This window comes from Rheinheimera sp. 4Y26 (genome assembly GCF_025245835.1).
Classification (GTDB): Bacteria; Pseudomonadota; Gammaproteobacteria; order Enterobacterales; family Alteromonadaceae; genus Pararheinheimera.
This window is the reverse complement of the sequence record NZ_JAOBWS010000011.1, coordinates 1-115,343: the sequence shown is the minus strand read 5'-3', so window position 1 is coordinate 115,343 and position 115,343 is coordinate 1. Positions and strand designations below refer to the sequence as shown.

101 protein-coding genes and 5 tRNA genes (1 of these 106 running past the window's edge) are annotated in these 115,343 nt (G+C 48.9%); 46 read left to right on the top strand and 60 right to left on the bottom strand.

The features are described from left to right. Positions 1-1,336, top strand: the 3' portion of a protein-coding gene (locus N3Z11_RS14290) for a Na+/H+ antiporter NhaC family protein (RefSeq protein WP_260657872.1). The gene continues 68 nt to the left of window position 1, outside the view; the window shows 1,336 of its 1,404 coding nt (coding positions 69-1,404); its start codon lies off the left edge, out of view; the stop codon is at positions 1,334-1,336. 151 nt (positions 1,337-1,487) lie between these two features. Here the strand turns inward: N3Z11_RS14290 and N3Z11_RS14285 are convergent, their stop codons facing one another. From N3Z11_RS14285 to ppsA, 3 genes are all read right to left on the bottom strand, one after another. Next, positions 1,488-2,468, bottom strand: coding sequence for an ADP-ribosylglycohydrolase family protein (locus N3Z11_RS14285; RefSeq protein WP_260657871.1), 981 nt, complete (start codon positions 2,466-2,468; stop codon positions 1,488-1,490). A 50-nt stretch (positions 2,469-2,518) separates the two neighbouring features. Next, positions 2,519-3,433, bottom strand: a complete 915-nt coding sequence (gene rfbD, locus N3Z11_RS14280) for a dTDP-4-dehydrorhamnose reductase (RefSeq protein WP_260657870.1) — start codon at positions 3,431-3,433, stop codon at positions 2,519-2,521. 147 nt (positions 3,434-3,580) lie between these two features. Further along, the gene (ppsA, locus tag N3Z11_RS14275; RefSeq protein WP_260657869.1) at positions 3,581-5,956 is read right to left on the bottom strand and encodes a phosphoenolpyruvate synthase; all 2,376 of its coding nucleotides are present in this window, start codon (positions 5,954-5,956) and stop codon (positions 3,581-3,583) included. A 139-nt stretch (positions 5,957-6,095) separates the two neighbouring features. Here ppsA and N3Z11_RS14270 point away from each other — a divergent pair, with 139 nt between their 5' ends. Continuing rightward, the gene (locus tag N3Z11_RS14270) at positions 6,096-6,905 is read left to right on the top strand and encodes a pyruvate, water dikinase regulatory protein (protein ID WP_260657868.1); all 810 of its coding nucleotides are present in this window, start codon (positions 6,096-6,098) and stop codon (positions 6,903-6,905) included. A 65-nt stretch (positions 6,906-6,970) separates the two neighbouring features. Beyond that, on the top strand, positions 6,971-7,912 hold the full coding sequence (locus tag N3Z11_RS14265) for an HAD family phosphatase (RefSeq protein ID WP_260657867.1): 942 nt from the start codon (positions 6,971-6,973) through the stop codon (positions 7,910-7,912). Here N3Z11_RS14265 and N3Z11_RS14260 read toward each other — a convergent pair. The 3 genes from N3Z11_RS14260 to N3Z11_RS14250 form a co-directional block, all read right to left on the bottom strand. Next, a complete protein-coding gene (locus tag N3Z11_RS14260; protein ID WP_260657866.1) occupies positions 7,901-8,959 on the bottom strand; it encodes a 2-dehydropantoate 2-reductase in 1,059 nt (352 codons plus the stop codon). The genes N3Z11_RS14265 and N3Z11_RS14260 overlap by 12 nt on opposite strands. Before the next feature lie 11 nt (positions 8,960-8,970). Beyond that, positions 8,971-10,320: a class II 3-deoxy-7-phosphoheptulonate synthase gene (locus N3Z11_RS14255; RefSeq protein WP_260657865.1), complete on the bottom strand. Its 1,350-nt coding sequence runs from the start codon at positions 10,318-10,320 to the stop codon at positions 8,971-8,973. Positions 10,321-10,518: 198 nt separating this feature from the next. Continuing rightward, a complete protein-coding gene (locus tag N3Z11_RS14250) occupies positions 10,519-10,977 on the bottom strand; it encodes a low molecular weight protein-tyrosine-phosphatase (protein WP_260657887.1) in 459 nt (152 codons plus the stop codon). Positions 10,978-11,087: 110 nt separating this feature from the next. On the opposite strand from N3Z11_RS14250, the gene N3Z11_RS14245 reads away from it, so the two are divergent. Genes N3Z11_RS14245 through N3Z11_RS14235 form a run of 3 tightly spaced genes read left to right on the top strand, consistent with a single transcriptional unit; the run spans position 11,088 to position 14,919 of the window. Next, positions 11,088-11,996 carry an AAA family ATPase gene (locus tag N3Z11_RS14245; protein ID WP_260657864.1) on the top strand — a complete coding sequence of 303 codons (909 nt, stop codon included), beginning with the start codon at positions 11,088-11,090 and terminating at the stop codon, positions 11,994-11,996. Then, entirely contained in the window at positions 11,984-12,961 is a 978-nt protein-coding gene (locus N3Z11_RS14240; protein ID WP_260657863.1) for a DUF58 domain-containing protein, read from the top strand. Before N3Z11_RS14245 ends, N3Z11_RS14240 begins: the two co-directional genes overlap by 13 nt. Then, positions 12,955-14,919: a DUF3488 and transglutaminase-like domain-containing protein gene (locus tag N3Z11_RS14235; RefSeq protein ID WP_260657862.1), complete on the top strand. Its 1,965-nt coding sequence runs from the start codon at positions 12,955-12,957 to the stop codon at positions 14,917-14,919. The genes N3Z11_RS14240 and N3Z11_RS14235 overlap by 7 nt, the downstream gene beginning before the upstream one ends. A gap of 49 nt (positions 14,920-14,968) precedes the next feature. Here N3Z11_RS14235 and N3Z11_RS14230 read toward each other — a convergent pair whose 3' ends face one another. The 3 genes from N3Z11_RS14230 to htpX all read right to left on the bottom strand — a co-directional run bounded on the left by N3Z11_RS14230 (position 14,969) and on the right by htpX (position 17,111). Beyond that, positions 14,969-15,214, bottom strand: a complete 246-nt coding sequence (locus N3Z11_RS14230; protein WP_260657861.1) for a TIGR02647 family protein — start codon at positions 15,212-15,214, stop codon at positions 14,969-14,971. 68 nt (positions 15,215-15,282) lie between these two features. After that, entirely contained in the window at positions 15,283-15,840 is a 558-nt protein-coding gene (locus N3Z11_RS14225; protein ID WP_260657860.1) for a YSC84-related protein, read from the bottom strand. A gap of 398 nt (positions 15,841-16,238) precedes the next feature. Next, positions 16,239-17,111 (bottom strand): protease HtpX, encoded by an 873-nt coding sequence (gene htpX / locus N3Z11_RS14220; protein WP_260657859.1) that lies wholly within the window; start codon positions 17,109-17,111, stop codon positions 16,239-16,241. 138 nt (positions 17,112-17,249) lie between these two features. On the opposite strand from htpX, the gene pepE reads away from it, so the two are divergent. Beyond that, complete coding sequence (gene pepE / locus N3Z11_RS14215; RefSeq protein ID WP_260657858.1) at positions 17,250-17,954, top strand: dipeptidase PepE; 705 nt, start codon at positions 17,250-17,252, stop codon at positions 17,952-17,954. A gap of 26 nt (positions 17,955-17,980) precedes the next feature. Here pepE and bioD read toward each other — a convergent pair whose 3' ends face one another. From bioD to bioB, 4 genes are all read right to left on the bottom strand, one after another. Beyond that, entirely contained in the window at positions 17,981-18,682 is a 702-nt protein-coding gene (gene bioD / locus N3Z11_RS14210) for a dethiobiotin synthase (protein ID WP_260657857.1), read from the bottom strand. Positions 18,683-18,715: 33 nt separating this feature from the next. Next, positions 18,716-19,552 carry a malonyl-ACP O-methyltransferase BioC gene (gene bioC / locus N3Z11_RS14205; protein ID WP_260657856.1) on the bottom strand — a complete coding sequence of 279 codons (837 nt, stop codon included), beginning with the start codon at positions 19,550-19,552 and terminating at the stop codon, positions 18,716-18,718. A 77-nt stretch (positions 19,553-19,629) separates the two neighbouring features. Further along, positions 19,630-20,781 (bottom strand): 8-amino-7-oxononanoate synthase, encoded by a 1,152-nt coding sequence (locus N3Z11_RS14200; RefSeq protein WP_260657855.1) that lies wholly within the window; start codon positions 20,779-20,781, stop codon positions 19,630-19,632. Between the two features lie 31 nt (positions 20,782-20,812). After that, a complete protein-coding gene (gene bioB, locus N3Z11_RS14195) occupies positions 20,813-21,856 on the bottom strand; it encodes a biotin synthase BioB (RefSeq protein ID WP_260657854.1) in 1,044 nt (347 codons plus the stop codon). Between the two features lie 129 nt (positions 21,857-21,985). Here bioB and bioA point away from each other — a divergent pair, with 129 nt between their 5' ends. Next, complete coding sequence (gene bioA, locus N3Z11_RS14190) at positions 21,986-23,281, top strand: adenosylmethionine--8-amino-7-oxononanoate transaminase (protein WP_260657853.1); 1,296 nt, start codon at positions 21,986-21,988, stop codon at positions 23,279-23,281. Positions 23,282-23,312: 31 nt separating this feature from the next. Here bioA and N3Z11_RS14185 read toward each other — a convergent pair whose 3' ends face one another. Then, entirely contained in the window at positions 23,313-23,594 is a 282-nt protein-coding gene (locus N3Z11_RS14185) for a hypothetical protein (protein WP_260657852.1), read from the bottom strand. Between the two features lie 48 nt (positions 23,595-23,642). Then, positions 23,643-24,017 (bottom strand): hypothetical protein, encoded by a 375-nt coding sequence (locus N3Z11_RS14180; protein ID WP_260657851.1) that lies wholly within the window; start codon positions 24,015-24,017, stop codon positions 23,643-23,645. Positions 24,018-24,124: 107 nt separating this feature from the next. On the opposite strand from N3Z11_RS14180, the gene asnS reads away from it, so the two are divergent. Beyond that, the gene (gene asnS, locus N3Z11_RS14175; protein ID WP_260657850.1) at positions 24,125-25,525 is read left to right on the top strand and encodes an asparagine--tRNA ligase; all 1,401 of its coding nucleotides are present in this window, start codon (positions 24,125-24,127) and stop codon (positions 25,523-25,525) included. Positions 25,526-25,675: 150 nt separating this feature from the next. Here the strand turns inward: asnS and N3Z11_RS14170 are convergent, their stop codons facing one another. The 4 genes from N3Z11_RS14170 to N3Z11_RS14155 form a co-directional block, all read right to left on the bottom strand. Then, a complete protein-coding gene (locus tag N3Z11_RS14170; protein WP_260657849.1) occupies positions 25,676-26,236 on the bottom strand; it encodes an NAD(P)H nitroreductase in 561 nt (186 codons plus the stop codon). Positions 26,237-26,369: 133 nt separating this feature from the next. Then, the gene (locus N3Z11_RS14165) at positions 26,370-27,800 is read right to left on the bottom strand and encodes a glycogen synthase (protein WP_260657848.1); all 1,431 of its coding nucleotides are present in this window, start codon (positions 27,798-27,800) and stop codon (positions 26,370-26,372) included. Between the two features lie 20 nt (positions 27,801-27,820). After that, positions 27,821-29,053 (bottom strand): glucose-1-phosphate adenylyltransferase, encoded by a 1,233-nt coding sequence (gene glgC, locus N3Z11_RS14160; protein WP_260657847.1) that lies wholly within the window; start codon positions 29,051-29,053, stop codon positions 27,821-27,823. A gap of 521 nt (positions 29,054-29,574) precedes the next feature. Next, entirely contained in the window at positions 29,575-31,593 is a 2,019-nt protein-coding gene (locus N3Z11_RS14155) for an NADPH-dependent 2,4-dienoyl-CoA reductase (RefSeq protein ID WP_260657846.1), read from the bottom strand. A gap of 157 nt (positions 31,594-31,750) precedes the next feature. On the opposite strand from N3Z11_RS14155, the gene sppA reads away from it, so the two are divergent. After that, positions 31,751-33,634, top strand: coding sequence for a signal peptide peptidase SppA (gene sppA / locus N3Z11_RS14150; RefSeq protein WP_260657845.1), 1,884 nt, complete (start codon positions 31,751-31,753; stop codon positions 33,632-33,634). Positions 33,635-33,741: 107 nt separating this feature from the next. On the opposite strand, the gene N3Z11_RS14145 is transcribed toward sppA, so the two are convergent. The 6 genes from N3Z11_RS14145 to seqA all read right to left on the bottom strand — a co-directional run bounded on the left by N3Z11_RS14145 (position 33,742) and on the right by seqA (position 43,075). Continuing rightward, on the bottom strand, positions 33,742-34,122 hold the full coding sequence (locus N3Z11_RS14145) for a VOC family protein (RefSeq protein ID WP_260657844.1): 381 nt from the start codon (positions 34,120-34,122) through the stop codon (positions 33,742-33,744). A gap of 218 nt (positions 34,123-34,340) precedes the next feature. After that, positions 34,341-37,382 carry an FAD-binding and (Fe-S)-binding domain-containing protein gene (locus tag N3Z11_RS14140; protein ID WP_260657843.1) on the bottom strand — a complete coding sequence of 1,014 codons (3,042 nt, stop codon included), beginning with the start codon at positions 37,380-37,382 and terminating at the stop codon, positions 34,341-34,343. Between the two features lie 174 nt (positions 37,383-37,556). After that, positions 37,557-37,928, bottom strand: coding sequence for a hypothetical protein (locus N3Z11_RS14135; protein ID WP_260657842.1), 372 nt, complete (start codon positions 37,926-37,928; stop codon positions 37,557-37,559). A gap of 298 nt (positions 37,929-38,226) precedes the next feature. Next, complete coding sequence (locus N3Z11_RS14130) at positions 38,227-40,716, bottom strand: glycogen/starch/alpha-glucan phosphorylase (RefSeq protein WP_260657841.1); 2,490 nt, start codon at positions 40,714-40,716, stop codon at positions 38,227-38,229. Positions 40,717-40,903: 187 nt separating this feature from the next. Continuing rightward, a complete protein-coding gene (gene pgm / locus N3Z11_RS14125; RefSeq protein WP_260657840.1) occupies positions 40,904-42,553 on the bottom strand; it encodes a phosphoglucomutase (alpha-D-glucose-1,6-bisphosphate-dependent) in 1,650 nt (549 codons plus the stop codon). Positions 42,554-42,562: 9 nt separating this feature from the next. Continuing rightward, entirely contained in the window at positions 42,563-43,075 is a 513-nt protein-coding gene (seqA, locus tag N3Z11_RS14120; protein ID WP_260657839.1) for a replication initiation negative regulator SeqA, read from the bottom strand. 137 nt (positions 43,076-43,212) lie between these two features. Here seqA and N3Z11_RS14115 point away from each other — a divergent pair, with 137 nt between their 5' ends. The 4 genes from N3Z11_RS14115 to fldA are packed head-to-tail and all read left to right on the top strand — an operon-like array spanning position 43,213 to position 45,069. Beyond that, on the top strand, positions 43,213-43,974 hold the full coding sequence (locus N3Z11_RS14115) for an alpha/beta fold hydrolase (protein WP_260657838.1): 762 nt from the start codon (positions 43,213-43,215) through the stop codon (positions 43,972-43,974). Positions 43,975-44,033: 59 nt separating this feature from the next. Continuing rightward, entirely contained in the window at positions 44,034-44,255 is a 222-nt protein-coding gene (locus tag N3Z11_RS14110) for a DUF2788 domain-containing protein (RefSeq protein ID WP_260657837.1), read from the top strand. Beyond that, positions 44,255-44,527, top strand: a complete 273-nt coding sequence (gene ybfE, locus N3Z11_RS14105; protein WP_260657836.1) for a LexA regulated protein — start codon at positions 44,255-44,257, stop codon at positions 44,525-44,527. Before N3Z11_RS14110 ends, ybfE begins: the two co-directional genes overlap by 1 nt. A gap of 11 nt (positions 44,528-44,538) precedes the next feature. After that, the gene (fldA, locus tag N3Z11_RS14100) at positions 44,539-45,069 is read left to right on the top strand and encodes a flavodoxin FldA (RefSeq protein ID WP_260657835.1); all 531 of its coding nucleotides are present in this window, start codon (positions 44,539-44,541) and stop codon (positions 45,067-45,069) included. A 132-nt stretch (positions 45,070-45,201) separates the two neighbouring features. On the opposite strand, the gene N3Z11_RS14095 is transcribed toward fldA, so the two are convergent. After that, positions 45,202-45,690 carry a DUF4442 domain-containing protein gene (locus N3Z11_RS14095; RefSeq protein WP_260657834.1) on the bottom strand — a complete coding sequence of 163 codons (489 nt, stop codon included), beginning with the start codon at positions 45,688-45,690 and terminating at the stop codon, positions 45,202-45,204. A 156-nt stretch (positions 45,691-45,846) separates the two neighbouring features. Here N3Z11_RS14095 and fur point away from each other — a divergent pair, with 156 nt between their 5' ends. After that, positions 45,847-46,287, top strand: coding sequence for a ferric iron uptake transcriptional regulator (fur, locus tag N3Z11_RS14090; RefSeq protein WP_260657833.1), 441 nt, complete (start codon positions 45,847-45,849; stop codon positions 46,285-46,287). A 50-nt stretch (positions 46,288-46,337) separates the two neighbouring features. Here fur and N3Z11_RS14085 read toward each other — a convergent pair whose 3' ends face one another. From N3Z11_RS14085 to N3Z11_RS14075, 3 genes are all read right to left on the bottom strand, one after another. Further along, positions 46,338-46,754: a hypothetical protein gene (locus tag N3Z11_RS14085; RefSeq protein WP_260657832.1), complete on the bottom strand. Its 417-nt coding sequence runs from the start codon at positions 46,752-46,754 to the stop codon at positions 46,338-46,340. Positions 46,755-47,082: 328 nt separating this feature from the next. Then, entirely contained in the window at positions 47,083-48,009 is a 927-nt protein-coding gene (locus N3Z11_RS14080) for an electron transfer flavoprotein subunit alpha/FixB family protein (protein WP_260657831.1), read from the bottom strand. Continuing rightward, positions 48,009-48,758, bottom strand: coding sequence for an electron transfer flavoprotein subunit beta/FixA family protein (locus tag N3Z11_RS14075; protein ID WP_260657830.1), 750 nt, complete (start codon positions 48,756-48,758; stop codon positions 48,009-48,011). The genes N3Z11_RS14080 and N3Z11_RS14075 overlap by 1 nt, the downstream gene beginning before the upstream one ends. A 252-nt stretch (positions 48,759-49,010) precedes the next feature. Between N3Z11_RS14075 and N3Z11_RS14070 the strand changes: the two genes are divergently transcribed. From N3Z11_RS14070 to N3Z11_RS14040, 7 genes are all read left to right on the top strand, one after another. Continuing rightward, positions 49,011-50,645, top strand: coding sequence for an electron transfer flavoprotein-ubiquinone oxidoreductase (locus N3Z11_RS14070; RefSeq protein ID WP_260657886.1), 1,635 nt, complete (start codon positions 49,011-49,013; stop codon positions 50,643-50,645). Positions 50,646-50,932: 287 nt separating this feature from the next. After that, positions 50,933-52,489 (top strand): cytochrome ubiquinol oxidase subunit I, encoded by a 1,557-nt coding sequence (locus N3Z11_RS14065; protein ID WP_409566871.1) that lies wholly within the window; start codon positions 50,933-50,935, stop codon positions 52,487-52,489. A 1-nt stretch (position 52,490) separates the two neighbouring features. Next, on the top strand, positions 52,491-53,627 hold the full coding sequence (gene cydB / locus N3Z11_RS14060; RefSeq protein ID WP_260657829.1) for a cytochrome d ubiquinol oxidase subunit II: 1,137 nt from the start codon (positions 52,491-52,493) through the stop codon (positions 53,625-53,627). A 10-nt stretch (positions 53,628-53,637) separates the two neighbouring features. Next, positions 53,638-53,751, top strand: coding sequence for a cytochrome bd-I oxidase subunit CydX (gene cydX, locus N3Z11_RS14055; protein WP_260657828.1), 114 nt, complete (start codon positions 53,638-53,640; stop codon positions 53,749-53,751). 127 nt (positions 53,752-53,878) lie between these two features. Next, positions 53,879-55,585 (top strand): thiol reductant ABC exporter subunit CydD, encoded by a 1,707-nt coding sequence (gene cydD / locus N3Z11_RS14050; protein WP_260657827.1) that lies wholly within the window; start codon positions 53,879-53,881, stop codon positions 55,583-55,585. Further along, positions 55,578-57,332, top strand: a complete 1,755-nt coding sequence (locus tag N3Z11_RS14045) for an amino acid ABC transporter ATP-binding/permease protein (RefSeq protein WP_260657826.1) — start codon at positions 55,578-55,580, stop codon at positions 57,330-57,332. Before cydD ends, N3Z11_RS14045 begins: the two co-directional genes overlap by 8 nt. Before the next feature lie 118 nt (positions 57,333-57,450). Continuing rightward, positions 57,451-58,317, top strand: a complete 867-nt coding sequence (locus N3Z11_RS14040; protein WP_260657825.1) for a 5'-nucleotidase, lipoprotein e(P4) family — start codon at positions 57,451-57,453, stop codon at positions 58,315-58,317. Positions 58,318-58,378: 61 nt separating this feature from the next. Here N3Z11_RS14040 and N3Z11_RS14035 read toward each other — a convergent pair whose 3' ends face one another. Beyond that, positions 58,379-59,341, bottom strand: a complete 963-nt coding sequence (locus N3Z11_RS14035) for an aldo/keto reductase family oxidoreductase (RefSeq protein WP_260657824.1) — start codon at positions 59,339-59,341, stop codon at positions 58,379-58,381. Positions 59,342-59,570: 229 nt separating this feature from the next. On the opposite strand from N3Z11_RS14035, the gene N3Z11_RS14030 reads away from it, so the two are divergent. Further along, positions 59,571-60,986, top strand: coding sequence for an SLC13 family permease (locus N3Z11_RS14030; RefSeq protein ID WP_260657823.1), 1,416 nt, complete (start codon positions 59,571-59,573; stop codon positions 60,984-60,986). Positions 60,987-61,081: 95 nt separating this feature from the next. Here N3Z11_RS14030 and N3Z11_RS14025 read toward each other — a convergent pair whose 3' ends face one another. From N3Z11_RS14025 to N3Z11_RS13985, 9 genes are all read right to left on the bottom strand, one after another. Further along, a complete protein-coding gene (locus tag N3Z11_RS14025) occupies positions 61,082-61,342 on the bottom strand; it encodes a CBU_0592 family membrane protein (protein ID WP_260657822.1) in 261 nt (86 codons plus the stop codon). A gap of 204 nt (positions 61,343-61,546) precedes the next feature. Then, positions 61,547-61,622: transfer RNA gene (locus N3Z11_RS14020), tRNA-Gly, on the bottom strand. Positions 61,623-61,667: 45 nt separating this feature from the next. Beyond that, positions 61,668-61,754, bottom strand: a tRNA-Leu gene (locus N3Z11_RS14015). A 27-nt stretch (positions 61,755-61,781) separates the two neighbouring features. After that, positions 61,782-61,855, bottom strand: a tRNA-Cys gene (locus N3Z11_RS14010). A 21-nt stretch (positions 61,856-61,876) separates the two neighbouring features. After that, a tRNA-Gly gene (locus tag N3Z11_RS14005) sits at positions 61,877-61,952 on the bottom strand. A gap of 134 nt (positions 61,953-62,086) precedes the next feature. After that, positions 62,087-62,629: a CDP-diacylglycerol--glycerol-3-phosphate 3-phosphatidyltransferase gene (gene pgsA, locus N3Z11_RS14000; protein WP_260657821.1), complete on the bottom strand. Its 543-nt coding sequence runs from the start codon at positions 62,627-62,629 to the stop codon at positions 62,087-62,089. 22 nt (positions 62,630-62,651) lie between these two features. Then, the gene (gene uvrC, locus N3Z11_RS13995) at positions 62,652-64,412 is read right to left on the bottom strand and encodes an excinuclease ABC subunit UvrC (protein ID WP_409566872.1); all 1,761 of its coding nucleotides are present in this window, start codon (positions 64,410-64,412) and stop codon (positions 62,652-62,654) included. Between the two features lie 85 nt (positions 64,413-64,497). Continuing rightward, positions 64,498-65,151, bottom strand: coding sequence for a UvrY/SirA/GacA family response regulator transcription factor (gene uvrY / locus N3Z11_RS13990; RefSeq protein WP_260657819.1), 654 nt, complete (start codon positions 65,149-65,151; stop codon positions 64,498-64,500). A gap of 184 nt (positions 65,152-65,335) precedes the next feature. Beyond that, positions 65,336-65,426: transfer RNA gene (locus N3Z11_RS13985), tRNA-Ser, on the bottom strand. A gap of 209 nt (positions 65,427-65,635) precedes the next feature. Here N3Z11_RS13985 and ansA point away from each other — a divergent pair. Further along, complete coding sequence (gene ansA / locus N3Z11_RS13980) at positions 65,636-66,652, top strand: asparaginase (RefSeq protein WP_260657818.1); 1,017 nt, start codon at positions 65,636-65,638, stop codon at positions 66,650-66,652. Between the two features lie 175 nt (positions 66,653-66,827). On the opposite strand, the gene N3Z11_RS13975 is transcribed toward ansA, so the two are convergent. The 5 genes from N3Z11_RS13975 to N3Z11_RS13955 form a co-directional block, all read right to left on the bottom strand. Further along, the gene (locus tag N3Z11_RS13975; protein WP_260657817.1) at positions 66,828-69,542 is read right to left on the bottom strand and encodes a DUF349 domain-containing protein; all 2,715 of its coding nucleotides are present in this window, start codon (positions 69,540-69,542) and stop codon (positions 66,828-66,830) included. After that, positions 69,532-69,837, bottom strand: coding sequence for a YeaC family protein (locus N3Z11_RS13970; RefSeq protein ID WP_260657816.1), 306 nt, complete (start codon positions 69,835-69,837; stop codon positions 69,532-69,534). Before N3Z11_RS13970 ends, N3Z11_RS13975 begins: the two co-directional genes overlap by 11 nt. Before the next feature lies 1 nt (position 69,838). Beyond that, a complete protein-coding gene (locus N3Z11_RS13965; protein ID WP_260657815.1) occupies positions 69,839-70,162 on the bottom strand; it encodes a zinc ribbon domain-containing protein in 324 nt (107 codons plus the stop codon). Between the two features lie 140 nt (positions 70,163-70,302). Next, positions 70,303-71,427, bottom strand: a complete 1,125-nt coding sequence (locus N3Z11_RS13960; protein ID WP_260657814.1) for a M14-type cytosolic carboxypeptidase — start codon at positions 71,425-71,427, stop codon at positions 70,303-70,305. Between the two features lie 235 nt (positions 71,428-71,662). Then, on the bottom strand, positions 71,663-73,114 hold the full coding sequence (locus N3Z11_RS13955) for a glyceraldehyde-3-phosphate dehydrogenase (RefSeq protein ID WP_260657813.1): 1,452 nt from the start codon (positions 73,112-73,114) through the stop codon (positions 71,663-71,665). A gap of 158 nt (positions 73,115-73,272) precedes the next feature. Here N3Z11_RS13955 and N3Z11_RS13950 point away from each other — a divergent pair, with 158 nt between their 5' ends. After that, entirely contained in the window at positions 73,273-74,067 is a 795-nt protein-coding gene (locus N3Z11_RS13950; protein ID WP_260657812.1) for a DUF2989 domain-containing protein, read from the top strand. A 244-nt stretch (positions 74,068-74,311) separates the two neighbouring features. On the opposite strand, the gene msrB is transcribed toward N3Z11_RS13950, so the two are convergent. The 5 genes from msrB to malQ form a co-directional block, all read right to left on the bottom strand. Further along, positions 74,312-74,707 (bottom strand): peptide-methionine (R)-S-oxide reductase MsrB, encoded by a 396-nt coding sequence (gene msrB, locus N3Z11_RS13945; protein ID WP_260657811.1) that lies wholly within the window; start codon positions 74,705-74,707, stop codon positions 74,312-74,314. A gap of 30 nt (positions 74,708-74,737) precedes the next feature. Then, the gene (gndA, locus tag N3Z11_RS13940; protein WP_260657810.1) at positions 74,738-76,267 is read right to left on the bottom strand and encodes an NADP-dependent phosphogluconate dehydrogenase; all 1,530 of its coding nucleotides are present in this window, start codon (positions 76,265-76,267) and stop codon (positions 74,738-74,740) included. A 137-nt stretch (positions 76,268-76,404) separates the two neighbouring features. After that, entirely contained in the window at positions 76,405-78,504 is a 2,100-nt protein-coding gene (glgX, locus tag N3Z11_RS13935; RefSeq protein ID WP_260657809.1) for a glycogen debranching protein GlgX, read from the bottom strand. Beyond that, a complete protein-coding gene (glgB, locus tag N3Z11_RS13930; protein ID WP_260657808.1) occupies positions 78,504-80,669 on the bottom strand; it encodes a 1,4-alpha-glucan branching protein GlgB in 2,166 nt (721 codons plus the stop codon). The genes glgX and glgB overlap by 1 nt, the downstream gene beginning before the upstream one ends. 92 nt (positions 80,670-80,761) lie before the next feature. Then, on the bottom strand, positions 80,762-82,966 hold the full coding sequence (malQ, locus tag N3Z11_RS13925; protein ID WP_260657807.1) for a 4-alpha-glucanotransferase: 2,205 nt from the start codon (positions 82,964-82,966) through the stop codon (positions 80,762-80,764). 233 nt (positions 82,967-83,199) lie between these two features. Here malQ and gap point away from each other — a divergent pair, with 233 nt between their 5' ends. Then, positions 83,200-84,207, top strand: coding sequence for a type I glyceraldehyde-3-phosphate dehydrogenase (gap, locus tag N3Z11_RS13920; RefSeq protein ID WP_260657806.1), 1,008 nt, complete (start codon positions 83,200-83,202; stop codon positions 84,205-84,207). A 131-nt stretch (positions 84,208-84,338) separates the two neighbouring features. Beyond that, positions 84,339-85,202 (top strand): D-hexose-6-phosphate mutarotase, encoded by an 864-nt coding sequence (locus N3Z11_RS13915; protein ID WP_260657803.1) that lies wholly within the window; start codon positions 84,339-84,341, stop codon positions 85,200-85,202. A 44-nt stretch (positions 85,203-85,246) separates the two neighbouring features. On the opposite strand, the gene N3Z11_RS13910 is transcribed toward N3Z11_RS13915, so the two are convergent. Further along, complete coding sequence (locus N3Z11_RS13910) at positions 85,247-85,636, bottom strand: hypothetical protein (RefSeq protein ID WP_260657802.1); 390 nt, start codon at positions 85,634-85,636, stop codon at positions 85,247-85,249. 289 nt (positions 85,637-85,925) lie between these two features. On the opposite strand from N3Z11_RS13910, the gene ccoN reads away from it, so the two are divergent. The 11 genes from ccoN to ttcA all read left to right on the top strand — a co-directional run bounded on the left by ccoN (position 85,926) and on the right by ttcA (position 95,753). Then, complete coding sequence (ccoN, locus tag N3Z11_RS13905) at positions 85,926-87,353, top strand: cytochrome-c oxidase, cbb3-type subunit I (protein ID WP_260657801.1); 1,428 nt, start codon at positions 85,926-85,928, stop codon at positions 87,351-87,353. Positions 87,354-87,363: 10 nt separating this feature from the next. Then, a complete protein-coding gene (gene ccoO, locus N3Z11_RS13900; RefSeq protein ID WP_260657800.1) occupies positions 87,364-87,972 on the top strand; it encodes a cytochrome-c oxidase, cbb3-type subunit II in 609 nt (202 codons plus the stop codon). Positions 87,973-87,977: 5 nt separating this feature from the next. Continuing rightward, positions 87,978-88,157, top strand: a complete 180-nt coding sequence (locus tag N3Z11_RS13895; RefSeq protein WP_260657799.1) for a CcoQ/FixQ family Cbb3-type cytochrome c oxidase assembly chaperone — start codon at positions 87,978-87,980, stop codon at positions 88,155-88,157. Further along, positions 88,150-89,124, top strand: a complete 975-nt coding sequence (gene ccoP / locus N3Z11_RS13890; RefSeq protein WP_260657798.1) for a cytochrome-c oxidase, cbb3-type subunit III — start codon at positions 88,150-88,152, stop codon at positions 89,122-89,124. Before N3Z11_RS13895 ends, ccoP begins: the two co-directional genes overlap by 8 nt. Before the next feature lie 81 nt (positions 89,125-89,205). Further along, positions 89,206-89,685 (top strand): FixH family protein, encoded by a 480-nt coding sequence (locus tag N3Z11_RS13885; RefSeq protein WP_260657797.1) that lies wholly within the window; start codon positions 89,206-89,208, stop codon positions 89,683-89,685. Between the two features lies 1 nt (position 89,686). Further along, positions 89,687-92,092 (top strand): heavy metal translocating P-type ATPase, encoded by a 2,406-nt coding sequence (locus N3Z11_RS13880; protein ID WP_260657796.1) that lies wholly within the window; start codon positions 89,687-89,689, stop codon positions 92,090-92,092. Next, positions 92,089-92,280: a cbb3-type cytochrome oxidase assembly protein CcoS gene (gene ccoS, locus N3Z11_RS13875; protein WP_260657795.1), complete on the top strand. Its 192-nt coding sequence runs from the start codon at positions 92,089-92,091 to the stop codon at positions 92,278-92,280. Before N3Z11_RS13880 ends, ccoS begins: the two co-directional genes overlap by 4 nt. Next, entirely contained in the window at positions 92,264-92,956 is a 693-nt protein-coding gene (locus N3Z11_RS13870) for a sulfite exporter TauE/SafE family protein (protein ID WP_260657794.1), read from the top strand. The genes ccoS and N3Z11_RS13870 overlap by 17 nt, the downstream gene beginning before the upstream one ends. A 42-nt stretch (positions 92,957-92,998) precedes the next feature. Continuing rightward, a complete protein-coding gene (fnr, locus tag N3Z11_RS13865) occupies positions 92,999-93,715 on the top strand; it encodes a fumarate/nitrate reduction transcriptional regulator Fnr (protein ID WP_260657793.1) in 717 nt (238 codons plus the stop codon). A 94-nt stretch (positions 93,716-93,809) separates the two neighbouring features. Beyond that, positions 93,810-94,733 (top strand): universal stress protein UspE, encoded by a 924-nt coding sequence (uspE, locus tag N3Z11_RS13860; RefSeq protein WP_260657792.1) that lies wholly within the window; start codon positions 93,810-93,812, stop codon positions 94,731-94,733. Positions 94,734-94,823: 90 nt separating this feature from the next. Then, positions 94,824-95,753: a tRNA 2-thiocytidine(32) synthetase TtcA gene (gene ttcA, locus N3Z11_RS13855; RefSeq protein ID WP_260657791.1), complete on the top strand. Its 930-nt coding sequence runs from the start codon at positions 94,824-94,826 to the stop codon at positions 95,751-95,753. A gap of 113 nt (positions 95,754-95,866) precedes the next feature. Here ttcA and N3Z11_RS13850 read toward each other — a convergent pair whose 3' ends face one another. The 8 genes from N3Z11_RS13850 to N3Z11_RS13815 all read right to left on the bottom strand — a co-directional run bounded on the left by N3Z11_RS13850 (position 95,867) and on the right by N3Z11_RS13815 (position 104,262). Continuing rightward, the gene (locus N3Z11_RS13850; protein ID WP_260657790.1) at positions 95,867-97,237 is read right to left on the bottom strand and encodes a phosphomannomutase CpsG; all 1,371 of its coding nucleotides are present in this window, start codon (positions 97,235-97,237) and stop codon (positions 95,867-95,869) included. A gap of 1 nt (position 97,238) precedes the next feature. Continuing rightward, positions 97,239-98,657: a mannose-1-phosphate guanylyltransferase/mannose-6-phosphate isomerase gene (locus tag N3Z11_RS13845; RefSeq protein ID WP_260657789.1), complete on the bottom strand. Its 1,419-nt coding sequence runs from the start codon at positions 98,655-98,657 to the stop codon at positions 97,239-97,241. A 195-nt stretch (positions 98,658-98,852) separates the two neighbouring features. Further along, on the bottom strand, positions 98,853-99,794 hold the full coding sequence (locus N3Z11_RS13840) for a hypothetical protein (protein WP_260657788.1): 942 nt from the start codon (positions 99,792-99,794) through the stop codon (positions 98,853-98,855). 72 nt (positions 99,795-99,866) lie between these two features. Beyond that, positions 99,867-100,880, bottom strand: a complete 1,014-nt coding sequence (locus N3Z11_RS13835; RefSeq protein WP_260657787.1) for an NAD-dependent epimerase — start codon at positions 100,878-100,880, stop codon at positions 99,867-99,869. Positions 100,881-101,044: 164 nt separating this feature from the next. Further along, a complete protein-coding gene (gene galU, locus N3Z11_RS13830) occupies positions 101,045-101,986 on the bottom strand; it encodes a UTP--glucose-1-phosphate uridylyltransferase GalU (protein WP_260657786.1) in 942 nt (313 codons plus the stop codon). Between the two features lie 175 nt (positions 101,987-102,161). Beyond that, positions 102,162-102,743: a tRNA-uridine aminocarboxypropyltransferase gene (locus tag N3Z11_RS13825; RefSeq protein ID WP_260657785.1), complete on the bottom strand. Its 582-nt coding sequence runs from the start codon at positions 102,741-102,743 to the stop codon at positions 102,162-102,164. Further along, complete coding sequence (locus N3Z11_RS13820; protein WP_260657784.1) at positions 102,743-103,390, bottom strand: DUF2987 domain-containing protein; 648 nt, start codon at positions 103,388-103,390, stop codon at positions 102,743-102,745. The genes N3Z11_RS13825 and N3Z11_RS13820 overlap by 1 nt, the downstream gene beginning before the upstream one ends. Then, on the bottom strand, positions 103,390-104,262 hold the full coding sequence (locus N3Z11_RS13815; RefSeq protein WP_260657783.1) for a glucosaminidase domain-containing protein: 873 nt from the start codon (positions 104,260-104,262) through the stop codon (positions 103,390-103,392). The genes N3Z11_RS13820 and N3Z11_RS13815 overlap by 1 nt, the downstream gene beginning before the upstream one ends. Positions 104,263-104,508: 246 nt before the next feature. Here N3Z11_RS13815 and N3Z11_RS13810 point away from each other — a divergent pair, with 246 nt between their 5' ends. Then, a complete protein-coding gene (locus tag N3Z11_RS13810) occupies positions 104,509-105,126 on the top strand; it encodes a hypothetical protein (protein ID WP_260657782.1) in 618 nt (205 codons plus the stop codon). A 75-nt stretch (positions 105,127-105,201) separates the two neighbouring features. Here the strand turns inward: N3Z11_RS13810 and N3Z11_RS13805 are convergent, their stop codons facing one another. Beyond that, complete coding sequence (locus N3Z11_RS13805; protein WP_260657781.1) at positions 105,202-105,582, bottom strand: lecithin retinol acyltransferase family protein; 381 nt, start codon at positions 105,580-105,582, stop codon at positions 105,202-105,204. Positions 105,583-105,762: 180 nt separating this feature from the next. On the opposite strand from N3Z11_RS13805, the gene N3Z11_RS13800 reads away from it, so the two are divergent. Both N3Z11_RS13800 and yfbR read left to right on the top strand, forming a co-directional pair. After that, entirely contained in the window at positions 105,763-106,980 is a 1,218-nt protein-coding gene (locus N3Z11_RS13800) for a pyridoxal phosphate-dependent aminotransferase (RefSeq protein ID WP_260657780.1), read from the top strand. 11 nt (positions 106,981-106,991) lie between these two features. Then, on the top strand, positions 106,992-107,594 hold the full coding sequence (gene yfbR / locus N3Z11_RS13795; protein WP_260657779.1) for a 5'-deoxynucleotidase: 603 nt from the start codon (positions 106,992-106,994) through the stop codon (positions 107,592-107,594). 138 nt (positions 107,595-107,732) lie between these two features. Here yfbR and N3Z11_RS13790 read toward each other — a convergent pair whose 3' ends face one another. Beyond that, on the bottom strand, positions 107,733-108,695 hold the full coding sequence (locus N3Z11_RS13790) for a cation diffusion facilitator family transporter (protein ID WP_260657778.1): 963 nt from the start codon (positions 108,693-108,695) through the stop codon (positions 107,733-107,735). 188 nt (positions 108,696-108,883) lie between these two features. Between N3Z11_RS13790 and N3Z11_RS13785 the strand changes: the two genes are divergently transcribed. From N3Z11_RS13785 to N3Z11_RS13765, 5 genes are all read left to right on the top strand, one after another. Further along, positions 108,884-109,984, top strand: coding sequence for a hypothetical protein (locus tag N3Z11_RS13785; RefSeq protein ID WP_260657777.1), 1,101 nt, complete (start codon positions 108,884-108,886; stop codon positions 109,982-109,984). Positions 109,985-110,021: 37 nt separating this feature from the next. Next, positions 110,022-110,633 (top strand): transglycosylase SLT domain-containing protein, encoded by a 612-nt coding sequence (locus N3Z11_RS13780; protein ID WP_260657776.1) that lies wholly within the window; start codon positions 110,022-110,024, stop codon positions 110,631-110,633. A gap of 165 nt (positions 110,634-110,798) precedes the next feature. After that, a complete protein-coding gene (locus N3Z11_RS13775; RefSeq protein WP_260657775.1) occupies positions 110,799-112,331 on the top strand; it encodes a sensor histidine kinase in 1,533 nt (510 codons plus the stop codon). Further along, entirely contained in the window at positions 112,312-113,481 is a 1,170-nt protein-coding gene (locus tag N3Z11_RS13770; RefSeq protein WP_260657774.1) for a hypothetical protein, read from the top strand. The genes N3Z11_RS13775 and N3Z11_RS13770 overlap by 20 nt, the downstream gene beginning before the upstream one ends. Before the next feature lie 21 nt (positions 113,482-113,502). After that, complete coding sequence (locus N3Z11_RS13765; RefSeq protein WP_260657773.1) at positions 113,503-113,928, top strand: hypothetical protein; 426 nt, start codon at positions 113,503-113,505, stop codon at positions 113,926-113,928. The last annotated feature ends 1,415 nt before the right edge of the window (positions 113,929-115,343 follow it).

The following is a 115,343-nucleotide window of genomic DNA, read 5'->3' as shown; positions in this document are numbered from 1 at the left end:
GATAGTGGCACTGCTGTTATCGTTGTTTTGTGCCGAACTGCTGTTACTGAGCCAACAGGGTGAGTCTGTTGTGACCGCCACTGCGCTGGGTGGCCTCAATACACTGGAAGCACTGATCAAAGTGATGTCAGATCCGGGCAATGCACGCTTATTGTTATTTGCCCTGCTGGTCGGTGCGTTAATGGCTTATATGCGTTATTCCGGCGGTGTAAATGCGCTGGTGACCCGCCTGGTGGCGCGTGGTATTGCCAAAAATGGCCGGCAAAGCAAGCTGCTGGCATTTTTTACCGGTGTGGCCATTTTTATTGAATCAAACCTGTCTGTGCTGACTGCAGGTATTTTATCGCGGGGTTTATTTGATAAATTTAAAATGAGCAGAGCCGAACTTGCTTATATTATCGACAGTACCAGCGCGCCTATCTGCATTCTGATTTTACTCAATGGTTGGGGCGCTTATGTGCTTGGTTTGCTTGGCAGTTATCAGCTGCCGGAAAATCCGGTGTCAATTCTGATACAAACCATTATGTTTAACTTCTATCCGTTGTTCACACTGGCGCTGGTGCTTTTTACCATTATCAGTGGGCGTCATTATGGCCCGATGAAAACTGCCTGGCAGCGTCAGCAACAATTGCATAATGCCACGACAGATCTCGGCGAAGGGCCAGAAATCAGCCAAGGCAAAGCCCGTTATATGCTACTGCCTTTGCTGACGATGATCCTGTCGATGGTGGGTTTTATGTATTGGACAGGCCAGGGCGATTTAGCCGCAGGCTCAGGCTCCAAATCTGTGCTCTATGCCACTGCCCTTGCCTGTTTAGTCGCTTATGCTTTGCTTCGGTTTGACAATAAATTCAGTCATCAGCAGCTGGTGGATATTGGTTATAAAGGCATGAGTGAACTATTGGCGTTAACGACTATTTTATTGTTAGCCATTGCGCTTGGCGCCAGCTTAAAAACACTGGGCACTGGTACCTTTATTGCCGGTTTAGTGGCAAGTTCAATGCCGCTGTTTTTAATTCCGGCCATGATGTTTTTAGCAGGTGCTTTGATTTCCTTTACCACAGGCACCTCCTGGGGCACCTTTGCTATTCTGATCCCTATTGGCATGCCACTGGTGCTGGAGCTGAATTTACCACCAGCCCTGATACTGGCGGCCATTTTAGGCGGTGGTGTATTTGGCGATCATTGCTCGCCTATTTCAGATACCACGGCGGTGAGTTCAGTGGCAGCAGGCTGTGATTTATTAGAGCATGTGCGTACCCAAATGCCTTATGCAGTGTTTTGTGCTGTCGCCAGTTTTATTGCTTATCTGCTCTGTGGTTGGTGGATGATTTAACAAAGGTTCAAAACGGCCAACAGCTGCGACAAATCACCGGCAACAAAGATCCGCACATCCACCCGCTTTGCCTTCTTTCCTGCCATAAAAAATCCCGCCAACAGGCGGGATTTTTTCTACTGAATGTTCAGGCCATCGCTGAAAACGGCGTTTAGCTTAACAACTCAGCAGGCGTTAACAACACCAGATCGGCCGCCAGCTTCAGTGCATCCACCGGCCACATCACTTCGGGTCTTGGCTGATCAACACCCGTCACCCCTTCCTGCGGTCTACAACTTGCCAACACGTTAAGCCACTCAGGATCCAATTTGTCCACTCCCTGCACAGCCCCCACTAAAGCAGCGGCAATAGCTGCATGGCTGCCGGTGTCACCGCCCTGCCGGATACTGTCCACTATGGCTTCCCCCACAGATTTGGCATAAAGCAATTGCCAGATAGCATGATGAAAAGCACAAAGCGCCGGGTTCGCCGGATTTTCATAGTTGGCAGGCGGCATAAAAAGCGCCTGATCGATGGTCTGGCGCAGTATAGTTTCCACTTTGAGATCGCGTGCCCATTGTTGTAAGTCCTGGTAAAGCTCATCAATACCGGCACCAGTATCTATGGCTTTGGCGAGCAACATGGCATAAAGCGCACTGATTTGCTGGCATAACAGCGCAGGCTGCGTGATAGCGGTGTCGGTCATGGCCCAGGCGGCAATTTGCGGCAGTGAAAAATGCACACCCATCATAGCAACAGGCAGCTGGCGGCCAAGCGCCGACAGCCCAAAATCCTGTTCGGAAGGCGTTACCGTTAACGCCTGTTGTAAAGATGCCGAAATCGCAAAAGGCTGGCTTTGCAGCCAATACTGATAGGCCGAAGCCGCATCGGCACTTTGATAACAGCGGCAAAACGCCAGCATGCGGCACAATAACAACACCAACTCGCCTTCTTCAGTGGGCTGGCCAGGCAAGGTGTGCCAGGGGCCTTCGCGAAGGCTTAATAAGCTACCTGCCCCCAGAGCACGACGCTCTTGCGGAGCTAAAAACTCGGCCTGAACCCCTAACGCGTCACCCGCCAGCAAAGCCACCAGTGCGCCCTGGGCGCGGGTTATTTTCTGCTGTTGCTCAATGCTGACTGCGCTGTTATCCATCGGTCACTCCGCTTGAAATTTATCCTTGGCTAGCTTACTTAAGATATTGATTATTTACCAGTTTCTGTATGTTTTTTTATCAGTTGTAAACAATCGGCCAGCTGATGCTGCCAGGCAGTTAACTCAATACCAAAAGTCTTTTGTATTTTTTGATTATTTAACCTGGAATTGGCCGGTCTTTTGGCTGCTCTGTTCAGGCTCAGGCTGTCGGTGGGCAGCACTTCGGGTTGTTGCTCCAGCAGTCCTTCATCCACCGCATAATAAAAAATGGTATTGGCAAATTCATACCAGCTGCACTCACCGGCCGCAGTTAAGTGATAAATACCGCTCACAGCGCGCGCTTGTTCCTGTGACATGGCAACAATCTGGCTAAAAATACTGACCACAGCGTCAGCCACTGCAGTAGCGCTGGTGGGTGCGCCCACCTGGTCATCCACCACCAAAAAAGGTTCCTGCCGGTTTGGTGCCAGTGACAGCATGGTGGTTAAAAAATTCCGGCCGCTATGACTATACAACCAGCTGGTGCGCAAAATGACATAACGGCAGCCTGAGCTAATAATGGCATGTTCGCCAGCCAGTTTACTGCGGCCATATTGTTGCCGAGGGTCTGTCTCATCAGTTTCAACATAAGGTTCGGTTTTTTTGCCATCAAACACATAGTCGGTGGAAAAATGGCATAACCAGCTATGCTGCTCTTTGGCTATAGTAGCCAGAGTCGCCGGCAACTGGTGATTCAGTTGCTCGCATAAAACGCTATTTCGCTCAGCACCATCCACATCTGTCATGGCAGCAGCATTGACAATTAAATCCGCCGGATGCTGTAAAAACCATTGTTGCACCGCAGTGCTGTCGGTTAAATCCAGCTCCTGCCGGTTTGGCGTTAATACAGTGCCAAGCGCGGTTAAATCTTCGGTAAGTGCCTGACCCAACTGGCCGGTGGCGCCTAATAACACTATTGTCAGCATAAAAATTCTTTATCAGAAAAGTTAAAACACAGGTCTCAAAGCCAGGTTCAGGCAGAGACACAAAATGAGCAACATGGTTGCGATCGCTATATCTGGCAGATAAAAAAAGCCAACCGGCTTGGGTTGGCTTTTTCTCAGCAGTTCAACTTAACCGCCGTATTTTTCCGCCAGATATAACCAGGTTTCCAGCACAGTATCAGGGTTCAGCGACACTGAATCAATGCCTTGCTCCATCAGCCATGCGGCAAAATCTTCGTGATCGGATGGGCCCTGACCACAAATACCCACGTATTTACCTTTGGCTTTGGCGGTAGAAATCGCCATCGACAACAGCTTTTTAATGGCAGGGTTACGTTCATCAAATAAGTGCGCGATTAAACCGGAGTCACGGTCCAGACCCAGAGTGAGCTGAGTTAAATCGTTAGAACCAATAGAGAAACCGTCAAAATATTCCAGGAACTCATCAGCCAGCAGACAGTTACTTGGCAGCTCGCACATCATAATGACTTTCAGGCCATTTTCGCCGCGTTTTAAGCCTTGCTCAGCCAGCAGGTCAATCACAGCCGCCGCTTCTTCTAAAGTCCGCACGAATGGGATCATCACCTCAACATTGGTAAAGCCCATGTCGTTACGCACCCGTTTTAACGCTTCACATTCAAGCGCAAAACAATCGCGGAAGTCTTCAGAGATATAACGTGAGGCACCACGGAAACCAATCATCGGGTTTTCTTCGTGTGGCTCATACTGCTGACCGCCGACTAAGTTGGCGTATTCGTTCGATTTAAAATCGGACATCCGAACTATGACACGCTCTGGCGAAAAGGCCGCAGCTAAAGTTGAAATGCCTTCAGTCAGTTTGCCAACGTAGTATTCAACGGGTGAGGCGTAACCTGCCATCATCTCGTCAATGGTGGCTTTCACATCGGCTGGCTGGGCATCGTAATTGAGCAGCGCTTTGGGATGAACACCAATACCCCGGTTGATAATAAATTCCAGACGCGCCAGACCAATACCGGCGTGCGGTAGCTTGGCAAAGCTAAAAGCACGCTCCGGGTTACCGACGTTCATCATGATTTTCATTTTCAGCGGTGGCATCTGATCAACACGGGAAGTAACCACGTTAAATGGCAGAATACCCTCGTAGACAAAACCTGTGTCACCTTCAGCACAAGACACTGTCACCTGCTGACCTGTTTTCACCAGGCTGGTGGCGTCACCGCAACCAACGACCGCCGGAATACCCAGCTCACGCGCAATAATAGCAGCATGACAGGTACGGCCACCGCGGTTGGTGACGATGGCTGAAGCGCGTTTCATGATAGGTTCCCAGTCAGGGTCTGTCATGTCAGTAATCAGTACATCACCTGGCTGAATTTGGTCCATATCGGCGATGCTGGCCAGCACTTTGGCGGTACCAGAGCCAATTTTATGGCCGATAGCACGGCCTTCGGTCAGCACAGGTGCGCTGCCCTGAAGCTGAAAGCGTTCCATTGAGTTGCTGTCTTCACGCGAACGCACAGTCTCAGGGCGGGCCTGTACTATATAGAGTTTGCCGTCGATACCATCTTTAGCCCATTCGATATCCATCGGACGGCCGTAATGTTTTTCAATAGTGATAGCCTGACGGGCCAGCTCTTCCACTTCAGCATCGGTCAGTGAAAACTGACGGCTTTTGGCCTGTGGAATATCTTCAATCTTGACTTGTTTGCCATGACCCTGCTCAGATGAATACACCATCTGTACCAGTTTTGAGCCTAAAGTACGGCGCACCACGGCTGGGCGACCTGCAGCAACTGTGGGTTTATGTACATAAAATTCGTCAGGGTTAACCGCACCCTGCACCACCATTTCGCCTAAACCATAAGATGAAGTCACAAAAACCACATCTTCAAAACCTGATTCGGTATCAATAGAGAACATGACGCCTGAAGAAGCGCAGTCTGAACGCACCATGCGCTGCACACCGGCAGATAAAGCCACACCACGGTGGTCATACCCCTGATGCACACGGTAAGAAATAGCGCGGTCATTAAATAAAGAGGCAAAGACGTGTTTGATGGCTTCAATAACTGCATCATAACCACGGACGTTTAAGAAAGTTTCCTGTTGTCCGGCAAAGGAGGCGTCCGGCATATCTTCGGCAGTGGCAGAAGAACGAACCGCAAAAGAGGCATCATCACCCATACCTTCACAAAGTTTGGCGTAGGCTGCATGAATGGCTTGTTCGAACTCCGGCTGAAATGGGGTGTCAATTACCCACTGGCGGATCTGGGCACCGGCTTTGGCCAGCTCAGTGACATTGTCTACGTCAGTTTTATCCAGTAACTGGTAAATCCGCTCATTCACACCACTTTGTTCCAGAAACTGATTAAAAGCTTCCGCCGTGGTGGCGAACCCGCCTGGCACTTGCACACCGGCGTTGGCCAGGTTACTGATCATCTCACCCAATGAGGCATTTTTGCCGCCGACCCGTGGAACATCGTGCATGCCCAAGTCCTGATACCAAACAACGAATTCTTGCACAGTATGTCTCCAATTTTTGTTGCAGGTTAGGTAAGCTTACGAGGCTCGCTACATAAGCAAAAAGATTCTACACTGCCAGACGGCTTAAATAAAACCTTAATTTTTAATGTAATTTTATAACAACAAGCAGGAGTTCAGCGTGCGCACAGCCTTTTATATCTCGGATGGCACAGGTATTACCTCAGAAGTATTCGGCCACGCCTTACTCTCTCTTTTTCCAGCAGAATTTGACCATGTGACCATCCCATTTGTTGAAACCGCCGACAAAGCCTTACAGACTAAACAACGCATTAACGATCGTTATAAAACTACCGGTGTGCGGCCCTTGGTGTTTTTAACTTTTGTTGATGAAGGCTTGCGCGCCATTATCAACAGCTCAGAAGCAGTCTGTTATGACTTTCTGAATGCTTTTGTTGAACCAATGCAAAAAGAGCTCGGCATTCAGGCGATGCCAAAAACCCACAGAACTCATAGTATTCATGAAAAAACCTATGATTTTCGGATTGACGCTGTGAACTATGCGCTGGCCAATGACGATGGTTCTAACTTAAAGGACTACGCCAAAGCCGATATTATTCTGGTTGGCGTGAGCCGCTCAGGTAAAACGCCAACCAGCTTGTATCTGGCTTTGCAATACGGCATTAAAGCGGCCAACTATCCTTTTGTCGAAGAAGATATGGATCATCTGAGTTTGCCCAAGGTGCTACAGCAGCATAAAAGTAAATTGTTTGGCTTAACCATTACGCCGGAGCGACTGTCGCAAATCCGTGAGCAGCGCAGGCCTAACAGCCGTTATTCGTCTTTGCGTCAGTGCAAACTGGAGCTGGCGGAAGTGGAGAATCTGTATAAAAAAGAGCGAATTCCGTATTTAAACTCCACCACTTTATCCATTGAAGAAATTTCGGCAAAAATCATGGCTGAAACCGGCTTAAAGCGGCAAAAATACTGATAAAAGCACTATTCAAACGCTATAAGTTGCCACAACCCGCAGCCTATTAAGTACAAGGATTGTAGATGACAGACCATCAGCCTTTACCCTCCTGGCGTCCCGGTCCACGCCGTGATGCCATTCTGAACTTTATCAATCAGGTGACCAATCCTGAATCCCCTTGTTATGTAGCGCCCCAGGACAGAATCGCCACTTTTGATCATGACGGCACCTTATGGGTGGAAAAACCTGATGTGACCGAAATCACTTTTATTAAAGATCTGATGCAGCACGATGAAATCAGGTCCAAGCCACTCTGTGGCACTGTGCAGGGTTTTATCCGTCACGGCCTCGCGGTTTTTATGGAGAAATTATTACAAGACACCCGCTGGTTATTAAGGGAATGGATAGATGGGGTCAGCACCGATGACTATAAACACTGGGTACAATGCTGGCTTGGTAAAGCTTTACATCCCAGATTTCAACGCCCTTACCCACAACTGGTGTATCAGCCGATGCTGGAAGTGCTCGCACTATTTCGTCAGCATGGTTTTCGCAATTATCTGGTCTCCGGCGGTAGCTGTTATTTTATCCGTGCTTTTTCCGAGCAGGCTTATGGCATTGGACCTGAACAGGCGCTTGGTAGCCAGCTCAGAACAAAGGTCACTGAGAAAAACGGTCAGCTGTCCGTCGAACTCAAACCCATTCCCTGGTTTTTAGATAACGGTAAAGGCAAGGTGCTTTGTATTGAAAGCCATATCGACCGTCATCCTATTGCCGCTTTTGGCAACAGCAGCGGTGATATTGCCATGTTACGCTGGGCAGGTCAGAGCAAAACTTCGTTATGTATGTTTATTCATCACACAGATGCTGAACGTGAATATGCATACTGCCCGGGGCAAAAAACGCTCAAAGCAGTCAGCGACTATGGCTGGCACCTGGTGGATATGAAAAACGACTGGCTACAGATATTTCAGGCAGCAACCGCAGAACAACACAAAACCGAAGTGGCCAGCTCAACGTTGTAACAGCTGCTGACGCAATTGGGCCGGGCTGAGTGTTAAAGACTCGCCCTGTTCCAGATGTTTCACCAGTTCAACAATAGCGGCGTTGACCGGCGTGGCAATGCCGGTATCAATGCCAAGGCGCACCACTGCGCCGTTTAAATACATCACTTCAGTACGCCGGCCGGCCTGAATGTCGTCCCACATGGAAGAGCGCGCTGCATCGTCAATTTTTAACATTTGCCGCGCCAGCAGCCGGAACAACCAGGTGGGTAAACGCAATAGCCAGGGCAACCAGTGATTGGGTAACAGCGTCATCGCCTGAGGTTTCACCTGCAGTGCTCTGGCCACCTGCAGCCATTCCTGCATAGCTGCCGCTAAAACCAGTCGCAAGTCCTGCTGCAACAACTGTTGTTTCAGCGGTAAACCCGATAACGCATTAAGCGCATTATTTAGGTTTAACAACAACTTGCCATATTCAACTGCACGCATATCGGCACATAACTGCACACCAGAGCCATAATGGCGGAAGATTGCTGCCAGATAGTCCAGTTTATGCTGGTTGCTTTGTGGCCACAGCAGCTGACCAGAACTGGTTTGCTGAAAATGGCCAGGTCCGGTTTTGACGACATTAAAAGGCACCACGGCTCTGTACACCGGATTACTCAGGCTGGCGCTTAACATGGTATCCACACCAATGCCGTTTTGCAGCGCAATCACTGGCACATCGGGGCGGATAAACTTTTTCAGCTGTGGAATAAGATGTGGCAGACTGATAGCTTTCACGGTCAGTAAAATCACATCACATTCAATCAGACTGACCATCGAAGTATAAAAAGCCGGTGCTATAGCACTGGCGTTGCCACCCGGGAAACCGGCCGACAAACCATAAGCGGCCAGCTCCAGCCCTAAAGCCTCACGGCCAAAAAACTGCACAGCAAGGCTTTTGTCCTGCGCCAGAATAGCACCTAAAAAACAGCCGATGCTGCCAGCACCAACAATACCCACAGTGCTGTGAATTGCAGCACTGTGGGTTTGCGATTGGATATCCAGGCCAGATGTTGGCGCCATAACCACCGGACTTACTTGCGGACAGTCTGCAGAGTATCGGCGATTAAAAAGGCTAATTCCAGTACCTGATCGGCATTTAACCTGGGGTCACACTGGGTGAAATAACGCTGACTTAAATCGTTTTCAGACAAACCATAAGCACCGCCGGTACATTCAGTGACATGCTCGCCCGTCATCTCCAGATGAATACCACCGGCGTGGCTGCCTTCGGCTTGATGCACCGCAAAGAAGTTACGGATCTCACGCAAAATGGCTTCAAAATCACGGGTTTTGTAGTCATTGCTGGCTTTGACCGTATTGCCGTGCATTGGATCTGAACTCCAGACCACTTTACGGCCTTCACGCTGCACCCGGCGCACTAAAGCCGGCAGTTTATCGGCCAGTTTGTCGGCGCCCATCCGGGTGATCAACGTTAAACGGCCCGGAATATTGTCCGGGTTTAATTGGTCAATTAAACGGATAAGGTCCAGCTCATCCATACCAGGGCCAACTTTGACACCTATCGGGTTATGAATACCACGGAAAAACTCAATATGGGCATGGTCCAACTGCCGGGTACGCTCACCAATCCACACCATATGCGCCGAGCAGTCGTACCAGAGGCCGGTCAGCGAATCACGGCGCGTTAAAGCTTCTTCGTAATTGAGCAGCAATGCTTCATGCGAGGTATATAAAGTGGTTTCGCGGATAGAAGGTGAATTTTGTGCGCTGATGCCACAAATTTCCATAAAGCGCAGTGCTTCCTGAATTCGCTGCGCTATATCCTGATAGCGGCCTTTGAGTGGGTTGCTTTCAACAAAACCCATATTCCAGCGGCTCACCTGATGTAAATCGGCAAGGCCCCCCTGGGCAAAAGCCCTTAATAAATTTAAGGTTGCAGCCGAATGATGATAAGCCGTTAATAACCGGTTTGGGTCTGGCCGGCGCGCCGCTTCGGTAAATTCAAAGCTGTTGACGATATCACCGCGGTAACTTGGCAGGCTGACGCCATTGATGGTTTCTAAGTCGCTCGAGCGCGGTTTGGCATATTGCCCCGCCATCCGTGCCACTTTCACCACAGGACAACCGCCGGCAAAAGTCATCACCACTGCCATTTGCAATAATACTTTAAAGGTATCGCGGATTTTTGGCGCATTAAAGTTACTAAAGCTTTCCGCACAATCGCCGCCTTGCAGTAAAAAGGCATTGCCTTCGGCAACCTGCCCTAACTGACTAAAGAGATCGCGGGTTTCCTGCGCAAAAACCAAAGGCGGAAACGAATGCAGCTGCTGCTCCACATTGGCCAGCAGGGCCGGATCATCGTAATGGGGTTGTTGTTGGATGGGAAATGCTCGCCAACTTTGAGGCGTCCAGGTCGTCACTTTGCGTATCCTATTAAGGTTATGAAATGGGGAATTGATTCACTTTGGCTATTAATCCAAGGACAAAGTAAATTTATTACCGGCCAATTTCAATCGCTAATTTGTTATAACCTAGAATTTAGCCGTCTGTTGGCGAAAAATGCAGCACAAAGGCAAAGCTGATGCGGATCCTGAGGTAAAAAAACAACAAAAGCGCCATCAGCGCCTTTGTTGTAATTCAAGCAATAAATGCTCGCAGGCTTGTTCTATCATCTGACGCACCAGCTCAAAACCACGGGCGCCACCATAATATGGATCAGGCACCTCGGGTTGACTGGCGTATTCCGGGTGGTAACTCATCAACAAATTGAGTTTGTGCTGATGCTCCGCCGGACAACGGCGTTTTAACGCCGCGAGATTTTCCAGATCCATAGCTAAAATCAAATCGTAATAATCAAAGTCGGTGCTTTGTACCGGGCGGGAGTAAATGCCTTTAAAACTGACGTCAATGGCCGCTTTGATGCTACGTGGATCCGGCGGAGCACCTTTATGACTGGCGCTGGTACCGGCAGATTCAATTTCACAAGCAAAGTTATTTTCCGCCGCCAGCTGCCGGAAAATGGCATGAGCTGTGGGCGAACGGCAAATATTACCCAGACAAACAAAGAGTATTTTCATCACAAAAACATTCCGGAAATAGCGCTTGCGGCAGTATACGAACTTTGTAACTATTTGCCAAAGCGTCATTTTATCGCCATCAAAGGCTTTTCCCGACCCAAGGACATACAGTGCACACAGAAATTCAACAAGTAGAATCGCAACTGAATCAGGTGATCCTCGGCAAAGCTCCGCAAATCCGGCTCGCGCTGACTTGCCTGTTAGCGCAGGGCCATTTATTGCTGGAAGATTTGCCCGGAATGGGCAAAACCACACTGGCGCACGCTTTGGCACAAAGCCTTGGTTTAAGTTACCGACGGGTGCAGTTTACCAGCGACCTGCTGCCGGCCGATCTCACCGGCTTTAGTATTTTTGATGCCCGCTCGCAGCAATTTAATTTTCAGCCAGGCCCGGTTTTTAGTCAGGTGTTATTGGCCGATGAAATCAACAGAGCCAGCCCCAAAACCCAAAGCGCTCTACTCGAAGCCATGGAAGAGCAGCAAGTGTCGGTGGATGGCGAAACCAGGCCCTTGCCGGCACCTTTTTTTGTCATCGCCACACAAAACCCGTTGTTTCACAGCGGCACCAATGCCCTGCCCGAATCGCAGCTTGACCGCTTTTTAATGCGCCTGACCTTGGGTTTTCCGGAGCGCGCCGCTGAATTGCAATTGCTGCAACAGGACCAACAAAACCGCCAGCAGCAGCAGTTACCAGCGCTATTGAGCACAGAGCGGCTTAGGGCACTGCAGGCACTGGTGCCACAAATTACCGCCACCGATGCTGTACTGGGTTATATGCTGGATCTTATCCGGCAAAGCCGGCAGCGCTCAGACATGCTGCCGCTGTCACCGCGTGCGGCACGGGGTCTGGTGCGGGCCGCTAAAGCGTACGCTTTTTTACAGCAACGGCAGTTTGTAACCACTGAAGACGTACAGGCGGTGTTTGCCGCAGTGGCCGAACACAGACTACAACCGCGGCAACAGCAACATCAGTCCAACCTCAGTGCGCTGTTAATTCAGGAAACTCCATGCAGCTGCTGAAACACAAGCTGCAAAGCTGGGTCAGACATAAAATATGGGTCTGGCTGGAGCGGCGCCAGCCGCCTGTGAGCCAGCTGACACTGCGCCAGAATATTTTGTATGTGCTGCCAAGCAAATATGGCATTTCGTTGTTTGCGCTGGCGGCTATTTTGTATTTATTAGGCAGTAACTATCAGAATAATCTGATTTTATTACTCAGTTTTTTACTGATTGGCCTACTGCTGCTCGCTATTATCCTCGCTTTTAAGAATCTGCATGGTCTGGTACTACAAAGCGGCGAAACCACGGCTGCTTTTGCCGGTGACATGCTCAGTGTGCAGCTACACCTTGCCAATCAACGAGGGCGTCAGTTGCTGGAGTTCAGCTTAAACGGCGAGCCACAGTTATTCTGGACTTTGCCCTCAGAGGTAATGCTGCAGGTGGACAGTTCGCGCCGTGGTTTTTACCGGCTGCCGCGTTTTAAAATTCAGAGTCTGTACCCTTTTGGTTTAGTACGCTGCTGGTGTTATCCGGCGCTGAATCAAAGTTATTGGGTGTATCCCAATCCCTTGCAACAACAAATGCAACAGCATCTGCCAACAGGTGATGGTGAGCTGCAATGGTCGCATTTAAGCCCTTATCAAATGGGCGATGCACTGCAACGTATTGACTGGAAACGATTATCACGCCAGCCGTCTCAGCCTGTAGTGAAGGTGTTCAGTCAACAGGGCTCAGAGTTACACCAGCTGGTGGTGCCTTCCCTGTCAGGCGCTGCACTTGAGCAGGCACTATCGCAGATTTGTGCGCAAATTCTGCATTTGAGTCACCGGCATCTGCCTTATACCCTGGAAGTCCAGGGCCGGCTGCTCACAAGCGAACAACTCACAACTGCACAAAACGCGGGTGGACAAAGCACGGTGCAGCCGGGCCTTAGCAGCGAAGAACTGCACCGCCAACGTTGTCTGGAGGCGCTGAGTTTATGTTAGCGAATCAGGCATCCTACCCCGCAGTACCAAGCCCTGTGATCTGGCGATTGTGGCTGATCCAAAGTTTGTTATTGCTATTACTGGCACCGGCTTTTAATTTCTGGAGTCTGGCCATTTTTGCGTTGTTGCTGCTGGCCAAACTGCCGCAGTTATTGCTGAGCAGACCAGCATGGAGTTTAAAGTTATCCAATTTGCTGGCGCTGACCATAGTTTCTGCCCTGCTGTTATTTGCCAGGGATCTGGGGGTGTTGCATCTGATGATCCACCTGTTGCTGCTGGCGGCTATTTTGCGGCTGCTCGGATTTCGTCAAAATGACCACGCTGATGTGCAGCAGCTGTTATGGGTGCAGTACTTTTTATTTGCCTGTTGTTTTATTCTGCATCAGGCACTGGGTATGGCGCTGCTGGTATTTATGTTGTTGTTATTACAACTGCAAAGCCATTACCTGGCTTTTGCTGCGCCCGGCAGTACATTTCCCTATAAATCTGCGCTGAAAACCAGCCTGATATTTGTGCCTTTGTGGTTAGGTTTGTTTTTGCTGTTTCCACGCATTGCGCCACTCTGGGCTCTGCCCGGTGCCAAACAGGCGATGACGGGGCTCGGTGATGAACTGAACCCGGGAAGTATTGAACGTTTGGTCGAAAGCGACGAGCTGGCGTTTCGGGTTGAATTTCAAAGCCGCCTGCCACAGCCGGATGAACTTTATTGGCGCGCCAGAATTTACGATACTTTTGATGGCAACAGCTGGCGGCGGCGTTATAACAACGATCTGGCTGACTTTAGCAAGATAAAACACAACAGCAACCTGAGCTTCAGCTACAAAATTATTGTTGAACCACATCAGCAGCGGCATTTGTATAGCCTTGGCGTGCCACTGAAGGTCAATTATCCGCAGCGCATTGACACCGATGCGCTGCTGAGCAGCCCCAGTGTGCTGAGCCAACGTGCCAGCTTTCAGGTGCAGTCGGTGCTTACCCCTGTACCTGATTTCCCCGGTGCAAAAAACAATACCAATTTGCAGCTGCCGCCCGGCAATCCAAAAAGCCGGGCACTCGCCGCGCAGCTTGCGGCTGAACATAAAACACCGGAACAACTGGTACTGGCCATTGGCCGTTATTTGCGCGAAGGCGGCTTTCGATACAGCCTGAACCCGCCGGCTTTGTCGGGCGATCAGATTGATATGTTTTTATGGCAAAGCAAAAGTGGTTTTTGCAGTCATTATGCTCAGACCACCACCTTTTTATTACGCGCCGCCGGTGTACCAGCGCGAATTGTCGGCGGATATCTGGGCGGCGAATGGCGGGATAACCAAAGTTATCTGGAAGTCACCCAAAGGGCTGCCCATGCCTGGGTGGAATACCTGCATCAGGGGGCCTGGCATAAATTTGACCCCACACTGCAGGTGGCGCCAGAGCGGCTATTTGCCAGTCTGGAAGATTTGTTGTCGGCCGCTGATTTATTACGATTGGAAGGCAATTGGCTCGGCCGGGCAGGTTTTGCCAAACAACTGCTGCAACAACTGGAAGATCTGGATTATTACTGGTCACGCTGGGTACTTGGTTTTGACAATGAACAGCAACAATCCTTGCTGGGCAGCGTGAAAAACCGGCTATTGGAGCTGGCGGCGCTGGATTGGTGGTATTACATCAAAATAATCCTACTGCTACTGACTGCCACGTTATTAAGCAGGTTGTTATGGCTGCGCCTGACCACTGCGCCGCCTGTTATTTCCGTTTGGCTTGTGCAAGAGCTCAGCCCCTGGCTAGCCAAAACGCCTGAACAAACTGTGTTGCAATATCTGGCTGCCTTGGGTCATCACTCAACACTGCAACAACAAAGCGCTGTGGTGGCAGCACATTATCAGCAACTGGTATTTGCCGGTGACATCAAAGCCGAAAAGCCACTCAGAGCAGAAGTGCGGCAGCTGAAAAAACTGCTGAAACAACAACGCCGCTAATGCGGCGTTGTGATTAAATAGTTGTTGTTTTTATCTGAGTGAGTTTTGTTTAAGCCTCGGCTTTACTACCCAGAATGCGCAGCGCCACCTGTATATGTTCAGCACAGGTTCGGCCAAGATCTGTCAGATAACCACCATCTTCCTGCGTCACCAACCCTTTGTGATAAAGCCTGGCGATGGCGGCTTTGCTGGTGTCGTCGGCATCTTTGTGGGCTTTAATGCCCTCCAGACTACTGTCTAAATTAAATAAATTCAAAATACGGATTTCGGCATTCAGATCAGCATTAACAGGCATAGTGCCTCCTTGTGTGATTGCTGTGTCCAGCTTAGTCTTTGCAAGCGCCAAAGCGCATGCATTCTGTATTAATTTAGCGAGTCATCCCGCCAGAATTTAGTGCCTTTAATGGTGGCCTGCAACGCAAGACCTGACTCTGTCAGCTGATAAATGGTAATGTTATCAACGGTAATTTCGCCGCCTATCGCGTCACCTTTATCTTTGGCTTTTGCTGCTGCGTCCAGCTGTCCGCCAAAAGCCCAGCCATGCTCAACAAAACGGCGCAGCGCATCTTTGGTATGGAATACAAACACCAGACGGTAATCTTTGGCTCCCAGGCCCAGACCAATGCCCAACTCTCCCATCTTCATATAAGTAACAGTGCCATTGTTGCTGTGCACCACGCCATAACCACCACCGGCGCTGGCAAACAGCAGATTGACATTTGCATTACTGAACACCGCATATCCGGCAGAACGTTCGATGGTATCTGCGGCATAAGGTTTTTGCCGGTACAGTGTATTCAGCGTTTCAGCGCGCATATTTTCAATGGCCTGGCGTTGCTGTGACACACTTTTTCCCTGATGCGACGCACAGCCGCTTAACAGCGCACTCAGCAATACCAAAAAGAAAATCCAGGGTTTCATTGTTACTCCTTAAACGACAGTTAGATCATCACGGCTTTGGGTCTAATCCTGAACCGGGGCTGCAAGGCTTGTATCGCTAATCTGTTGTGCGACCAGCCGCGGACACTGCTTTGCAACTTTTTGGTGTTTTTGCAGATATCAGGTCCGACCTTCCTCAGCACTGAGACTCTGGTTATTTTCTAAAGTTGCCTGGGTAACACCACAAGAGTCAGAGCCAATGCCGAACATAAAACAGCCAAGTGACTGAATATCAATTGTTTCACACTGTTTCACAGCCAAAGATGATTGTAAACACCCAACAGCAGCAAAAAAAAACGGGTTACCATTGCAACCCGCTTTTCTGACACAGCCTTTGTTCAAAATACCGCTGATTTTTTCTTTAAGCCTGTAACTTCAACTCAAGGTTGCTGGCGCAAGGCGTCGATACGTTTTTCCAGTGGTGGATGGCTCATAAAAAGCTCAGACGCTGCAGGTTTATTGGCTATACCAAAAGCCATCATTGAACCTTCCAGCTGGCTTTCATGGTTATTACGCAGACGTTCCAGCGCCGCCACCATTTTATTGGCACCGACCAGTTTGGCGGCGCCGGCATCGGCACGGTATTCACGCTGACGTGAGAACCACATCACAATAATGCTGGCCAACACACCAAAAATCATTTCCAGCACAAAAACTGTTGCCATATAGGCAAAACCACCGCTGGACGATTCTTCATCACTGCTGCGACCGGCATTGGAAATAGCACCGGCAATTAAACGCGCCAGGAAAATGACAAAGGTATTCACCACGCCCTGGATCAGCGTCAGTGTCACCATATCGCCATTGGCCACGTGTGACACCTCGTGTGCCAGCACAGCTTCCACTTCATCTTCCCGCATATTGCGTAATAAGCCTGTACTGACTGCAACCAACGCGTTGTTGCGGTTCATACCGGTGGCAAAAGCATTCATTTCCGGTGAATCATAGATGGCCACTTCCGGCATACCGATACCGGCTTGCTTGGCCTGACGGGCAACAGTGCTCATCAGCCACTGCTCTGTGGCATTGCGGGGTTGTTCAATGACCACAGCGCCAGTGGATCGTTTGGCCATCCATTTCGACATGGCCAGCGAAATAAAAGAACCGCCAAAACCAAAAACGGCGGCCAGCACCAATAACCCCCCCATGCTGCTGCGATCAATGCCAAACACTTTAAAAATGATGCTTAAAACCACAGACAACACCAGCATCACAGCTAAGTTGGTCAATAAAAACAGCACTATACGCTTCATAAATACCTCGGTTACTTCATTTGATGTTGCTACTATATGGGCTTGCCGATAGTTTTCAACCTGGGCTTGTGCCTGATTTGTAAAGGTTGATGTCAGAGCTACTGCCTCTGCGATATCCTGGTCCCTGATGGAGTCTGTATGAAATTATTGTTATTAAGTTCGTCCCGCGCCGGCAACAGCGCTTATCTGGCACCAAATCTGGCTCAGATTGCCAGCCATCTGCAGGGCGTTTCAACTGTGTTGTTTATTCCTTATGCCGCCGTTAGCCAAGGTTACGATGCCTATCAACAGATGGTTCAGCAGGCATTTTCAGCTATCGATATTCAGGTAGACAGCATTCACCAACACCCGGATCCGGTGGCGGCTGTCACGCAGGCTCAGGCTATAGTGGTGGGCGGTGGCAATACTTTTGTGTTGTTACAGCAATTGTACCGTCATGGTCTGATTGACAGCATCAGAGCTCAGGTGAATAAAGGTGTGCCTTATGTCGGCTGGAGTGCAGGCTCTAATATTGCCGGGCTCAGTATCCGCACCACCAATGATATGCCGGTGGTGGAGCCGCCTTCTTTTACCGCTTTGGATTTAGTACCACTGCAATTGAACCCGCATTACAGCGACTACAAACCTGAAGGTTTTCATGGTGAAACCCGCGATATGCGCCTTGGTGAATTTATGCAGTTAAACCCTGAGACCGCGGTGATTGCCCTGCCTGAAGGCACAGCTTTGGTACGCGATGGCGCTACTTTAAGTTATCAGGGGCAAACCGACGGTTATCTATTTATCGGAGGCAGTAAAACCGCGCTGCTGCCGGGGGCTGATCTATCGGCATTTTTACAGCTCTGACCTGCCCCCGCCATGGCAAACCACTGTTATAACAATGACATTGTGTTTGCCAGCGCTTTGGCAAGCGCTGTCTGCAATTCTGCGAGCGCAGCTTCCCGCTCAGCCGTTGCTGCGCTTTGATAAGGCATCACACCCAGGCAAGGCCAGGGTAAACGTTGCTGTAAATCGGCAATATTTTCATCCAGCAATAACATTTGTGGATCAACACAATTAGCAACCCAGCCAAGCACCCTGGTGCCGGAACGTTCCAGCTCGCGCGCCGTCAGCATGGCGTGATTCAGGCAACCGAGTTTCATGCCCACCACCAGCAACACCGGTAGTTTCTGTGCCAGCACCCAATCGGCAAGATAACGACCATCGTCCAGCGGTAACAACCAGCCACCGGCGCCTTCAATCAACCGAAGCCTGACCGGCAACTGCGCCGTTTCCACAAGCTGCGTATCCAACTTTTTGGTATCAATGCAGCTTTGATTTAAATTTGCCGCCAGATGTGGCGCGACCGGCTCATCAAACAATACCGGGTTGACGCTGGAATAACTAAGTTCAAGCGCCGACAACTGCTGCAGAGTTTTGGCATCGGCATTTTTGCCATCCGCATCAACCCCGGCCGCTATCGGTTTTAAGCCAATAGCCGGAATATTCAGCCTGGTAAAACCTTTGAGTAGCGCACTGCTGATAAAAGTTTTACCGGCGTCAGTGTCGGTTGCGGTAATAAACACAGATTGCATAAACAAATCCTGAAAAGGCTAAAATGGTATGCGTTAAAACCCGCAATGGGGCTCAATTGAAAGTACGTCAGCTTGTTTGGTCGCCACAATTTGCAGCACCTGATAACTCAGTGGCAACCCCTGGGCGGTGCGAAACTTTTCATAGGCACTGGCAAAAGCCGCCCAGCGTTTTTTCCCGCCAAGGCCAGTACCGGCACGACCCGCCACAAAATTGGCACCAATTTGTTTAAAACTGCGCGAAAGATGAAGCACATCCGGATAAAACAACTGATAGGTCAATTGTTGACTCTGACAGCTAAAACCCTGTGCTTTTACCGCGTTTAGCAGCACCTCTGCTGGCAAGAAGGCCAGTTGATGCGGTTTATTATCGACCTGCGCCCAGCTTTGCTGAAATTCAGCCATGGAGTCTGTCACTAAGGTGCTCAGCACCAACTGACCGCCCGGCTCTAACAGCCGGTAGCACTCAGCAAATACCGCCTCCGGCTTTGGGCACCATTGCAGCATCAGGCTACTGAAAATACAGCCGACACTTTGCGCCGGCAAAGGCAATGCCGCGGCATCGGCCTGAATATAACGGCTGGCAAGACCCAAAGTTTCAGCCTCTGCCAGCATGGCTTCACTTAAGTCGGCGGCCCAAAGCTCACTGCAGTGTTTTCTAAGCTCCGGATGCAACCAGCCGGGCCCGCAGCCCAGATCCAATAGCCTGGTTTGAGCTGGTTCCAGCTGCCGCGTTGTTGCCAGCAACGCCAGTAAATCGGTGGCGACCTGCTGCTGCAAGCTGGCCCCCTGGCTGTAACTTTGTGCCGCTTTATCAAAATGCCGGCGGATTTGCGGATCCGATGTCGCAACAGTCTGGATTGAGCGAGGCATTGCGCAAGCTGTTGGTGCAGACACTACTGCTGGACCTGATGGCTTGATACCCGTTCGATCCTTTATATAAAGTGCTGTCATAACAATTCCTTCAGTGTGGTAAACAGCAGCTTTAAATCCTGTTTTTGCTGCAGCGCACTGAGGGTAATGCGTAATCTGGCCTGGTGCAGCGGTACTGTCGGCGAACGGATGGCACTGAGCCAAATGCCTTTTGCTGCCAGTTGCTGACTCACCCACATCGCTTTGTGGCTGTCACCAATCAACAAAGGTTGAATAGCGCTTGTTGATGGCAGCAGCTCGAGCTCAAACTGCGCCGATAGCTCACGGCAATATTGAATATTTTCGATAAGTTTATCGCGCCGCCACTGCTGGCTCCGGCACAGCTGAATGCTCTGACGCATTGCAACAGCAAGCGCCGGCGACAACGCCGTGCTGTAAATAAAATGGCGGGCATTTTGAGTTAAATAATCAGCCACTACAGCGCTGGTGGCGAGAAAACCACCTTGCCCACCCAGTGCTTTACCAAAATTGGCCATCAGACACTGACTTGCATCAGTGGCAAGGCCGGCAGCAGCCAAAGATCCTGCGCCTTCCGGCCCAAATACCCCCAGGCCATGAGCGTCATCCAGTAACAATGGCGCCTGATATTGCTGGCATAATTCAACAAGTTTTGCCAAATCCGGACTGTCACCATCCATGCTGAACACACCTTCAGTGGCAACCACGGCTTTATTACTGTGTTTTTGCAGCAATTTATGAAGCGAGCCCAAATCATTGTGCAAAAAGCGCTGATACCCGCCCGGATGTTGCAAGGCCGCATCAATCATCGAGGCGTGACTGAGTTTATCCAGCAGCAAAGTTTCATCCGAAGCGGCAAGCCCCAGTAGCATCGCCTGATTTGCGGCAAAACCTGAGCTGAATAACAACACAGCGTCCACATTCAGCCAGTCACAAATTTCATCACAAAGTGCCTGATGCGGGGCTTGCTGACCACAGACCAGCGGTGAGCCGCTGCTACCCACCCCATAATCGGCGGCGCCTTGTTGCAGCGCAGCTACAACTTTGGGCTCAGTGGCAAGGCCAAGGTAATCATTGCCGGAAAAATTCAGAAGCTCACGATTCTGATAACGGATAACACGGCCGCTGACTTGCTGCGCCGTTTTTAACCGGCGCAATAACCCTGCTTGCTCACGTTCTGCCAACAGCTGCTGCATCTGTGCAATCTGCATCAGCTTTGCCCTCCGGCCTTCATGTTAAACATCAGCTGGCCGCATGAAATAACGATGGTGTGTTTTGTTCGTTAATAGCATCGGCCATGGCCGCTTCATAGGCTTCATCCGACACTTCATGGCGCTGCTCTGGTTTTAACCCCAGTTTGGCAAAAAGCTGCATATCGGCATCGGCTTCCGGGTTTTCGGTGGTTAACAGTTTGTCACCGTAAAAAATTGAGTTGGCACCGGCCATAAAACACAAAGCCTGCATTTGTTCGTTCATCCGCGAGCGGCCCGCTGATAAACGCACATGGCTTTTTGGCAGCATAATACGGGCAACGGCGATAGTGCGGATAAACTCAAAACCGTCTAAATCTTCCACATTTTCCAGCGGTGTGCCGGCTACTTTTACCAGCATATTGATAGGCACACTTTGTGGATGCTCCGGCAAATTGGCAATTTGCATTAAAAGCGCTGAGCGGTCATTGGCACTTTCACCCATGCCAACAATGCCACCACAACAGACTTTCATACCAGCATCACGCACATGGCTTAAGGTATCTAACCTGTCCTGATAAGTACGGGTGGTAATAATTTCACCGTAAAACTCGGGCGAGGTGTCGAGGTTATGGTTGTAATAGTCCAGACCGGCTTCTGCCAGCTCACGCGCCTGCTGGCCGTCAAGCTTACCCAGTGTCATACAGGTTTCCAGCCCCATGGCTTTCACACCTTTGACCATTTCCATAATGTAGGGCATGTCACGTTGTTTCGGGTTACTCCAGGCGGCGCCCATACAAAAACGGCTTGCGCCTTTGTCTTTGGCGGCTCTGGCCTGGGTCAGTACTTTTTCAACTTCCAGTAAACGTTCGCGCTCAAGGCCTGTGTTGTAATGGCCACTTTGCGGGCAATATTTGCAGTCTTCTGCGCAGGCGCCGGTTTTAATCGACAACAGCGTGCTCACCTGCACTTCCTGCGGATTAAAGTTGGCTCTGTGCACAAGCTGCGCCTGAAACATCAGTTCATTAAATGGCAATGCAAAAAGTGCATTCACTTCGTTGAGTGTCCAGTTGTGGCGCACTGCTGAATTTGACATAAATTTCCCTGTAAGCCTTAAATAGCGGCATTGTAGTTCGATGAATTTGCCGCTAGTCTAGCCGCCTGCCTTTTGAAGTCAACGCCAACCAGTTACGCAAGTTTACCACTGGTTAATTAGTGAGCATTTATGGCTATTGATCTTGCTTTTGACCGCCAACATATCTGGCATCCTTACACTTCGCTGAAAAATCCATTGCCGGTGTATCCGGTGATCAGGGCCGAAGCTTGCCGGCTTTATCTGGAAGATGGCCGCAGTTTAATAGACGGCACTTCCAGCTGGTGGTCGGCGGTGCATGGTTATAACCACCCAAAGCTCAATGCGGCTGTTACCACACAACTTGCCAGGATGAGCCATGTGATGTTCGGCGGCATAGTACACCAGCCCGCGGTGGATTTAGCCAAACTGCTGCTGTCGATGGTGCCTGACGGCTTAAACAAAGTGTTTTTTGCCGACAGCGGCTCTATTGCGGTGGAAGTGGCGCTGAAAATGGCGCTGCAGTACTGGTTGTCTAAAGGTGCGCAGGCAAAAAGCAGAATATTAAGCCTGAGTAAGGCCTATCACGGCGACACCTTCGCCGCTATGGCGGTGTGCGATCCCGATGATGGCATGCATAGTTTGTTTCGCAGTCAGTTAACCCCCCATTTATTTGCACCGGCACCACAAAGCAGGTTTGACGGCCAGTGGCTGGAGGAAGACGGCCAGAAACTGCGGCAAATCTTTGAGCAGCATCATCATATGCTTGCCGCCATGATAGTGGAGCCAGTATTGCAGGGCGCCGGCGGTATGCGGATGTATCATCCGGAGTATTTAAAAGTTTGCCGCGCTTTGTGTGATGAATTTGATGTGCTGCTGATTTGTGACGAAATTGCCACAGGTTTTGGCCGCACCGGCAAGTTATTCGCCTGTGAACACGCCGCCATCAGTCCGGACATTCTGTGTTTGGGCAAAGCACTCAGTGGTGGTTACATCACCCTTGCCGCCACACTTTGCAACGACAAAGTTGCCAACGGCATTTCAGGCGCCTTAATGCACGGGCCTACCTATATGGCCAATCCGCTGGCCTGCAGTGTAGCTATCGCCAGCCTTGAGCTGATTCAACAAAACCAGTGGCCTGCACAGGTCAAGGCGATTGAACAACAGCTGAAGGCGGAACTTGCTCCAGCGCTGTTGCTGCCACAGGTGGCTGATGTGCGGGTGTTAGGCGCCGTCGGTGTCATAGAAATGACCGGTAATGTGGATGTGGCTTTATGTCAGCGGCTTTTTGTTGAACTCGGTGTCTGGATCCGGCCTTTTGGCAAACTGTTGTATCTGATGCCACCTTTTATCATCAGCAGCAAGGAACTGACACAATTAACTCAGGCGTTACTGCATGTATGTCAGCAGCAGATCCTCACCACTGAGGCGCCTTTACCTGGCGCCTGAGTGCTGTGCTCAGAGGAGCAGAGACGGCTGTTTATTTTAATTGAAACTTCTGCTCAGTCTGGACATCCCCCTGTTGTTTGGCGCGCGCTTTATTTATCGCTTCATCAATTGCAGCGACTTTCGGATCTTTTTTCTTAAAGGGGTCGGTTTTGCCGGATTTTTCTTTTTGTTTGTCGATTTGCTTCTGCATATAAATGCCGGTGGCTACAGCCGTCGTTGCATCAATCACATCGTTGCCGGTTTGTACCTGAACACAAGCAGTTAGCACGAATAAAACAAAGACAATCAGAACATTACGCATTTTAAATCTCAATTATTTTACATTTTTATCACTTTAGGCACCCCAAACTGAATACCAGCTTTATAAAATAATCGCCAGATACAACAACACCGCCGAAGACATCAGCAATAACACCACCAGGTTATAACGCAGATGATCACCGGCGCGCCTTAACCTGAATCTGTTGAGTAGCAAACTCAGCAAGCTGATACCGCAGCACCACCACAACAGGTAAATCAGCCGTGCGGTTAGCGTTGGATCCCAATAATCCCGCACCTGAATATTCAGATATTGCAAAAAACCATACTGCACTTCCGGTTTGGCCAGATGACTGATACCGATCGCAATCACAAAAACCACCCAGCCGGCAATCGACAGCCAGTTGATGCTTTGCAACAGCCAGTCCGGGCCATGACGGCGGTTTTTTTTTGGTAATGATGCATTTTGCTCAGTCAAATCGGGCTTCCCGTCAATTTTTGCTTGTGTTGAACCGCCGCCTGCGTATGATTACACCTCCTAAGTTAAATTCAAATGTTTACACGCAGCAAGTTGGAGCCTATTGCATGACGCATGCAGTGATTAAAGATGTTTTAGCCGGCAAATATGCAGTCGGCGACCTGGTTACCGTCAAAGGTTGGATCCGCACCCGTCGTGATTCCAAAGCCGGTATTTCTTTCCTCGCCGTACATGACGGCAGCTGTTTTGATGCACTGCAAGCCGTCGCTCCGGCCGAATTAAATAATTACGAAACCGACATTAAACGCCTGACCACAGCCTGTTCTGTGGTGGTGACAGGTACTATTGCCCGCTCTGAAGGTCAGGGCCAGGCTTATGAAATTCAGGCCAATTCGGTTGAAGTACTGGGTTTTGTTGAAAATCCGGATACTTACCCTATGGCGCCAAAACGCCATTCGATGGAATATCTGCGTGAACAGGCGCACTTACGTGCCAGAACCAATATGGTCGGTGCCATTACCCGCGTTCGCCATTGTCTGGCACAAGCCATTCACCGCTTTTTCCACGAGCGTGGTTTTTATTGGATCAGCACCCCTATTATTACCGGCGCCGATGCTGAAGGTGCTGGCGAAATGTTCCGGGTCAGCACTTTAGATATGGAAAACCTGCCACGTGATGACAAAGGCAAAGTGGACTACAAACAGGACTTTTTTGGCAAAGAAACATTCTTAACTGTGTCTGGCCAGCTGAACGTCGAAACTTATGCCTGTGCTTTGTCAAAAGTGTACACCTTCGGCCCGACGTTCCGTGCAGAAAACTCCAACACTACCCGTCACTTAGCTGAATTCTGGATGATTGAGCCAGAAGTGGCTTTTGCCGAATTAAAAGACGTAGCGCAACTGGCCGAAGACATGCTGAAGTTTGTGTTTAAAGCTGTGCTGGAAGAGCGCGCCGACGATATGGCATTTTTTGCCGAGCGCGTTGATGATAAAGCCATCAGCCGTCTGCAGGACATTGTCAGTTCCAGCTTTGTGCGAATGGATTACACCGAAGCGGTAGAAATCTTAAAAAGCTGCGGCAAAAAGTTTGAATACCCGGTGGAATGGGGTGTGGACTTACAGTCTGAACACGAACGTTATCTGGCCGAAGTGCATGTTGGCGCGCCGGTTATTTTGCAAAACTATCCAAAAGACATTAAAGCCTTTTATATGCGCATGAACGAAGATGGCAAAACTGTGGCTGCCATGGACATTCTGGCACCGGGCATTGGTGAAATTATTGGTGGATCACAGCGTGAAGAGCGTTTAGAGCAGCTCGACGCACGAATGGACGCTATGGGTCTGAATAAAGAAGACTACAGCTGGTACCGCGACCTGCGCCGTTATGGCACTGTGCCACATGCCGGTTTTGGTTTAGGTTTTGAGCGTCTGGTGTCTTATGTCACTGGCGTGGGCAACGTGCGTGATGTCATCGCCTTCCCACGGACACCGGGCAACGCCGACTTCTAATCGAAACCCTCACGGTTTATCGATAAAAACGCCATCGTCACGATGGCTTTTTTATTGTCACTGACCCGTCCTAAATAACGTTAACACTTTTCCAAATAAAAAAACCACCTGCGAATGAGGTGGTTTTTACCACAAGCAGCTATTTCAGCTTTATTCAAAATAACTGAAAAACTCGGCAGTATCCGGTATTGCCCTTTGTGGTGCCTCACCGGCACAGGTGCCGAGATATAAATAACCGACAATTTCGTCGTCTTCGCCCAGGCCCAGTGCCTGTTTCACAAATTCATACTGGGCGTAAGCCCCGGTGCGCCAGATCCCGCCAAACCCCTGGGCAAAAGCGGCCTGCTGCATCGCCATCACACTACAGGCGGCGGATTGCACCTGTTCCTGCAGCGGAACTTTGGCATGTTCAGTACATTTGGCAATACAGGCAATGACCATAGGCGCACGCAGCGGTAATTGCCGTGCTCTTTCCAATAACTCGTTGGCAATAGATGGATCTTCCTCCAGTGCAGCTTCAGCAAAAATATCACCTAGTTTTGCCAGCGCTTTTTTGCCCTGAAAAATCACAAAACGCCAGGGTTTTAAACCACCGTGATCAGGCACTTTTAATGCTGCCTGTTTAATCAACTCTAATGCTTCACCGGCGGGTGCCGGTTCAGTTAAACGTGAAGAAGAATAGCGGGTTGTTAATAACGTAATAGCATCCATAACATCAGCCCTTGAAAAAATGCCCTGTAAGGCTAGCAAATAAAATCAAAGCAGGACAATAGTTTTCATTCGCTCCGGGCTGATTGCTGCAGCGCTAAACAATCCGTGCCGAAGAAGCGGGCAGCACGCCCTGTTATGTCGCCTGTTGGTACATCTTCAGGTATTGTTCTGCCGCTTCGCCCCAGCCAAAATATTGTTGCATGCCTCTTTGCTGTACTTTCTGATATTTAGCTTTGTTCTGATATAAGGCTTCAGCCTGTTGTAAGGCGCCGAGCAAAGCCTCAACATCAGGCTCGGTAAAACTGATGCCAGTGGCGCCCCGTGCGGGCAACGCCAGCACCGTATCTTTTAAGCCACCGGTCGCACGTACTATAGGCACAGTGCCATAACGCAGGCTGTAAATCTGGTTCAGACCACAGGGCTCAAACAAACTTGGCATCAGAAAAAAATCGCCGGCAGCTTCAAGTTGATGAGAAAAATCTTCATCAAAACCTTCGATAAAACGGTATTGCAACGGATATTGCTGCTGCAGTGTTTTGAGTGGCTGAATATATTTTTGCTCGCCAGTGCCCATCATCACCACCTGAGCACTGCTGCTGGCAAGCCAGTGACTTAACGCTGGGATCAGATAATCAAAGCCTTTTTGCCCTGTGACCCGGCTGACTGACACAAACAACGGCACCTTGCTGTCGGCCAGGCCCATTTGGCGGCGTAATTCAGATTTACACAACCCTTTACCGGTTAAATCAGCGCTGTGGTAATTAGCCACTAACGACTTATCGGTTTGCGGGTCCCAGCGGCCATAATCACAACCATTCACAATACCACTAAAATGCTGTTGCCTGGCTTGATACAGACTACTTAAACCATTGGCAGCGGGTTCAGACAATAACTCTTGCCGATAGCCCTGACTGACGGTATTAAAACTGCTGCAATGGGCGACGCCCAGACTTAACAGGCTGAGCGGCACGTCGGCCGGACAGTCGGACGTGCTGATACCCAGCATGGCTAAGTCGTGCCGGGCTATGCCCTGCTGATAGGCAGCATTATGAATGGTGAGCACAAAACGACTTTGCAGCAACAGCCCCTGTTGCTGCATTTGTTTCAGATATAAAGCACCAGCGGCTGATTGCCAGTCGTGACCATGGATCACATCTGGCTCGATGCCATTTTCGCTGAGGTAATAAAGCGCCGCCTTACAAAAAAAGGCAAAACGCAGCGCGTTGTCATGATAAGGATGCTCACCATCATCATAGGGTCTGGCTCTGGCAAAAAAGTCATGATGTTCAATCAGTGCTATCGCAATACCATCACTGACCAGATGGCGCACAGCACAACCATAACGCTGATTGCCAAGCTCCACATAAACGGATTGCCAGTCGTCTAGCAGCGCTTTGTTATACAAAGCACCATAACGGGGCATCAGCACAATCACCTTATGCCCTTTGGCCTGGAGTGCCTGTGCCAGACCACGTGTTGCATCGGCCAAACCGCCGGTTTTTAGCAAACCTTCAAATTCACTGCATAAAAAGACTATCTGCATCCGACCTTTTCGCTCCAACATGCCAACAACAGGCAACAGTTCTAATCAAAACCGACCAGTGCCCCTTTTGGGATCACCACCACGCCATCAGGGGAGACGTGAAAACGCTCCCTATCCAGCACCGGATCTTCACCAATAATGGTGCCTGGCGCAATTTTTACATCTTTATCGATAATAGCGCGGCGAATACGACAACCCCGGCCAATATCGTTGTTGCCCATCAGCACACTTTTTTCAATATAACTGTGGCTGTGTACGTGGACGTTATAACCCAGAATGGAATGATAAACGATAGAGCCACTGACAATACAACCCGCAGCCACCATAGAACTGATGGCCTGCCCTGTTCTGTTGGCTTCATCATGGACAAACTTGGCCGGCGGTACAGGTGGCGTGTAACTGCGTAGCGGCCAGTATTTGTTATATAAATCAATGGGAGGCACCACAGAAATTAAATCCATATTGGCTTCGTAATAAGAGTCAATAGTGCCCACATCCCGCCAGTACCCCCAGGCGGCCTCTTTTTCACCGCGGATAATATTGGTCGAAAAGTCATACACATACACATCACCAGACGGAAAGAGTTTTGGAATGATGTTATGACCAAAATCGTGTTTGGAATCCGCTTGTGCCGCGTCTTCTTCCAGCACATCGACCAGACAGCGCGCTTCAAAAATATAATTGCCCATAGACGCCAGCACAAAATCAGGATTGCCCGGAATGGTTTTTGGGTTGGATTTTGGTTTTTCTTCAAAACCAATCATTTTGCCCTCTGCATCCACTTCAATGACCCCAAATTCATGGGCTTGTGACACCGGCACCGGAATAGCCGCGACTGTCAGTCTGGCATTGCGCTGCCGGTGAAAATCCAGCATCTGGCGCACATCCATTTTGTAAATATGATCACCGCCAAACACACAGACATGTTCAGGATCCAGGCCATGAATCAAATGCAGGTTCTGATAAACAGCATCGGCCGTGCCCAGATACCAGTGTTTACCGGTTTGCATTTGCGCCGGAATAGGGTCGATAAATCTGTTGGTTAACCCCGTCACCCGCCAGGCCCGGCTTAAGTGTTTCATCAGCGAATGGGATTTAAACTGCGTGATCACAAAGATCTGTAATAAGTCTGAATTCACAAAGTTATTCAGTACAAAATCGATGATGCGGTAGTTACCGCCAAAAGGCACTGCAGGTTTAGCGCGGATCCCTGTTAATGGCGCCAGTCTGGTGCCTTCTCCACCTGCCAAAATCATTGTTAATACACCTGACATCTGAGACTCCCTGTAAATCAACACCAGTGCCGGTAGCACATGAGCTATGCCTGCCGGCGTTTGATAGGTAACAGCCCTTATACCCAAACCTGTCTTGTTTTATTGCATGCCCGCTACAGCGCAACAAACAAAAATATCTTTTGCCGCCCCCTGCTTTGCCAAGCGCAGCTTAAGCACATTGCAAAGCCAATACCATGATGAATCACACATCGATAAATCCTGTCACAGCCAGAATAAACGCCACAGTGTGTGACTGAGTGTATGTCGTTGCTGTGGCAACTGTATGACAAAATGCGCCTTTTTGGTGCAGGGTTTTCTTTGTGCCCCTTTGCTTCGCACCAAAAGCGCACATTTGTGCCACCGATTGAATGTAATACTGCCTAAAGCAGCCTGCTTGCAAGTAAAATCCGGTTCATTTTTTCTGTACATAAAAAAACCACCAGAAAGCTGGTGGTTTGATGGTTTTTATCGATAAAAAACGGCGCTGTTGCCGGCGCCGTTTCTGTCAAAAAATAGTTAAATTAAATACGGGCTGCGAGCTCAGCCCCTTGGCGAATGGCTCTTTTAGCATCCAGTTCAGCAGCCACGTCAGCACCGCCAATCAGATGCACACTGCAGCCTTTGTCCAACAAGCCCTGTTGCAGTGCACGTTGTGGCTCCTGACCTGCACAGATCACCACATTGTCCACATCCAGACAACGTTGTTGCCCGCCAAGCTCCACCCATAAACCTTCATCATCCACCCGCAGATACTGGGCGCCAGAGAGCATATCCACCGCTTTTTTCTTTAATGAAGCGCGATGGATCCAGCCAGTGGTTTTGCCTAGGCCGGCGCCCACCTTCGAATTTTTCCGCTGCAACAGATAGACTTTGCGCGGTGGCACTTCAGGGGGTTGATCCGGCAATAAAGCACCACGGCTTTGATAGTTTTTATCAATACCCCAGTCTTTGAGCCAGGCATCCGGTTGCAGCGTGAGCGAATGAGGTTCAGTCAGATATTCAGCCACATCAAAACCAATACCGCCGGCACCGATAATAGCCACTTTGCTACCCACATCTTTATGGTCGCGCAGTACGTCCAGATAACTCAACACCTTCGGATGGTCAGCACCGGGTAAATCAAGCTGACGCGGCAGGATACCTGTTGCCAGCACTATTTCATCAAAACCACCGGCTGCCAGCGATTCCACAGTCTGCAGCTGGCCAAGCTCCAGCTTCACCGCATGCAGCTGCAACATACGCTCAAAATAGCGGATGGTCTGGTGGAATTCTTCTTTGCCAGGTACCTGTTTAGCATAATTAAACTGACCGCCAATTTTGTCGTCTTTATCAAACAAGGTGACCTGATGGCCACGCTGTGATGCATAAACACTAAAGGCCATACCTGCAGGTCCAGCCCCGACAACAGCTATTTTTTTGCGTGTTGGCGCCGGATTAAAATTCAGTTCTGTTTCATAACAGGCGCGTGGATTTACCAGGCAACTGGCTCTTTTATTCTGAAACACATGGTCAAGGCAGGCCTGATTACAAGCGATACAGGTGTTAATTTCATCAGCTTTACCGGCGGCGGCTTTATTCACAAAGTCTGCATCGGCCAGGAAAGGTCGGGCCATACAAACTAAATCAGCATCGCCCTTAGCCAGAATATCTTCAGCCACCTGCGGGTCATTAATACGGTTCGTTGCCACCACAGGAATGGTCACTTCCTGCTTCACTTTGGCGGTGATCCAGCTAAAAGCGGCACGTGGCACCATAGTGCCAATGGTAGGTACCCGCGCTTCATGCCAGCCGATGCCGGTGTTGATCATCGTTGCACCTGCTGCTGCCACTTGTATTGCCAGCGCCACCACTTCTTCGTAGCTGTTGCCGTCTTCAACTAAATCCAGCATCGACAAGCGGTAGATAATAATAAAATCAGGTCCGCACAGCTCACGAACCTGACGAATCGTTTCCAGCGCAAAACGGCATCTGTTGTCAAAACTGCCACCCCATTCATCGGTGCGCTGATTGGTGCGCTGACAAATAAACTGATTTATCAGATAACCTTCAGAGCCCATAATTTCGACGCCGTCATAACCGGCTTTTTGCGCCAGACGGGCCGACGAGGCAAAGTCGCGAATAGTGGTACTCACCTGACGTGACGACATTTCAGCAGGTTTAAAAGGGGTAATAGGCGACTGGATTTTGCTGGGCGCCACACTAAAAGGATGATAACCATAACGGCCGGCATGCAGCAGCTGCATACAAATTTTAGCGCCATATTGATGCACTGCAGCTGTCACTTGTTTATGTTTGCCCGCTTGCCAGAACCAGCTAAGCTGGCTGCCAAAAGGCACCAGGTTGCCGCGAAAATTCGGACTGATACCGCCGGTGATAATCAGGCCAACGCCGCCTTTGGCGCGTTCGGCATAAAAAGCTGCCAGTTTGGCAAAACCTTGTTTTTCTTCTTCGAGCCCTGTGTGCATTGAGCCCATCACTACACGGTTTTTTAAAGTGGTAAAGCCAAGATCTAAAGGTTGTAATAAATGTGGATAAGACACTGCGGCCTCTTCTGGTCGTACCTGTTGAATAGCGGAACTTTAGCCGCTTTTAACTGCGCTGACAAGGATTAAACATTTTCTTACAAATTCCGTTTAAGTTTATTGCCTTAATTCGTTATCTTAGCCTCAGACAGAAGTATTTATATAGGTGTTTGTTATGTCGTTAGAAAGACCAGGCCTGCTCAGAAGATTTTTTTCCGCAGTGTTAAAAGTGTTTAAAACCGTCCGGAATCTGGTGCTGAACCTGATTTTCCTGATTATTTTTGTCGGCTTTATCAGCGTCTTGTTATCTGATGACGAACAAGTCGAAGTTCCCGAATCTGCTGCACTGGTGCTGAACCTGAAAGGCGATCTGGTTGAAGAGCTGCGTTTTGTTGATCCGCTGGAAGCCATGATGAACGAAGCTGCCGGCGGCAGCGAAGAAACACCGGAAATTCTGGTGCGCGATGTAGTTAAAGTGCTTGAACGCGCCACTAAAGACGACAAAATTAAAGTGATAGTGTTGGAACTATCAAATTTAGGCCGTGGTTCACTGGATAAACTGCAAACAGTTGGCAGCGCACTGGAGAAGTTCAAAGCGGCAGGCAAAAAGGTACTGGCAACAGGCACTTTTTATGCGCAAAACCAATATTATCTGGCGAGCTACGCTGACAGCATTAACCTGCATCCAAAAGGCACAGTTCTGCTCGAAGGTTACGGCAGTTACCCTATGTATTACAAAAGTGCACTGGAAAAGCTGAAAATCAGCACTCACGTCTTTAAGGTCGGTACTTATAAATCGGCAGTCGAACCTTTCCTGCGCGACGATATGTCACCTGAAGCCAAAGAAGCCAACAGCGCCTGGTTAAACGAGTTATGGAGTAGCTATAAACAACAGGTCGCTGCCCGTCGTGGTTTTGATGTCAGCAATTTTGATGAAAGTTTTGCCAGCTTGTATCAGCGTATCAGCGCAGCCGACGGTGATATTGCCAAATATGCCCTGGACGCCAAACTGGTGGACAGCTTAAAAACCCGCGAAGAATTCCGCCAGGATGTAATTGCATTAGTTGGTGAAGACAAAGAAAACCAAACCTTTAATCAGGTGAATTACGACGAATACCACAGCCTGGTGATCCCAAAAATGCAGATGCCAAACCCAATGACCGACAAGGTCGCACTGATTGTGGCCCGTGGCACCATTGTGGATGGCAATGCCAAAGCCGGTATGATTGGCGGCGACAGTACGGCTAAATTGCTGCGTAAAGCCAGACTGGATGACAAAGTAAAAGCTGTGGTGCTGCGTATCGACAGTGGTGGCGGCAGCGCTTTTGCATCTGAAATTATCTCTGAAGAAATCCGTTTATTAAAAGCGGCCGGCAAACCAGTGATTGCCTCCATGGGCGCAGTGGCAGCCTCCGGTGGTTATTGGATTGCCGCTCCAGCCAACGAGATCTGGGCAGCCCCTACAACTATCACGGGATCTATCGGTATTTTTGCCATGTTGCATACAGCTGAAAACGCGGTTGGCAGCCTGGGTCTGAATGTCGATGGTGTTGGCACCACAGATCTTGCTGGTTTTAGCGCTGGCTTACCGCTGTTTAAAGGCTTGCCGGCTGATGCTGAAAAGCTGCTGCAACGTATGATTGAACGTGGTTACGATGAATTTATCACCCACGTGGGTGTTAGCCGTAACCTCGACAAAACCGCGGTGGATAAAGTAGGCCAGGGCCGCGTCTGGACAGGCACTAAGGCGCTGGAGTTTGGTCTGGTGGATAAACTGGGCACGCTGGAAGATGCTATTGCATCAGCCGCCAGCAAGGCCAGCCTGAGCCAGTTTGATGTCTGGTTGGTTGAGCAGGAATTAACTCCTCAACAACAATTTGTAAAACAGTTGTTTGGTGAAGCCAAAACCATGGGCTTACTGCCGGAAATCACCCCATCTGCTGAGACCAAAGCAGTGCAACAGCTGATGACACAGTTAAAACAGCATGTGGCGCAGTTTAGTCAGTTTAACGATCCAAATGGTATTTACTCTTATTGTTTCAGCTGTGAGCTGCAATAAGATAAAACCCTGCCAATAAAAAAGGAGCTTTAAAGGCTCCTTTTTTATTGCTGTGGTTCTTGTGTTTGCCATAACACGCCACAACAAAGTCTTTGCAAATCGTTGGCTTATTGCATGCTATGCACACCCAGTTTATTACCTGCCGGATCGAGAAACATCCCGATAAAACCATGTTCGCCGATTGCGGTTTTTGCCAGCAACACTTCGCCGCCTGCTGCTGCCACTCTGGATAACACAGGCGCCACATCGGCTGTCTGAAAATACACTGTGGTGCCATTGGCGGAAGGTTTTGCTTCAGGCCCCAACACTAAAGCGCCACCACAACCACTCTGGCCGTGATCAAAAGGAAACAACGCCATTAAATCCGATGCCATCTCCATCATCGTCAACTCAAGCTGAAACACCTGTTGGTAAAATTTTTTACTCTGTTCCATATCTGTGACCGGAATTTCAAACCAGCCCACCGGATTGGTGATTGTTGCTGTCATACTAAACTCCCTTTGTTGTAAAAGACACAGCAAGTGTAGTGCAGATGGCAAAGGTCCGGGAGTTCGCTTGACGTGCGACCCGACTCTGCGCGCAACAGGCTTTTCTGCCAAACAGGTTGAGAGTTACTCCAGGCCAATGTTATTGGGCTGACAAACTAACGAAAAAAAGCCTGCTACAGCAGGCTTTTTAAGAAGCGGCAACCACAGCCAGCTTAGGGTTAACTCAACAACTTTTCGAGCAACTGCAGCGGATGTTGCGGTTTTTGCCCTTCATAACGTTTCACCTGGCTACGGCAGGAAAAGCCTGTCACCAGTACTTTGGATATTTCCGTTTGTTGCAGTGCCTGCTGCCAGCTTAAGTCATATAAAGCGCGGCTATTTTGCTGATTTTGTTTTTCATGGCCATAAGTGCCGGCCATACCACAACAACCAACAGATACCACATCCAGGGTTAAACCTGCTTTGCTGAAAATTTGCTGCCAGCTTTTTTCTGTAGCTGGCAAGGCGGTTTTTTCAGTGCAATGCGCAAATAACCGGTATTTCTCACTCGAATTTAAGGCCGGCAGCTGTTGTTGCACTAACCATTCATGCAGCAACTTCACCTCAAAATCACCCCGTTTGTTTCCTAAAGCTTTGACATATTCGTCGCGATACACCAACACCAAAGACGCATCCAGGCCAATCAGAGGCGCGCCAAGGGCGGTGAGCTGGTTCAGAAAATCAGCGGCATTTTGCGCAGTTTTCGCAAATTCACGTAAAAAGCCTTTCACATGCTGCGGTTTGCCATTGGGTAAAAACGGCAACAGTACCGGGGTAAAACCAAGTTTTTCCAGCAGACTCAGGGCGTCAGCCACTAAATCGGCTTCATAAAAACTGGTAAATGGGTCTTGCACCAACAGCACCAGCTTTTCCCGCTCGGCCAGCGACAGGCTTTGCAACCGGGTTAAGTCAAACTGATATTTATGCTGGATCCGTTCGGCTAAAGTCGGTACCGACAGCAGTGGTGAATCCACATAACCTATGGTTTTTTCCAGCAACCAGGCCACAGGGCGCATCTTTAAGCTAAAGTTGACCAGCGCCGGAGCTTTTGCAAGCTTGGGCGCACTTTGCTCAATACCGGCCACCACATAATCTTTCAGCGGCCTTAAATAACGGCTGTGATACAACTGTAAAAATCGTGCTCTGAACGATGGCACATCGACTTTAATCGGACACTGACCGGCGCAGGCTTTACAGGCCAGACATCCTTCCATGGCTTCCATCACTTCATGGGAAAAATCGGCCTCGCCCCGCTTTTTACCAATACTGTTGCGAATACGCTCAGCGAAATTTTTCAGGCCACCGGACGATGCCAGCAACTGCTGCTCCTGCGCCAATACATCGACGCCTTGCTTGCTCATCAGCCTTAACCATTCACGCATCAAACCGGCGCGGCCTTTAGGGCTGTGGCGGCGGTCTTTGGTAATTTTGCTGGACGGGCACATCGGTGAATTTTCTTCGTAGTTAAAACACAGGCCATTGCCATTGCAGTTGGCGGCGCTGTCGAAACTCTGCCGTACCTGGATGGGGATTTGCCGGTCATAAAAACCACGTTTTACCCCATCCACACTGACCAGCGTATCCTGACTATTCAGTGGCGTACAAATTTTGCCCGGGTTCATCCGGTTGGCTGGGTCAAAGGCGGCTTTAATTTTGCGAAGTTCTGTAAATAAGGTTTCGCCAAAAAAGGCAGGACCATATTCACTGCGATAACCTTTACCGTGCTCGCCCCACATTAAACCGCCATATTTTGCGGTCAGTGCCACCACCTGATCCGACACCTGACGCAGCAGCTTTTCCTGCGCAGGGTCACACATATCAAGGGCCGGGCGCACATGCAGCACACCGGCATCAACATGGCCAAACATGCCGTAACTCAGGCCGTGGCTGTCGAGCAATGCTCTGAATTCCATAATAAAATCGGCGAGATTCTCAGGAGGCACGGCAGTATCTTCAGCAAAAGGCAAAGGTTTTTGCTGGCCTTTGGCATTGCCGAGTAAACCAACGGCTTTTTTACGCATCGCATAAATCTGATTAATAGCGCCTAGATCGTAGGTCAGCTGATAACCGATAATGCCACTGTCACCTGTTGCTAAGGCCTGTTGCAGCCGGCTTTCCAGAGCCGCCACTTTTTGCTGCATGTCCGCTTCATCTTCGGCGTTGTATTCCACCATATTCAGGCCCAGCATGGTTTTGCCGGGCACATCTTCAATGTAGTTTTTCACCTGATGCCAGATAATGTCCTGCCGGGCTAAATCCAGCACTTTACTATCAACGGTTTCCACCGAGGTGGCCTGTGCAGCCACTAAAAAGGGGGCATTTTTTAGCGCACTGACAAAGCTGTCGTATTTGACATTCACCAGGCATTTAAAAGGTGCAATAGGGGTGACATTCAGTTTGGCCTCGGCGACAAAACCTAAGGAACCTTCCGAGCCTGTGATCACCCGGCCTAAATCAAAGCGGGTTAAATCATCATTCCAGACATGTTCTAAATCGTAACCTGTTAAAAAACGGTTTAGCCGTGGGAATTTGGCCAGAATATCGCTACGGTGATCTCGGGTACTGCCCAGCACCTGACGGTAAATAGCACCAATGTTATTCTGCTCTGCCGCCAGCTTTTCAGCTTCTGCCACCGGCATTGGCGCTGTATCCAGCACCTCACCACTGACCAGCACAGTTTTGAGGGCCAGTACATGGTCACTGGTTTTGCCATACACCAATGAACCCTGACCTGAAGCGTCGGTATTGATCATGCCACCAATGGTGGCGCGGTTTGACGTTGATAAATCCGGCGCAAAGAAAAATCCATGGGGTTTTAAAAACGCATTGAGCTGATCTTTAATCACCCCAGCCTGCACCCGCACCCAACGCTCTTTGGCATTAAATTCCAAAATTTCCCGCATATGGCGCGACAAATCCACCACCAGATGTTCAGTCAGTGCCTGACCGTTGGTACCGGTACCGCCGCCTCTTGGGCTGAATTTTAGGCTTTGAAACTGTGTTTGTTGCGCTGTTTGTGTGATGAGCTGTAAATCGGCCAGATGCCGGGGTAACAGCACTGCCTGTGGCAACGCCTGATAGACACTGTTGTCGGTTGCAACAGCGAGTCTCGCGGCATAACTGGTTTCAATATCACCTGCAAAACCAGCGCTTTGTAAGGCCTGGCTAAAAGCAATGACAATTTCAGGTAAGGTATGTTCGGGCGTTAACTTTGGGATCATCACAGGCACAACAACTGATTCACAAAGCACCGAGTATATCATTGTGTGCTGTTGGAAATTAAGCGAAAAAGCATGCTGTTTTTTAACAGGAACCGACTCTGAAACAGGTTTTAATTACAGCGCCTCAGATTTTAATTCTGCATACAGGCGCTGTCATTGGGCAGTTGAGGCAGCTTATAAGGCTTTGTGGTCGATGCTTTCAGACTTCACGATAACTTCGCCTTCAATAATAACGCCGGAAGCCCCCTGCTCCTGCGTTGTACCATAAGCAGAATGAGCCCCTGTATTGCCCTGCGCCGCCCCGCCTGCACCATACATCTGTTGCTGCATCTGCTGCATTTTCTTCAGCAGTTGCTTTTTTTTCCACCACAGCCAGGGCAATAACAACACAGCTACTGTAGCAATAATCATCAGTAAACCGACACCAAAGACTAAAAAGGCCAGTGCAGCCAGCAGCATCAAAATAACACTGAATACACCACCACTGCGGCTTTTGCCAATCTGAATAAAAACCGGAGAAGGCCCTGATGGCCCGGAATTTTTCATGAAATAACCTCGTTTATAAAGCGCATGTTGGACAACTTTTGCACCTGAGCATTCAAACAACTTCAGACCAAAACCAAAATCCAGGCTGCATCTTAACTCTTAATGGGGACTTTGCGTTTTGAAATCCAGCCGGTCACCGGCATTTTTGTGATCGAAGATGTAAGCAAATATAAAAGTGCCGTCGCTCAGTGTGGTACTTGTCGTTGTTTAACCTTCGGAAAAATATAACGCCAAAGCGGTAAAAAATATAAAGCCCGCAAATACGGGCTTTATGTTTTATGTGACGGCGTCAGGCAGATTATTTCCGCCCAATCTGGCATTTTTGCAGCTGCCATACCTTTTGCACATAATCTTCGATAGAGCGGTCAGAAGTAAACTTACTGACACTGGCGGTGTTCAGAATGGCCTTTTTCGCCCATAGCGCCTTGTCCCTGTACCAGCTGTCGATGGTTTCATGGGCTTTGACATAAGAAGGGAAATCCGCCAGCACCAGATAAGGGTCGCCCCCTTCGAGCAGACTGCGTTTAATCGCCGCCAGCTCACCGGGTTTACCCGGGGTGAAATAATCGGTTTCCAGCCAGTCCAGAATGGCCTTCAGCTCAGGGTTATTGTAATAATAATCCCAGCTGTGATACCCCTTCTGTTGTAAGGCTTTGACTTCATCCACAGTTAAACCAAAAATGGCAATATTGTCAGCGCCCACTTCTTCGGCAATTTCAATATTAGCGCCATCCATAGTGCCGATAGTGACAGCACCGTTCAGCGCCAGTTTCATGTTACCGGTGCCGCTGGCTTCTTTACCCGCAGTAGAAATTTGCTCTGACACGTCCGCTGCCGGGATCATTTTTTCGGCAAGGCTCACCCGGTAATTGGGCATAAACACCACTTTTAACCGGTTTTTTACCCTTTTATCGTGGTTAATTTTTTCAGCAATTTTATTAATGGCGTAAATAATTTCTTTGGCCAGTTTATAACCAGGTGCCGCCTTGGCGCCAAACAGGAATACCCTTGGCACCATGTCATAATCCGGGTTTTGCAAAATACGGCGGTACAACGCCAGAATATGCAATAAATTCAGATGCTGACGTTTATATTCATGCAACCTTTTAATTTGCACGTCAAAAAGTGCGTGTGGATCGATGGGTATGCCGGTGAGTTTTTTCACTTCATCAGCTAAATCAGCTTTATTTTGCTGTTTGATGGCCATAAAGGCATCCTGCATTGCCGGGCTGTCTGCATGTTTTTTCAGCTCGGCCAGCTGATGCAACTGGGTCGGCCACTCGCTACCTACAGTTGCATCCAGTAACTTCGACAGACGCTGATTACAGGCTTTAAGCCAACGTCTTGGCGTGACACCATTGGTAATGTTGGTAAATTTATCCGGCCACAACGCCACCATTTCCGGGAATAAATCTGATTTCACCAGCTGTGAGTGAATTTCTGCTACACCATTGACGCGGAACGAGCCCACCACTGACAAATGCCCCATCCGCACCATAGGGTCGTGGCCTTCTTCGATGATCGACAGTTTGCGTTTTTTCTCCACATCGCCCGGCCAACGCACATCTACCTGCTCCACCAAAAAGCGGCGGTTGATTTCATAGATAATTTCCAGATGGCGCGGCAGTACTTTTTCAAACAGCCTTACCGGCCATTTTTCCAAAGCTTCGGGCAATAAAGTGTGGTTGGTGTAGGCAAACACATGCTGACAGATATTCCAGGCTTCTTCCCAGTTCATTTCTGCTCTGTCGACCAGAATCCGCATCAGCTCCGGAATAGCGACCGCCGGGTGGGTGTCGTTGAGCTGAATGACCACTTGTTTGGCAAAATGGCTCCAGTCATCGCCATGCGCCCTTTTGTAACGACGGATAATGTCTTTGAGTGAACTTGAACAGAAAAAATACTGCTGAATTAGACGCAGCTCTTTACCTGCTTCGGTTTCGTCATTGGGGTATAACACTTTGGAAATGGTTTCAGCTTCGATATTCTCGCGCGCTGCGTCAACATAACCGCCGGAGTTAAATACGTCCCAGTTAAAAAAGTCACTGGCGCGGCTTTCCCATAAACGCAACACGTTCACTGAGCTGCCGTTATAACCCACCACCGGAATATCCCATGGCACAGCTTTAATAATACGACCCGGGTGCCAGACTTTTTTCATTTTGCCTTGCAGGTCGTACACAGTTTCGACATAACCGTACACCGAAATTTCCTGAATCGATTCAGGCCGGCAAATTTCCCATGGGTTGCCGTATTCACGCCAGCTGTCCGGGCGCTCTATCTGAAAACCATGCTGAAATTCCTGTTTAAATAAACCGTGTTCGTAATGAATGCCATACCCAATGGCCGGATAATTTAACGTTGCCAGCGAATCGATAAAACAGGCGGCAAGACGACCCAAGCCACCGTTACCCAGCGCCATATCTTCTTCTTGTTGCTCTAAATCGGCAATGTCCATACCAAGCTCGGCCAGTGCCTGTTTGGCCGCGTCATAACAACCCAGGTTATGCAAGTTGTTGCTAAATAACCGCCCCATCAGATATTCGAGGCTGAAATAATGCACAGCGCGGGTATTTTGCTGGTAATGGGTGCGCTGGGTATTACGCAGGCCGTCATAGACAAATTCGTTAATCGAAGCGCAGGTAGCACGCCACCAGGCTTGTGGACTGGCTTTGTTTACATCGGTGCCCAAAGTACCGTGTAAATGCCGGATGATCTTTTCTTTTAATTCAGCGGCCGAAGGTAAAGCCGCTACTGCGACAGTCGCTTCTGTGGTGAGAGGATTCATAAGCCATTTCCAGTTTGCCAGTTCCGATTGCCTTTGTGGCAATCACCGTAGCGTGGTGAAAAAAACACCGCGCCGGTGTGATAATTCATGTAGTAAAATTACAGAATGTACGGCTATTCGTCAAGGAAACCGCTGATTCGGCTGACATTTGTAATTTAATTACATACGAATGCAGCCGCTTGACAACTCAGTTTAACTGCTGAAAAACACTATCAACAAAAGCTTTGGCATCCTGTTCCAGTTGTTGCAAGTGCTCTGCCCCAACAAAACTTTCCAAGTATATTTTATAGCTGTTTTCGGTGCCCGAAGGCCTGGCCGCAAACCAGCCATTTTGCGTGACCACTTTTACACCGCCAATGCTGGCATTATTACCAGGTGCTTTGGTCAGCACGGCAAGAATAGGATCCCCGGCCAGACTGGTCTGAGACACACTGTTTACATCCAGATTTTTCAGCGCATTTTTTTGCGCATAATCGGCCGGGGCGTCAATACGGCGATACAAAGGCGCGCCAAATTCACGGGTCAGCGCCTGATATTGGGTGTACGGGTCAACCCCGGTTTTTGCAATCATTTCAGCAGCCAATAAACCCAGAATAAAACCGTCTTTGTCGGTAGACCAGACAGTGCCATCAAAGCGTAAAAAGCTGGCACCGGCCGACTCTTCGCCGCCAAACACCAAAGTGCCCTGATGCAGACCTTCAACAAACCATTTAAAGCCAACCGGCACTTCATACAAAGGACGGCCGCGCCCGGCAACCACTCTGTCAATCAGCGCACTGGACACCAGCGTCTTGCCGATTTTTTTATCAAGGCCCCATTGTGGTCTGTTGCTGAGCAAATAATTTATCGCCACCGCCAGATAATGATTTGGGTTTAACAGCCCGCCCTGACGGGTCACAATACCATGACGGTCAAAATCAGGGTCGTTTCCAATACCTATATCAAACTGATCTTTCAGTTTAATTAAATTTGCCATTGAATAGGCGGAGCTGCAGTCCATCCGGATTTTGCCGTCTTTATCCAGCGGCATAAATGCAAAAGTCGGATCGACGTTATCGTTGACCACTGTTAAATCCAGCCCATATTTTGCTGCGATCACCGGCCAGAATGCGATGCCAGAGCCTCCCATAGGGTCTACACCAATTTTGATTTTGGCCTTAGCAATAGCAGCCATATCAATAACATTGGCAAGATCATCGACATAAGGGGTGATGTAGTCATGTGGCTGATACAACGGGCTTTGTTGCGCCTGTTGATAATCGACAGCTAACACGCCGGCAAGACCAGATTGAATCAGCGCATTGGCTCTTTGTTCAATCCAGCAGGTGGCATCTGTATCAGCCGGCCCGCCATGGGGTGGATTGTATTTAATACCACCATCGGCCGGTGGGTTATGTGAAGGTGTGATCACAATGCCATCGGCCAAAGCAGCCGGCGCAGAGCCGTTGTAACTCAGAATGGCGTGGGAAATCACCGGCGTAGGCGTGTAACCGCCACCAGAGTGCACCTTGAGCGTCACGCCATTGGCAATCAGTACCTGCACAGCGCTGATAAATGCCGGCTCACTGAGCGCATGGGTATCTTTGCCTAAAAACAGCGGACCTGTGATGCCCTGCGCTTTGCGATACTCGGCAACAGCCTGGCAAATGGCTTTGATATGCACTTCGTTAAAAGAACAGTCGGCTGCACTGCCACGATGACCGGAAGTACCAAAACTGACCCGTTGTGACTGAACCGTTAAATCAGGCTTTAACCCATAATACTCTGAACATAATAACGCGATGTTCGTCAGCAGGTGTTTTGGTGCTGTTTGACCGGCAAGCGGGTGAACCGACATAAATATTCCTTATAAAAAGTCCCGGATAAGTTCTGCTTCTTCCTGTGAATAACCCAGCTTTAATGCAGCTTCGGTTAACATCATTTTTTTCCGGGTAGTGTTGGAGTTGGTGATCACCCAGAATTCGCTATTGGGAATAGGTTTTGGATTGGTACTGCTGCCCGCTTCCAGTAAATCCGCTTCTTTGCGGCCAAAATACACGCGGTTGCGGCCTTTAATGTCCAGCACTTTGGCAAACTGTGTTTTGTGCGCGCGCGCCAGGGCCGACAAAATAATTAAAAACCGGCCAACCACGCTCAGTTCAGCCTGCAAATCCTGTTTGCTTAAAATATCAAATACTTTCTGATCCTGTGCCACAGGAGCACTGGCCGCCAGGCTAACAGTTTCAGATGGCGCCGGGATGACAGTGCTCTGTTGTGGCAGCAATAAACGCCGTAAAATTTCCGAAGCACTTTCCCCAATTTGTTGGGTCTGACTGGCGATGTAATGATAAAGATCATCATCTATTTCTATTGTTTTCATAAAGATACCTTAAAACCCAAACCGACAACCGGCATTATATAAATTGACACAGGCTGACGCCAGCCCGGTATTTTGTTAGGCTGGCGCACTTTTGTTATCGCGCGTCTGTTATAGCGCTTCGTTGTCAAAGGATAAGCATGATATTACATACTGACATAACAGGCCAAGGCGAGCCACTGGTATTGATCCATGGTTTGTTTGGCAGTTACGAAAATTTAGGCGTCATTGCCCGCTCCTTGCAGGACAAATTTCAAATCATCAATCTGGATTTACGTAACCATGGCCGCTCGCCTCACAGTGATGAGATGAGTTATCCGCTGATGGCCGCTGATGTATTGGAAACCCTTAACGCTCTGGGTTTAACCCAGGTGTCAGTGCTTGGTCATTCAATGGGCGGTAAAGTTGCGATGCAGCTGGCACTGATGGCGCCAGAACGGGTAAAAAAACTGATCCTGGCCGATATTTCGCCTGTGGTGAATGAACCCCGCCACGCCGGTATTTTGCAGGCCATGCAACAAATCAATCTTGCCACACTACAAGACAGACGTGAGGCCGACCAGCAATTAAGCGCAACTGTGGCTGAGCTTGGCGTGCGGCAATTTTTGCTGAAAAATCTGCAAAAAGAAGGCGACAAATTTCAATGGCGGCTGAATTTGCCGGCGCTGGTGGCCAATTATCCGCACATTCTGGCAGCGCCCCAGGCGAAGGGCCCGTATCAGGGGCCGGTGCTTTTTATTAAAGGCGGTGATTCTGATTATTTGCTGCCGTCACACCAGGGCACTATTGCACAACTGTTTCCACAGGCCAAAGCCAAGGTCATTCAAGGCACAGGTCATTGGTTACATGCAGAAAAACCAGCCGCTTTTAGCAAAATAGTGGCGGATTTTTTATTGAGCTAGCGCATAAATTTTTTTTCGCTTTGTGCTATAGTGCGCGCGTTTTTTTGAAGGTCATCACCATGTTAAATGAATATATGGAACAAATTGAGGCGGCCAGTTTATGGTTTTTCCTCAGCGTGTTGTTTTTTTTGATAGGAATGGCGATTCAGGACGTATTAAAAAAAGGCAATGTGCCAAAATTTGGCCGGGTATTTGTCTGGATTGTATTATTTTTGGGATGTGCCGGCTTTCTGGCCAAAGGTGTTATTCAGTTTATCTATGAGTCAAAAGGGTTAGGTTAATGGCGAAAATTGCCACAGATCGCACAACTCTTGATTTATTTGCCGGCGAAAAGCGGCCGGGTCGGCCAAAAACCAACCCACTACCGCGTGAAGAGCAGCTGCGACTGAATAAAAGAAACCAGATCCGCCGTGACAAAACCAAAGGGTTAAAACGCATCGAGTGCAAAGTAACAGCTGAGCTGTACTCGCAACTGGATGCCAGAGCGCAGGCACTGCAACTGACCCGCAGTGCGCTGATTGAACAACTGCTGAGCGCAGCGTTAGCAAGGTAAAAGGCACTTATATGGCAACTGTAGGTATATTTTTTGGCAGCGATACCGGTAACACTGAACATATCGCCAAGATGATCCAAAAAGAGCTGGGCAAAAACTTAATTGCGGTGCATGACATTGCAAAAAGCAGCAAAGAAGACATCGCCAGTTACGATTTGCTGATGTTTGGTATTCCAACCTGGTATTACGGTGAAGCACAGTGCGACTGGGATGACTTTTTCCCTGAGCTGGAAAACATCGACTTTAACAATAAGCTGGTGGCGATTTTTGGTTGTGGTGATCAGGAAGATTACGCCGAGTATTTCCTCGATGCCATGGGCACCCTGCGCGATATTATCGAGCCAAAAGGTGCCATTATTGTCGGCCACTGGCCAACCAAAGGTTATAACTTTGTCGCCTCTAAAGCACTGGCTGACAACGACCATTTTGTCGGCTTAGGCATTGATGAAGACCGTCAGCCGGAACTGACCGAAGCCCGTGTAAAACAATGGTGCAAGCAGATTTATGACGAGCTGAGCTTAAAAGACCTCGAAGGTTTATAAGCACCGACGTTTGATCTGTAAAAACAAAAACCACCCTAAAGCGGTGGTTTTTTGTTTTTCAAAGTGCTGAATCTGCTCAAGTAAAACATGCAGCAATGGAACAGGTCGCACTGTCACTGAACCCATAGGCTTTTATGAAGCGCTGTTTGCTTGTTGCGCTCGGTGTTTTGGCTTTTTACGGATATACACAGTACGGTTCACTTCGCAGACAATCTCATTTTTATTGTTTTTGATATGTACTAAAAACTGCGGAAAAAATTTATCCCCCTCTGCGGTGGCCGCTTTAATTTCATCAACCACAGCATCACCCAACCAAAACTCAGCAGTTAAAGTGCCATGCCCCGGCTTGATATAATCGATGTCAGCTTTTTTATCCCACACCATATATTCTTTGCCCAGTGCGCCCATCAGCAGCAGTGGATAAATAGGATCGGTCATCGCAAACATAGCACCGCCAAACTGACTGCTATTAATATTACGTCGCCAGGGCCTGTCATTCAGACTGACACGGGCATATCGATAATCATCAGATAGCTGTTCTACCTTGATACCGTTAAACCAAAACGGCGGCCAAAAATTTAATAAGTGACGCATCACTGCGGGTTTAAATGCCCAGCGCATAAAAGCTCCACCTGGTAAGACCTGTAACGAGAATCATAACCTGAAAACGCCTGCGGCACCACGCTTCCCTTGCACAGGAACAGGAGATTTTACTTTTCCAATCAAAGAGAATAGCCTTATAATCCAAGCCAACAGCAATTATGAGTATCGATACAGATGTCAGATCACAACAGTGAACTTCGTAAAGCCGGCCTGAAAGTGACCCTGCCAAGGGTAAAAATTCTGGAAATTTTGCAGGACCCAAGTCACCAGCACATCAGCGCTGAAGACGTTTATAAAATTCTGCTGGAAATTGGTGAAGATATAGGTCTGGCCACTGTTTATCGGGTACTGAACCAGTTTGACGACGCCGGTATCGTCAGCCGTCACCATTTTGAAGGTGGTAAGTCGGTGTTTGAACTGAGCAGAATGGATCACCACGACCACCTGGTTTGCTTAAACTGCGGCAAAGTGATTGAATTTGAAGACGATGACATTGAGCGCAAGCAGCTGGAAATTGCCGATAAAAATGGCATTAAACTCACCCACCACAGCTTGTATCTGTATGGGGAATGTGTAGATAAAGAGGCTTGTGATAGTTACAAAAATAAAGCCTGATCAATTCTGAACCATAAAAAACGCAGCCTGGCTGCGTTTTTTTATCTGTGTTATGGCAACAAGCTGCATTGTTGTTGCTGGCAGGCCGCCACCGGCTCCGGCACTACCTGACAGGTACTGCGCAGTCCAAGTCTTTGTTGTTGTTCTTGTTTTAACTTTTTATATCTGTCATTGGTAATAGCAAGCAATTTTTCATCGGTGCTTTTGCTTGAATACACCATATATTGCTCAGGCCCGCCACAAGGTCTGTGCCCTACCGCCAGCACTTTGCATTGGGTACTTTGCTGACAGCTTTTATCGGCGGTTAGACGCTGCAGACGCTGATGGAGTTGTTTGGTATCCACCTGTAGCTGTGCCAGCGAACCATCCAGTTGATTGACCATCAGATCTTTTTGTTGTGGCACTGTGCTACAGCCTGAAAGTAAAACCAGCATGCCCAGCAATGTGCTTATTCCCTGCTTTTTCACTTGCTTGTCTCCGGCTTGAAAAAAGTTACAACATTTTAACCAAAACATATGCAATAACAAGCAATTGCACAAATTTCCGGCACTTTTAATGGTGCGAAGTTGTAACAAAAATCCTACTGCTGACAATTTGGGTTTTGCCATGCCCGAAGGTGTTTACAACATGGAATAAACAGCGCCGGCCAGCTTTAGGGTAAAAAAACGCAAAAGCCAATGCCATTTGAGTTGGTCTATACAGGAAGTAAAAAACCACCTGCTATGGAGATGGTTTTAAATTGACAATAAAAAAGCCAGTCACAGGACTGGCTTTCATAAACACGGCAAAGATGTTTTACAGGCTGGCTTCCAGCTCTGGTAATACCGTGAATAAATCGGCTACTAAACCATAATCCGCCACCTGGAAAATAGGTGCTTCCGGGTCTTTGTTAATAGCCACTATCACTTTGGAATCTTTCATACCGGCTAAATGCTGAATGGCACCAGAGATACCTACTGCGATATATAAATCCGGCGCGACAATTTTACCGGTCTGACCAACCTGCATGTCATTTGGTACAAAACCGGCGTCCACTGCAGCACGGGAAGCGCCAATGGCAGCAGATAATTTATCAGCAATACCTCCTAATAATTTGAAGTTGTCACCGTTTTGCATACCACGACCACCAGAGATGATCACGCGGGCTGCGGTCAGTTCAGGACGTTCTGATTTAGTCAGCTCTTCTGCAACAAAAGCAGATAAACCGGCATCTTTGGCTACAGCGACAGTTTCAATAGCAGCGTTGTTACCGCCAGCAACCGCATTAAAGGCGGAGCTTCGAACCGTTAATACTTTAATGGCATCAGCAGACTGCACTGTGGCAATGGCGTTGCCAGCGTACACAGGGCGAACAAAGGTATCAGCGCTTTCTACCGCGATCACATCAGAAATTTGCGCAACATCCAGCAGTGCAGCAACCCGTGGCAGGAAGTTTTTGCCATGGGTAGTGGCAGCAGCCAGAATGTGGCTGTAGTCACGGCCGAGCTCAGTGACCAATAAACTGATATTTTCTGCCAGCTGATGTTCGTAGCAAGGCGCGTCAGCCAGCAATACTTTTGTCACACCGGCTAAAATGGCGGCTTCGGCAGCAGCTGCTGCGCAGTTAAAACCTGCCACTAACACATGAATATCACCACCAATGGCGGCAGCTGCAGCTAAGGTTTTTGCGGTATCGGCTTTTAATGCCTGATGGTTATGCTCAGCAATGATTAAAATAGCCATTAGATCACCTTCGCTTCTTGCTTTAATTTTTCAACCAGAGTCGCCACGCTGTCGACCATCACACCAGCCTGACGTTGAGCCGGCGCTGTCACTTTTAATGTTTTAACTTTGCTTTGCAGCGCTACACCTAAAGAATCGGCTGCAATCACATCAAGCGGCTTTTTCTTGGCTTTCATAATGTTTGGTAAAGAGGCATAACGGGGTTCGTTTAAGCGCAAGTCGGTCGACACCACGGCTGGCAGCTTTAACGACACCGTTTGTAAACCACCGTCAATTTCACGGGTCACAGCAACTTTACCCTCAGCCACTACCACTTTAGAAGCAAAAGTGCCCTGACCCATACCTGTTAATGCCGCCAGCATCTGACCGGTTTGGTTGTTATCAGAATCAATGGCTTGTTTACCGATGATCACTAATTGCGGCTGCTCTGTTTCCACCATTTTGGCCAGCAGTTTGGCAACCTGTAATGAATCCACGTTCAGTTCGGTTTCCAGAAGAACGGCGCGATCGGCGCCCAAAGCCAGAGCGGTACGCAGCTGCTCTTGTGCAGTCGCAGGGCCAATAGACACCACCACCACTTCAGTTGCAATACCTGCTTCTTTTAAGCGCACCGCTTCTTCTACTGCAATTTCACAAAACGGGTTTAATGCCATTTTTACGTTGGCTAAATCCACACCCGTTTGATCGGCTTTCACCCGAACTTTAACGTTATAATCCACGACCCGTTTGACCGGTACTAATATTTTCATGGTGAGAAACCCCTGTCTGCGCTTGTCAGGTTGACGTGAAGGTAAACTTCAGCTGTTGTTAATGCCGGACAATCTAACTACTGTTGACGTTAACGTCAACCTGAAATACCCTTGCAACTTGCAGAAATTCAAAAAGCACGTAAACAATAACATCCATCGCCAGAGCGCACGCTACCCCCTTGTGGGCATACAACAGCGGCAATAACAGCGACAAAAAACAAAAAATGGGAGACTGCCGTGGAAAGAGAATCGATGGAGTTTGATGTTGTTATCGTCGGTGCAGGCCCGGCTGGTTTATCCGCCGCCATCCGTCTGATGCAACAAGCCAAAGCCGCCAGCCGCGAGCTGAGTATTTGTGTGGTAGAAAAAGGCTCAGAAGTAGGTGCCCACATTTTATCAGGCGCTGTATTTGAACCGCGCGCCTTAAACGAATTATTACCCGACTGGCAACAACAAGGTGCGCCTTTAACAACGGCCGTCAGTCACGACGACATTTATTTATTACAGTCAGAGCAGGACGCGCGCAAAATTCCCAATGCGCTGGTGCCAAAAACCATGCACAACAGTGGTAACTACATTGTTTCTATGGGCAATGTCTGCCGCTGGCTGGCCAATCAGGCCGAAGCGTTAGGGGTAGAAATTTTTCCGGGATTTTCAGCACACAGCCTGATCATTGAAGACAATGTGGTCAAAGGCATTATCACAGGCGATATGGGCTTGGATAAACATGGCGAGCAAAAACCAGGTTTTACCCCGGGCATGGAACTGCGGGCTAAATACACTTTATTTGCCGAAGGTTGTCGTGGTCACCTGGGTAAAGAGCTGATTGCCCATTACGGCCTTGATGCAGGCAAATCACCTCAGCATTATGCCATTGGTTTTAAAGAAATCTGGGACATTGACCCGAACAAACATCAGGCCGGTTTAGTGTTGCACTCAGCAGGCTGGCCGCTGGACAAAGACACCAGTGGTGGTGGTTATCTGTATCACGCTGATAATAATCAGGTGGTGGTGGGTCTGATTATTGACCTCAATTACAGCAACCCTTATTTAAGCCCTTTTGATGAGTTCCAGCGTTATAAACAACATCCGGTGATCAGCCAGTATTTAACCGGCGGCAAACGCGTGTGTTACGGCGCCCGTGCTATTGCCAAAGGCGGTCTGAACAGCCTGCCAAAAATGACTTTCCCTGGCGGCATGCTGCTTGGTTGTGACGCCGGCACCCTGAACTTTGCCAAAATTAAAGGCAATCACACTGCGATGAAATCCGGCATGCTGGCCGCCGAAGCGGTATTTGCCCGCTTAGCTGCCGATTGTCAGGGTGGTGCTGATATCACTGAGTTTGAAACGATATTTGAACAAAGCTGGTTGTACGACGAATTGTACCGCTCACGCAACTTTGGCCCGGCGATGCATAAGTTTGGCTCTTTACTGGGTGGTGCTTTTAACTTTGTCGACCAAAACATTTTTGCCGGCAAACTGCCCTTTACCCTGAAAGACAACACGCTGGATCATCAAAGTTTAAAACCGGCGGCTGAAAGCACGCCTATTCAGTATGCCAAACCAGACAACGTACTGAGTTTTGATAAATTAAGTTCAGTGTTTTTATCCAACACCAACCATGAAGAAGAGCAGCCCTGCCATTTGCAGTTACTGGATGCCAGCATTCCAATCAGCGTCAATTACGCCAGGTATGCCGAACCGGCGCAGCGTTATTGCCCGGCCGGTGTTTATGAAATTGTCGGTATTGAGCAGCACGAGCCGAAACTGCAAATCAATGCACAAAACTGCATTCACTGTAAAACCTGTGATATTAAAGATCCAAGCCAGAATATCCGCTGGGTGACACCAGAAGGTGCCGGTGGGCCAAACTACCCGAATATGTAATCAAAGTGATTAAAAGGCGGTTGCAGCAATTCTGAACAACCCTGATGTTAAAACCCCGGCCTGGTGCCGGGGTTTTGTTTTTTTCTTACTCCACTGTTTTTATATCTCTCATTTTTCACGATTTTACCTATTCTTGCTGATTGACAATTAAATGCACGCTTGCAGTTGTTTGATATATATCAACAACACAGCTGCTATAACCTTGTATGTTAGAAATCGCTAATTATAAATCAAACGTTAGCATTCCCTGACCTGAGATGACACCCCGGGTGTCTGGAGTTGTCCTGATGGATATTGTAGAGCTCTCCCGTTTACAGTTTGCCTTTACGGCGATGTACCACTTTTTATTTGTCCCTTTAACGCTTGGCATGACGTTTTTGCTGGCGATTATGGAATCTGTTTATGTCATGACAGGTAAAGAAATTTACCGTGATATGACCAAGTTCTGGGGCAAGTTATTTGCCATTAACTTTGCACTGGGGGTAACCACCGGTATTGCCATGGAATTTCAGTTTGGCACCAACTGGTCTTATTACTCTCATTATGTCGGTGACATCTTTGGTGCCCCGCTGGCCATTGAAGGCCTGATGGCCTTTTTCCTCGAATCAACTTTGGTGGGTCTGTTTTTCTTTGGCTGGGATCGCCTGAGCAAAGTACAGCATTTAGCCGTGACCTGGTTGGTGGCTTTAGGCTCTAACCTGTCAGCCTTGTGGATTTTAATCGCCAACGGCTGGATGCAAAATCCGGTGGGCAGCGAGTTTAACTACACCACCATGCGGATGGAGATGACCAGTTTTACCGAAGTTATCTTTAACCCTGTAGCTCAGGTGAAGTTTGTGCATACAGTGTCAGCAGGTTATGTCACGGGTGCCATGTTTGTGTTGGCTATATCCGCCTGGTATATGCTGAAAAACCGCGACCTGCCTTTTGCCCGGCGTAGTTTTGCCATTGCTTCTGCTTTTGGTCTGGCCAGTGCTTTGTCTGTGATCGTCCTTGGCGATGAATCCGGCTATGAGCTGGGTGATGTGCAAAAAGTAAAACTGGCAGCAGTTGAGGCGGAGTGGCAAACCCACCCGGCACCTGCATCCTTTACGCTATTTGGCTTTCCAAACGAACAGAGCCAGCAAACCGAATATGCGGTAAAAATTCCTTATGCGCTTGGCCTGATTGCCACCCGCTCGCTGGATAAACCGGTTTTGGGACTCAGCGACTTAAAAGAGCAGCACCGCAATAGAATTATCAACGGCAAAGAAGCTTATCGTTTGCTGCAGCAGCTTAGGGCTGGCGATCAATCCGCGGCAACTATCGCCGCTTTTGAAGCGGTGAAAAAAGACCTGGGTTATGGTTTATTGCTGACCGCTTATACCGATAATCCAGCCAATGCAACTGCCGAGCATATCCAGCAGGCGGTTGATGGCAGTATTCCTAAGGTGGCGCCGATGTTCTGGGCCTTCCGTATTATGGTTGCTGCAGGTTTTATTATGCTGCTGGTATTTGCCCTGAGCTTCTGGCACAGCGCCAAACGTAATCCGGAAAAACCGCGCTGGTTATTAAAAGCCGCCCTGTTTAGCTTGCCACTGCCCTGGATAGCTTGTGAAGCCGGCTGGTTTGTTGCCGAATATGGCCGGCAGCCCTGGGCTGTGGGTGAAATATTACCCACCCATCTGGCGGCATCTAACCTGACCGTCACCGAGATCTGGACCAGTCTGGCAGCCATTACCGTGCTTTATACCGTGTTTTTGGTGATTGAAGTTTATCTGATGCAGCATTTTGCCCGCAAAGGCCCGTCGGCTTTGCATACCGGCAAATATGATCTGGAAACCGGTCTGGTTAAAGAGGTGTAACATGGATTATGAATTTTATCGTTTTATCTGGTGGTTATTAATTGGCATTCTGTTTATTGGTTTTGCCATCACCGACGGTTTTGATATGGGCGTGGGTGCGCTGCTCAAAGTGATAGGCCGCAACGACGAAGAGCGGCGTGTGCTGATCAACGCTGTGGCGCCGCACTGGGATGGCAATCAGGTGTGGCTGATTACCGCAGGCGGTGCTTTATTTGCCGCCTGGCCGCCGGTCTACGCCACGGCCTTCAGCGGTTTTTATCTGGCGATGATGCTGACGTTATTTGCCTTGTTTTTACGCCCTATTGGCTTTGATTACCGCTCCAAACTGGAGAACCGAGCCTGGCGCAGCAATTGGGATTGGGCTTTAACGGCAGGCTCTGCCATTCCGCCTGTTATTTTTGGTGTGGCTTATGGCAATCTGCTGCAAGGCGTGCCCTTTCATTTTGACGAACTGCTGCGTATTCACTATACAGGTTCGTTTTTTGCCCTGCTGAATCCCTTTGCTTTGCTGGTTGGTGTACTGAGTCTGTTGATGTTTGTCTGTCAGGGCGCCAGCTATCTGCAACTGAAAACGGACGGTGTGTTATTAAATCGCAGCCGTACAGTTGCCAGTTACAGTGGCATGGCAGCCGCTATTATCTTTGTGCTTTGTGGTTTCTGGTTAAGTGCCGGCATTGAAGGTTTTGTGCTGACCAGTGCCATTGATCACAACGCCATTAACAACGCGGTCAGTAAGACTGCTGAACTGCAAGCTGGTGCCTGGCTGAAAAACTACGGCGAATATCCGTTGTTATGGCTGTGCCCTGCACTTGGTATTCTGGCTTTTGTGTTTGCCGCATTTTTCAGCAAACTTGGACGTGGCGCTCTGGCTTTTGTGATGTCATCCCTGGGGCAGGCTGGCGTGATCCTGACCTGTGGAGTGTCGATGTTTCCGTTTATTATGCCGTCAAGCAGCATGCCAGCTCACAGCCTGACCCTATGGGATGCCACCTCAAGCCAGTTGACACTCACCATTATGTTTGGCGTTGCCTGTGTGTTTGTGCCTTTGATTCTGGCTTACACCATCTGGAGTTACATCAAGATGGCTGGCCGTATCAATACGCAAACCATCCGTGACAACCCGCATTCATTATATTAAGGAGCTTATTATGTGGTATTTCGCCTGGATCCTAGGGGTGTTACTGGCCTGCTCTTTTGGCATTATTAACGCCATGTGGCTGGAATTAAACGGTTATCCCGGAGAAGAGTCTGATAAATCCTGAGTTAACCAACAGCGCCCAGGCAAAGGGCGCTGTTTTACCTGAAGCTCATAAAGCTCAGGCGCAGGCTGAGCCCGGTGGCACAGCAACGGATTTACTTAAACAACTGCTCAGGCCTTACCGCGCCGCGGTGCTGCTTGTCGCCCTGGCAGGCATCTTCAGTGTGCCTTTGCTGATAGCGCAAATGTGGTACCTGGCAAAAATAGCTGCGGCCCTGCTGGCAAAAACGCCATTCGCCGGCGCAGATGTGTTTTTGTTGTCTTTATGCTGGCTTGGCCGCACTGCCTTATTGCTGGCAAAAGATGAAATTGCACAACATCTGAGCAGGACACTGCGGCTAAGTGTGCGGCAACACTTGCTGGCGCAACTGGCAGCTTTAGGCCCTTTGCGCAGTCGTTTTGGTTCGGACGGTGCTCTGTCGACCCTGCTTACAGAGCAGGTTGACGCGCTGGATGGTTATATCAGCCGTTATGCGCCGCAACAAATTCTGGTGTTGGCGGCACCATTGTTTATCCTGGTCGCTGTGGCCTTTCACAGCATTTTTGCCGCCATGCTGTTGTTACTCACTGCGCCGCTGGTGCCACTCTTTATGGTGTTGGTCGGCCGGGAAGCCAGCAGAGCCAGTCAGCAGCAACTGCAGTTATTAAGCAGGATGGGTGGACGTTTATATGACTTTCTGCAAGGACTGCCCCTGCTTAAACGGCTGAACGCAACAGATATAGCGGCAGCACATCTGGAGCATGCTGCAGGTCAATATCAACAAGGTTCAATGAAAGTATTGCGTCTGGCATTTTTATCTACCGCAGTGCTTGAACTCTTTAGCTCAGTGGCGATTGCTTTAGTCGCCCTTTATCTCGGCCTTGGTTTATTGGGCGAGCTGCCATGGCACAAAGCGCAACTGTTGTTACCTTATCAAAGCGCTCTTTTTATCCTGTTGTTGTGTCCGGAGTTTTATCAGCCGTTGCGCCAGCTTGGCGCAGATTATCATGCCAGAGCACAAGCAATAGCGGCCTGCGCTGAGTTTCGGGCTTTATATCAGGCAGAACATAATTCTCCACAAAAGGCTGCAACCCAAGTCTCTTTGGTTACCTGTCCAGTGCAACCTGCCGGGCTGAATTTTCATCATATCCTGGTGGGTGATGTATCAGCACCAAGGCTCAGTATCGAAGATCTCAGCATCAAGGCGGGTGAACAGCTGCTGATCTGTGGCCCGAGCGGCAGCGGCAAATCCACCTTCCTGCAGCTGATTGCCGGTTTTGTACCCTTTGCGGGCGACCTGATGGTGGGTGAGCAGCACTTTGACAGCAGCTCGGTTTATCAGCTTCGTCATCAGCTTGGTTACCTGCAACAGCAAGCTGAACTACTGCCCGGCACCATTGCTGACAATCTGAAACTGGCCAAAACCGACGCAACCAGTGAAGAAATGCAACAGGTTCTGACACAGGTGGAACTGTGGGATTTTCTGAGCCGGCAGCCCGAAGGCCTTGATTATCGCATCGGCGATTTTGGCGCGGGCTTATCAGGAGGGCAACAACAACGGCTGGCCCTTGCCAGATTATTGTTACAGCAAAAACCTATCTGGTTGCTGGATGAACCTTTTTCCGAGCTGGATGAAGACACCAGCCAGCGTTTATCAGCGCTGCTGCGGCGCATCAGTCAGGGTAAAACCTTGTTATTGGTCAGCCACCAGTTTTCACAGCTTGGCTGGCTCAATCGTTCACTCAGATTTGAGCAGGGCAAGCTTTTGGCAACCGACCACATTAGTCAACACAACAAGGACAACACCACTCTGGCGGCTTTAGCGCAAAACAAAACCTCCGGAGTTGCAGATGCCTGAATTCAGCAAATCTCACACTCAAACACCAGCTGCAGCAAAAGCATCGCCGCAGCTCTCAGCTGCAACCACTGTGCCTGCAAAGCTCAGATTATTTGACTTACTCAGGCCACAGCGCTGGAGCTGGCGTCTGGCCATGCTGCTGGGTTTTATGACTTTAGCAGCCACAGTGCTGCTGCTGGCTTACTCCGGCTGGTTTATCAGTACGGCAGCAGTGGCTGGCATTGCCGCCATTCAGGCCGGAACATTTAACTATATGCGCCCGGGCGCCATGATCCGTTTGCTTGCCATCAGCCGCACCGCAGGACGTTATGCTGAAAAACTGCAATCGCACTATGCTGTGCTGCAACTTCTGAAAACACTCAGGCTCAATAGCTTTGCTGCGTTATGTCGTAAACCCAATCAGCAATTGAATTATCTGACTGACCCCAACCATGCTGATCAGCTACAGCGCCTGATTGCCGATATCGATTTACTGGATCAATTTCCGCTAAAGGTGTGGTTACCCTGGCTGTGGGCAGGAGCCATTGCGCTCTGCTATCTGGCCGCGGCGGGCTATTTATTGCCGCAAAGCCTGCCGGGTTTTGCATTGCTGTTGCTGCTTTTGCTGCTCCAGCCACTTTGGCTGCACCTTTATGGCAAAAGAGTCTGTCATCAGGTAAATGTGCAAGCGGGCACCCGCCGCCAACAGCAATTGCATCAGTTACAACTGCTCACCACCAGCTTAATGTTGGGGCACTGGCCACAGAAAGCTCAAATGCTGGCCGACACCGACCAGCAGCTTAGCCTGCTGCAGCGCGCTTTGCAGCGTTCGGTGGTTTTGCAGCAAAGCATACAGCAGCTGTTATTGTTATCAGGTTTTTTATGCTTATTGTGGGCGCAATCGCAACAACAACAGTTGGCGCCGGCACTTGTGGTCGCTTTGGCTTTGGGCTGGCTGGGTTTGTCGGAGATTTTCACGCCACTGGCGCAATTTCACCTGGCGCTGGGTTATAGCCTGACAGCGCAAAAAAGATATAACGAATTACTGAGCGCTCCGTCAGTTGACGCTGTACCACCGCCAGCCTTAGAACCCAAACAAACCACTGACAGCACTGTTGAAGTGACCATTGAACTGAACAGGCTGCACATAGGTTTTACAGCGGCCTTGCCACAACTGCCGCCATTGACGGCAAGTTTTAAAGCAGGTGATGTCGTGTTATTGCACGGACCTTCCGGCTGCGGTAAAAGCTGTTTGCTGCAAACTCTGGCGGGCGATCTGACTATTTTTGGCGGTGAACTGCTGTGGCAAAAACAACCTTTGCATCAGCTCTGCAGCCAACAAAAATATCAACAGATTGGTTATGGCGCACAGCGTCCTCACATCTTTAATCTGACAGTAGCAGCCAATTTGCGACTGGCATGCCCCGCAGCCAGCGACGACGAACTACTGGCAGTACTTCACCTGGTTGAGCTCAAAGCCTGGCTTGATAAACAACCGCAAGGGCTTGCAACTGTGCTTGGCCAATATGGTTGTGGTTTGTCCGGTGGCGAAAGCCGACGTTTTGCCCTGGCACGGCTGCTGCTGCAAAAACCCAGACTTTTATTACTGGATGAGCCTTTTGCCGGTCTGGAGCAAGAGCTTGCCGCCAGACTACTGCAGCGGTTAGCTGAGTTTCAGCAACAAGGTATTTTAATCATCGCCAGTCACCAACAATTACAACACCCGGCTTTTAACCGGCATTGGCAGCTGGCACCGCTTTCACAATAATTGATTGCCGTTTAACAGAGCGCGAAAAAGCAGCTTGTCTGTCAATCACCGGACTGTTAAAGGTTGTAATTTACAGATTTCGCTTTATGATCGCGTTTTTGTTTTCTTTGAGGTTGTTATGTCTTTGATGTCTTCTTTGGTAAAGCCGGCAACTACTCTGGCTGTTTTATTGGTATTAACCGCCTGTCAGACTGCGACACCTGGCGTCACAGCTGTTGCAGATACCCCAGCAACCTCTTCACACCCGAACCTGAACAGTGTGCTTTGGTATCAGACCTCTGCAGAATTTCGTGCCAACAGTATTCAGACCTACAATCAGGCGCGGGCATTATTAACAGCGGCCAAAGCCGACCGCAGCTGGACCGCCTGGCCACAAAACGACGCTGCTGCACAATTGCCGCCGGCCATTATTGTTGATATCGACGAAACTATTCTGGATAACTCCCCTTCTGCTGCGCGAGACGTACTGAACAACCAGCAAGGTTTTGACGATAAACAATGGGACAACTGGGTCGCGGCAGCCAAAGCTCAGGCGGTACCGGGCGCTGTAGCTTTTGTAAATGCTGCAGAAGCCATGGGTATTAAAGTGCTGTATATCAGCAACAGAGCATGTAAGGCACGTGATAACAACAACAGCTGCCCACAAAAAACCGACACCATCCGCAACCTGCTTGCCGTTGGTATTCACAAAGCAGATGAAGCTCAGGTATGGATCAAAGGTGAGCAGCCGGACTGGAGCAGCGAAAAACAAAGCCGCCGTGAACTTGCCATGCAGCAATACCGTGTGATTATGTCGGTGGGCGACGATTTTGGCGACTTCCTGCCTAATGTGAAAAAAGACATCACGCCGGCACAGCGTGCTGCTTTGGTGGATCAGCATCAGGCGCTGTGGGGTACCAAATGGTTTATGCTGCCAAACCCAACCTATGGTTCATGGGAAACTATTCTGGCGCAGCCAAAACAACAATATTTACGCGGCTTTTAACCACAGCTCTGCGTTGAAAAATAAAAAAGCTGCTACGGCAGCTTTTTTATTTCATAACGGCTCAGGGCAGAGGAGCGCCCCGGCTTGCCACGTATAACGCATACCAATGCTCGCGGCTTAAACTCAGTCCTCTGGCTTTGGCACAGGCGGTGATACGTTGTGGTTGTGTGGTTCCTATCACCGGCTGAATACCGGCCGGATGTTTCATCAGCCAGCCCAGCACAATGGCTTCTGCTGTGGTTTGATATTCGGCAGCAAGCTGCGCTACCAAATCAGCCGTTTTTTGCTGAGCCGGCGTTGCAGGTTTTTTGCCGCCACTAAAAAGCCCCTGCGCCAGACTACCCCAGGCCTGAATCTGGACTTTATGCAGCTGGCAATATTCAACTGTGCCATAACTGAAAAAATGGTTTGCGCCTTGTGGCATACCGGTGAATACATTCTGCTCCAGCCAATCTATGCGACTCAGGCTCATTTCCAGCTGATTCACCATTAAAGGTTGTGCCAGATGCGACTGTAATAACTGCAGCTGCGGCCAGCCAAAATTCGAGACGCCAAAGTGTTTCACCTTACCTTGTTGCTGCAGCTCAAGCAGCACTGCAGCCACTTCTTCGGCCTGCATTAATGGATCTGGCCTGTGCAACAACAGAATATCAATATAACCGGATTGCAACTGTCTTAAGCTCAGTTCAACCTGCCGGCGGATATAATTGGCGGAAAAATCATATCGTCCCACCGCATCATCACTGGCAACACGGATGGCGCATTTGGTCTGGATCAGTATTTGCTCGCGCAGATGAGGTTGCAGGGTTAGATAATCGCCAAACACCTGCTCTGCTTTGCCACGGCCATAAATATCGGCATGGTCAAACAGCACAAATCCCTGCTCTATGGCTGCATCAAGTGCACTGTAAGACTGCCTTCTGGCTTCAGAGCTGATCTCGGCGGCGTTCCATTCACCACCAAGGCCCATACAACCAAACACCAAAGCTCCGGCATCCGGGTAAGTTTGCAAAATAGGTTGCATATAAAGGTCCGCGTTAAAGTTGCTGTTGGCGCAGTGTAGCCAAAATAAATTGTTGTACCCAGTTTTTTATCAGGCTGGTGCCCTGGTTTCGAAAAACAGCCTAAGCGCGAGTTCAGAGATAAATACTGAAACAAATCATCACCCTGCAATAGATATTACGGTAAAGTAAAACCCAATGGTCGCGTTATAAGCCTGGTTTTTACTGGCTGCATTCCGGATGGAACTTAATATGAATATCAAATTGATCAGCCTGCTGGGCGCAGGACCAGCACTGTTAGTCATGACCTTATTAACAGCACCACCCTTGGCTGATCTGACTGACAACGCCTGGCATCTGTGTGGCCTGATGGCCTGGATGATCCTCTGGTGGGTCAGCGAAACTGTGCCTATTGCAGTCACGTCTTTACTGCCTATGGTGCTGGTGCCACTGCTGGGGGTTGCCAGCATGGACGCTACCACAGCCCCTTATGCGCATCCGCTGATATTTTTATTTATGGGTGGTTTTACCTTATCCATCGCCATGGAAAAAACCGGCCTGCACCGGCGGCTGGCACTAAGGGCTTTGTTATTGGCAGGCCACAGACCTGCAGCGCAAATTGCCAGTCTGATGGCCGTTACCGCTTTTTTATCAATGTGGATGTCCAATACGGCAACAGCTGTGATGATGCTGCCGATCGGCCTGTCGATTATTGCCATGGCAAAAGCCAATGATGATGACGATTTTAGTAAAGCCGTGTTATTGGCCATCGCCTACAGCGCCAGTATCGGCGGCATCGCCACTTTAATTGGCACACCACCTAACGCCTTACTGGCGGCTTTTCTTGCGGATAACTATCAGATAGAGCTCAGTTTTGCCCGCTGGATGCTGCTCGGTGTGCCGCTTGCTATGTTAATGCTGATTTGTTGTTGGTTCTGGTTATGTAAAGTGCAATTTCAGCTGCCAGCGCAAAGCAGTACCGGCAATCACAACCAGCTGGCGCAGCAACTACAGGCACTGGGGGGGTTATCAAAAGCGGAAAAAACCGTGTTGCTGGTGTTTATCCTGGCCGCGACCGGCTGGATAGGCCAACAATGGCTGGCACGCTGGACAGGTCTTGCCATCAGCGACACCCTGGTTGCGATGACAGCGGCACTGCTGCTGTTTGTTCTGCCGGGAAACGCCAAAACACCGGTATTAGCCTGGAAAGACAGTGAAAAACTGCCCTGGGGCATTTTATTGTTGTTTGGCGGTGGTTTAACCATGGCCGAACAAATTCAGAAAACTGGCGTCGCTCAGGTACTGGCAGAGCAGCTGCAGGTCCTGCAAGGCATTGAACCTGTGCTGGTGATGCTGGCGGTTGTTGTGCTGATTTTGTTATTAAGCGAAGTGAACAGCAATACCGCCACAGCTGCCGCCTTTTTACCCTTGCTGGGGCCTGTTGCCATGTCAATGCAGTTATCGCCTTTGTATCTGATGGTTCCTGCCGCTCTGGCCGCTAGCCTTGGTTTTATGCTACCTGTGGCAACACCACCCAATGCCATAGTGTTTGGCAGTGGTCACTTAAAAATAAAAGATATGATCAAAGCCGGTTTTGTGATGAATCTGGTGGGTGTCATGCTGGTGGTTTTACTGGCGGAACTGCTGGTGCCACTGTTGTTAAGCTAAACAGCTGACACTCAGCCTTAATAAAAAAGCAGCTCCGGCTGCTTTTTTATTAAGGATTTACTGCGTGCGACAAGGCTGAACGTTGTAACACAGCTTTATTGCGGCTGCTGTTTATTATTTTTTATATAACTGTAAAGCCCAATCAAAGAAGCGGCTATCCAGAAAATTTCGATAACAAAACTGGCGAGGTTAAAGTTAATACACAAACTAAATAACAAAAACAGCGCACCACACAGATTCATCAGGTTGTATAACAAACCTTTGGGATTGGCTTTGTTTAGTTGTAATAAAAAGAACGCACCTACCACCAGGCAAGTACCGGCCATACCAACAATATCGGCAATTAAATTAAGCATGATAAAAATCTCAGAACAAGCTGAAGTCGTCCAAAACAGGCTGGCCCTTTCCATGGGAAGGACGGTTCTCAATTCCATGAGACAGCTTGGTTGTCTGTGCGGCCATCCGGCTGCAGACACAAAAACAAAACGCCGCTAAAAGCGGCGTTTTGTTTATTTCTGTTTGCAAGATTTGTTGTATTTAACAGTCTTACAAAGCCATTTTGGAGCGGGCAACGAGATTCGAACTCGTGACCTCGACCTTGGCAAGGTAGCGCTCTACCAACTGAGCTATGCCCGCAAATTCTGATTTGTCACTTTTACTTCTGCTATGCAGGTCAGTAAATGGTGCCCGGGGCCGGACTTGAACCGGCACGCCCTTTCGAGCGAGGGATTTTAAATCCCTTGTGTCTACCGATTTCACCACCCGGGCAGACAACTTTCTTTTGTGCTCACTAAATGGAGGCGGGTCCCGGAGTCGAACCGAGGTGGACGGATTTGCAATCCGCTGCATGGCCACTCTGCCAACCCGCCATCTGTCTTCATTTTGTGATTTGGAGCGGGCAACGAGATTCGAACTCGTGACCTCGACCTTGGCAAGGTAGCGCTCTACCAACTGAGCTATGCCCGCATCCGATAAGGCTATTGCCTCAACACGAGACGCATTCTACTGAGTTTAATAATTCCGTCAACCAGAAACTTGCAGATTGCAAATCGTTTGCTCAAATTTTAACTTTCCTGCTGAATAAAGCAGCAAGTTGTTGATTATTGCTTTAAATCCTGCCACGCCGCCTGCAAATAAGCCACCATAGACCAGACCGTTAATAAGGTGGCCAGATACAATAACAGCATGCCGAGTTGCGTGATCCAATCAATGGGTTGCCAGATTAAACCAATCAGCGCCAACATCTGTACTGCAGTTTTCCATTTGCCCATATCCGACACTTTCACCTGGGCGCCGCGGCCAACACCAGCCATCCATTCCCGCAAACCCGAGATAATAATTTCGCGGCTGATCATTAAAAAAGCCGGAATAGTAACCCACAGGGTTTGCATATCCACAGCTATCAACACTAAAGCAGCTGCCACCATAGCTTTATCGGCAACAGGGTCTAAAAAAGCACCAAAGGCGGTGGACTGTTGTAACTTACGCGCCAGATAACCATCCAGCGCGTCTGTAATAGCGGCCAGCCAGAACACAAAAGCGGCCAGAAAACGGGCATGCTCATGAGTGGAATAAAAGCAGAACACAAATACCGGAATTAAGAAAATTCTAAACAAAGTCAGCAGATTAGGAATATTCCACATCAATGGGATCTCAAATACGTCTTTAGTTTTTATTATGACAAGCCTGATAAATCAGTTCGGCCTGCGTTTTGGATATACCAGGCACTGTTGCCAGTTCCTGTACCGACGCTTTCATCACGCCCTGTAAACCACCGAGATATTGTAACAAAGCTTGCCGGCGTTTCTCACCTATTCCGGCGATATTTTCCAGCGGACTTTGCACCATTTTTTTACCCCTTTTGGCTCTGTGGCCGGTAATGGCGTATCTGTGGGCTTCATCGCGGATTTGCTGAATTAAATGCAGCGCCGGCGCATCCGGCGGTAAACTCATTTCTTTATCGGTGCCGGCCAGTATTAAGGTCTCTAAACCCGGTTTACGGCTGGTGCCTTTGGCAACCCCAAGCAGCAGCGGTTTTTTTACTAAATGCCAGTCACTGAAAAAGTGGATGGCCTGATTTAACTGGCCCAAACCACCGTCAATCAACACTAAATCCGGCACTCTGCTTTCATCCTGCAACTTGCCGTATCTTTTATTCAGCGCAAACAACATGGCGGCATAATCATCTCCCGGGGTTATACCTTCCACATTAAAACGGCGGTATTCACCTTTATCCGGCCCTTCGCCATTAAATACCACACAAGAAGCGATGGTTTGCTGCCCCATGGTATGGCTGATATCAAAACATTCCATCCTTTTGAGTTCACTAAGCTTCAACAAAGCTTTGAGCTCACGGTAGCGCACCGCCATTTGCTCTTTGACACTGAGTTTACTGTTGCAGGCTGTCTCGGCATTTTTTTCCGCCAGACTTAAATACCGGGCTTTTTCACCACGTTTGGCTGCCAGCAGGCTGACTTTATACCCCACCTGCGCACTAATCGCAGCGCTGATGGCGTCGACATCTTCAAGTTCAGCACCAAGCACCACCTCACGCGGCACCTTCTGCCCACTGATATTATTTAAATAAAACTGCAGCAAAAAGGCCGGCAAAATTTCGCCCGGGTCCGTCTGATGTGGCACTTTGGGATGATAGGTTTTGCTACCAAGAATTTTCTGATCGCGCACAAAAAGTACATGCACTGCAGCCAAGCCATGTGAATAGTGAAAACCAATCACATCCATTTCGCTGTGTTCGCCACTGACACTTTGTTGCTCCTGCACTGTACGCAGTGCAGCAATTTGATCCCTGAGCTGAGCCGCCTGCTCAAACTCCAGATTCTGACTGGCCTGGTCCATCAGCTGCACTAAATCGTCGATCACCAGCTGATTTTTACCGGATAAAAACAACTTGGTTAACCGCACCTGTTCGGCATAAGCGCTGTCGGAAATTTTGCCGACACAAGGCGCAGAGCAGAGTTTCAGCTGATATTGCAAACAGGGTCTGGTGCGGGCACGGTAAAAACCATCTTCACACTGGCGCACCGGAAAGATTTTCTGCAAGAGTTTTAAACTTTCCCAGACAGCACCGGCACTGGGATAAGGGCCAAAATACTGACCAGGCACTTTACGCGGTCCACGATGAGACGTTAAGCGTGGATGTTTATGATCGGTCAGCAAAATATAAGGATAAGATTTATCGTCACGCAGCAGCACATTGTATTTGGGCATAAACTGCTTGATGAGGTTATTCTCTAAAATCAGCGCTTCGGTTTCACTGTGGGTAACAATAATTTCCACATGCTGAATCTGGCTGACCAACGCGCGGGTTTTGACACCAGGCACATTGGTTCGAAAATAACTCGACAGGCGTTTTTTTAGATCTTTGGCTTTGCCAACGTAAATCACTGTCTCGTCGGCATTGAGCATACGATACACGCCAGGCAACTGCGGCACAGTTGCCAGAAATGCTTTGGCATCAAATATAGGTTGGGAAGACGGCAAAATCAGCGGCTCAGACGATGTCAATCATACCGTGACGCAGCGCCAGGTGGGTCAGCTCCACGTCCCCGCTGATCGCCAGTTTTTCAAACATCCGGTAACGATAAGAATTCACTGTTTTGGCACTGACATTCAGCTGCTCAGCAATGTCGTTGACCTTTTGTCCTTTGGTGATCATCAGCATAATTTGCAGCTCACGTTCAGACAGCTCATCAAAAGGGTTGGCACTGTTGGACTGTATTTTACTCAGTGCCATTTTTTGCGCCACTTCATCAGAAATATACCTTTGCCCCGCCGCCACTTTGCGAATGGCTTCAATCATTTCTTTAGGCGCCGCATTTTTAGAAATAAAACCGGCAGCGCCCATTTGCATCACTTTGGTGGGCACCGGCTCTTCAAAAGAAACCGACAGCGCCAGCACTTTGATATCAGGACAATAATGCAAAATACGTTTAGTGGCCGCCATACCACCGATGCCGGGCATATTCATATCCATCAGCACAACATCGGGGGTGATCACATCAGCTGATTCATTGCGGCAGTAGCTTATTGCCTGTTCACCCGAGCTGGCTTGTGCCACCACCTTGATGCCACGCTCATCATTCAGGATCCGGCTGATCCCGGTTCTGACCAGTTCATGATCATCAACCAACAACACGTTAATCAATTGTGGCTCCGCAGAATAAAAACCTGACCCAAATGAGGGTGTTAATGTTCGCTAGCATAGCTGAGCGCAACTGAATTTGCTACGGTAAAAACAGGGGCTTTCAGAGGTCAGCGCAGAGCGTGGCGGCAATAAAAATGGCAGGCGCAAAAACAAAAAAACCACCTGTCAGGTGGTTTAGAAGAAGTGGCGGAGAGAAAGAGATTCGAACTCTTGAAGGGCTACTAACCCTCGCCGGTTTTCAAGACCGGTGCATTAAACCACTCTGCCATCTCTCCGCGATGGACGGCATGATAGAAAGTCTGACAAAAGTTGTAAAGTGGTTTTTTTCATGAAACTGTCTGTTTGCTCAGCTTTTCACCAATAGCCGCCGTTATTGTGCATCAAAATACCGGACCGCCACCACAAAATAATCTGCAGCACTGACCAGACTGACAGCACTGCAGTAAAAGTTTACACTAGCGAAAAAAACCAGAGCCCTGCCCTTATGTCACAAAAACGAATTTATGTTGCTTACACCGGCGGTACCATTGGTATGCAAAAATCAGCCAACGGTTATATTCCGGTCCCCGGATTTTTGTCAGACACTGTCAAAGCCATGCCGGAATTTTACCGCCCCGAGATGCCACAGTTTGATATTCATGAATATCATCCGGTGATTGACTCCTCGGATATGACACCGGCCCATTGGTTACATATCGCTGAAGATATCCGCGCCCATTATGACGATTACGATGGTTTTGTGGTGTTACACGGCACAGACACTATGGCCTACACAGCGTCGGCTTTGTCTTTTATGCTGGAAAACCTGACCAAACCTGTGATTATCACCGGCTCGCAAATCCCGCTGGCGCAGCTGCGCTCAGACGGTCAGGTAAATTTGCTCAATTCGTTATATCTGGCCGCTTATTACCCTATTGCTGAAGTGGCTTTGTATTTTAATAACCAGCTGTTTCGCGGCAACAGAGCCACCAAAGCAGATGCGGATGGTTTTAATGCTTTTGCTTCGCCGAACTTTCCGGCTCTGCTGCAGGCCGGTATTCATATCGAAATGCTGGCTGGTCAGCTGGCAAGCTCAGCACCAGCCGCGCCGCTTAAAGTGGCACAAATTACCCCGCAGCCTATCAGCGTCGTGACGCTATACCCCGGCATCAGCGTGGATGTGATTAAAAATATGGCGGCTGCACCGGTACGGGCTCTGATCATCAAATCTTATGGTGTCGGCAATGCGCCTCAGGATCCTGCGCTGCTGAACACCCTCAAAGAAGCCTCAGAGCGCGGCACTATTATTGTCAACTGCACCCAGTGTTTTAAAGGAAAAGTAAATATGGGGGGTTACGCCACCGGCAATGCACTGCGTTTATCCGGGGTGATCAGCGGTTATGATATGACGCTAGAAGCCACCCTCACCAAACTACATTATTTGCTCAGTCAGCCACTAAACGCCGAGCAAATCCGCGCTCAGATGCAAACCAGTTTAAGAGGCGAGCTGACCTCAGGCTAAAACAAGCTGTAGCCACCTGCCGGCGAAACTCCGGTTTGAATAAGGGCGCATGCAGCAACAAATCGCAGCCAGCCCATAACGTGGCTATTTTGACCAGACATAAAAAAGCCCTGAGCATGTTCAGGGCTTTTTTTATACCGATGCCGTTATTACGACTTTCATCTCTGCGCTTGTATCACTGTGGCAGATAAATCGCTTTAACCCTGGCTAACAAAGGTTTTTCCGCCTGAGTTACAGCGCCATATTGCAGCCAGCGCGACAATAACTGAGGTTGGGTCACTGCTTCACCACTGTTGTGTTTGTCACTAAGTAGCTGCATTTGTACCTGCTGACGCCGTGCCTGCAATTCTGAGGGGGAATAGACTTTAGCCAGCCATTCCAGCGCCAGTGTTAAGTCAGCACGCGACAATTGTTTTTCCTGTTGCTGATTAAATACCAACCGATAAATCGGCGGAAAATCAGCAAGTTCAGGCTGCTCTTTGTCAAGTGCAGCAAATAACTGACGATAACTGTCAAGCTCAGCGTTTTGTTGTAAATCGGCCAAACGTTGCTGTAACTGCTGTTTTAAGTTTTTGACAGCACCCGCTTGTGTCTCGTCTACTGCTTTAAATTGCGCCAGCTGCTGTAACTGTTGCTGAATGGATTTTTCATCCTTGGCAGTTTCAACTGCTTCGCTGAGAGCGGCCAGCACTTGCGCCTGAGCGTCGCGCTCGGCATTCAACTGTTGTTGCTGTGCCTGTTTAGCTGCGGTGCGACTTTCAAACCAGCTATCACATGCGGCTCTGAATTGTTGCCACAATTGCTGGTCCTGCGTTTTACCGGCATAACCTAATAACTTCCACTGTTGCTGCAGAATTTTAAGCTCGCTGCCGGCCTGTTCATCAGGGTTGCTGGCCAACTCTTCTGCAGCACGAACCAACGCAGCTTTATGCTCAGCATTTTGCTGTTGCTGAGCTTTTTGTTGCTGCTTCAGGCTGCTGAGTAACTGCTGGAACTGCGGTTGCAACTTTACATACAGCTCTTTTTCCACCACACCACTTTGCTGCCAGTCTTTACTGAATTGAGTGATCAGGCTATCCAGCGTTTTTCCGCTGACATTCTGCCCCACAGCTTCCTGCATCTTTGCCAGCAGCTGCGTTTTACGCTCGGCACTTTGTGCGCGTTCGGCATCCAGTTTGGCAAAATAGTCGCGGCAAGGCGCAAAAGCGAGCTCACAGGCGCTGTTAAATGCGTCATTTAACTGAGCCTCTAACTCTGCATCAGCACGGCCCAGAGTATTCCACTGTGCTCTGGCGTTTTTCACTGCCGAGGCTCGTTCGGTTGGTGTGATATCAGTGGCGACAGCCAGCTGCTGCATAGTTTCAACCAGCTGTTGTTTGCGCGGTGTGGCGATATAAGCCTGTAAATCGGCCAGATCCTGCACCTGCGCTTCCAGCTGCTGATAGTCTTTTTGCATGCTTTGCTGCTGTACAGCACCCAGCTGCTGATAATCAGCGCTGATGCCCTTAAAAAGACCAAACAACACATTAAATTTGCCGGCCTGATGCAGGCGTTTAAATTCGGCCATTTTGCTTTTTAACAAGCGTAATGTTTTATCCTGCTGCGCGAGCAGTGGTTCGCAGTGTTCACGCCACTGCTGCACCAGCTGCTGATAACTGCTGCTGAAACTTTCCGGCATCAGCTGTTTCAGCACTTTATAATGACGTTGCCACTGCTGTTGCCATTGTTTGAAGGCCTGATAGGCGGCATCCACGTCATCACCCTGTTGTGGCAAGGTCCAGGTGGCGGCTTCGGCCAATAAGCGGGCGGCCTGCGCCATAGCTTCGGCCAGCGCTGGTAATTGCTCCAGCTGCCTTGCTATATGCTGCAGTTGCTGATTCAGCTGTGTTTGGGCAGAAGCAGGCAATTCTGCAGCCTGAACTCTGGCAGCCAATTGCTCCAGTTGCTGCTGATATCCCGCAGCCAGCGTCAGTTCAGCCTCACCAAGCGCAGTGGCAAGCGCCTGCTCCAGCACTGTAACTTCTTGCTGCAACTGCTCAAAACGCTGTTGTGCAGCTAATTGCGCCGCCAGCTGCTGCTGGGCTTTGGCAAATTCCGCCAGCTTAGGGGCCAGCGAGCGTTCGGTCAGGCTGACCACTTTGTTATATTTTTCAATAAAATCTGCGGCATCTGGCAGGCAATCAAGCTCTGACGATAGTTGCTGCCATTCCTGCTGATAGGCCTGATACTTTTGTTGCAGTTCAGCAAGGTCCGTTTTTTCCCGCACTGCATTGAGTTTGGCCAGCAGCAACACCACTTGTTTGCGGATGCGTTCCGGTTTTTGTTTTTGTTCGGCGTGTGCGGCTAACAGCTGGTCAGCAAACTGACGTAACTCACCGGTTAAACTGCGGCTTAATTTTTCCAGGGTTTTGTCATCGTCAAGCTGGGTCAGCAATTGCTGGCGATGCGCGAGGCTCAGGCTGTTATCGAGTACTGCCTGCTGAAATAAATCCTGACGCGCCAGACGTTGCAGCAGACTGAATTTCAGCTCAGCATCCTGCTCTGTTTGCGCCAGTTTTTCCAGGATACTGCTGCGATTACATTCGGCAATAAACTGCGCCTTTAAATGCGGCGATACTTTATTTTCCAACAGCATTTGCACCAGCTGTTGTTCGGCAAAATGTTTCAACCGCTCCGCTGGTTCATGTTTGCTGGCTTGCCACCATAACGAAAACTCGTTTAAGCGCTCAAGCGCAGTGCGGCGCACAGCCTCGGCGCCATCATTAAAAGCGAGCTCGTGCAGGATTTCTTTCTGCGCCGGTGTTTTTTGATCAAGTTCGGCAATTGCCAACTGACGGATTGCAGCATTTTCGTGCTGCCATTTTGGCTTAAACCAACGTTTAAAGATCATCGTGCGAAAACCTTGCAATAGCATCCATAGTTGCAGGCGCCGGTGCGGCGGCTCCGGCGAATTGTTTTTTCATTTCGGATTTGGATTTGACCACCATCTGACCGTCAGCACCCACGGTAAAGGGTTCGTCTGAGCGCAGTACTTTGGCCTGATAAGCCATCACCAGTTGCATACTGTGTGCATGTTGGGCGTCGCTCATCACAGTACCATCAGCCCAGCGTTTTGTAGCTACACATTCCACCAGATTCTGGTAGGTTTCAGCAGACATAGCTGCAACCAAGGCGTTGAAATCCATCTTATTTTCTCTTGTACATCACAATGCGGACTTTGGTCACAAGGTACCAGACACAACCCACCACCATAGCGGCGTACAGTGCTTTTTGCTGCCACGAATCCGGCTCGGGTGATTGATAATAGAACCAGGTGAAACTTCCCAGAAACAGCACCAATGCCAGCATGGCATGATTGTTCAGCTGTTGTCCTTTGGCCAGACGATTGTCCCGCTGCATACGTTTAAGGGTTTCAACTGAAATTTCCGACAGGTTGTTGCCGCAATGGTTACAGCTGGCAGCTTTATCTGAAACTCGTTTATCACAATAAGGACAAGCAATAATCGCCATATACATCACCTCTTTTGACAGCGCACTATAAAGCAAATGACTGCTGTTGCAAACCATAGCCACAGCTTGTTTTACGCTCTGGCCGATAAAAAATGGCACCTTGAAGGTGCCATTTTATAAAGCTCAATATGGTTTTGACTTTATAACTGGTCAACCACAGCGCGCACTGCAATCAGGGTATCCTGACCCAGTTTCATTGAACGTACATCAGACCAGCCAAATTGCTCGTCCGGCAGATTAGCGTTGTCTTTAAACGGCATTTCAAAAGTGTAGGCCAGACACTTAAACTGCTCGGCAACCCAGGTTGAAGCAATGGTCAGATTGGCCTGACCAGGTGCATCCAGTTCATAACCGAATTTGGTCTGGAACTCTGGAGTTGTCATTAACAAAGCTTGTTTAAATGCGGTTTCCAGCTCGGCCATTTTGCTGTTGTAGGATGGTACACCTTCGGCACCGGCGACAAAGTTGTATGGCAGGTTCTCATCACCATGGATATCCAGGAACATGTCAACGCCCAGTTCCAGCATCTTCCGGCGCACCAGATACACTTCCGGGCTTTTTTCCATGCTTGGCGTTTGCCATTCACGGTTCAGGTTCACGCCGGCCGCGTTGGTGCGTAAATGACCCCGCACACTGCCGTCTGGGTTCATATTCGGTACTACATAAAATACGGCTTTTTGCAGCAGTTCACGCGCCACGCCGTCATCTTCATCTAATAAACGGTCTAATAAACCTTCAATAAACCATTCCGCCATGGTTTCGCCCGGGTGCTGACGCGCCGTGATCCAGATTTTCTTTTTGCCTTCAGCCGGCTCACCCACCACCAGCAAACTCATATCACGGTTATCCAGGGTATTACCCAAATCCACCAGCTGACACATACCGCTTGCCTGCGCCTGGCTTAATAAGTCCATATGACGCTCGTAGCTGTACGGCGCAAAATAAGCAAAATACACGGACTCAGCTTCAGGGTAATGATGAATGGTCAGCTCTTTGCCGTCATATTCAGTAGGTACACGGAACCAGGTTTCGCGATCATAGGAAGCAACGGCCTGATAGTCAGCCCAGCCACCAGGATAAGCAGAAGAACCGGCGTTGGTAATCCTGATGGTATGAGGCTCAAAACTTTCTGAATGCAAGCGGAAGTGGAACCACTGGTAAAAATCTGAGTTATGGTCTTTGCGAATGGCCAGCTGAATATTATCAACGCTGTCGGCCTGAATGACTTCGATATTACCGCTGTCAAAATTACTGGTAATTTTCATAAGTGAAGGTTCCGTCAATGTAAAAAAGGTGCTGAGGTTAACACAGTCTGGCTGCGCTGAAAATGCGACTTCGCCAGCAGATGGCACTGGTGCGTCCAGCAAAGCCAGGCATATGGTGCCGGTGTAAATCACCATCCTGCGGCAGTGCGGCCCATTTTATCGCTGGCGGTCACCGACATCATTTGCCGCGAATAATAAAGCCGCACAAGGCGGCTTTATTCAAAAGGTCATGTGATTAACGAGCCAGTGGCAGCGTAGGGTAAGAAATACCTGCCATTTCGTTCATCACGCGGATCACCTGAGTGCTGTAACCAAACTCGTTGTCATACCACACGTACAACACACAGCGGTCGCCATCGACGATAGTGGCCTGAGAATCCACCACACCGGCATAACGTGAGCCGACTAAGTCGCTCGATACGATCTCAGTTGAGCTGGTGTAATCGATTTGATCCTGCAGCTCAGAGAATAACGACACTTTTTGCAGATAAGCATTCAGCTCGTCGCGGTTGGTTTCTTTATTCAGGTTTAACGACAAAATAGCCATAGACACGTTTGGCGTTGGTACCCGAATCGCATTGCCGGTCAGCTTGCCTTTTAATTCAGGTAAAGCTTTGGCAACTGCAGAAGCTGCGCCAGTCGAAGTGATGACCATGTTCAATGGTGCAGCACGGCCACGACGTTCAGCTTTGTGATAGTTATCAATCAGGTTTTGATCGTTGGTGTAAGAGTGCACTGTTTCAACGTGACCATTACGAATGCCATATTCGTCATTTAACGCTTTTAACACCGGCGTAATGGCATTGGTGGTGCAGCTGGCAGCAGAAACAATTTTATCGTCTTTGCTGATCATTTTATGGTTTACACCATACACCACGTTTTTCACATTGCCTTTGGCCGGCGCAGTTAACAACACTTTGGCGGCGCCTTTGGCTTTAAAGTGAATTGACAACTCCTCGTCATCTTTCCAAATACCTGTGTTATCAACTACTAAGGCATCATGAATGTCATAAGCGTTGTAATCCACCTGCTCTGGTGAGTCGGCATAAATCACTTTGATAAAGGTACCATTGGCTTTGATACCACCGTTTTCCTGATCCACAGTGATGCTGCCGTTAAATGGGCCGTGGATAGAATCGCGGCGTAATAAACTGGCACGTTTTTCCAAATCACCTTTACGACCGCCACGCACCACAATGGCACGCAGACGCAATTTGGCGCTTGGACCAGCACGTTCAATCATCAGACGGGCCAGTAAACGACCAATCCGGCCAAAACCATACAGCACTACGTCTGTTGGTTTGATGTTGTCGTCGTGATCTAATAAATCTTCCAGCTCGCGCTGTAAATATTGTTCCAGCGTTAAACCTTCAGCCGCATTTTTGTAGTGATAAGCAAAAGCCAGCTTGCCAAGGTCGATACGACCCGGAGCCAGATTCATTTTGCTGATGGCTTCAAGCACAGGGAAGCTCTCACGCAACCGCAGTTTTTGTTGTTCAAAACGCTCAACCGTTTTATGAGATTTAATGATATCGATAGTGGTCGCATTCACCAATGGTTTGCCATAAACCACCAGTTCAACAGCTTTGTTACGGTATAACCGGCCGATGATCGGCTGCATGTTTTCAGCAATTTCCTGGCGTTCCTGCCAGCTGCGTTGATACTGTTCTTCGTGAGATAAGGTCATGCTGTCGCCTTCTACTTCGTAAGTTAAATCAGTTGAGTGTAGGGTTGCCTGACGCGAGGCGGCTTATTGTAATTGAATTGGTAATACTACAACAACAATTACAAAAGATTTTTTCGGTGCTATTGGTTATGATAAAAATCGCCTTTGTGGAGATGCCTATGAAATTTTGGTTGTTAAGCCCTTTACTGCTCAGCCTGGTCGCCTGCGGTGAACAAGAATTAACTGTAAATCAGGTTTGTGAAGAAAAACCGGGAATTTGCAGCGACTTAAACGACGACTCCCACTGTAAGCTGGAGAGGCGTCACGTCATTATGGGGCGCTATGACGAGCAAAAAATGCCGTCGGATAAAAACAAATACAAGCTGTTGATTGATTTTGAAAAATACTCCAAATGTATCGAACTCGCTTCCGGCATTGAACATATTAAGCTCAAAGAGAAAAAGACCACCAGGGTGAATGGTTACCTGACCAGCCTGAAAGAAATTAAAAGACTAAATGATGAAACTGTCAGCTCTTTGGATCCAAACCTGTTGCATTACCATTGGTCGCGCAATCAGAGCGAATCTCATCTGGCCAAGTTTTTACAGGCTGAACAGAAAAAAGAACTGGAAACCCCAGAGCTGCAAATAGCTCTTGCCAGTTATTACATGAAGCGCAACCCACAAAAAACCATTGATATTCTGCATCATGCGCTGAGTTTATATCCGGCAGATGCCGAAGTGGATCCGGAAATATACACAGCCCTGACCACCATTTATTACAAACAGAAAAAATTTCCCCAGTCTTATCACTGGGCTTTATTGGCAGAAAATGCCGGTGTGCAACGTATTGAATTTAAAAATATTAAAGCAGAATTAGCTCAACAGAAAATTGAAACAGACAGTATTGAAGATATTGCTGATGCCACTATTGACAGTATCCAGCAAGGTCGGTTTAAGGTACCTGCATTCTGAATTTACAGTCTGGCAGCTCCAAAAGCCGGCCGGACTTTTAAAGCAGCTTTTACACCTGAAAGTGTGCTGACAAAAAAACCGCTGAAAATTATTCAGCGGTTTTTTATTTTGCATCACTTGTGTTTGCAACACTATTGCCGGACTTTTGCAGTAATGACAGTCTCAAAGCCCTATGCTGCCATTACAACTTCGCCTGAAACAACCGGGCGGCACAACATCTATCCGGAACTGTACTGGCAAAACCTTAAGATTCTTTTTTATTGCTGTCGACAAAACTTAACGACACCGAATTAACGCAGTATCTTTGCCCTTCAGGTAAAGGGCCATCATCAAACACATGCCCCAGGTGCGCATCACAGGCTGCACACAAAATTTCAGTACGCTGCATGCCATGACTGTTATCGGGTTGATAACGCACTTTGCCCGGCAAAGCACGGCTAAATGACGGCCAGCCACAGCCGGAATCAAACTTGGCAGCTGAGTCAAACAACTCAGCATGGCAACAAACACAATGATAAAGACCGGTTTTTTCGTTATGTAACAACGCACCGCTATAAGGATATTCTGTGCCTTTTTGTCGGGTTACATAAAATTGCTCGTCACTGAGGCGTTCACGCCACTGCGCTTCTGTCAGCTTCATCGAGCCTCCGTTACGTTGCAAAACACCGCTTTATTTTACTTTGACCATAGGACGACCGGCTGCGCTCCAGTCAACATGGAAAAACTTACCTTTGCTCTTATCGGTGCGTTCAAAGGTGTGAGCACCAAAATAATCGCGTTGCCCCTGTAACAAATTGGCCGGTAATACCGCTGTGCGGTAAGAGTCGTAATAACTGAGCGCCGAACTTAATGCCGCCACCGGCACTCCCAGCAAAGTGGCATCGGCGACAGCACGGCGCCAGTTCATCTGATATACCGAAATCTGTTTGGCAAAAAACGGGTCCACCAAGAGATTGGCCAGCTCGTCGTTACGTTCATAAGCATCGGTAATAGACTGCAAAAATACCGCACGGATAATACAGCCGGCGCGCCAGATCTTGGCAATCTCGGCAAAATTCAGCTGCCAGCCGTGTTCAAGACCAGCAGTTTTCATTAAGTCAAAACCCTGCGCATAGACACAAATTTTGGCGCAGTATAAAGCGTCGTGCAGCTGAGAAATGACCTGTGCCCTTTTCGCTTCGGTCGGTTTATCCTGCACCGGGCCTGCCAGCAAAGTGGACGCGGCAACACGCTGCTCTTTTAACGTTGAAATTGAACGGGCGTACACAGCTTCGGCAATAGTAGGTGCCGGACAACCCAGCTCCAGGCTGCTGACCGCTGTCCATAAACCTGTGCCCTTCTGGCCTGCTTTATCCAGAATCACATCTACCAGCGGTAAGCCGGTTTCAGAATCTTTGGTGGCCAGTACTTCAGCACTGATTTCCATCAGATAACTGTTCAGAATGCCCTGATTCCACTCTTTAAATACAGCGGCAACTTCCTGTGCTGTCATGCCAAGGGCATCGCGCATCACCTGATACACTTCACAAATCAGCTGCATATCGGCATATTCAATGCCGTTGTGCACCATTTTGACATAATGGCCAGAGCCGCCAGCGCCGATATAAGTGGCACATGGCTCGCCTTCAGTCACCGGATTACCTGGTTCAAAACGTTCAATAGGACGACCTGTTGCCGGGTCAACTTTTGCAGCAATAGCACGCCAGACAGGTTCAATCCGGGTCCAGGCATATGGGTCGCCACTTGGCATTAATGAAGGGCCAAAACGGGCGCCCACTTCACCACCGGACACTGCAGTACTGAAGAAAATAAACTTACCTTCGTAACATTTTTCGCGCCGCACTGTGTCTGTCCACAGGCTATTGCCGGTATCAACAATAATGTCGTCGGCCTGAATGCCGGCGTCTATGAGCTTAGAACACACATCATCAACAGGTTTACCTGCCGGCACCGACAAAATAATCAGGTGCGGACGGCTTAACCTGGCCAATAACTCAGTGTACGAACTGCAGGCCACTACACGGCCACCACGGCCATTGGTTTCCTGCACATCTTGCTGGATCACAGATTCAAGTTTTTTATGGTCGAGGTCAAAAGCGGCAACACGGTAGCCATGATCGGCCAGATTCAGGATGAGGTTTTTTCCCATCACACCCGCGCCTACAAAACCAATGTCACACTGTACTGTTGTATCTGTCATCAAAGCATTCTCCGAACTGCCGGCACTGCAAAATGCCGGCGATTATACTGGAAAATCCGCCCACGAAGCAGCGAAAAGGGAAAAAGATTATGCTGTTCAGACCATTGCAGTTGTACTGTAGCGGCCATCATGCCCGGCTAATAACAACCTTGCTCCAGCCAAATCGACAGCGAACTACCCTGCTGCAGATAGCTGCTGGCACCCTGAGTTAATAAGGAGCTCAGCCCCTGCTCAAAAGCGGTGTCAAGCACACAGTGCCACTGTGCAGAAGGCAGCGTCACCTCAATGGCGGTGGCGCCGGCGTTGATGCAAATAAGCAGCTGATGCGCTGTACTGGTATTTCGGATAATAAAAACACAGTAACTTACACTGCTGTCGTACCAGTCGCTTTCGGTTTTTAACCGGCCATCGCTCATATACCAGTCGATCTGATGCTTATCGCCATGCAGCTGATAATGATCATCCAGCAAGGACAATTGCTGCAGGCAACTGTACTGCTTGCGAAGGGCAATCATCTGTTTGACAAAACTTAAAAACTGCGTGGCATGATAATCCAGCTGCCAGTTCAGCCAGCTGATGTCGTTGTCCTGACAATAAGCATTGTTATTGCCTTGCTGACTGTGGCTGAGCTCATCCCCACCCAACCAGTGCACCATGCCCTGACTAAATAGCAAACTCGCCACCAGATTACGTTTATGTAAAAAACGTTTGGCCAGTACTTCGGCATTACTGGTAGGGCCTTCCACGCCATAATTTACACTCAGGTTATGGTCGTGTCCGTCACGGTTTTGCTCGCCGTTCAGCCAGTTGTGTTTGTGCTGATAACTGACTAAATCCTGCAGCGTAAAACCATCGTGGTAGCTGATATAGTTCACCGAGCAGCAGGCAGGTCTGTGATGTTTCTGAAAAATATCGCGTGAACCGAGCAGCCTGGTGGCAAATTCAGCCAGAGTGCCGCTGTCACCGCGCCAGAAACTACGTACTGAGTCACGGAATTTATCGTTCAGCTCAGACCATAAGGCCGGAAATTGTCCAAGCTGATAACCATAAGGCCCAACATCCCAGGGTTCGGCAATCAGTTTGGCCTGCGACAATACCGGATCCTGCGCCACTATTTGTAAAAAGGCGGCATAAGGGTTAAATCTTTTATGCTCGCGTGCCAGCGTGACGGCCAAATCAAAACGAAAGCCATCCACCTGCATCTCGGTTAACCAATAACGCATGGCGTCCAGCACCAGTTTTTGGGTGGCCGGATTGGCAATGTTCAGTGTATTGCCACAGCCGCTGTAATTGGCGTATTGCTGGTAGTCGGTAATATCGGCATGACTTTCAAACAGATAATAATGACGATTGGCAAGACCACGGAAGCTTAAGCTGTAACCTTCAGCTTCGGCACTGTGGTTAAACACCACATCAAGGATCACCTCAATGCCATGCTGATGATAAGTGCGCACCAGCGTTTTAAACTCAGTCACCGCATCTTCCAGCTGATAACGGGGATCGGGCGCAAAAAAGTTAATCGGGTTATAACCCCAATAATTGCTGAGTTTCAGCTTTTCCAGTCTGGGCTCACTCATAAAAGCTGCCACCGGCAACAGCTGCACCGACGTAATACCAAGCTCAGTTAAATGCGCCATCACGGCCGGATGACACATGCCCAAATAGGTGCCACGCAGCTCTTCAGGCACATCGGGATGCAACGCAGTCATGCCTTTGACATGGGCTTCATACACAATGGTTTTTTCGCGCGGGATTTGCGGCTTCGCTACACCTTGCCAGTCAAAATCCACCTGACCAAGCACGGCTTTGGCCAGCATATAATGACTGCGCCCCTGATAGAGCCGGTCATTAAACACCAAAGCCCGGTTCAGCTGACGGGCATAAGGGTCTATTAATAACCGCTCGGCATCAAAACAAAGCCCCTGTTCCACCAGCATGGGGCCTGCGGCTTTCAGGCCATATAAAGTGCCAGTAGCAAGGCCTGAGACAGCCAAATGCCAGATATCGCCGGTACGGGCGGTAAAAGGCAATTCCGCCAAAGGCTCTTCGGTATCAGCACAATACAAACATAACGTCAGCGCTGTGGCATCTGGGGCAAAAACAGCAAAATTCCAGTCATCGTTGCCCTGCCGGCTTGGCCCCAGTGGCGCAGGTGTGCCCACAGCACAAACAAATTCGCTGCGTTTTGCCAACATGGTGCGCACAGTGCCGGGCTCTGGCCGGTAATCGCTGCTCATCAGCTTAACCGCCTGCGTAGATATAAGGTGGATAACGGCGGTAAATCCAGCTGTAACTGCCAGCCCGGACTATACACACCCTGGCTGGCCGACAAATGACTGCCCACCGGATAATTGCTGCCCCAATAATAGCTGCTGTCGGAATTGAGGATCACCTCATAATCACCATGCTGCTCCACATCCAGCAAATATGCTGGCCTTGGCACAGGCGTATAGTTACACACCACATACAACACTTCACCTGCCTTGCTGTAACGTTTAAACGACAAGGTACTGTGGTCGGCATCCTGATGTTCTATCCAGGCAAAACCGGCCGGTTCATGGTCGAGCTGATGCAAAGGTGCACAGCGGCGGTAGGTATAGTTCAGATCCCGCACCAGCTGCTGTACCCCACGGTGTTTTTCAAAATCCAGCAGGAACCAGGGTAAGGCCTGATTGTGATTCCACTCAGTGCCCTGACCAAACTCATTGCCCATAAAATTTAGTTTTTTGCCCGGATGGGCAAACATAAAAGCGTAATAAGCACGTAAGTTGGCGGCTTGTTGCCACTCATCCCCCGGCATTTTATTCAGAATACTGCCTTTGCCATGCACCACTTCGTCGTGTGACAGCGGCAGAATAAAGTTTTCGCTAAAGGCGTACACCATGGAAAAAGTCAGATCGTTATGGTGAAACTTGCGGTAAGCGGGGTCTTTACTGATATACCTCAGGCTGTCGTTCATCCAGCCCATATTCCATTTAAAACCAAAACCAAGACCACCAAGGTCAACAGGCCGGCTCACACCATGAAAAGAAGTGGACTCTTCGGCAATTGTGATAGCCTTCGGGAACTGGGCATACACTTCCTGATTCAGCCACTTTAACAGGCTGATGGCTTCGTAATTGTGATTGCCACCATCGACATTCGGGATCCACTCACCGTGTTCGCGCGAATAATCCAAATAAAGCATGGAAGCAACAGCATCTACGCGCAAACCGTCGATATGGAAATGATCCAGCCAATACAGGGCGCTCGCCACTAAAAATTGCCTGACATAATCTTTGCCGTAATCGTAAATGCAGGAGTTCCAGTCCGGATGCCAGCCGCGGCGCGGATCGGCGTATTCATACAAATGACCACCATCAAAGCGGGCTAGACCATGGCCATCTTCCGGAAAATGCGCCGGCACCCAGTCTAAAATCACGCCAATACCGGCCTGATGGCAGGCGTCGACAAAAGCTTTAAATTGATCCGGGGTGCCAAAACGTGAAGTCGCAGCAAAAAGCCCGAGCGGCTGATAACCCCAGGAGCCTGAATACGGGTGTTCCATCACCGGCAGCAGCTCAATATGGGTGTACCCCAAATCTTTGACATAAGGGATGAGGCTTGTGGCCAGTTCAGGATAAGTCAGTGGCGAGCCGTCGGCATGGGTGCGCCAGGAGCCCAGATGCACTTCATAAATACTCATCGGGCTTTGATAAGGCAGATGCTCACGCTGTAACCAGTCACTGTCCTGCCACTGATATTTACTGTGATCAAACACCAGCGACGCATGCGACGGATACTGCTCGGCGGCAAAAGCTAAAGGATCAGCTTTGTGCGGTAACAAATGGCCGCTGGCATCTTTAATTTCGTATTTGTAGCGGACCCCTTCTCCCACCTGTGGTAACACCAACACCCAATGACCACACTGGGTGCGTTCCATCGGATGGCAACGCCCATCCCAGTCATTCATATCGCCGATTAAACTCACCGCACTGGCGTGGGGGGCATACACAGCAAAACGGGTAGCTTTGTGTGTTTTTTTGCCAAGCTGCAGGCTGATGATCTGAGCCCCCAGCTGGCTGTACAGGTTTTCCGGCCGCATATGCACATAATGCACCGCATAAAATGCTTCATCCTTAAACTGATAAGGATCAAGCAATTCGTATTGATACTGCCCCTGGGTTACCTTCAGCTTATACAGCTCAGTTTTGCGTTTACGCGGCAGCTGCAAGGTAAAAACGCCCGGGACAGATTTATCTTCGTCCATCAGCCCCCAGCTGCTATCGTCAAAGCTTAATACTTCAACAGCTCGCGCTTTAGGCAAATACACCCGAATCAACCAGCCTTTGTCGGCTTTTTGCCAGCCCAATAAGGCAAATGGATGGGCACAACGAACTTCAGCTAACGAGGCAAGACTCATAACATATCCTTTGACATTGACAGGGCCTTGTTCACCAGGCGCAACACGCAGAGTACTCCGGCAACAGAAGTTACCGGAGTTTTTTTATTGAATTATGAATATAAGCCAGAACGGCGATTTGCTGTCAAATTTTGCAGATGGGCACTGATATGACCGGCAGATTCCAGTTGCTCCAGGGTAATACTGAGTTTGCGCCGCCAATTCGGGTATTCATCACTGGTGCCCGGCACGTTCACCGGCTCCAGCATTTCCATCCAGTCTTCGAGTTGCAGACATAACAGCTGACAACTGCCTTTGGCCAGATGTTGTTGCAGTGCATAGTTTAGAGTGCGGTCCATGCCAAGATTTTCCACTGAACGCGGATAATCGGCCGGCAAGGCATGATGGCCATGCAAAGAATCCAGAATACGTTGTTTGGCTTTGTGCCTGTCAGCGTATAAAGCCGGCAGAATTTCTTCAGTGTAAAGCCCGAGTTTTAAACCAAGTTTTAAGTCGGAGCAATGCCAGAAGCCAATTAAAGTCGGCATATCGTGGGTGGTTAACGCCGACATAGCCTGTACCGGATAATGTGCCGTTGAAATATAACCACCATCTTCGGCTTGTTCAAAAAAGAAGATACGATATGAATACATACCAAACTGTTGTAACAGCTCAAAAATGCCATCCGGCACTGTGCCTAAATCTTCGCCTATCACCACCGCCTGCTGACGCTGACTTTCCAGCGCCAGAATGCCGAGTAAATCCATAATAGGATAATAAATATAAGCGCCTTCACCGGCCGACTGTGCACCTTTGGGCACCCACCATAAACGTAATAATGCCATCACATGGTCAATCCGCAACGCACCTGAGTCCTGCATATTGGCGCGAAACAGCTCAATCATCGGCTTGTAAGCCTGACGGAACAGCTGATAAGGCAGCATAGGCGGTAGACCCCAGTTCTGACCTTTCGGACCCAGAATATCCGGTGGCGCACCAACACTGGCATTACGGCAATATAAATCCGGATTAGACCAGATTTCGGTAGAAGCTTCGCTGACCCCTACGGCTAAATCACGGTATAAACCTAACAACATGCCGCTGGCTTTGGCCTGCTGCTGCACAGTGGCCAGCTGCTGCTGGGCACAAAATTGCAGATAACCGTAAAATTCGATGTCGTCTTCATGTTCAGCCGCAAACTGCTGCACAGCTTCACTGTGGGCATCGCGATATTGCTCCGGCCAGTTTGGCCAGCCCCAGGCATGGGGATCTTTGGCAATTAAATGCATATGCAAAGCATCATACAGCGCCAGCTGACGCAGGCTGTCGCCACCTTGTTGCTTAAAGGCTGCAAAATCAGCCGCAAGCTTTGGATTTGCTTGCTGATGTTCAGTAAACCAGTGAAATAACGTTTTTAGTGCCGGCAGTTTCAGCTGCATCACACCAGCGTAATCCACCCAATCTTTGTTGCGCTGTGCTTGTACAGCTTCAACAAAATGGGCGGCATTGACCAAAGCTGCAGTTTGTAAACACTCAGCAAAACCCGGCATTTGCGGCACACTTAAATAAATGATATTCAGCCAGCGGCGCGACGAAGGGCTGTAAGGGCTGGCTGACTCCGGCATGGCCGGATATAGCGCATGAATAGGATTTAAGCCAACAAAATCAGCACCTTGCTTGGCTAAATAACTGACGAGACGGCCTAAATCGGCAAAGTCACCAATACCCCAGTTGCTGTCCGATTTTAACCCATACAGCTGCACTGAAACGCCCCACTGCTTTTGCGCCTGAAATTGCTGCGGCTGGAAACAACGCTCCGGTGTGATAATGAGCGACTGCTGATAAATCTCATCATCCCCCTCAATCGCAATCCTCAGCTGGTGATAACCTAAGGGCAGGTCGAAGTGAAAGTAATGTTCATATTGCTGATATTCAGTGTCATCAAGCAGCATGACGCCGGATAACTCGGCATCGATGGCACTGTAACTAAAGGCATGGGTGTGGCCCTGCTCTGTGGTCAGGGTAACGGTCAGCTGCTGATGCACTTCGTCAATCGGCAATCTAACCTGGAGGCGGTATTGTTGCTCTGCGCTTTGCTGCTGAACTGAAACCGGATCCAGCGGCTCTAACCAATGTAACTTCTGCCGCTCTGCCAGCTGCTCCGCAGCCAGGGTGTCGTTGTCGACGGCAAAACCAAGAGCCGCCAGTAATTTAAGCTGATCCTGCTCTTTTACTTCGGTGGCATTGCCCCAGGCGTCGGTGAAGGCTGTTTCAATACCGTTAAAGCGGATTAAATCAGCAAGAAGTTTTTTGTCCATAAAGGCTCCAAATCAGTGCGTCGCGATGGAAGTGCCGGTGTTTTCATTGGCTTTTTTATGCATCTGACCGGCTTAGCCTGAGCAGTATACGACGTAAAAAATTACTTTCGATGGCTAAATGCGGCTTTATGTCATTAAATTACATAAATACGATTGCATAACGTTTTTGAGCTTGAAAAATGGCAAAAAACATGTAATTTTACTACACAATTGACAATAATTCGGGGTGAGCCATGACAATTCGTGTTGCAATTAATGGATTTGGCCGTATCGGCCGTAATGTTTTACGTGCTTTATATGAAAGTAAGAAGGCGTACGACATCAAAGTCGTGGCTATAAATGATCTGGGTGATGCTGCTATTAATGCCCACTTACTGAAATACGACACAGCACACGGTATTTTCCAGGCCAATGTGGAGCATTCTGATAAAGCTATTTATGTCAATCAGGACGAAATTCTGACCCTGAGCGAGCGTAACCCCGCTAACCTGCCCTGGGCCGAGTTAAAAGTTGATGTGGTGCTGGAATGTACCGGCCTGTTTACCGACCGCACAACTGCCGGCGCTCATTTAACCGCAGGCGCAAAAAAAGTGATTATTTCAGCGCCTGCCAAAGATGTAGACGCTACCGTAGTTTATGGTGTGAACCACAATGTGATCACCTCCGACATGACCATCATTTCCAACGCCAGCTGCACCACCAACTGTTTGTCACCTATTGCCAAACCATTAAATGATGTACTTGGCATTGAATCCGGTCTGATGACAACCATTCACGCTTACACCAACGATCAGCGCTTGAGTGATGTGTACCACACCGACGTGCGCCGCGCCCGCGCTGCCGCTATGTCGATGATCCCAACCAAAACCGGTGCTGCCGCTGCAGTGGGTTTAGTGGTACCTGAACTTAAAGGTAAGTTTGATGGTTTAGCGGTGCGGGTACCGACGCTGAACGTTTCGTTGGTGGATTTAACCTTTATTGCCGGCCGTAATACCACTGTTGAAGAAGTCAACGACATTATCCGCAAAGCCGCCGGCGAATTCCCGATGAACCAGGTGCTCGCTGTTAACGATTTACCGCTGGTATCGGTTGATTTTAACCACAACCCAATGTCATCAATTTTTGATGCCACTGAAACCCGCGTCAACGACCGTCTGGTGAAAGTGATGGCGTGGTATGACAATGAATGGGGTTTTAGTAACCGCATGCTTGATAATACAGTTGAGCTGATGAAAGCTTAATCTGACCTGCGATTGACCGACGGGTGATAACTCTACTGGCAGTCAAAAGCAAAAAAAGCGACTCAGGTCGCTTTTTTTATTAATAATATCCATCATTTATAACGTAACTTTTTGATACAGCGGTTTTAATCATGCAAAACAACTCCATTGTGCAGCGCTCAGGTTTTGGCTCTTTAACCGATTTACCCTGTTTTGAGCTTCACTACCAGGGCGCGACTGTGGTGGTTGCACCTTATGGTGCTCAGGTATTGTCCTATCAGAATGCAAAAGGGCGTGAATTATTCTGGTTATCAAAAACGGCGCTGTGGCAGGGCAATAAAGCAATACGCGGCGGCGTTCCCATTTGCTGGCCATGGTTTGGCAAAGCGGCCGCTGAGTTTGGCGCGAAAGCCGAAGCAATGCCCAATCATGGCCTGGTTCGTACTTTAATGTGGCAGGTAACAGAACAGCGAATCACAGAGGATGAGGTAGCCATCCGGTTTGCCATTGAACTGCCGGCTTTACCCTGGCTGGAACAGCAGGTGCGGCTGGAATATTTGGTCAGCCTCGCTGACCAGCTAAGCCTGGAACTTCAGTGCAAAAGCCCTCTGCTGCAACAGGCAGCGCTACACAGCTATTTTCAACTGCCACAATCTCAGGGCGCCAGTGTGAGCCCGCTCCCTCCCTCTTGTTACGACAAAGTCAGCAACAGCCAATTACAGTTGCCAACAACTTCATTGGTGTTTCAGGGGGAAATTGACCGGGTTTACAAAGGCACAACAGAACTATTAACACTGCAGGCGCCTGAGCAGCATCATGCTGACGAAGCTGCAGCTGTGATAAAAGTGCAGCAGCAAGGTCATGATGCCAGCGTGTTATGGAATCCGGGCGCTGAAAAATCGTCAGCTATGGTTGATATGCATCAGGGCGCGTCGGATGAATTTGTTTGTGTGGAGACGGCAAAACTTCAACTCAGTGCTGAACCTTTGTGTTTACGTCAGATCATTTGCGGATAACAGAGTGCTACCCGACCACACAAAGTCCTTTCACAAAACATTCATCAGGGCCAGCGCGAATAAAACAAGTCCTGTAATCTGACTTGTTGCCCGCTGGCATAAGTCACTTCAATAGTCAGCTGCCACTGCATCTTCGGCTCACTGCAGGCACCGAGCATCAGCTCTGCCTGCCAATGTTGGCCGTTAAGGCTAAATTGCAGCGGAATTTTCCCCATATACATAGTTTTACCTACAATATGGCCGCGCACTGCCGTGACAGCTTCATTGCCGGTATTCAGTCTCAGTACCAAAGGCGTTTCCACCGGCATATCACCAGGTGCATAAATCAGCTGAAATTGTTCAAGCTGTACTTTGCGTTCTGGGGTTAGCCGTGCTGGCTGGTCAGGCGTACAGGCCGCTAACATCAACAAAACACAACCAAATAAATTTTTCATCAAAACTTTTTTACCTCATTTTGTGCTTTGGATTGTAAGGCTTTAAGCACGCGACTGTGAAATATCCGTTGTTGCGCTCAAAAACTGAACAGCAACATTGTTCTACATCATAAAACCGGCGAGTCCGCCTATCTTTTTGGGGGTAAAACTCGTATTATCGCGCCCAAAGATTGGCAGGCAAAACAAGGTTGTGTCAGAAAAACCTTGCTAAACTATCGGTCTATTATAAGAAGGGTCACCCCCATGGGTGTTTTTTAATAACTAGCAAAAAACTGCAGCGGAACTCAACATGAGCCAGACCAAATCGTTAAATGTTGACTACAACTACACGGTTGTCCGCCTCTTTGCCCTCACAACAGTGTTGTGGGGTATAGTCGGCATGACAGTAGGTGTTTTATTAGCGGCGCAATTATATTGGCCAGCACTGAACTTTGATACAGCCTGGTTGACTTACAGCCGACTTCGTCCTCTTCATACCAATGCGGTAATTTTCGCTTTTGGTACCAGCGCCTTGTTCGCTACCTCTTATTACGTGGTGCAACGTACCTGTCAGGTTCGGCTTTATGCGGAAAAACTGGCCATGTTTACCTTTATTGGCTGGCAGGTGGTTATTATTGCTGCGGCTATCACGTTGCCAATGGGCATCAGCCAGAGTAAAGAATACGCTGAGCTGGAATGGCCTATTGACCTGTTAATTGCTGTGGTATGGGTCAGTTATGCCATCGTGTTTTTTGGCACTATGATCAAAAGAACCACCAGCCATATTTATGTAGCCAACTGGTTCTACGGCGGTTTTATTATCACTGTTGCTGCGCTGCACATTGTCAACAGCATGGTGATCCCGGTTTCTCTGACTAAATCTTATTCTATCTACGGCGGCGCTGTGGATGCCATGGTGCAATGGTGGTATGGCCACAACGCAGTAGGCTTCCTGTTAACAGCTGGCTTCCTGGGTATGATGTACTACTTCGTACCAAAACAGGCCGGCCGTCCGGTGTATTCTTACCGTTTATCTGTGGTGCACTTCTGGGCCTTAATCGCTCTTTATATCTGGGCCGGTTCTCACCACTTACATTACACTGCCCTGCCTGACTGGACTCAATCTGTGGGTATGGTGATGTCAGTGATTCTGTTTGTGCCAAGCTGGGGCGGTATGATCAACGGTATCATGACCTTATCAGGTGCCTGGCATAAACTGAAAACAGACCCAATCTTACGTTTCCTGATCGTGTCTTTGTCTTTCTACGGCATGTCGACCTTCGAAGGCCCGATGATGGCCATCAAATCAGTAAACGCTTTATCTCATTACACAGACTGGACAGTTGGCCACGTACACTCAGGCGCTTTAGGCTGGGTTGCCATGGTGTCTATCGGTGCACTGTACCACTTAATTCCGGCCGTATTTGGTCAGGGTCGCATGTACAGCGTCAAGCTGGTGAACACCCACTTCTGGTTACATACCACTGGTGTTGTACTGTACATCGTTGCCATGTGGATCAGCGGTATTATGCAGGGCATGATGTGGCGTGCAGTGAACACTGACGGCACCCTGACGTACAGCTTTGTACAGTCGCTGGAAGCCTCTTATCCGTTCTATCTGATGCGTTTTATCGGTGGTGTGTTTGTAGTCACAGGTATGCTGGTGATGGCCTACAACGTGATTAAAACAGTCCGTGCCAAACAAGGCGTGTTAGAGCCAGTAGCAGAAGCGGCGTAAGGAGCTTATCGTGTCTAAGAATTACCATGAAAAAGTTGAAAAAAGCGCCGGCTGGCTGGCCATTTTAACTGTAGTTGCCATCAGCTTTGGTACTCTGGTTGAAATTACCCCTTTGATGTTTATCAAAGAAACCACTGAGCCTGTTGATGGTTTAAAACCCTATACTGCGCTGCAAATGGAAGGCCGGGATATTTTTATTCGTGAAGGTTGTACCAACTGCCACAGCCAGATGATCCGTCCGTTCCGTCATGAAGTTGAACGTTACGGTCACTACTCTGTTGCCGGCGAAAGTATCTGGGAACATCCGTTCCTGTGGGGTTCTAAACGTACTGGTCCAGATTTGGCCCGTGTTGGTGGTCGTTACAGCGATGACTGGCATTATGCTCACTTAATGGATCCACGTTCTGTTGTACCACAGTCAAACATGCCTGCTTATCCGTGGCTCGATGAAAACGTGCTGGATGGCAAACTGACTGCGAAAAAGCTGGAGACTTTCCGCTCTTTTGGCGTGCCTTACACTGACGAAGATATCGCTGGTGCTGAAGCTGCGGTAAAAGGCAAGAAAGAAATGGAAGCCCTGATTGCCTATCTGCAATCACTGGGCACAGCGTTGAAGTAATCCTTATGGACTACGCAACCATTCACAGCTTTTATACCGTGATTATTTTGGTGGCCTTTGTTGGACTTCTGGTTTGGGTGTTTTTAATCAAGCGCAAACCAGATTTCGACGATGCAGCAAACGCAATCTTTGCTGACGAACAAAAGTCACAACAAAAACAACAACAGGAGTCGGATCATGAGTAGCTTTTGGAGTGCTTGGATCACAATTTTAACGATCGCATGTATCGTGTTATGTACTGTGTTATTAACATGGAACTTAAAAAACCATGTGGGTGTTGAAGAAGGCAAAACCACAGGTCATGAGTTTGATGGTATCGAAGAAATTAACAACCCACTGCCAAAGTGGTGGACCATTATGTTCTACGCAACCATCGTCTGGTCGGTATTTTATTTTGCCGCCTACCCTGGCCTTGGTAACTTCAAAGGCTTTTTAGGCTGGACCAGCTCTAACCAGGGCGTAAAGTCTTTAGCAGAATCAAAAGCCGCCATTGAAGCGCAAAAAGCTGCAGGTACACCTTCTCAGCTGGACCGCGAATACATGAAAGCAGACGAAACTTTTGCCAAAGAGTTTGCTAAATATACCAGCCGCCCAATTGAAGAACTGGCGTACGACACTCAGGCGCTGAAAGTAGGTCAACGTTTGTTCCTGCAAAACTGCGCCCAATGTCACGGCTCTGATGCCCGTGGTCAGCGTGGTTTCCCGAACCTGACCGACAACGACTGGTTATACGGCGGTACTGTTGACAAGATCAAAGAAACCCTGCTGTATGGCCGTAAAGCCGCCATGCCAGCCTGGGGTGAAGCTTTGGGTGAACAGGGCGTGAAAGAAATGACCGCTTACGTACTGAGTTTGTCTGGCCGTAAAGTGAACGACAAAGACGCTGCCGCTGGTAAAGCCAAGTTTGGTATGTGTGCTGCCTGTCACGGTGCGGACGGTAAAGGTAGTCTGGCGCACAACCTGCCATTTGGGGCGCCAAACCTGACCGACAACACCTGGTTATATGGTGGTTCAGCCGGTTCAATCGAAACCACGCTGCTTAAAGGCCGCAATGGTGTAATGCCAGCCTTTAAAGATACGCTGGGTGAAGATAAAATCCACGTGATCACCGCTTACGTATACCGGTTGTCACGTCCGGACGACACCAAATAACCGGTTGTGACCGGATAAGCGTTCAACCGCTGCAATAAGCCCCGCTGTCGGGGCTTATTGTTATGCAGCAGAGGAAAACCGATGTTAAGCAAACCCTGGTATAAACAATTCTGGCCCTGGGCACTGATCGCCCTGCCGTTGCTAACCATGTTTAAAGCCGCCCACACTATTTACATTATGAACCTGCAAAAGCCGGATTTAGTGGTGGATGACTATTATGCTGAAGGCAAAGCCATCAATATGAATCTGGCGAAATACCGCGAAGCTGCACTTCGCAATTTACAAGCCAATATTCTGATTGCCGCCGACAAAGCCGTGGTGCGTTTTGCCAGTAATCCGGTGCTGGGCGACACCCTTGACCTGCAATTTGTGCATAACACTGTGGCCGCCAAAGACTTTGTGGTGAAAGCTGAGCGCAGTGGCGAAAACTTATATATCACCCAACTGCCAGCCACTTTAACCGGCAAATGGAAGCTGGTACTGACCGACAACAGCCAGCAGTGGAAACTGCGCGCTGAATTAACGCTACCGCACAACGGTGAAATCAAACTGACCTATTAAGATGACAAAAGCTGTGGTGCAACCCTGTTTTCACTGTAACGACCCGGTGCCAGAGCGCAGTAACTTTGTGCTGGACTTTGATGGTCAGCAACGTCATTTTTGCTGCCCGGGCTGTGAAGCCGTCGCCCAGAGTATTATCTCGCAGGGTCTTGGCGATTATTACCGTTTTCGCACTGCACCTGCCAATAAAGCCACACCGCTGCCGGAAAAACTACAGCAACAACTGCAAAGTTATGACAATGCCGATGTACTGGGTGACTTAACCACCAAAGATGGGCAGTGGCAGCAGGTTGAGCTTTCAATTAGCGGCATGAGCTGCGCTGCCTGTGCCTGGCTGATAGAAAAACAGCTGAAGCAGCACCCGGCAGTGGCCAGCGCTTCGGTGAATTCTTCAACTTCGCGTTGTGCACTGCGTTTTGATCCTAACCAAACACCACTGAGTACCTTACTCAAAGGTATCGCTGAATTGGGTTATCAGGCCAGCCCTTTTATTGCCGACAACGAAGAGCAGCATTATCAGCAGGAAATGCGGGCTTACCTCAAGCGTCTGGCCGTTTCCGGCATTATGTCGATGCAGGTGATGATGCTGGCCTTTGGTCTGTATTTTGGCGAATACACCGGCATAGAGCAGCAATACGAAGGTTATCTGCGCTGGATAAGCCTGCTGCTGACATTACCCGTGATGGTGTTTGCCGCAGCGCCATTTAGCCAGAGTGCCTGGCGTGCGCTCAAAGCGCGCGAGCTGAATATGGACGTGCCTATCGTACTGGCACTCTATTACACCTTTTTAGCATCGGTCTACGCCACCGTCAGTCACAGTGGTGAAGTGTATTTTGAATCCGTCTGTATGTTTGTGTTTTTACTGCAGCTGGGTAAGTTTTTTGAATTCCGCGCCCGTAAACAAGCGCGTGATGCCACCAGTAATCTGCTCAAAGTGATGCCGGTCAGTGCCTGGTTATGGGATGGTCAGCAGGCCACTGCCACTTCAGCAAGACGCTTAACGCCAGGAGCGCTGATTTTAGTCAAAGCCGGCGAAACCATACCGGCAGATGGCATGATTCAAAGCGGCCAAAGCAGTACCGACGAATCGATGTTGACCGGTGAATACCGCGCTATTACCAAACAACCAGGTGACACTGTGCTTGCCGGTAGTGTGAACCATGACGGCGTGTTAGTGGTTCAGGTGCAAAAAGCGCTGACAGAGTCCAGACTTGGCCAGATTATTCTGCTGCAACAACAAACCCTGCATCAAAAACCGCAACTGCTGGAAAAAACGGATAAAATTGCCCGTTTTTTTGTGCAGCGATTATTGATCATCGCCACCCTGACCTTTGGCATCTGGTACTTTTTTATTGATCCCGATCGTGCCTTCTGGGTGACTTTATCTGTGCTGGTTGCCACCTGCCCCTGCGCCCTGAGTCTGGCAACCCCAACCGCCATTACCTGCGCTTTGGCACGACTGAACCGCAAAGGTATTCTGATTAAAAACCAGCAGGTGCTGGAAGTATTGCCAAAACTGAACCGGGTGTTTTTTGATAAAACCGGCACCCTGACGCAGGGCCGCTTTAGTGTGCGTCACTTCAGGCTGCATCAAAGTCCATACAGCGCCGAAGAGCTGACAAACCTGATTGCCAATCTCGAAGCTTATTCTGAACATCCAATAGCCCGCGCTTTTAGCGGACATCTGAGCTCACAACTCCAACTGAGCGAAGTTGAATTGCAGGTTGGTGCCGGTTTATCGGCGCTATGGCTACCTGCACAGGCAGCGGCACCTGTCAGAGTGAAAGTGGGCAGTGCAGCATTTTGTCAGCAGGCGCAAACAGAAGCTCAGGTATATTGCACTATCAATGACAAGCTTGCAGCCTCTGTTGAATTGTCGGATGCGCTGCGCCCTGAAACCGGCACTCTGATGCAAAGTTTAAAAAATCTTCATATTCAAAGCAGCATTATCACCGGTGACAGCTCAGCGCAGGCAGAAGAAGTCGCCAACAGCCTTGGTGTACAACAGCTGTGGAAATCCTGCACACCTGAGCAAAAAGTTGAGCATATTCAAAACGCTGTTGCTGCAGGGGATACTGTCCTGATGGTCGGTGACGGCATTAACGACAGCCCCAGCTTTCATGCGGCCCATGTTTCTGTTGCGCTGGACTCAGGCACCGATTTATCAAAAAACCAGGCTGATGTGGTGCTGCTGCATAACGATTTGTCGTTATTGTCCGAACTCATCGCCGGGGCAAAACTGGCGAAAAAAGTAGTGCGGCAGAATTTGCTCTGGGCTGTGGGTTATAATCTGGTGATTATACCTTTGGCAGTCTGCGGTTTTGTTTCACCTTATGTAGCTGTGATTGGTATGTCGTTCAGCTCCTTATTGGTGGTTTCCAATTCACTCAGGTTATTAAAACAATGAGTATTATCTCCGTATTAATTCCAATTGCCGTGTTGTTTGTCATTCTGGGGCTGGCTGTCTTTTTCTGGGCGGTGAAATCTAAACAGTTTGATGACCTCGACAAAGAAGCTTTTAGTATTTTGTTTGACGAAAAACAGCAAAAGCCTGAGGCAGCAAGCCCAAAGAAAGACGATGATCACCCCCTTTGAACTAGTGTCAGCCCTGTTACCTGCGCTACTGATTGGCTTTTTAGGCAGTGGTCATTGTCTGGTGATGTGTGGCGGTATTGTAAGCGCCTTACAAATGATGATGCCGGGCCAGAGCAACAGTGCAAAACTCAAACTGCAACTGGCGTTAAGTGCCGGACGCATCAGCAGCTATGTCATTTTTGGCGCTTTTGCCGGTTGGCTCGGTATGCAAGGCATGCAGCTGCTTGGCACCGGAAAACCAGTGCTGCAACTGCTGTCTGGCCTGATGTTGCTGTTGATGGCACTTTATGTCAGCAGACTTTGGACTGGTCTCACCGCGCTTGAAGCTCTGGGCAAAAAGTTGTGGCGTTATGTGCAGCCGCTGTCAGCACGTTTGTTACCACTGGATTCAGCAGTAAAGGCATTTGGTTATGGCCTGTGCTGGGGATATTTGCCTTGTGGTCTGGTGTATTCAGCCCTGGCATGGTCGCTTGCCAGCGGCTCTGCAAGTATGGGGGCCTGGTGGATGCTGGGTTTTGGTCTGGGCACTTTGCCGGCTTTGCTGCTGGCAGGGCAAGCAGCCGCAAAGGTGCAACAACTTAAAAACCATATTTGGGTACGTTTTGCGGTAGCCATACTGCTTGGCGCCTATGGTTTGCAGACAATTTACCTTGCACTTCGCCGCTTAGTTTTTTAAGCTGGTCAGGTATTATTTGGCATTAAAATGGAAACCTTTGTAATGAGCTCTTCGTCTATTAATTGCCAGGATTGTGGCTTTAGCCAGTTATGTTTGCCTTTTTCACTGAACGAAGCCGAACTTGATAAACTTGACGATATCATTCAGCGCAAACGCCCGTCTCATAAGGGTGACCACCTGTTTGAAGCTGGGAAACCACTACAGGCACTTTATGCAGTGCGCACCGGCTCCTTTAAAACCTATACCCTGACCGAACAAGGGGAAGAGCAAATTACCGGCTTTCATTTACCGGGCGATGTGATTGGTTTTGACGCTATTGGCAGCCAGCAGCATCCAAGTTATGCCCAGGCACTGGAAACGGCCATGGTGTGCGAAATTCCGTTTCATACGCTGGAATCCTTATTAGATCAGCTGCCAAAACTGCGTCAGCAATTGATGCGGCTGATGAGCCAGGATATCTCCGGCGATCAACAAATGATGTTGTTATTAAACCGCAAAACCGCTGAAGAAAAACTGGCCGCCTTTTTAACCAATTTGGCGCAGCGTTTTGGCAATCGTGGTTTTTCCAAAAAAGAGTTCCGTTTAACCATGACACGCGGTGAAATTGGCAATTATCTCGGTTTAACTGTTGAAACCATCAGCCGCTTGCTGGGCCGTTTTCATAAAGACGAGCTTATTCATGTGGATGGTAAACTCATTGTGATCACCAACTTTGAAGCCCTGAGTAAAGTTGCAGGTATGGCCAAAATCGCTAGTTAACGGCGATTTTGATCCAGGTTAAGGTTCGCCTGCCAGAAAACCGATATGTTGGCTACACTTTAACCACAAGTGTAAATTCAACCGGGAGAATGACATGGCAACTTATCAGGATGTGCTGGTGGTGCTCGACCCCAGCCAACAAGAACAAAAAGCGCTGGCCCGCGCGCTGGAACTGGCCGAACACACTGCTTGTCGCCTCACTGCGTTTTTATCCATTTACGATTTTTCTTATGAAATGACCACCATGCTCTCAGGCGAAGAGCGAGAGTCTATGCGTCAGGCCGTAATTTCCGACCGCGAACTCTGGATCAGTGAACTGGTGGCTCCGGCAAGAGCGAAAGGCATGGCGGTGAGCATTTCTGTGGTCTGGCACAACAGGCCTTTTGAAGCCATTGTGAATGCTGTGAATCAGCATCAATACGATTTAGTGATCAAAGGCACTCACAACCATGATGTGCTCAAATCGATGATTTTTACCCCAACCGACTGGCATATTCTGCGTAAATGCCCCTGCCCTGTACTGCTGGTGAAAGAACACGCCTGGCCAAGTCAGGGTAAAATTCTGGCAGCAGTGAATGCAGGTAGCGAGCAGCCCCATCATATTGAACTGAATAAACGTATTATCCTGCAGGCTCAGGCTATTGCCGCCATGCTTAAAGGCGAAGTGCATCTGGTGAACGCTTATCCTGGCACGCCTGTGCATGTCGCCATTGAAATTCCGGAATTTAATCCGGCTGAATACAATGACAACATGAAACATCACCATCAGCAGGCCGTGGCTGAACTGGCGGCTAAATTTGCCATCCCAACCAGCCAGACCCATGTACTTGAAGGCATGCCCGAAGACGTGATCCCGAGAGTGGCCGAGAGCCTGGATGCCGAAATGCTGGTGATTGGCACCATAGGCCGCACTGGTTTATCAGCCGCTATTATCGGCAATACTGCAGAGCATGTGATTGACCGGCTCGATTGTGACGTGCTGGCACTTCGCCCGGACGCTCATGTGCTGGCTCCTTAAAGTTACTCCCTTTGATTCTTTGTATTGCGGATTGGCAAAAGGCGCCAATCCGCTATAATGTGCGCCATTTTTTCGTGATCTGGTGTTGTTATGTCACATGCTGCAGAAGCCAAAGCCCAATACAATCTGAATAAATTGCATAAACGTTTGCGCCGTGGTGTCGGCCAGGCGATAGCCGACTTTGGCATGATTGAAGCGGGTGACAAAGTGATGGTCTGCTTGTCCGGTGGCAAAGACAGCTACACCCTGCTGGATATTCTGCTGAACCTGCAACAATCTGCACCTGTTGATTTTTCGATAGTGGCGGTGAATCTGGATCAAAAACAGCCAGGCTTTCCTGCTGACGTATTGCCGGGTTATTTAAGCCAGATTGGTGTTGACTTTAAAATTGTCACCGAAGATACCTACAGCATCGTCAAAGACAAAATTCCGGAAGGCAAAACCACCTGTTCGCTCTGTTCAAGGTTACGCCGTGGCATTTTATACCGCACCGCCAAAGAACTGGGCGCCACTAAAATTGCACTGGGCCATCACCGCGACGACATGATTGAAACCATGTTTTTAAACATGTTTTATGGTGGAAAAATGAAATCAATGCCGCCAAAACTGCAAAGCGACAATGGTGAACATATTGTGATTCGCCCGCTGGCCTATTGCCGTGAAAAAGACATTGAAAAGTACTCTGTGGCCAAAGGTTTTCCAATTATCCCATGCAACCTCTGTGGCTCACAGGATGGCCTGCAACGTCAGGTAGTCAAAGAAATGCTGCAGGATTGGGATAAACGTTTCCCTGGCCGCATTGAGACTATGTTCCAGGCCATGCAGAACATAGTGCCTTCTCATATGATTGATAAAAACCTGTTTGATTTCACCGCAGTGCGCCATGGGGTGGTGGTCGCTGAAGGGGATACCGCTTTTGATAAAGTCGAAGTGCCCAAGGTACCTGTAGGTTTAATTGATGCCGATGATGAGCAGGACACAGCGAGCGCTGTGCAAATTCAGCGGATTGAACTGGCATAATCCGCTTGTTGTTCTGACTGTGCTCATAAAAAATCCGGCTTTGCCGGATTTTTTATTTTCATCTTTTCGCTCAGGAATAACCGGTCTGCCATTGTCAGCCAGACCTCGCCAGGTTAGCCCTGCTGCAACAAAGCCGATAACTCAGCCGTTTTGGCCTGCATCAGTGCAATATCCCCCCTGCTTTCTACATTGAGACGCACCAGAGGTTCGGTATTGGAACTTCTTAAATTAAAACGCCAGTTAGCAAATTCCACACTAATACCATCGGTGTGATCAACCTTGAGCGCCTGCGACTGATACAAAGCCAACACTTCAGCCAGTTTGGCTGCGGGATTAGCAATAGTGAAGTTAATCTCGCCTGAGGATGGAAAAGCGGCAATCCGCTGTTGCACCATGGCAGATAAGCTGGTGTTTTTTACACATAAAAGCTCAGCTACCAACAGCCATGGGATCATGCCGCTGTCACAATAGGCAAAATCGCGAAAATAATGATGGGCACTCATTTCACCACCATAAACCGCATCTTCTTTGCGCATCCGCTCTTTAATAAAGGCATGCCCAGTTTTGGACTGCACAGCAATACCGCCAGCTTTCTCAACTAAATCAATGGTGCTCCAGCAGAGGCGCGGGTCGTGAATAATACGCGCTCCCGGGTTCTTTTGTAAAAACGCCTCCGCCAGCAAACCAACAATGTAATAACCCTCGATAAAAGCGCCGGTTTCATCAAACAAAAAACAGCGGTCAAAATCACCGTCCCAGGCCACACCAAAATCGGCCTGATGCGCCAGCACTGCCGCTGCAGTATCAGCGCGGTTTTCCGGCAATAACGGATTTGGAATGCCGTTGGGGAAAGTTGCATCGGGTTCGTGATGCACTTTGACAAACTCGATAGGAATACCCTGTTGACTAAAAGCCTGCTCAAGCGCATCCACCACATGGCCGGCAGCTCCATTGCCGGAATTCACCACGATTTTCAGTGGTTTGAAGTTTTCCGCTTTGATGTAACCAAGCAAATGTTCAACAAAATCGGCGAGGATTGACTGCTGACGGTAACAGCCTCTGCGACTGACCTCTGCAAAGTTACCCTGCTCAGCCAGTTGTTTGATCTCGAGTAAACCGCTGTCGGAGCTGATGGGTCTGGCGCCTTGTTGCACCAGCTTCATGCCGTTGTAATCCAGCGGGTTGTGACTGGCGGTCACTTCTATCCCACCACAAACGCCTAAATGAAAAGTAGCAAAATACACTTCTTCGGTGCCGGTCATGCCAAGGTCAATCACATCAACACCGGCATCCATCAAACCATCGGCCAGCGCCAGTTTCAACGCTTCAGAGGTGGCGCGTACATCACCGCCCAGCACCACTATTTTTGCTTGCTGATACTGGCCAAAAGCACGACCAATACGATAAGCAACGTCGGTATCGAGCTGCTCACCCAGCTTGCCGCGAATATCATAAGCTTTAACACAATCAATTTTGCGATACATCTTATGTCCTGCCATAACGGTCTTCAAAACGCACTATGTCGTCTTCTCCCAGATAAGAGCCAGACTGCACTTCAATCAGCTCCAGCGGCACCTTGCCCGGATTTTCCAGGGCATGAACTGCAGTAATTGGAATATACACCGACTGGTTTTCGGTCAGGAACTTATCAACACCATCAATGGTCACCTTGGCGGTGCCAGACACCACTATCCAGTGTTCGGCACGGTGATGATGCATTTGCACCGACAGCTTAGCGCCTGGTTTTACCGTAATACGCTTCACCTGAAAACGGCTGCCATGGTCAATAGAGTCATATTTGCCCCAGGGTCGGTACACTTCGCGGTGGAAAGTCGCCTCCGGCCTTTGTGACGCTTTGAGCTGATTCACAATTGCTTTAACATCCTGCGCCTTGTCTTTATGCGCCACCAGTACTGCATCTTTGGTGCTGATCACCACAAGATCGCTAACCCCCACTGTGGCAATCAACTGCTCTTCGCTGCGGATAAAACAATTTTGGGTATGATCGGTCAGAATATCGCCCTGTAACACGTTGCCAGCCTGGTCTTTGTCAGCCACCTGCCACAATGCAGCAAAACCACCCACATCGTTCCAGCCGGCATCCAGCGGCACCACCACCACTTCGCCAGACTGAGTTGCCGTCAGCGGCTCCATAATAGCGTAATCAATCGAATCTTCCGGACAGGCCATAAAAGCCTCTTTATTAATGCGGATAAAATCCAGATCCGGTGTTTGTTCACTGAGCGCAGCCTGACAGGCCTGATAAATATCTGGCCGGAATTTTTTCAGCTGCTGCAAATACACAGAAGCGCGGAACATAAACATGCCGCTGTTCCAATAATATTCACCGCTGGCAAGGTATTGCTCTGCGGTTGGCAAGTCGGGTTTTTCGACAAAAGATTGCACCAGATAAGCCTGTTCAGCTGGACCACCACGGCGGATGTAACCATAACCTGTTTCGGCATGGCCTGGCACTATGCCAAAAGTGACCAGTTTACCGGCACTGGCAAATTGTTCCGCCTGCACCACAGCCCGCTGAAATGCTGTGGTGTCGCAAATCACATGATCAGCCGCCAGCACCAGCAATAATGGGTCTTCGCCATGCTGACAGGCTTTGAGCGCGGCCAGCGCAATAGCAGGTGCGGTATTACGGCCAACCGGCTCCAGCAAAATGGTGCCTTCTGTTACGGACAACTGCCGCAGCTGCTCAGCTGCAATAAAACGATGCTCTTCGTTACAGATGAGCAAAGGTGCACTGTGAGCTAAGCCCTGCAACCTTAACAAGGTTTGTTGCAACATGGTGTGGCTGCCGGTCAGCGCCAGAAATTGTTTTGGATAGTTGCCGCGTGACAGCGGCCACAAACGCGTCCCTGAACCGCCGGCCATGATAACAGGCATAAACATGGTGATTTCCTTTTAATATAAGCTGTGTTGTGCTCAGTCTGTCTGGCAGTCTGCGCAGTGTCAACTGACGCCTTTTAATGTCAATTGACAGTTTTATGATCTAAGCCGCTTCAAATAATAGTGTTTGTTGCCAAAGGCTTTTGTCTGGCTGATAGCCCCGTTAAGCTCTTTTAAAAAGCTCAGCTGAAGTCGCCGTTAAATTTCAAGATGGCGCCAGTCCAGCCAATGGCTACCGCTGTTGTTTTGCAGCTGCACACCTGTGGGTCTGATATCGGTGATCAATCCCTGCGGAATAGTCATACCGGTGCGAAGCGCCGCCAGACGCTCTGCCCTTTGCCGTTTGGCACGGGCCGATGGATCTGCCCCCGCTTTGAGTAACATAGCCGCAAGCTCAGAGCCTTCAGGCACCAACAACAACGGCGTGTCTTTAAATTCAAAGGTGGCACCAACAGGATGCACCGCATTACGCAGCTGACCATCATCTGGCAAAGCGCCAAGCTGAAGCAGCTCGCGGACTAATGGCGTTACAGCCTGTGGCAAAAACTGATTACTCAGAAGCTGATAAAGCACAGGCGCATCACCACTGCGATAACGCAGTACAGCACGGTTGACATAAGGCTTAAACAGCTGCAGCAGTTGCAGCGACATTGCCGGATCGCGGTGAATATCGGCTGTAATGCCGGCATAAAAAGCCGCTTTACCCGGCAGCTGACCCTGACGCATCAGCGCTTTGACCAGACTTATCTGGCCATAAGCAGCGGCCTGTACCAAAGCGTTATTCTGCTCAGCGTCAGCCACTGCAATAAAGGCCGGCTCAGCACCGAGCGCAAGCGCCTGCTCTGCCAAATCAAACTGACGTTTTTGCATCAGACACTGAAACAGCGTCTGATAATCCGACCTGATATTCGCCGGTAGCTGAAACTCTTTGACCAGCAGCAACGCCTTATCACAACGGCCATTTCTAAAGACTTGCTCAGCAAGAGCGGCAAGCTCAGTTTTATTAAACTGTTGCGACTTCACCTGCTGCAAAAATACTTCATTGTTTTGTTTTAGTGCGCCGGAGCTATAAACAAACTGTTCCGGAGTACTTTTGCACCCCAGCAGAAATAACACGAACACCCAGCATAAACGATTCATCCCGACCTCTTTTATCTGATTAAGCGCCAAGGCGCATTCCCGGTATTTTAAGAGAGCGGCAGCAAGCGCGCCTCAGTTGTGGTTATGATAGGTTTTAAACCAATCGACAAAATGTTGTATACCCAGAGACAGTGGCGTTTGGGGCTTAAAACCAACCAACTGCTCAAGTTGATGGACATCAGCAAAGGTTTGATACACATCGCCTGCTTGCATTGGCAGGTAATTTTTCCGGGCTTTGATACCGGCCGCCGCTTCAATAGCACTGATAAAATCCTCCAGCGCCACCGGCTGGTTATTACCTATGTTGTACAGGGCGTAATAAGGATTGTTTTGGTTCTGCAGCGGGTAACCTGCACTCCCAGGCAATTTATCCTGCACCCGCAGAATACCTTCAACAATATCATCGATATAAGTGAAGTCCCGCATCAGCTTGCCATGGTTGTACACGTCAATCTGCTGTCCGGCCAAAATGGCTTTGGTAAATTTCCAGGGCGCCATGTCTGGTCTGCCCCAGGGGCCGTAGACAGTAAAAAAGCGCAACCCGGTGCAGGGCAACTGATACAAATGGCTATAGGTATGCGCCATCAGCTCGTTGGATTTTTTGGTGGCGGCATATAACGAAATGGGGGTATCCACAGCATCAGTTTCGCTAAAAGGCACTTTTTGCTGATTGCCATACACCGAACTTGAGCTGGCATACACCAGATGTTCAACCTTATGATGACGACAACCTTCCAGAACCGTCATCATACCAACCAGGTTGGAATCGACATAAGCCATTGGATTGTCGATAGAATAACGAACACCGGCCTGAGCACCGAGGTGGATCACCCGCTGAAATTTTTCACTGGCAAAAAGCGCGGCCATGCCGGCTCTATCGCTTAAATCCAGTGGTATAAAACGAAAGTGATGCTGTTGAGCGGCAGGTAAAGCAGCCTGAATACGCGCCAGTCTGGCCTCTTTCAGTGCAACATCATAATAGTCATTCAGATTATCAAGCCCGACCACCTGATGGCCCAGGGCACAAAGTTGCTGTGCCACCTGACTGCCGATAAAACCAGCAGCGCCTGTTACTAAAAACTTCATAAAACATCCGTTATTGTCAGATTTGAGCAGTGATTGAACTAAGCGGTGGCAAAAACCACATCAAAGAGCTGCATTACTTCTGGCTGGTACTGCTCAATCCATTTGAACCGGCAGAAGTTAAAAAGCCGTCTCCATCTGGCGGATACGGCACAGGCTCAAGCGGTTTAATCCGCCAGCAGCTGAGCTAACTTTTGTTTAAACTCGGCGCCAAAAGCGGAGCGCAGCGCATATTCGGCATTAGCCAGCGCATAACCCAGCTTATTGCCGCAGTCATGTGACTTGCCTTTAATATGATAAGCTTCAATCACTTCCAGCAAGCGCAACTGATGCAGCGCGTCAGTCAGCTGAATTTCATCACCGGCGCCCGGTGGTGTAAAGGCTAATAAGTCCCAGATGGTCGGAGACAAAATATAACGGCCGGTAATGGCAAAATTGCTTGGCGCTTCATCCAGATCCGGTTTTTCCACCATATCCACCACCGGCACACTCTGGCCCTGGCTTAAAGGTGCACCGGCTAAATCGACCACCCCATACTGATTGACCAGGTGCTGTGGCACAGGCTCCACCATGATCTGGCTGTGACCGGTTTCATGGTATCTTTTGATCATTTCCGCCAGGTTGTCTTTTTTCAGATTGCTGTGGTATTGATCAACAATCACATCCGGCAATAAAACCGCAAAAGGATGATTACGTACAACAGGACGCGCGCACAAAATTGCGTGGCCAAGACCCAGCGCTTGTGGCTGACGTACTGAAATCACAGTGACGTTTTTTGGTGTGATATTGCGCACTTCATCCAGTAACTGCCGTTTCACCCGTTTTTCCAGTGCTGCTTCTAATTCAAAACTGGTATCAAAATGGTTTTCAATACTGTTTTTTGAAGAATGGGTCACCAGCACAATTTCGGTAATACCGGCGGCAACAGCTTCCTGCACTACGTATTGGATCAGCGGTTTATCAACAATGGTCAGCATTTCTTTAGGCATGGCTTTGGTGGCAGGCAACATACGGGTGCCAAGGCCAGCCACAGGGATCACCGCACGGGTAACTTTTTTATCATCTTCCGGGCGGTTTAATAACGAAGTGTGCGGATGTTTAGTATCCATCTGAGTGGTCCCATTCCATAGTGGAAAATACAATTGCTTATGGAACCGCATGATAGCAGAAAAGTTTTTAACTTCCCTCTACTTCCGCTTCGGTCATAAGGCAAAAACTTCACAGAAAAAACCGGTAAAAACGGTATATACACTTTGCTAAAACAGCGGATATATCAGACTCAGCTCAGGGACGCTGATTAAAGCTGTCAAACGAGCTTTGCAACAGCAAAGCTTCCGACGACAGGCCAAAAGCCTTGAGCAGCAGAACCACAGTCTCAGCGGTGCACCAGCCGTCATTGGTTTGGTTACGTCTGAGCACATATTCAGAAGGCCGGGCCGACTCAAGCCGCAGCGCCGGAATATGTTGCAGGTAAGGGCTTTGGTTATACATTTTGCGGGCCAGCTGCCAGGTTGCATCCAATAAAATCAACTGAATACGCCGCTCCTGCAGCCCATCCAACTGTTGTTGGTGTTGCTCAGCATGCCGCCAGTGCAATTGCCAGTGGTCGACATTAAGTGGCTGCGCTTTGGCAGATGGGTAAACCAGTACAGTATATTGCTCTGACAAGCTTTTGATTAAAGATACATCAGGTGCCACTCTGGACCACAGCAGTCTTTGCACCCTGATAGCTCCGGTCATCAAGGCTTGTTGCACCAGCACGCCGGTATTGCTGCTTTTTTGGTATTCGCTGCTGTGGGTCAGCAACACTATATCAAGGCCGCCCCGCCAGTCGGCAGGAGACAATACGGCTGCAGCGTTGTCCATTATCTTGGCAGCAGCGGCAGTGCCAGCTGTGGCGCCTGATTAAATTCAAGTTGCAATTCACCCGCCAATTGCGCTGTGCCGGTTAAATCCAGCGTGCATTGTGTGGAGGCACATTGCACTTTGGCAGCCAGTTCAGAGCCTGATGACAATAACACCGCTTCTTTGTCAAAGTGCAGGCTAAGCCCGGTCATTTCCGGTAAAAAATATTTACCAAGACCTGCCAGCTCTTTTAATAAAGCATCAAATTGCTGATGCATTTGCCTGAGCTGCGAAAGTTTTATGGTTGCATCCAGCGGCATCCGGCTGCGCAAACGGAAATTCAGATCACAAGGTACCGCATTTGCCGGCTGCTGCAGCACAATCAGCGCCTTACGGTTATTGAGTAGCTCTGAATAAGGCAAGATCAATTCGCCATTGGCAGCCACTGTTAAAGGCTCATCACTGATGTCGGTGGTGATCCTGGCGCCGGTCAGTTCACAAGGCTGTTGTGTGCCCTGACGCTGCAACATAAAAGCCAGCGTAATAGCGCTGTATTCGGCTTTTTCACTTTTTTTCAGCCGGGCATAAAAACCGTCGTAATTAAACTGGGTATTGGCCAGCGCTGGTACACTCAGCACCAACGCCAGCAGGCTGCACAACAACCGCATTAGCTTTCTTCCATAAATTTGTGATTCGCAGCAATCATATCGCGGATTTCGCTGACATAAGATTCACCGCGCTCTGAATAACGGATCAAACCTTGTGCCAGCTTCTGACCTGTGACTTTACCTTCTTGTTTACGAATTTCAGCGCGGATAGCACGTAAATCGTCATAGACATAAAAGGTATTCAGATTATAAAAGTAGGCGTTAACGCTGGCAGCAATGTCTTTAAACATCGCCACTTCATGATATTTGCCGGCGGGACGTTTGGCAGGCACAAAACCACAACCGGCTTTAAAACACCACTGGCCAAAAAAGTTAAAACCGTCGGTGGCAAAACGACTGGAACCCCAACCTGATTCTTTTGCCGCCTGTGTTAATACCAGGCTGCTTGGGATCACATCCACCCGGCTTAATAAGTCGTTGATCCCGGCATCATCGGCTTCCGGGTAATCTACTTTAAATTCATCAAACAGGCTGTAGATAAAGGCGTATTCTTCCAGTGTCAGTTCTTGTTTTTTGCTGCGTTTTTGTTGTAATTCAACAATTTGCGCGCGAAGCTTTAATAAACGGCTGTTTTCGCGTTCGATAAAAGGTTCCAGATATTCAAAAAAAGCCTTTTTGCGTTTGGCGGTATCTTTAATAGCGGCAAAATCCGGCACTGCGGTTAAAGCCGGCATATGCTGCGGGTAAGTCAGGCGCGCCAGCAATTTTTTCTGATCAGCGCTGTCCAGCGCAGAGATCCGGCTTGGCATCTGCCAACCGGCAAGTTCTTGAGCATCCGCCACAGGATCTGAGCGTAAGAACGGATAGGCAGCTGCGAGCAGCACAACAAAAGCGACACCCGCTTGCGCCGTTGTTTTTAGCCATAACTTCATAACCAACTTTCCTCTGTACAAATACCCTTCAGCTGTTCGTATGACGAACCCTGAATGTAAGTTTGCCGACATCATTTTGTCTGGGTTGGTCATTTTAACCACTGTAACCGGCTTTTTCGACCAAAACTTAGTGTTAAGTCCAAAATGTTCTAAGAGTAAAAATTCAACCTATTGATTATAAAGCAAAATAATAATGGCCTGTTTTATGCTAAATTCAATGGAAACAACCCTCAAGGACTAAAAAACATGAAAAAAGTATTAGCATTAACCCTGATTGCTTCATTGAGCTGTATTTCAACCATCACCCATGCCAAACAATTAACCGCAGAGTTTCCAGCCAATGAACTGACCCGACTTGAAATTCAAAATGGTGTTGGCGAAGTGAAGATTGAACAAAGTGATGTAGCCAATATCAGCATCGAAGTTGACGTAAAAGCAGCGAAAAAGTGGTTTTTCAGCAGCGCAAAAGTTGATGATGCAACGCTGCAATCCGGTATCAGCAACGGTCGTTTAACTCTGTCCGTCCCCATGGATGACACTGAACAAAAATGGCTGGTCAAAATCCCTAAAGGCATGGCGCTGGATCTGCAGCTGGGTGTCGGCGAAATTGACGTACGGGGTGATGTATCCGACATTGATGCTGACATTGGTGTAGGTTCATTCAAAGCTGATGTTGAACTTGCCCGCTACGGCGCGGTTGCCATGAGTGCCGGAGTCGGTGAAGTCAACCTGAAAACCAAAGGTGATGTTGATAAAAGCCGCCATCTGGTGGGTGGTGAATTGCAATATCAGGGCAATGGTCAGGCAAAATTGTCGGTTGACGTGGGTGTGGGTGACGCTATGGTGCGCGACCTGGCAAACTAAAACGGCTAAATAGCCGGGAGCTGACAAGCCAAATCGAAGCTTCTGATACAAATTACCGGTGTTTGCACCGGTTTTTTATTTGGTTAAATCCACCTGCAACCACTGGATTTGACGGCGCCAGTAATGACTGAGCTCTGTTTTTAAATCAAAAAAACTGGTGATGGGTAGAGAACGGCCACTGACACAAGCCTGGGTAAATCTGTGGCAATTGTTACTGAGTAAATCATAACGCTGGTAAGTGTAAATTTGCCGCACTGCACGTTCTGCACAATCGGCGCTGGCCTGAACCCTTCCTGCTTCGTCACAGGCTACCAGCAAATGGTTACCTGTCCTGTTATCAAAAAAACGATTTATCGACACTGAGCGCACCAAACCTGTGCCCTGTAACTCAACAATCTGGCCTTCACCAATATAAATACCACTATGTTCAAACAGATGAAAAATCTCACAGATCACAACAGCTCCGGGTGGAACTTCCGATAATTTCAGCATGATTGATTTTTTTTGATGAATTTGACTCAGTATGATTGCAAAAGCTTTGTGGCTGTGTAAAAAGGTGTAAGGAAATTTTAATCGTCAAGATGTCCGGATGGGTATCTGAATTCAATGAAATGCGGAGGCTGTAAGGTAAGCGGTATGAAACCAATTGAGCGCTCGAAAAAATTAGATGGTGTGTGTTATGACATTCGTGGCCCGGTGGCGCGCGAAGCAAAAAAGATGGAAGAAGAAGGCCATCGCATTTTAAAACTCAATATTGGTAATCCCGCCCCCTTTGGTTTTGAAGCGCCGGACGAAATTCTTAAACACGTTATTCATAATCTGCCAACAGCCCAGGGTTATACCGACTCACAAGGCATTTATCCGGCCAGAGTCGCTGTGGCGCAGTATTACCAAAGCCGCGGCATTTTAGGCGCTGATGCAGATGATGTGTACATCGGTAACGGCGTGTCTGAGCTGATTTTAATGTCGTTACAGGCACTTTTGGATAACGGCGACGAAGTGCTTATTCCATCACCGGACTACCCACTCTGGACCGCTGCTGTGAACCTGGCCGGTGGTAAAGCTGTGCATTACCGCTGTGATGAAGAAGCTGACTGGTATCCGGACACTGCAGATATTCGCAGTAAAATTAACAGTCGCACCAAAGCCTTAGTGCTGATTAACCCAAATAACCCGACAGGCGCAGTGTACGACAAAACCATGTTGCTGGATTTACTGGCCATCGCCCGTGAGCACAACCTGGTGGTACTGAGCGACGAAATTTACGACAAAATTTTGTATGACGGCGCCGAACATATTGCTACAGCGTCTCTGGCCGATGATTTAGTGCTGCTGACTTTTGGTGGTTTATCGAAAAACTACCGTATTGCCGGATTCCGCGTGGGCTGGTTATTTATCTCCGGCGCCAAACAGGCTGCCCGGCATTATATCGAAGGCCTGAATATTCTGGCGTCGATGCGGCTTTGTGCCAATGTGCCTTGCCAGCATGCAGTACAAACAGCACTGGGCGGTTACCAGAGCATTAACGAGCTGATTATCCCGGGTGGCCGTTTGTATGACCAAATGGATCTCGCTCATAAACTTATCAACGATATCGACGGTTTAAGTTGTGTACGGCCCAAAGGCGCCATGTATTTATTCCCGAAAATTGACCGGAAAAAATTCCCAATCAAAGACGACGAACTTTTTGTGCTGGATTTTTTGCGTCAGCATAAAGTGCTGCTGGTACATGGTCGCGCCTTTAACTGGCCTGAGCCGGATCATTTCCGCGTGGTGTTTTTGCCGCATAAAGAACAGCTGGAAATGGCACTTGGTAAACTTGCGCAGTTTTTACCTGGTTACCGCCAGCAATAACGGATAAAGGTATGAGCCAACAGAGTCACTTTTTTGCGCATCTGTTCAGGATGAAACTAATTAACCGCTGGCCGTTAATGCGCAACGTCAATATCGAAAACGTGGCGGAGCACAGCCATCAGGTGGCGATGGTGGCGCATATGCTGGCTGTGATTGGTCAGCAACTTTTTAAAGGCACCATCAACCCTGAGCGGGTTGCCGCGCTGGCGTTATTTCATGACGCCAGCGAAGTGATCACCGGGGATTTACCCACGCCGGTGAAATACTTTAATCCACAAATTGCGGTGGAATATAAAAAGATTGAAGCTATTGCCGAGCAAAAACTGCTGTCGATGTTACCGCCTGAACTACAAGCTGTTTATCAGCCATTGTTGTTATCGGCCGAGTATAACGAAGCGGAAAAACGTCTGGTCAAAGCGGCCGATCATCTTTGTGCATATTTAAAGGCGATTGAAGAAATTTCTGCGGGTAATCATGAATTTACCATCGCCAAAAGGCGGCTTGAGAAAATGCTGCAAAGTTATCCCGAGCCCGAAGTGCAATATTTTCTGCATACTTTTGCTGCAAGTTTTTCACTGACGCTGGATGAAATCAGTCTGGACGAGCCGCTGTAAATTCAAACGGTGGTGTCAGAAACCGAGTTTTTGTCAATTTACAACCACCTCCTCTGGAGGTGGTTTTTTACCTGACAGTTGCTACATCTGCCTGATTCAACCAAAAAACACCTTTAAGGCCCAAACTTTCATCAAAATTTAATGCCGATGCTGCTGCCCGGCGTGTGAGCAATTCCCGTGGTCATGGTCATGGTCATGCAAAGAGGCTGTGGCGTTTTTATTGTCACGACAAGCTTCATCGGCGGTTTCAAATTCAACAGTGGTATGCGCAAGCTGATAAGGCAACAGCAACTGCCGGACTTCAGTTTTGTAATAAGGCAGCTCGCGACCATCAGCCTGGGCTTTGAGGACCAGATGTACAGTCAGCACATGCTGCTCGCCATCAAGCGACCACAGATGTAAATGGTGACAATCAGCAACAAAAGGCAAAGCTGTGAGTTTTTCTGCAAGTTCACCAGCAAGCGCCGGGTTTGGGCTCACCTGCAAAAACAATTGCAGGGTTTTGCGTAAATTACGCCAGACGTTCAGCAAAATAAAACAGGTAAAACCAATACTGAGCACAGGGTCAATCCAGGCCCAACTGGTCAGATACAACACAATACTACCAACAAGCACTGCAACCCAGCCCAGTACATCTTCAAGCAAATGCCAGCTCAGCACCTGCTCGTTTTGGGTTTTACCAAAACGTAATTTATAAACGGCAGCCCCATTGACCAGCACACCGAGCACAGCCAACACAATCATGCCCTCGGCCATGGGTTGCTCTGGTTGCCATAACCTGGGAATTGCCTCGGATAAGATCCACAATGACCCTAGCACCAGAATAACACTGTTGACCAACGCACTTAACAAAGACCAGCGCCGGTAACCGTAGCTGTACCTTAGATTCGCTTCCCTTTTCGCCACCCTGCTGGCGACCCATGCGAAGCCAATGGCCAGGCAGTCTCCTAAGTCATGCATCGCATCAGCCATAATGGCCACACTATTGGTCAAAAACCCACCAATAAACTCTATCAGTGTAAAACTGAAATTTAACCAGAAGGCTGTTGCGATATTGTTGCTTTCACTACTGTGATAATGGTGGTGATGATCATGGGGCATTGTAGGCGCCTGACTGTAAAAACCTGATTTAACTTAACCAGTTCGGTGCTATGTCGCAAGTAATAAGCACAGTTGCTTCCCCTGCTGCTGCACAAAACAGCAATCAGCACGGTGCTAACGCTGAAAGAGTTGCAGCGCCACTGCGCTCACTATAGGCTGACGGATAAATTGTCCTTAGGGAGTTTGCTGTGCGTTTGTTGTTGCTAAGCTTGTTGTTGTCTGGTGCTGCCCTTGCTTCCCCTAAATTTTTTCCTGAACAACCTGTTTTAAACAAAGGGGTGTGGCCTGACCACAGTCAGGATTTATGTTTTGTCGCCGACGAAACCCTGAAATATCTGAATAAAGGCGAAAATTACGATCCCTCCGCTATTCACGGCGGTAAACTTGCTGGCATCAGTACCGAACTGCAGCGGGTCAAAGACACCCTGGCATATTTATGTACTGTCAGTAAAGAAGACCAGGCAGCCGGCCGGCCGTCAAGGCTAAGCGATCCTGTTTTTATTCAGAATAAATTTGAATTTGTGCGCTGGTATCCGGACAAAGAAACCGCCGCAAAAATTGCCAAAGACAAGCCGCTGCTGCAAAAGCTACCTGGTGATCAAATTTTGCAGACCAAATATTATGTACGCATCGCCGATGGCAAAAATGCGAAGTCACCCAGCCATCCACAAGCCTTATATGGTCTGCCCTATGACGAAGCAAAACTAAGCCTTGAAGATGCTGACAAACTCGGCAACAAAATCACCCGATTTCAGCTTGGCAAGCAAGACATCATCAAAGGAGCGCTGGAACAAAAGCCGTTGAAGGCACCGGCTCTGATGTGGCTAAGCCGTGAGGATTTAGAAGGTGCATTACTGCAGGGCACTGCGGTGTTCCCCGCCGCTAACAACAGCTATCGTTATTTTAATGTGCACCGCAGCAACGGTATTCCCTACAACAGGTTATTAACGCCGGAGCAGCAACAGCGTTATTGGTACTTTAAAGAAGTAAAAAGTGTATTGGGCTACGGTAAAGACGCCGACTATAAAATTCCGATCGCGCCAAAGGTGACTGTGGCTGGTGATATTGTCAATCTGGGACTGGGTAAGCTAATCTTGCTAGCCACCCCTGAGCGCGGCACAGTACATTATCGTTTGACTGTGCTGGCAGACACGGGCGGTGCCTTTGCCAACAACCAGTTTCAACTGGATTGGTTAAGTGGTTATTACCGGAACTGGGCAGACTATCATCAGGATAATAAACACCGCGGCGATTACAGCCAGGTCTGGATACTGCTGAAAAAACAATAAAACATCCATAAAACCAACAACAGGATTTGAATTCAGCATGAGATTTTTCTGGCTGCTGCTGGCGTTTTTCGGTGCAAACTGTCATGCCAGCATCGACTATGCAGCATGGTCTGCAACTAATAAAGATGGCAGCTGGACCAGAACTGCCGAGTCAGCAGTAGCAAATTCGGTCCTGGTTGAACTGGTGCCGCAGGATGTGCAGTATTTCTGCCCGGCTTATCCCCGCCTTGCCAAAACTGAGCGCCGTAAATTCTGGGTTGGTTTACTGTCGGCGATGGCAAAACCTGAAAGCAACTTTAAACCACAGCGGTATTACCGGGAGAAGTTCCGGGACGCTAAAGGCCAGGCTGTGATATCGCGGGGTTTGCTGCAAATTTCCATCGAAAGCGCAAATCAGGAACGTTATGGTTGTGCCATCAAAGAGGCATCCAAGCTACATGATCCGGCCGTAAACCTCAGTTGCGGTGTCAAAATCATGTCAAAATGGGTGGCGACAGACGGCATTATTGCCAAACACCAGAAACCCCGTAGCCACAAAGGTGCCAGCCGGTACTGGTCAACCTTAAGACCTCAGCACGGTCATTTGCGCGCAATTGCAGACTTTACCCGCAGCCTGACATTTTGTCGTTCAGACAGCGGCCGGGTGTGACAATCATTGAATAAATCGCAAAGTTAATGTAGCTAATTCACTGTTTAATTTGTAAATTAATAATCTGCAGCTAGCATTAGTTGCATTAGGGAACCATGTTACATTCTGTTGTTTTTGCAACTCGCCCGGCGACACAGTTGCACTTTTACAAGGTAGCAAGAGCGTATGGATAACCGCGGTCGCACGATCAGACTAAAGCTGACCGGCAAGTTAATGGTGGTAATGGCGGCTATTCTGATTTTTTGCCAGTTACTACTGTCCGCCACACATTTATATCAAAGCAATCTGCAACTGAATAAACAACACAAAGCAAGACTGGATGCGACCATCAAAACACTGGCGCAAAGTATTGCCATTGATGTCTGGAACTTTAATCCGGGTTCACTGGAAGTATTACTTGGCCCTCACCTGACAGATCCCGGCATCCGCAAAATTGAAATCACCGATGCTGCAGACAACCGGCTTGAACTGCCAAATCAGACTTTATCCGGCAGTAGCCAGGACGATGCCGTGATAGAAAAAGCCATCGAGCTCACTCTGGGTGGTCAACAAACCAGCGTTGGCCAAATCAGAATTTACAGCAGCACGGACTACATTGCTGATGAATTGAAACAGATCATGCTGCGCCAGACCGGTGAAATGGTGTTATTAATCCTGATCCTGGCCGCGGGTTTATCACTGGCTTTATCAAAACTGGTGTTACAACCACTTCGCAAACTCAATGCTGCTTTAACTGCAGCAGTGAACAGCAAAGATGGCATAGTGCAAAATCCTCTGCTTGGCCTGGAAGATGAATTTGAAGAAGTGGCTGTCAGTATCTCGGGTTTATCGGGACGTTTATCCGGCGATATCAAAACCATTTCTGAAGCCAAGGCCGATTTACAGCAGGAAAAGGAGCGCACCGAACAGGCGCTGAACAATCTGAAGCAAACCCAGGATGCATTATTACAGTCCGAAAAACAGGCGTCTTTGGGCTCACTGGTGGCCGGCGTAGCCCATGAAGTGAATACACCGCTTGGTGTAGTGATTACCAGCATTACTTGTATTAATGACATGATTCAGCAACTTCTTCAGGATACCGAAGCCGGCACCCTGACCAAACCTCAGCTGGTGAGTCAGCTGGATAAACTGAATGAAGCGACACATCTGATTATCAGCAACACCAGCCGGGCCTCACAACTTATCAATAACTTTAAACTGTTGTCACAGGAACAACATGGTGAAGCACAACGTTGGTTTAATCTTTCCAATTATATTCAGGATGTTGTAACCAGTATGCAGGAGCAGCTGAACGAACATCAGATCAAGCTTCAGCTACAACTGGAACCAGACATTATTATTTCAAGTATGCCAGGGCTTTATGCTCAGCTGGTTAGTTCATTATTATCAAACGTCATGGAACACGCCTTTCCCAAAGGCCAGGGCGGTAACTGTTTATTGCGTCTTGCGCTGAGGCAAAATGAAGTTTGCCTCAGCTGTAGTGATCAGGGCATAGGTATAGCACCTGAGCTGCAAAAACGGGTATTTGACCCCTTTTATACCACCAAACTTGGGGTCGGCAGCAGTGGCTTAGGCATGGCAATAGCGTACCGGATCGTTAAATTTAACCTGCAAGGCGATATTCAGGTGCACAGTGTTGAACAACAAGGAACAACTTTTGATATCAGGATCCCCTATCATGCTGCGCAATTTGACTAGTGTTTTGTTATTCCTGGCCTGTGGTGTTGCAGCGCAAACCGATATTCATGGTTTTGGCTCAGTACGGGCCGGCAAAATGCTCCCTAAGGGCGAGAATCCGAAACTGGTTGATATGTATGCCAGTGACGGGCTGATCTGGCGTGACGAAACCTTGTTTGCACTGCAAACCACTACTGATTTACAGGATTCGCTTCGTGTGACCCTGCAAATGATGGCAAAAGGCAGCGACGACTTCAGTGCCAAAATGAGTCTGGCGTTTTTGAGTTATCAATTAAACCCAGACATGCAAATCAACTTTGGTCGTATTGCCAATCCATTGTTTGCCCAGTCAGATTTTCAGTATGTCCGTTATGCCCATGACTATGCGCGGTTACCTAAAGCGGTTTACTGGAATTTTGATTTTGAGACTATTGAAGGTTTGTCGTTTGAACACAAAGCCACGGTCAAAGATTTTGCCGTGAAATACCGGCTTATCACCGGTGATTTCAGCGGAAAAACCTTTAAAAGTGTGCGCCCAGAAGGGGTGCCCATCAAAATGCACAATATTATCAACGGTTATCTTGAGTTATCCCGAGATTACTGGACTGTGTTTGGCGGGGCAATGCAGGCTGACGGCGATGGTACGGCTATTGATGAGCAACTTATTTTTCCTGTGGTGTTACCTGCGTTGGCGAATGTAAACGCCAGCCCTGCAGAAAAACAACAGTTACTGGATACCCTGAGCATGTCAAAACGCGCCAGATACTATTATTTTGGCGGACGTTTACAGTTTGGCGACTGGAAAATTGAAGGTGAGAAAACCAATTACGGTATTCTGAACAGTGCAGACCCGCGTAATACCGCGCATTATCTGGCGGTTTCCCGAAGGTTCGATCCTTTTATCCTCACTTACCACCATGAATGGAGTATGCAGGATATCAATGATTTAGGGTTTTTACGTGATATCAGCCATCCGGCATTAAGGCAAATAGGTACTCAGGTATATCAGCGCCTGGCCACACCCAACCGTTTTTCAATGGATGTATTAACGCTGCGTTATGATTTGCAGCCAGGGGTTAGTTTTAAAATTGACTATATGCAGGGGCGGGATCGTCAACCCAAGGTGGATGAGTTCCGTGGTTTTTCCTTTGGCCTAGATTTTGTGTTTTAGGGTGCACAGATGAGATTGTTTATGCTCTTCATCGCCCTGCTGCTGAGTTGCTCTGTTTATGCAACAGAACTGATGCTGATAGCACATCCGAATAATACCAACAAACTCGAACAACATAGCCTTATTCAGTTATACCTGAACAAAACCAGTACCTTTGCAGATGGCTCAGCCGCTGTTATTTTTCATAGTGCCAGAGATTCAGAGCAGCATCAGCAATTCTGTCTGAGCCTGCTTAATCTGAGCGCTGCACAATATCAATCTTATTGGTCAAGACTGATTTTTACCGGAGCAGCAGCACGGCCACATTTTGTACAAAACGATGCGGAGATGCTAAAAACCGTCAGCAATAATAAATCTGCTATCGGTTATATTTCAGCTTCAACTGAGCCGGTTAATGTGCGCGTCATTGGTTATTTGCATAATGGCAAATGGCAGGCAATGCCTTAACAAGACAGTCATTCATCTGTTGGTTTTACGCAAAACATCCCCAAAGCTGTGCCCGGCTTTAGGTATTTTTTGCGCCAAATTGCGATTCGCTTTTCAGTTGAACGCCTGTTTTCTAACAAAAAAGTGCTAACGTCTCTTCTTGGGCTCTGCCCATAAAAACATTATCTTTCCTGTTTGGATTTTTATAACCTCTTAAGCCTATCTATCTTATTCATTAATAAAATTTTTTGGTCTGGATTTCCTTGTTTGTTGAACGTGACTTTTATGCCTCTGGTAAGGGATTTAAGTCGGCTATTTACCAAACTGGGAGCTTTGATGGCATTCGCAAAGCCCGGGGCGTTCAGCCGGAAGGCAGTCAACTGGTGGCGGTATCAGGGAGCCTTGATGCCCTTCGCAGAGCTCGGGGCGTTCAGCCGGAAGAACGCAACATTGGTTGCGCTCTTAAATCCCGTCCCCTTCGCAGAGCTCAGGGCGTTCAGACCGGACAACACCAAACTGTTGGTGTTCTCTATTTCGGTCTTCACTGTACTACTTTGCTCACCCCGCCCATGGGGTTCGCCGCTTCGCGGCCCGCTGAAGCGGTCCAAAAACGTTCCAGACGTTTTTGTCGCATGGGTATGCCAAGTTCGACCAATATTCCGCCAGAATGCCATAAAGCACTAAATCCGCAGGAGCGGATTTGGACGGCGTAGCCGGTCCGAAGGACATTTTACAGGACGTAAAATGCAAAAGGCCCAGTCGTTAGACTGGGCCCTTTGGCTGTATTGGGAGCCTTGATATCCCTCGCAGAGCTCGGGATTGTTCCGTCGGAAGAACGCAACATTGGTTGCGTTCTTAAATCCCGACGTCACTGTACTACTCTACGCGGAGTAAACCGCCGGATTCAGAATACAAAAAACCCCGCTCACTGAGCGGGGTTCTTTTGTATTGGGAGCCTTGATGCCCTTCGCAGAGCTCAGGGCGTTCAGCCGGCAGAACGCAACATTGGTTGCGTTCTTAATTCCCGGCTTCACTGTACTACTCGCATGGGAATGCCCTGCTCGGGCAATAGACCGCTAGGCCACATAAAGCACTAAATCCGCAGGAGCGGATTTGGACGGCGTAGCCGGTCCGAAGGACATTTTACAGGACGTAAAATGCAAAAGGCCCAGTCGTTAGACTGGGCCCTTTGGCTTTATTGGGAGCCTTCATATCCCTCGCAGAGATCGGGATTGCTCCGCTGGCGAAACGCAAAACTGTTTGCGTTTCGAAACCCCAGCGTCACTGTACTACTCTGCGCGGAGTAAACCGCCGGATTCAGAATACAAAAAACCCCGCTCACTGAGCGGGGTTCTTTTGTATTGGGAGCCTGGCGGTGTACTACTCTCGCATGGCATCTGCCACACTACCATCGTCGCAGCTGCGTTTCACTTCTG

Bases quoted from the DNA above. Each gene is read 5' to 3' on its own strand.
- N3Z11_RS14285 (WP_260657871.1), bottom strand. From the start codon at position 2,468: ATGGATAACAGCGCAGTCAGCATTGAGCAACAGCAGAAAATAACCCGC.
- rfbD (WP_260657870.1), bottom strand. From the start codon at position 3,433: ATGCTGACAATAGTGTTATTAGGCGCCACCGGCCAGTTGGGTCAGGCA.
- N3Z11_RS14265 (WP_260657867.1), top strand. From the start codon at position 6,971: ATGACAGACCATCAGCCTTTACCCTCCTGGCGTCCCGGTCCACGCCGT.
- N3Z11_RS14260 (WP_260657866.1), bottom strand. From the start codon at position 8,959: ATGGCGCCAACATCTGGCCTGGATATCCAATCGCAAACCCACAGTGCT.
- N3Z11_RS14250 (WP_260657887.1), bottom strand. From the start codon at position 10,977: ATGAAAATACTCTTTGTTTGTCTGGGTAATATTTGCCGTTCGCCCACA.
- N3Z11_RS14240 (WP_260657863.1), top strand. From the start codon at position 11,984: ATGCAGCTGCTGAAACACAAGCTGCAAAGCTGGGTCAGACATAAAATA.
- N3Z11_RS14235 (WP_260657862.1), top strand. From the start codon at position 12,955: ATGTTAGCGAATCAGGCATCCTACCCCGCAGTACCAAGCCCTGTGATC.
- N3Z11_RS14230 (WP_260657861.1), bottom strand. From the start codon at position 15,214: ATGCCTGTTAATGCTGATCTGAATGCCGAAATCCGTATTTTGAATTTA.
- N3Z11_RS14225 (WP_260657860.1), bottom strand. From the start codon at position 15,840: ATGAAACCCTGGATTTTCTTTTTGGTATTGCTGAGTGCGCTGTTAAGC.
- htpX (WP_260657859.1), bottom strand. From the start codon at position 17,111: ATGAAGCGTATAGTGCTGTTTTTATTGACCAACTTAGCTGTGATGCTG.
- pepE (WP_260657858.1), top strand. From the start codon at position 17,250: ATGAAATTATTGTTATTAAGTTCGTCCCGCGCCGGCAACAGCGCTTAT.
- bioD (WP_260657857.1), bottom strand. From the start codon at position 18,682: ATGCAATCTGTGTTTATTACCGCAACCGACACTGACGCCGGTAAAACT.
- bioC (WP_260657856.1), bottom strand. From the start codon at position 19,552: ATGCCTCGCTCAATCCAGACTGTTGCGACATCGGATCCGCAAATCCGC.
- N3Z11_RS14200 (WP_260657855.1), bottom strand. From the start codon at position 20,781: ATGCAGATTGCACAGATGCAGCAGCTGTTGGCAGAACGTGAGCAAGCA.
- bioB (WP_260657854.1), bottom strand. From the start codon at position 21,856: ATGTCAAATTCAGCAGTGCGCCACAACTGGACACTCAACGAAGTGAAT.
- bioA (WP_260657853.1), top strand. From the start codon at position 21,986: ATGGCTATTGATCTTGCTTTTGACCGCCAACATATCTGGCATCCTTAC.
- asnS (WP_260657850.1), top strand. From the start codon at position 24,125: ATGACGCATGCAGTGATTAAAGATGTTTTAGCCGGCAAATATGCAGTC.
- N3Z11_RS14170 (WP_260657849.1), bottom strand. From the start codon at position 26,236: ATGGATGCTATTACGTTATTAACAACCCGCTATTCTTCTTCACGTTTA.
- N3Z11_RS14165 (WP_260657848.1), bottom strand. From the start codon at position 27,800: ATGTTGGAGCGAAAAGGTCGGATGCAGATAGTCTTTTTATGCAGTGAA.
- glgC (WP_260657847.1), bottom strand. From the start codon at position 29,053: ATGTCAGGTGTATTAACAATGATTTTGGCAGGTGGAGAAGGCACCAGA.
- sppA (WP_260657845.1), top strand. From the start codon at position 31,751: ATGTCGTTAGAAAGACCAGGCCTGCTCAGAAGATTTTTTTCCGCAGTG.
- N3Z11_RS14145 (WP_260657844.1), bottom strand. From the start codon at position 34,122: ATGACAGCAACAATCACCAATCCGGTGGGCTGGTTTGAAATTCCGGTC.
- N3Z11_RS14140 (WP_260657843.1), bottom strand. From the start codon at position 37,382: ATGATCCCAAAGTTAACGCCCGAACATACCTTACCTGAAATTGTCATT.
- N3Z11_RS14135 (WP_260657842.1), bottom strand. From the start codon at position 37,928: ATGAAAAATTCCGGGCCATCAGGGCCTTCTCCGGTTTTTATTCAGATT.
- N3Z11_RS14130 (WP_260657841.1), bottom strand. From the start codon at position 40,716: ATGAATCCTCTCACCACAGAAGCGACTGTCGCAGTAGCGGCTTTACCT.
- pgm (WP_260657840.1), bottom strand. From the start codon at position 42,553: ATGTCGGTTCACCCGCTTGCCGGTCAAACAGCACCAAAACACCTGCTG.
- seqA (WP_260657839.1), bottom strand. From the start codon at position 43,075: ATGAAAACAATAGAAATAGATGATGATCTTTATCATTACATCGCCAGT.
- N3Z11_RS14115 (WP_260657838.1), top strand. From the start codon at position 43,213: ATGATATTACATACTGACATAACAGGCCAAGGCGAGCCACTGGTATTG.
- N3Z11_RS14110 (WP_260657837.1), top strand. From the start codon at position 44,034: ATGTTAAATGAATATATGGAACAAATTGAGGCGGCCAGTTTATGGTTT.
- ybfE (WP_260657836.1), top strand. From the start codon at position 44,255: ATGGCGAAAATTGCCACAGATCGCACAACTCTTGATTTATTTGCCGGC.
- fldA (WP_260657835.1), top strand. From the start codon at position 44,539: ATGGCAACTGTAGGTATATTTTTTGGCAGCGATACCGGTAACACTGAA.
- N3Z11_RS14095 (WP_260657834.1), bottom strand. From the start codon at position 45,690: ATGCGCTGGGCATTTAAACCCGCAGTGATGCGTCACTTATTAAATTTT.
- fur (WP_260657833.1), top strand. From the start codon at position 45,847: ATGTCAGATCACAACAGTGAACTTCGTAAAGCCGGCCTGAAAGTGACC.
- N3Z11_RS14080 (WP_260657831.1), bottom strand. From the start codon at position 48,009: ATGGCTATTTTAATCATTGCTGAGCATAACCATCAGGCATTAAAAGCC.
- N3Z11_RS14075 (WP_260657830.1), bottom strand. From the start codon at position 48,758: ATGAAAATATTAGTACCGGTCAAACGGGTCGTGGATTATAACGTTAAA.
- N3Z11_RS14070 (WP_260657886.1), top strand. From the start codon at position 49,011: ATGGAGTTTGATGTTGTTATCGTCGGTGCAGGCCCGGCTGGTTTATCC.
- N3Z11_RS14065 (WP_409566871.1), top strand. From the start codon at position 50,933: ATGGATATTGTAGAGCTCTCCCGTTTACAGTTTGCCTTTACGGCGATG.
- cydB (WP_260657829.1), top strand. From the start codon at position 52,491: ATGGATTATGAATTTTATCGTTTTATCTGGTGGTTATTAATTGGCATT.
- cydX (WP_260657828.1), top strand. From the start codon at position 53,638: ATGTGGTATTTCGCCTGGATCCTAGGGGTGTTACTGGCCTGCTCTTTT.
- N3Z11_RS14045 (WP_260657826.1), top strand. From the start codon at position 55,578: ATGCCTGAATTCAGCAAATCTCACACTCAAACACCAGCTGCAGCAAAA.
- N3Z11_RS14040 (WP_260657825.1), top strand. From the start codon at position 57,451: ATGTCTTTGATGTCTTCTTTGGTAAAGCCGGCAACTACTCTGGCTGTT.
- N3Z11_RS14035 (WP_260657824.1), bottom strand. From the start codon at position 59,341: ATGCAACCTATTTTGCAAACTTACCCGGATGCCGGAGCTTTGGTGTTT.
- N3Z11_RS14030 (WP_260657823.1), top strand. From the start codon at position 59,571: ATGAATATCAAATTGATCAGCCTGCTGGGCGCAGGACCAGCACTGTTA.
- N3Z11_RS14025 (WP_260657822.1), bottom strand. From the start codon at position 61,342: ATGCTTAATTTAATTGCCGATATTGTTGGTATGGCCGGTACTTGCCTG.
- pgsA (WP_260657821.1), bottom strand. From the start codon at position 62,629: ATGTGGAATATTCCTAATCTGCTGACTTTGTTTAGAATTTTCTTAATT.
- uvrC (WP_409566872.1), bottom strand. From the start codon at position 64,412: ATGCTCAATGCCGACGAGACAGTGATTTACGTTGGCAAAGCCAAAGAT.
- ansA (WP_260657818.1), top strand. From the start codon at position 65,636: ATGTCACAAAAACGAATTTATGTTGCTTACACCGGCGGTACCATTGGT.
- N3Z11_RS13975 (WP_260657817.1), bottom strand. From the start codon at position 69,542: ATGATCTTTAAACGTTGGTTTAAGCCAAAATGGCAGCACGAAAATGCT.
- N3Z11_RS13970 (WP_260657816.1), bottom strand. From the start codon at position 69,837: ATGGATTTCAACGCCTTGGTTGCAGCTATGTCTGCTGAAACCTACCAG.
- N3Z11_RS13965 (WP_260657815.1), bottom strand. From the start codon at position 70,162: ATGGCGATTATTGCTTGTCCTTATTGTGATAAACGAGTTTCAGATAAA.
- N3Z11_RS13960 (WP_260657814.1), bottom strand. From the start codon at position 71,427: ATGAAAATTACCAGTAATTTTGACAGCGGTAATATCGAAGTCATTCAG.
- N3Z11_RS13955 (WP_260657813.1), bottom strand. From the start codon at position 73,114: ATGACCTTATCTCACGAAGAACAGTATCAACGCAGCTGGCAGGAACGC.
- N3Z11_RS13950 (WP_260657812.1), top strand. From the start codon at position 73,273: ATGAAATTTTGGTTGTTAAGCCCTTTACTGCTCAGCCTGGTCGCCTGC.
- msrB (WP_260657811.1), bottom strand. From the start codon at position 74,707: ATGAAGCTGACAGAAGCGCAGTGGCGTGAACGCCTCAGTGACGAGCAA.
- gndA (WP_260657810.1), bottom strand. From the start codon at position 76,267: ATGACAGATACAACAGTACAGTGTGACATTGGTTTTGTAGGCGCGGGT.
- glgX (WP_260657809.1), bottom strand. From the start codon at position 78,504: ATGAGCAGCGATTACCGGCCAGAGCCCGGCACTGTGCGCACCATGTTG.
- glgB (WP_260657808.1), bottom strand. From the start codon at position 80,669: ATGAGTCTTGCCTCGTTAGCTGAAGTTCGTTGTGCCCATCCATTTGCC.
- malQ (WP_260657807.1), bottom strand. From the start codon at position 82,966: ATGGACAAAAAACTTCTTGCTGATTTAATCCGCTTTAACGGTATTGAA.
- gap (WP_260657806.1), top strand. From the start codon at position 83,200: ATGACAATTCGTGTTGCAATTAATGGATTTGGCCGTATCGGCCGTAAT.
- N3Z11_RS13915 (WP_260657803.1), top strand. From the start codon at position 84,339: ATGCAAAACAACTCCATTGTGCAGCGCTCAGGTTTTGGCTCTTTAACC.
- N3Z11_RS13910 (WP_260657802.1), bottom strand. From the start codon at position 85,636: ATGAAAAATTTATTTGGTTGTGTTTTGTTGATGTTAGCGGCCTGTACG.
- ccoN (WP_260657801.1), top strand. From the start codon at position 85,926: ATGAGCCAGACCAAATCGTTAAATGTTGACTACAACTACACGGTTGTC.
- N3Z11_RS13895 (WP_260657799.1), top strand. From the start codon at position 87,978: ATGGACTACGCAACCATTCACAGCTTTTATACCGTGATTATTTTGGTG.
- ccoP (WP_260657798.1), top strand. From the start codon at position 88,150: ATGAGTAGCTTTTGGAGTGCTTGGATCACAATTTTAACGATCGCATGT.
- N3Z11_RS13885 (WP_260657797.1), top strand. From the start codon at position 89,206: ATGTTAAGCAAACCCTGGTATAAACAATTCTGGCCCTGGGCACTGATC.
- N3Z11_RS13880 (WP_260657796.1), top strand. From the start codon at position 89,687: ATGACAAAAGCTGTGGTGCAACCCTGTTTTCACTGTAACGACCCGGTG.
- ccoS (WP_260657795.1), top strand. From the start codon at position 92,089: ATGAGTATTATCTCCGTATTAATTCCAATTGCCGTGTTGTTTGTCATT.
- N3Z11_RS13870 (WP_260657794.1), top strand. From the start codon at position 92,264: ATGATCACCCCCTTTGAACTAGTGTCAGCCCTGTTACCTGCGCTACTG.
- fnr (WP_260657793.1), top strand. From the start codon at position 92,999: ATGAGCTCTTCGTCTATTAATTGCCAGGATTGTGGCTTTAGCCAGTTA.
- uspE (WP_260657792.1), top strand. From the start codon at position 93,810: ATGGCAACTTATCAGGATGTGCTGGTGGTGCTCGACCCCAGCCAACAA.
- ttcA (WP_260657791.1), top strand. From the start codon at position 94,824: ATGTCACATGCTGCAGAAGCCAAAGCCCAATACAATCTGAATAAATTG.
- N3Z11_RS13850 (WP_260657790.1), bottom strand. From the start codon at position 97,237: ATGTATCGCAAAATTGATTGTGTTAAAGCTTATGATATTCGCGGCAAG.
- N3Z11_RS13845 (WP_260657789.1), bottom strand. From the start codon at position 98,657: ATGTTTATGCCTGTTATCATGGCCGGCGGTTCAGGGACGCGTTTGTGG.
- N3Z11_RS13840 (WP_260657788.1), bottom strand. From the start codon at position 99,794: ATGAATCGTTTATGCTGGGTGTTCGTGTTATTTCTGCTGGGGTGCAAA.
- N3Z11_RS13835 (WP_260657787.1), bottom strand. From the start codon at position 100,880: ATGAAGTTTTTAGTAACAGGCGCTGCTGGTTTTATCGGCAGTCAGGTG.
- galU (WP_260657786.1), bottom strand. From the start codon at position 101,986: ATGGATACTAAACATCCGCACACTTCGTTATTAAACCGCCCGGAAGAT.
- N3Z11_RS13825 (WP_260657785.1), bottom strand. From the start codon at position 102,743: ATGGACAACGCTGCAGCCGTATTGTCTCCTGCCGACTGGCGGGGCGGC.
- N3Z11_RS13820 (WP_260657784.1), bottom strand. From the start codon at position 103,390: ATGCGGTTGTTGTGCAGCCTGCTGGCGTTGGTGCTGAGTGTACCAGCG.
- N3Z11_RS13815 (WP_260657783.1), bottom strand. From the start codon at position 104,262: ATGAAGTTATGGCTAAAAACAACGGCGCAAGCGGGTGTCGCTTTTGTT.
- N3Z11_RS13810 (WP_260657782.1), top strand. From the start codon at position 104,509: ATGAAAAAAGTATTAGCATTAACCCTGATTGCTTCATTGAGCTGTATT.
- N3Z11_RS13800 (WP_260657780.1), top strand. From the start codon at position 105,763: ATGAAACCAATTGAGCGCTCGAAAAAATTAGATGGTGTGTGTTATGAC.
- yfbR (WP_260657779.1), top strand. From the start codon at position 106,992: ATGAGCCAACAGAGTCACTTTTTTGCGCATCTGTTCAGGATGAAACTA.
- N3Z11_RS13790 (WP_260657778.1), bottom strand. From the start codon at position 108,695: ATGCCCCATGATCATCACCACCATTATCACAGTAGTGAAAGCAACAAT.
- N3Z11_RS13780 (WP_260657776.1), top strand. From the start codon at position 110,022: ATGAGATTTTTCTGGCTGCTGCTGGCGTTTTTCGGTGCAAACTGTCAT.
- N3Z11_RS13775 (WP_260657775.1), top strand. From the start codon at position 110,799: ATGGATAACCGCGGTCGCACGATCAGACTAAAGCTGACCGGCAAGTTA.
- N3Z11_RS13770 (WP_260657774.1), top strand. From the start codon at position 112,312: ATGCTGCGCAATTTGACTAGTGTTTTGTTATTCCTGGCCTGTGGTGTT.
- N3Z11_RS13765 (WP_260657773.1), top strand. From the start codon at position 113,503: ATGCTCTTCATCGCCCTGCTGCTGAGTTGCTCTGTTTATGCAACAGAA.